Genomic DNA, 95,973 nt, shown 5'->3' with positions numbered 1-95,973 from the left:
CGGTGTGCATGCCACCCTTCGGCTTGTCGTGGTCCTTCTTCCCGTCCTCGTCCTTCTCCTTGTCCTTCGACCAGTCGTCCCCGCTGACCAGGGACAGCGCACCCGAACCGGTGTGCATGCCACCCTTCGGCTTGTCGTGATCACGGTCGTGGCTCTGGGAGGAGCTCTCCTTGTCCCAGTCTCCTGCGGTGATCGCGTACGCACCGGGTGCGGCGATCGCGAGGGTGCCGGCCGCGGCTGTCGCGGCGATGAGAATGCGGGCAGAGCGCATCGATGACTTCCTTTCATCGCCCGCGTCAGCTGACCCATTGTCGGCTTCCCACGCGCGGCGACATGTCCCACCGTCAGCTGCCGTCTGTCTCCCCGCCACTTGGGATGGTGCATCCGTGGGTCGGGTACGGCCGCCCGGTCTCGCGGCACGGGTCGTACCGAGCCGTTGGTGACCGGATCGAGGCGCTCGACGTGGTGCGTCCCCGGGAGTCAGGTGGACGGTGGCCTACCCGGCAACGGAGTCACTCCTTGCGCAGCCGCACCACGTCTCCGGCCCGTCCGCCCGTCAGGACGTCGATGCGCACGCCGGACGCGGGGTCGGTGAAGCTCTGTCCCGGTGCGTACGCGGCCAGGTCCAGCGGGCTGCAGCCGGGAGGAGGAGGCGTGCTCGGGTTCGCGTTCGTGATCCGCACCGGGCCCTCGCCGGTCCGGGCGGCGGAGTCGACCTTGTAGATGAGGACGCCGGTGGAGCAGGCGGCCGCGTCATTGCCCTGGGAGCGGCGGGACTCCGCCACGTATGCCGTCGTCTCACCTGTGCGCACTACGGCGATCTTGGTGCCGCCGGGCCGTTCCACCGGGGTCAGCCGTACCGTTCGGCGACCGGACGCGGGCAGGCATGCGACCTGGTCGTCACGGGTCCAGCCGAGCTTCCAGGAGTGCCATCCGAGGTACTGCGGCGCGTGGCCGGCGATGTTGCCCATGACGTCCCAGCCGCCCACGTGCTGGTGGGTGGCGCCGGTGAACGAGTACAGGTCGGGCAGCCCGAAGGTGTGGGCGGTCTCGTGGGCCGCAACCTTGTGGCCCCAGCGCCACATGTCCTGCCCGAAGGTGACGGCCCATTTGAGCCGGGTGCCGTCGGCGGTGATGCCGGTCGCCGCCGGATCGTAGAGGTAGGTCGGTGAGAAGGGGATGGCGGTCGCCGTCCTCGCGGGGACGACGTAGACCGTGTCGTAGCGGGAGAAGTCCGCGTAGGGGTCAGCGGCCGTGATCGCGTCGCGGAGGTACTTCTCGTGGGCCTCGAAGGTGAGGCCGCGCGCGAATCCGTAGGAGGTGGACTCGGCGGGCATCCGGATCCAGCGGTGCAGTGGGGTGTTGTCCAGCCGCAGACGACCGTAGCTCGCACGTCTCATCCAGTCGACCGCCGGGGCGAGGTGAGCGGCGTACGGCTCGGTGGAGTCGGTGGCCGGGGCGTCGGGGAAATCCACGTACAGCGTCAGGACGCGGCGGATTCCGGTGGCGGGCTGGAACTGGGTGCGGTCGGTGTCGTGGCCCTCGTCCGTCCAGCCGGTCCGGCCTGGGAGGCCGCAGCCGGCGGCAGGGGACGACGGCGAGCCGGGGGCAGCGGATGCCGAGAGGGCAGCCGACGCCATAGGAGCCGCCGACGTCGTAGCGGCAGCGGACGCCGTGGGAGCTGCGGACGCCGTGGGGGCGGACAGGCAGGAGATGAGGGCGGCGGCCGCGGCGAGCGGACGCAGGCGGTGGAGCGCGTCGGTCATGGCTTCCCGTCAGGGGCAGGTGAGGGGATACGGGGGAGGGTGGAACGGAGCAGGCCGCGAGGTCCTACGCGCGACCCGCGGCCAGGTCCATCAGGCGGGACAGCACGCGGCCACCCGAGGCGGTGACGCCGTCGTGCTCCCATTCGTTGGTGACCCAAACCCGGGTGGCGCCGACCTCCCGCGCGGTGCGCAGGGAGAGCCCGGCGTCCACGTACATGTCGTCGTGGTAGACGAGCGCGGCGACCGGGACCCGGTTGGCGGCGAGGCGGCGAGGGTCGTACAGCGGTGCCCAGTCGGGGCGCTCGGCGAGCAGGTCGGCGGCGTCGGCGAAGGGGCGCAGGCCCTTGATCTCCCGGAACATCCAGGGGTAGATCATTTCTCCGGTGAGCAGGAGGGGGTCGGCGTCCTCGGCGAACTCGGGGAAGGCCGCCATGGCCCTGGACGCCGCCCAGCCCGTCGGCCCCGCACCCTGGCCGTACAGGGTCTCCTGCATGACGGCGAAGAGCGGGTTGTCGGTGAAGCCGGTCAGTGTCATCACCTGGTGCAGGAAGGTGTCGGTCGGCCTCGCTTCGTCGTCGAGGGATTCGTCGAGGAGCCAGTGGATCCGCTCGAAGCCGTCGCCCATGCCGAGGGCGAGGCCGAGCGTGCGCAGGCGGTGGGGGGTCAGCCGGTCGCCGTCGGGCAGGCGCACATCGGTGGCGGCCAGGAGGCGGGCGATGTCCCGCAGCCGGGCGGCGTCGTCGGGGTAGCGGGAGTAGAAGCCGAGGACGCGGTCCCGCACCCGGGGGTAGGTGCGGGCGTAGACGTCGTCGGCGGTGGCCGAAAGGCCGGGCAGGCCGCCGGTCACGTAGCACGCCCGCAGACCTTCTGGGGCCTGGGAGAGATAGGTGAGGGTGATGAAGCCGCCGTAGCTCTGGCCGAGGGTCTCCCAGGGCTCGTCGCCGCACAACTGCCGGCGGATCAGTTCGGCGTCCGCGACGATCGAGTCGGCGCGGAAGTGGCGGAGGTGGTCGGCCAGCCGTGCCGGTGAGCCGATGCGGGATGCCGCCCGGGCGGTGACCGGGGTGGAGCGGCCCGTGCCGCGCTGATCGAGGAGGAGGACCCGGTGGGTCTTGAGGGCCTGGGGCAGCCAGCCGGGTGAACCGTACGACGGCCTGGGCGACTTGCCGCCGGGTCCGCCCTGCAGAAAGAGCAGCCAGGGCAGTTGCCGGCCCGTCTGGCGCGCATCGGTCACCTCCCGGGCGAAGATCCGGATGGTCGGACCGTGCGGGGCCGTGTGGTCCAGGGGAACGGTGAAGACGTGGTCGACGGTCGCGTACGCAGGATTCATGGGTCCCTTTCGCGGCCGCGCATGGCGTCAGAGCCGCATGGTGACGTGTGACATTGCACGACAGCATGGCGCGGCCAACGGTGGCTGTGGAGCCCCCGCTTACCCATAGCTCCGCGCTATGGAGACCGACTCACCCCGAGCCGTGCCCGGCTCCTTGATGTGTGGAGCCGGGGCACTGCCGCACCCGTGCCGCTGCTACGACTTCGTGATGCGTACGGTCTCGCCGTAGCCGTCAGCCGCGAGCACGTCGATCCGCACCCCGGCCGCCGCATCGACGAACGACTCGCCGGCCCAGAACGGGGCATCGTCCAGCGGGCGACAGCCGCCCGCGGGAGCGGCCGGCTTGGCGTCCATCACCCTGACCGGCCCGTGGCCGGTCTGCACGGAGGTGTCGACCCGGTAGATCAGGGCGCCGGTCGAACAGGAGCCCGCGTCAGCCTGGATCCCGCGCCTGGACTCGACGACGTACGCGGTCGTGGGGCCGGTGCGGATCACCGCCATCTTGGTGCCGCTGCCGTACTCGACCGCCGTGAGGTACACGGTGTCGCTGCCGTTCGCGGCCCGGCACACGACCTGACCGTCCCCGGTCCAGCCGAGCTTCCAGGAGTGCCAGGCGAAGAACTGCGAGCCCCGGCCGCCGATCAGGCCCATCACGTCCCACCCGCCGACGAGGCGGTGGGCGTCGCTGCCCGCATCGAAGGCGTAAAGGTCGGGCAGCCCGAAGGTGTGTGCGGTCTCGTGGGCGACCAGCTTGGCACCCCAGTGCCACATGTCCTGGCCGAAGGTCACCGCCCACCTGACCCGGCGGCCGTCGGCCACCACACCCGCCGTACCCGGCTCGTACACGTACGTGGGTGTGAAGGAGATCGCCGCCGCGTTGCGCGTCGGCACGACGTACACCATGTCGTACCCGGAGAAGTCCACGTACGGATCGGCGGCCGCCACCGCGTCCCTGATGTACGCCTCGTGCGTCTCGTGGGTCAGGCCGCGCGCGAAGCCGTAGTCGGTGGAGGCGCGAGGCATGCGCACCCACCGTTGATGCTGGTCGATCGCGAGCCAGGTCCTGCCGTACGAGGCGTACCACAGCCAGTCGGCGCCGGGCGTGATCTGCGCCGAGTCCTCACTCGGGGCCTCGGTGGCCCGCGCGTCCGGGAAGTCCACGAAGACCATGCCGACCTTGACCGTCCCGACGGGACGCCGGAACACCGAGTAGTCCGTGTCGTGCCCCTCGTCCGTCCAGCCGGTGGTACCGCGCAGGGCGCAGGCCGACGGGCTGTCAGCGGCGCCGGCAGGAGGAGCCACCGGCAGGAGGAGGAGCAGTGCGGCGGCCAGGGCAGCGAGCAGCCCGCGCGGGGCCGCCAGGCAGTGGATGGCTTTCATGGATGCACAACCTCCCGTTGTCGTGTGTGACATTTCACATAAGACTGACGGGAACCGGCTCCTGTCCGAAAGCTGTCGTCGCTCCATAACATGCGCGGCATGGAACTGGAGGTACGGCACCTGCGGGTGGTGTGCGCGATCGCCGAGGCCGGCAGCCTCACCCGGGCCGCCGCCGCGTTGTCCATGACCCAGCCGGGCCTCAGCACGCAGTTGCGCCGCATCGAATCGATGCTCGGCGGTGTCCTCTTCGACAGGCGACGGGCCGGAGCCACGCCCACGGCCTTCGGTGAGCTGGTGCTGGCCCGTGCCCACGCCGTCCTGCCGGGCATCGACGCACTCCTCGCCGACACCGCCCGGGCGGCCCGCCACCTGGCGGCCCCGGACGGGGTCCGCGTCGGATCGGTCGGCGCTCCCCTCGTCGGCCATCTCATCCTGGCCATAAGGACGTTGCTGCCCGAGGCCGAGGTGACCTCCCGGTGCCACTACTCCCCCGTGACACTCCTGGACGACCTCGCCGCCGGCCGCCTGGAGGCGGCGGTCCTCGGCGACCACCCGGAGCAGGGCCTGCCGCCGCGCGACGGGGTGACCCTCACCCCCCTGGTCACCGAGCCCGTCTTCGCCCTGCTGCCCGCGACCCACCCGCTGGCCGGCAAGGAGGCCGTGTCCCTGACCGAACTCGCCGATCACGACTGGGCGATGCCGCGGCCCGACGGAGACCGCACCCGCGAGTACTGGTCCTCCGTGTGCGCCCTGACCGGCCGCCGTCCTTCCGCCCCGCACGAGGCGGAAGGACGCCAGCTGATCGAGCTGGTCCGCGCGGGCCTGGCGGTCAGCCTCTGCCAGGCCACCTTCTCGCAGACCCCCGGCGTCGCCGTCCGCCCCCTCGTGGGAAACCCGCTCTGGTACCGCCACGTCCTGGCCTGGCACCGTGACGGCCCGCTGGCCTCCCACGGCGACGACATCCTGCGCACGGTGGCAGCCGGATACCTGGACACGTGTGCCGCCAGCCCGGTCTACGCGGACTGGCGCCGACGGCACCCGGACATGGCCCAGCTCCCGCCTACCGGATCCCGGTACGGATCCCTGGAGGGAGCACTGTCGCCCGCAGGGCCGGCTCCACACTGAGCTTCACCCGTTGTGCGGCTGCTCACGGAACAGGGGCTCGTGGTCCGCCGGGCATGATCAGGCCCCGCGATGCCTGAAGTTGACGGCCGCGGCCTTGGCCACCGCCACGGGGCTCAGGAAGCGCAGCGGGCCGATGAGGCGGGAGGCGAACAGGTACATGTGCCGCGCCAGCGACGCGTCGCGCGCCGCCGCTGAGAAGATCAGCCGTTCCATGGGATTGAAGGGACGGACCTTCGCGAAGTCGACGGCCAGCTGCTGGTGGCCGCGCAGCCGTCGCCCGTGCGTCCGCGCGTACGCCGCGAGCGCCCTGTCGAGGTCTCCCGTGCCCGTCGCGGCCGAGGCGACCGCCTCGGTCAGCCACTGCGCGGACTGCAAGGCCCACCCGCAGCCCACGCCCCACAGGGGGTCGCTGGTCAGCGCGGCGTCGCCGATGAGCGCGACGCCCGGTGCGGTCGGCTTGCGGCTGTGCAGCGGGTAGTCGATGGTGCCGATGATCTTCGAGACGCGCTCGGCCGAGTCGACGGGAGGCGCTTCGGGCAGGGCGCGGACGAACTCGAGGAAGCTCCCCTCCAGGTCTTCCCGGAAGGCGGGCAGCCGCTTCTTGTCCGGCAGCACCGCGAGGACGGTCACCCCGTCGTCGTTCGGGAACGCGTACGCCATGTCGGGCTCGAGGAACCAGGTCTGACCGATGCCGCCGTGCAGCGGAAGGTTGCGGAAGTGCGCGAGATAGCCGAACCGTCCATTCTCGAAACTCCGGGCGGGCACCCCGGCGAACTTCGCCACGGCGGAGTCCTTGCCGTCGGCGCCGACCACCAGACGGGCCCGGATCTCGCGCTCGCCCTGCGGTGTCGCCGCGCGCACCCCCACCGTTCGCCCGGCTTCCCTGACCAGCCCGGTCACCTGGTGACCGAGGAGCAGATCGACGCCAGGGGTCCGGGCGGCATGGGCCCTGATCAGCGGATCGAGGGTGCTGCGCCGGATGTTGTACGCGTACGGCAGCTCGGGGCCCGCGGGCGCGGCCTTCGGCACGATCCAGCCCCAACGGGTGTACCAGCGCGCCTCGTTGCGGACCGCACCCGCCTTCTCCAGATCGGGTATGAGGCCGAGTTCGTCCAGCACCGGGTAGGCGTTGGCCGTGATCGCGTGGGTGCAGAGGACCTTGTACGCCTGGGGGTCCGAGCGACGTTCCAGCAGTGCGACGCGGACACCGCGTCGGGCCAGCAGGATCGCCGCGGCGCTGCCGGCGAGGCTGGCTCCGCTGATGACGACGTCGTAGTCGTGTCCCGCGCTCTCAGGCCTGGTCATGCGCTGATCGCCCCCTTCGGTGTGTGGTGCCGTTCATGGGAGTGGTGCGGTGCCGGTGCTGTCAGGCACATGTCGAAGTCTACGGAGCTGCGGTGGGCGCCCGCCGGTGTTCGGGAGAGCGGCTCACGGGGGCCAGTAGCGCTCCAGGACTCCCTCCTTGTACGGCGCCGGGCTCGCGCTGAGTTCGCCGGCGAGGGGCGGTCGAGGACGAAGACCAGGAGCAGGCTGAAGCCGGTCCGGGCGGCGGCGCAGACGACGAAGAGGGGAGCGACATGCGGGGGAATCCGAGGGACGCGCGCTACGCCCGCCGTGCGTCGCCGCAGCGCCCGTTCCCGGCCTGGCCACCGCACCTCTCGTCCACGCGCCCCGGGAAGTCCACACCATCGAGTGAGCCGGACGGGGTGCGACGCCGAACGAGTGGACTCGCCGGAGCACGTGCCGGGCGAGTGGCCCGCGGCGGGGGTGGAGGTGGTGCTGTTGGCGTCCGAGTTCCTGATGGGAAGAGGCGCCCCGACATGCGACGTATCCCCTGCCGGCGGCTGTTCACCGCGGCGCTGCTCGTGGCCGCCGTGCTGGCCCCGATGGCGGCGGCGCCCGCCACGTCCGTCGAGGCCGCGGACGTCGGCCGGCACGACAGGGACGAGTGCCCGCCGGACGGGCTCGGTCCCGAGCTGACCGCCCGGCTCGACAAGGCGATCGAGGACGTCCGTACGCAGGCAGGGATCCCCGGTGTCGTCGCCGGGCTGTGGATGCCGGGCAAGGGGTGCTACCTGCGCGCGACCGGTGTCGCCGACACCGCCACCGGCAGGCCGATGTTCGCCGACACCTTCGTCCGGATCGGCAGCGAGACGAAGACCTTCACGGTCACCGCGCTGCTCGAGCTCGTCGACGACGGCAGGATCGGGCTGGACGACCCGATCTCCGACTACGTCCGCGGCGTTCCCAACGGCGACCAGATCACCCTGCGCCACCTCGCCGAGATGCGCAGCGGCCTGTTCCCGTACACCTCCGACCCGGGCTTCATCCACGACCTGCTGAGCGAGCCGAAGCGCGCCTTCAACCCGTGGGAGGCCCTCTCGTACGGCTACCGGCACCCGAACAACTTCGCGCCGGGCGCGCAGTTCCAGTACTGCAACTCCAATCTCCTCCTGCTCGGCCTGGTGATCGAGAAGGTCAGCGGGCAGCGGCTCGCCGACTTCGTCCACCGCCGGGTGCTGCGCCCGGCCCACCTGCGCCACACGCTGCTCCCGAAGGGGGCCGAGTTCCCGGAGCCGCACGCGCACGGCTACACGAACCAGACCCTGAGCGGCGCCGTCGAGGACACCACGGACTGGAACCCCAGCTGGGCCTGGGCCGCGGGCGCGATGATCTCGGACCTGCACGACCTGCGCCGCTGGGCCGAGACCCTCGCCACGGGACGCCTGCTCAGCCCCGAGACCCAGGCACAGCGGCTCAAGCTGCTGCCGACCGGCTTCCCCGGTCTGACCTACGGCCTCGGCATCTTCGAGGCCAACGGCTGGATCGGGCACAACGGCTCCCTGCCGGGGTACGAGACGGTGACGGTCTACCTGCCGTCGCAGAAGGCCACCCTGGTCCTCATCCTCAACACCGACATCCTTCACGAGGGCCAGGAGCCGTCCACGCTGCTCGCCCGGGCGATCACCGCGGTGGCCACCCCGGACAACGTCTACGCCGGGGGGATCTCCCCGCGCTGAGGCCGGCTCGGGGTGCAGCGGGGATTTCGCTGCCCGAACGGGCATGCCGGCACCGGGAGTTCTGAAGGTCCCCACTCCGTGACGTCGTCGCGTCCGAGAGCGCTCTCACGCCATGACTTGAACACGAGCGTATGAAAATCGGACTTTCTTCCTACTCCGTAACGTACAGCGAAAGGGCCGGAGTTCGCCGATCAGGCGCACTCCGGCTCTAGAACATACGGCCGATATCGGGATGTTCAGTCGACTCTGCGGGCAATCGCTTTCCGGACAGCGAAGGAGGGGGTCCCTTGCGAAGGTGAAGAAGTGACCGACGATGTCTGTGCCACTTGGTTCACCTGATGTCGCTGAGCACCCCGCTCACGTTGAGGACCTCGTGGCACTCCTGGGCCCGACGCCCGGTGGCGGGGGTGCCCGGCTTCGCACAGGTCACCTGGACGGTCACGGTCTGGCTCTCGGTGATTCGGATGGGGGTGACCCAGTGGTAGTCCTGGTTGCGGAAGGTCTCGAGCGCGATCGTCGTGATCTTGCGGTCACCGAAGTCGATGGTCACCACACCCTCGTCGCCCTGGAAGTTGGCGACGACCATGTCCGTGATCCCGAAGGCCTTGCCCGCGGGCACCGTGTACGTACCGGTCTTGGTCTGCCCGCTGCCGGTCTGCAGGTCGATGGTGGCCGAGCTCTGCTGACCCCCGCCGTCGCCACCGGTTCCCGTGCCGCCGCCTCCGCCGCCCTTCTTGGGCGGGGCGCTCTTGCCTCCGCCGCCCGGCTGCTCGTCGCCGCCGGTGCCGGGCGGCTGCCGGTTCGCGTCCGCCGTGGGCGTAGGCCGCTTCTGGACCACCTCGTCGGCGGCCTCCTTGGCGGTGCTGCGCACGGCCGGGCGCACCAGCAGGAACCAGGCGAGCAGCAGCGCGAGCAGGGCGGCCAGCAGGGCGAGCAGCCAGGTCGGGAAGATCGGTATCTGCACGAACTCCACGTCCAGCGGGGCCCGGACAGCGCCCGGGTCCTGCGGCTCCTCGGCGTCCTCGCCGTCCCGGGCGTCGGTCACCTCCACGGTGAACGGCCAGGTCGTCGGCGATCCGAACCACACCGGCCGGCCTGCGCGGACCCGCAGGACCACTTCGGCCGACTCCCCCGGCTCCAGCTTCAGCGTCCCGGGGCGGAAGTCGAACTTCAGGTCCTCGCTCGGCTGTCCGGGCTTGAAGCCCACCTGTACGGGGGTGTTGCCCTCGTTACGCACGGCGAGCCGGTAGCGGCCGCGGAGCCAGCCGCGACGGCGCCGGGGCGCCAGCTCGGTCCGCAGCTCACGGAACTCCTCGACGTGCACGGTGGTCTCGGGGACCCGTACCGCCTCGGGGTGCTCGGTGGGCAGCACGCGCACGGCGAGCGGCACGTCTCCGGCCCGTACCTGCGGCGAACGGGGCGGCTCCAGACGGATCGTCACCGTTTCCGAGGTACCGGGGTAGAGCGAGACGCGCTCGGGTTCCACCGTGGCCCAGGCAGCGCAGTCGCCGACCACTTCCAGGCGGTACGCCTCGACGATGTCGCCGTCGTTGCGAACGGTCAGGCTGGTGAGGGCGCTGCCGCCGGGCGTCACCGACACCCGCGGGATGTCGAGGCCGGGCGCGCCGGGGCTGGGAGAGGCTGCTGGGGACGTCACACAACCACGCTATGACGGTGACCGTCCTCCCCCCATGGACGCGAGGGCAAGGCCCCGGGCAGCCCTGATGCCCTTGGAGGCTTCCTCAACTCCCCCTACACCACCACTTGTTGAATCTCGCCCCCGCATCGGGGGCCCTGCGCCTCACGGAAGAGGAACCGACACCCATGTCCTGCGCTCAGATGAACGGCCCGGTCGCCTCCTCAGGCACCGGCATACCCCAGACGTCCGACCTCGCCGCGGCCTCGCCGTGGACGCCCTCCGGCGTCCCGGGCCGGCGGGTCAGCGTGGCCGTGTACGCATCGGACCCGGTCCTGCACGTCGGGGTCGTCCACCAGCTGCGCCAGCGACCCGAGATCGAGCTCGTCGACACGACCGGGGCCGACGGCGCGCTCGTGTCGCTCGTGGCCGTGGACAGCGTGGACGACGAGACGGCCGCCCTGCTGTCCCGGCTGCGGCACAACTCCCGTACGCGCACGGGACTCGTGGTCGGCACGTTCGAGTCCGGGGACGCCCTGCAGCGCGCCATCGAATGCGGGGTCACCGCGGTGCTGCGGCGCGCCGAGGCAGACCAGGACCGGCTGCTCCGCCTGGTCCTGGCGCTCGCGAACGGGGAGGGCGTGCTGCCCGGCGACCTGCTCGCGAAGCTCCTCGACCACGTCGGCAGCCTGCAGCGTTCGGCGCTCGACCCGCACGCCGCGTCCCTGTCCACCCTGACCGCGCGCGAGGCGGACATGCTGCGCCTGGTGTCGGAGGGCCTGGACACCGCGGAGATCGCCCGCAAGACCTCGTACTCCGAACGGACCGTCAAGAACGTGCTGCACGAGGTCATCACCCGGCTGCAGCTGCGCAACCGCACCCACGCGGTCGGCTACGCCCTGCGCAACGGGCTGATCTGACCGTACGGGCGGCCGGGCGGGAGCGGCCGCCCCGGCCGGCGGCGGCGCCGACCGGCCCCGCCACTGCCCTAAAGCGCACCGGCGCTTCCCCCGGGGACGGCCCCGCGGCCCTGTCGGTCGCGGGGGCCGGGCCGCAGAGTGGCGGGGTTGTACGTGATGCTGCACCGGACTGTGAGGTGGACCGTGATGAGCACGGGTGGCTCCGGCGGTCGGCGACACCGCTGGGGGAGGGTCGGCGCGCCGCTGCTGCTGCTGATCCCTCTGCTCGCGGTGACGGCGGCCACCGGCCCGGACGACGCCGAGGCGGGAACCAAGGCCGCGGCCGACTCGGGGGACAGCAGGATCGCGTACGCCGGTACGCGCCATCGCAGCCTGGGCAAGGTGGCCAGCGACGTCTCCAGCACGCCGCTGTTCGGCGAAGGGCCGGCGCATCTGGACGTCCAGCCCGCCGCGCTCGGCGACCGGCTGGTCTTCGCCAGCCGCCGCGACGAGAAGGACCCGCAGGTCTACCTGCGGGCCGGGGACGGCGCGGTGCGCCGGCTGACCAACGGCATGGACGTGGCGAACCCCCGCCTGACGCCGGACGGCCGGTCGGTCGTCTTCGACTCGGCCTCGTCCGGGACCGGCGGCCGGCAGCGCGACCTGTGGCTGGTCGGCACCGACGGCACCGGGCTCACCCGGCTGACCGAGACGCCCGAGGACGAGGTCCACCCCACGGTCTCGCCGGAGGGCGGCCGGCTCGCGTACTCCAGCGACCGCGACCCGCTGGCCGGGCCGCAGGTCTACGTACGCCCCCTGGCGGGCGGCGAGGCCACCCGCGTCACCGACCCCGCCAACGGCAGGGCCACCGAGCCGGTGTGGAACCCGGTCGACGACGCGGAGAACCGCGACCTGGTCGCGTACACCGCCACCGGCTCCTCGGGGCCCCGTCTGCGGTGGACCGACGGGCGCGGCGACGGGCCGCTGCTCGCCGGCGCGCAGGCGAACTGGCGTACCCACGGGGCAGCCTGGCTGCCCGACGGGGACGGTCTGCTGTTCCTCAGTCCGGACCGCACCTGTGACTGCGTGGGCGACTGGGACCACGTCTTCCGGGTGCCCGCGCACTCGGCGGAGACGCCCAAGGTGGTGCTCAGCGAGAGCCGCGAGGTCGGCTCGCCCACCTGGCTGGGTCCGCTGGACGGCGGCGGCGTCGTGGTCGAGCGCATCTCGGCGGCCAAGCCGCACGAGGTGACCCTGCAGGACGCCCGGATGGACGGCGCCGATCCCCGTGACCTCGGCCTGACCCTCCTCAACGAGGACCCGGCCGCCGACACCAACACCGACCCGGCCAAGGACCCGCTGTTCCAGCCGGCCGCCGGGTCCGACCCGTGGACCGAGCGGCAGAGCTACACGCCCGACGGGCGCAGGATCGTGGTGACCCGCTTCGAGGGCCCGCCCACGGCGCGGATCCAGCGGATCTGGATGGTGGACGCCGACGGCACCAACGAGGCGGCGCTACCGCTCGCGGGCCGCGGTGAGAAGGACTGGGACACCGACCCGGCGTTCTCCCCGGACGGCAGGTACCTCGCGTTCACCCGGACTTCGCCGGGCGGCGTCGGCGGGGCCGCGGGGCCCAGCCGGATCCTGATCGCGGACGTGGCGACCGGCGCGATCACCGGCGAGGTCACCCCGCCGGCCGGGCAGGTGCAGGGCCAGGACGCCCAGCCGACCTGGTCGTCCGACGGCACCACGCTGGCCTTCACCCGTAACCACGTGATCGACGGTCGCGGTGGCAACAAGCACGTCTGGACCGTGCCCGTGAACGAGCTCGGCCGGCAGCGCGACCTGAGCGCCACGATCTGCCCCGGCAGCTGCCAGGTCATCGACGACAGCCCGGCGTTCTCCCCGGACGGCCTGACCGTCGCCTTCAACCGCAAGAACGGCGCCGGCCGGATCGACGAGCGGAACGGCATCCTCCTGACCTCCCCGTCGGGTGACGACTGCCGGGTGCTGCTGCCGGTCTCCGCGCGCGACCTCCCCGGCGCCTGCGGCCGCGAACTGCCGCGGAATCCCGGCCCGTTCCAGCCCCGAGACGCCGCCTGGACGGCCGACGGCAAGGGTCTGGTGCTCAGCGCCCGCCCCGGCCGTGAGGTCAACTCCCCGGAGAAGCTGAAGGTCCTCGACCTCGTGTCCGGCGAACTCGTCGGGCTCACCACCGACCTCCCGGGCCGCCACAAGGAGCCCGCCGTCCAGCAGTCCGTGGACCTCGCGGTCCAGGCACCCGACACCGTGCCGCCGCTCAGCGTCGGCGAGCCCGGCACCGTGCGGGTGGACGTCGTGAACAACGGCCCGGCGGCCTCGCCCGGCACCCGGCTGACCGTCGCGCCCCCGGCGGGCCTGACGGTCACCGGACTCGACGCGCCCGGCGCCACCTGCGACCCGGCGGCGCTGACCTGCGCCCTGGGCGTGGTGCCGCCCGGCACCACCGTCCCGGTGACCGTCACCCTCACCGGCCTCACCCCCGGCGACCAGCCGGTGGAATGGTCGGTCACCGGCACCGTCCTCGACCCCCGGCCCAGCGACAACGCCGACCGGACCGTGGTGCCGGTGGAGGAGGCTCCCGAGCCCCCGACGCCGAGCCCCACCACCCCGACGCCGCCCACCACGGCGCCCCCGACGACCGCCCCGCCGACGACCGCGCCGCCGCGGCCCGAACCGCCGGCGCCCAAGGCCGGCCCCGGGGTGAGCGTCACGGCACAGCCCAACCCCGGTTACGTGGGCGGGCGCGTCGTCGTCACGTACACCGTCCGCAACGGCCGCAACGCCCTCGCCACCGGCCTGCGGCTGCGCATCGGCCTGCCCGCGGGCGTGCCGCACAACGGGCGGCCGCCGGGCTGCGACCGGGACTGGGTGTGCGCGCTGCCCGACCTGGCACCGGGCGCCCGGACCGTCCTCCGGGTCGTCCTCGACCCGGACAAGGCACTGACCAGCCGGGTCACCGGCACCCTCACCACCACCGGCACGGACGCCGACCTCCGCGACAACACCGCCCGGCAGCGGCTGCGCATCCTCCAGCCGCGGATCGTCGCGGTGCCGGCGATCGGCAAGCCCGGCTTCGTCACCTCGGTGCGCGGCAAGGACTTCCCGCCCGGCGTGCCGGTGCGGTTCACCTGGAAGCCCGGCATCACAGCGGCGGCGGCGCCGACGGTTCCCCTGCGGGACGGCACGTTCATCGGCCAGCTCCTGATCCTCGCCAAGGACCAGACCGGCCCCCGTGTCATCACCGCGAGCGGCCCCGGTTTCTCCCCGGTGAAGACCGACTTCCTCGTGGTCAGCGGCACGATCCAGCCGCCCGACGTGGTGACCCGCCGGTGATCCACGAAGTCGACGAAGCGCTGCGCCGGCTGCTCGCGGAGTCCGGTCTCGAGGTGTCGGGCGTCGAGGTGGTCTTCGACGCGCCGACCCGCGAGTGGGCGGCGCGCCGCAGCGCGCCCACGGTCTGCGTGTTCCTGTACGACATCCGCGAGGACCACACCCGGCGCGGCAGCGGCGGAGGCGAGGTGTACGACGAGGCCGGCCTCGTCGTCGCGCGCCGCACCCCGCCGCGCTGGTTCGAGCTGACGTACCTGGTCACCGCGTGGGCGGGCCGGCCCCAGGACGAACACCGGCTGCTCTCCCAGGTGCTGACCCTCCTGGTGGCCACCGACACGCTGCCCCCGCACCTGCTCACCGGCACGCTCGCCGATCTCGGGCTGATCGTGCCGGTGGACGCGGGGGGCACCGGCCTCGACGCGCCGGCGGCCTCCGACGTGTGGTCGGCCCTCGGCGGCGAGCTGAAGCCTTCCCTCGGGCTTCGCGTACGGGCTCCGCTGGCGGGGATCAGCCGGGTCGCCGGCCCGCCGGTCACCGAGGGGCTCGTCATGCGCTCCGTACCGAGGGCCAGGGCCGAGCGGGACGAACCGGGCGAGACCGACGGCGCACGCCGCCTGCGCTACACCGAGGTGAGCGAGCCGGCACACGAGGAGGGCTTCGGCGGCCCGCGGGAGCGGCGGCCCGCTCCCGCGCGCCGCCGGCGAGGGGAACGGCAGCCGTGACACACACCATCCGGTCGGCGCGGCCGGGGCGGGCCAAGGCGGAGGCGCGGGGCGAAGGCCCGGCCCAGGGCCAAGGCCGGGCCCAGGGCGAAAGCCAGGCCCAGGGCCAAGGCCCGGCGCAGGGCCAAGGCACGGCCCAGGGCCAAGGCACGGCCCAGGGCCAAGGCACGGCCCAGGGCCAAGGCACGGCCCAGGGCCAAGGCACGGCCCAGGGCGAAAGCCAGGCCCAGGGCCAAGGCCCGGCGCAGGCCGAGCCCCTCCCGTACCTCTGGCAGCGCCTCCGGCTCGTCGAGCAGCGGGTGCGGCAGGCAGTGGCGCTGCGGCGCGCGGTCGATCCGGATCCGGACGACCCCTACCGGGGGCAGTACCTCACCCCCGACGCCGTCGCCCGCATCCTGGACCCGCCGGACGGCCCCGGCCTGCCCGCGCTCGCCGGTGCCGACGCCCCGCCCGGTTCGCCGCTCGAGGTGCTCGCCGCGCGCTTCGCGCTGACGCCGCTGGACGTGGATCTGCTTCTGGTCGCCATGGCGCCCGATCTGGACGCCCGCTTCGAGCGGCTCTACGGCTACCTCAACGACGACCTGACGCGCCGTCGGCCCACCGTCGGTCTCGCCCTCGAACTGTGCGGCCACTCCGGGACGACCGCCGCGCGGTTCCGGCTCGCCCCGACCGCACCGCTCCTCGCGGGCGGCCTCCTCGAGGTCACCGAGCCCGAACGGCCGCCGCTCTCACGGGTGCTGGCCGTACCGGACCGGGTCACGGCGCACCTGCTGGGCGACGCCTCGCCCGATCCGGGTCTTGCCGACGTGCTCGGCGAGGCGGCCGAGGACCCGGCCGTCGACCCGGCCGAGCTGCGCCGGGCCGCCGCCGCGGCCGGGAGCGGCACCGGCCACGTCCATCTGCGGACCCGTGGCGGCGACGCCGTCGGCCTGGCCGCCGCCGCTCTGCGCGCGGGCGGGCTGCGCCCGCTGGCCCTGGAGGCGGCCGCGTTCCCGCACCACACCCGTGGCGCGCCCGAACTGGCCCGCGCCGTCGCCCGCGAGGCCCGGCTGACGGGCGCCGGTGTGCTGCTCGGACCGGTGGAGGAGCTGCCCGACAAGCCCGACGAGCGGGCCCGCCTCCTGCGCACAATGTGCACGGTGCTGCGGGGAGTGCCCCTCTTCACGTACGGGGCGGGCGGCTGGGAGCCCTCCTGGGCGGCCGACACCCCGGTCACCCTGGCGGTGGCGGCCCCGTCCCCCGAGCGGCACGCGACGCGCTGGCGGTACGCGCTGGAGCGGGCCGCCGGGGCGCGCGGCGAGCCGGACGAGGCGGGTGAGGCGGGTGAGGCGGGCGAGGCCGACGCGCTCGCGCGGTCCGTGTCCGCGCACCGTCTCGACGCCGGACAGTTGCGGCGCGCCGCCGGCACCGCGGTGCGCACGGCCGCGCTGGACGGCCGGCCGGTCTCGTCCGGGGACCTGCGCGGCGCCGTACGGGCCCAGAACAGCGCGGGGCTGGCCCGCCTCGCCCGCCGGGTGGAGCCCGCGGTGGGCTGGGACGACCTGGTGCTGCCCGCCCCCACCCACCGGGGCCTGCGGGAGCTCGCGGTGCGCGCCCGCCACCGGGACCAGGTGCTCGGGCAGTGGGGCATGCGCCCCGGCGGCGGGCGGGGGCGCGGGGTGATCGCGCTGTTCGCGGGTCCCTCCGGCACCGGCAAGACGATGTCCGCCGAGGTCGTGGCGGCCGACCTGGGCATGGACCTGTACGTGGTGGACCTGTCCACGGTCGTCGACAAGTACATCGGCGAGACCGAGAAGAACCTGGAGCGGATCTTCACCGAGGCGTCGGCCGTCAACGCGGTGCTGCTGTTCGACGAGGCCGATGCCATCTTCGGCAAGCGTTCGGACGTGAAGGACGCCCACGACCGGCACGCCAACATCGAGTCGGCCTATCTCCTCCAGCGGATGGAGTCGTTCGACGGCATCGCGATCCTGACCACCAATCTGCGGGCCAACCTGGACGAGGCGTTCACCCGCCGGCTCGACGTGGTCGCGGACTTCCCGGTGCCCGACGCCGCCCAGCGGCTCGCCCTGTGGGAGCGGTGCCTGGGCGAGCGGCTGCCGCGGGCCGACGACCTCGATCTCGGCTTCTGCGCGGACCGGTTCGAGCTCGCCGGCGGCTCGATCCGGTCCTGCGCGGTGACCGCCGCCTACCTGGCGGCCGCGGAGGGCACGCCGCTGGCCATGGGGCAGCTGGTGACGGCGATCGCGCAGGAGTACCGCAAGCTCGGCCGGCTGGTCCTGGAGGGCGAGTTCGGACCGTACCTGCCCCAGGTCACACACGGGTAAGCCGCCGCCGGCCGAGGTGCAGGCCGGGCTGCCTGGAGGGTACGGCGGGGGCGCCCGGGAAGGCAGCGGGGTTGCCCCCGGCCAGGTCCGCGCGCACCTGCCGTCGGTGACGGCGGCCGGAGAGGCTGGGGGCGGACTTGAACGCAACACCCGAACGCAGCACAGCGACACGAAGGAGCGAGTATGCCGACGTACCTCACCCCGGGCGTGTACGTGGAGGAGGTGCAGTCCGGTGCTCGCCCGATCGAAGGGGTCGGCACCGCGGTCGCCGCGTTCGTCGGGTTCGCCCAGAGCGGGCCGTTCCACGAGCCGACGCTGGTCACCAACTGGGACCAGTACACCCAGCACTTCGGCGGCTTCACCGACGGCACCTACCTGGCCCACGCGGTCTACGGGTACTTCGCCAACGGCGGCGGGGCCGCGTACGTCGTCCGCATCGGCGGCCCGGCCCAGGGCGCCTCCGCCCCGGAGGCCGCCGGCGGCCGCCCGGGCGTGCGCGCGGCGGAGCCGGTCGAGCTCGGCGGCTTCCTGTTCGCGGCCCGTCCCGGCATCACCGGCGTGTCCGTGGAGATCGCCGACGCGGACGGGGAGAACCCGCCCGAGGACCGCTTCAAGGTCCTGGTCCGCCAGGGCGACCAGGTGGTGGAGACCTACGAGGCGTCCATCCGCAAGAGCGTCAAGGGCTATCTCGTCGCCCAGGCCCGCCCCTCGAAGCTGATCGAGGTCAGCGAGCAGCGCAACGCCGGCCAGACCCGGCCCGTGAACCAGACCGTGGCCGTGCCCGACGCCGCGTCCGCGCCCGCTCCGGCGGGACGCGGCGACGTCGCCCGGCTCGACCCGTCCGAGTACGTCGGCGACGCCGGCGCCCGCACCGGCTTCGCCGGTCTGGAGACCATCGACGAGATCACCATGGTCGCGGTGCCGGACCTGATGAGCGCCTACGAGCGCGGCGACATCGACGCCGAGGGCGTGCGCACCGTGCAGCTCGCGGTGATCTCGCACTGCGAGCAGATGGGCGACCGGGTGGCCGTCCTGGACACCCCGCCCGGGCTCTCCGCGCAGCAGGTGCGCACCTGGCGCATGGACGAGGCGGGCTACGACTCCCGTTACGCCACGCTCTACTACCCGTGGGTGCGGGTCTTCGACCCGGCCGCCGGGCGCAACACGGTCGTCCCGCCGAGCGGTCACGTCGCCGGTGTGTGGGCGCGCAGCGACGCCGAGCGCGGTGTGCACAAGGCCCCCGCCAACGAGGTGATCCGCGGTGCGGTGGACCTGGAGCTGCGCCTGAGCAAGGGCGAGCAGGACCTGCTGAACCCGATCGGCGTGAACTGCGTCCGGGCCTTCCCGGGCCGGGGCATCCGGATCTGGGGCGCCCGTACCCTCTCCTCCGACCCGGCCTGGCGCTACCTGAACGTGCGCCGCCTCTTCAACTACCTGGAGGAGTCCATCCTCCTGGGCACCCAGTGGGTGGTCTTCGAGCCGAACGACGACCGGCTCTGGTCGAGCATCCGGCGCAACGTCACCGCGTTCCTCACCGAGGAGTGGCGTCGCGGCGCGCTGTTCGGCCGGACGGCGGCGGAGGCGTTCTACGTGAAGTGCGACCGGGACAACAACCCTCAGGAGTCGATCGACCTGGGCCGCGTGGTCTGCGAGATCGGCGTGTCGCCCGTCAAGCCGGCCGAGTTCGTGGTGTTCCGGCTCGCGCAGTTCTCCGACAGCACCAGCCTCGTCGACGAGTGACCCGCGGCCGCCGCCTCGGTTCGGTGTGACAGCTTTCAGAACAGCCGCGACAGCAAGGAAAGGTGACGGACAGTCATGGCAGAGGGCGATGCTCTTTCCACCCATATCTTCGGCGTCCAGCTCGGTGGTTACCTGGTCGAGTCGATCCAGGAGATCAGCGGTCTGACCGTCGAGGAGGAGGTCGTCGAGGTCCGCCAGGTCAGTGCGGAGGGCAAGCAGATCATCCGCAAGCAGCCCGGCGCCCGCCAGGCCGGTGAGGTCACGATCACCCGGGGACTCGACAAGAGCAGCGAGTTCACCAAGTGGATCAAGGAGACCCTCAACAACGGGGCCGTCGACACCGCTCGGCAGAACCTCACCATCGAGATCAAGGACACCACGGGCGCGACCGTGCGCCGCATCCAGCTGATGCAGGGCTGGGCCTCCAAGTGGGAGGGCCCGTCCCTCAAGGCCGGCGAGTCGTCCGCGGCCACCGAGTCGGTGACCATCGTGTTCGAGGAGATCATCGTCGAATGAGGCGCCGTACCGTAACGGCGGGCAACCTGGACGAGATCCTGCAGCTCACGGCCCCCGCCGAAGCCCCGGAGCAGCCGGCGGCACCGCCCGCCGCCGCTCCGGCGCCGCGCGAGGACCACGGGCTGCGCACCGAGTTCGAGTTCGAGCTGCCGCGCGGGTACGTGGACGAGGCGGGCACCGTGCACCGGCACGGTGCCATGCGCCTGGCCACCGCCCGCGACGAGCTGCGCCCGCAGATCGACCTGCGGGTCAAGGAGAACCCGGCGTACCTGAGCGTGGTGCTGCTCAGCCAGGTGATCACCCGGCTCGGCAACATCACCGACGTGCACGCCGGGATCGTGGAGCGGATGTACGCGACCGACGTCGCGTTCCTCCAGGACTTCTACCGGCGCGTCAACAGCGAGGGCCACACCCGCGCGGCGGTCACCTGCCCGCACTGCGAAGGCGGCTTCGAGGTCGACCTCTCCGGTGGGCGCCTGGGGGAATCGTGACGTACGCACTCCCCCGGCTGCGGGAGGAGATCGCGTACATCGCCTACCACTTCCACTGGCCGCGCGAGGAGATCCTCGACCTGACCCACGGCGAGCGCCAGGAGTGGGTCACCGAGATCGCTCGAATCAACACCCGTGTGAACGAAGGCGGTTGAGCAGATGGCATGGCGGGACAGGCTGCGCCGGCGTGCCGCCGTGCCGGACGCCACGGCCGCCCGGCGGGCGGCTTCCCCCGACACGTCGACCGACGGCATGGCCGCGCCCGGGGACGCCGCCGCCGCGCGGAGCGCCGGCGTGCCCGGCGACTGGGACGGCGGCTGGCGCATGACCGCGCCGCCCTCGCTGACCGTGTCGCGCGCCCCGATCAGTGTCAGCGACGGGCTGGTCTTCCGGTCCCGCCTGGCCGCGTGGCGCGATCCCTCGTTCGACACCGGGCTCGCGCACGCCGTGCTGCCGTCCGCCCCGGCCGGCCTCGTCGGAGGGGTCGCCCGCCCCGCCGCCGCCCGGCCCGGCCCCGGCAGCGGCGGCCCGTTGCTGCTGCGTGCGCTCCGCCCGTACGAGGCGGACGGCGCGGCCGGGACGGCGGAGCCGTCGGCTCCTGTTTCCGCCGGTTCCGCGCGGGAGCGCGCCACCCCGCTGATCGCGCGGCGGGTGCGGCCGGACGCCGTCTCGTCGCCCGGGGCGGTGTCGTCCGGGCCGAAGTCTCCGGGTGGGCGCGGGCCGGTCGTGGAGCCGGACGCGTCCGGGGCGGGCGCGTCCGGGGCGGGCGCGTCCGGGGCGGGCGCGTCCGGGGCGGGCGCGTCCGGGGCGGGCGCGCGTGGGTCCGTGGCGGGCGGTGGCGGGTCCGGGTCGGGTGCTTCCGCAGCCGGTGCGGGCGCGGGCCGGTCCCTGCCGAACGTCGTGACGCCCTCCCGTGACGGCGCCCGCTCGCGCGCCGGCGGCGCGCCGGGTCCTGTCGTCGCGCGTGCCACCGTCCGTGGCGACGCGGGGGACACCCACGCGGACAAGCGACGGCAGTCGAGCGCGACGGAAGCCGGGCTGCCCGGTGCGGCGCCCGGTGCCCGTGGACTCACCTCCACGCACTCGGCGGCGGTGCTCGGCACGCCGGCTCCCGCGGGGCAGCGGGCCGAGGCGACGGGCGGCGGCACCGCGGTGTCCCCTGCCGCGCCCGGGCGCGCGCCGACGCCTCCGGGTTTCCCGCTGATCCGCCGTATCGCGGTGGTGCCGGCGGCCTCGGCCGAGACAGCCACGCCCCGGGGTGGGTCCGCTGGGCGTAACCCGGCGTCGAATCCGTCCGTTCAGCGGGCAGCGGCGAACACGCCGGGCTCCGGAGCGGGTTCTGACTCCGCAAGAACCCCGTCCCGACCATCCGCCGCGTCCGACGCGCCTGCTCGGCAGGCCGCGACCGGCACTTCGGGATCCGGCAAGCTCACGCCCTCGACGGGAGCCCTCTCCGGTCCGTCCGCGGCGTCCACCCCGCCCGTCCAGCGGTCCGCCACCGGCACTTCGGGAACCGGAGGAGGCAGGCGGCGGACTGCGGCGAGCACGTCCGGATCCGGCGCCGGCTCCGGATCCGGACATGCCGCGTCCGCCCCGGAGGCCCCGGGCACCCGTACGCCCCGTACCGACGCGGCGCACGCCGCGGTACGGCCGCGGGCGGTCGGCCGTCCGCTGACCGTCGCCCGGGTCCCGGCCACGCCCAGGCGGCGCGTGTCCGTCGTGCGCCCCGCCGTGCCCGCGGCCTACGAGGGCGGCTCGTCCCACGACCCGCAGACGGCCACGCCCCCGACCCCGGCAACCCCGGACCCGCCCGTACCGCGCGCGGCGAGCCGTGCGCCGCTCGGCGCCCCGCTGACCGAACTGCCCTCCACCGCCGTACCGTCGGGCCGCAGCACCTCGGCGCCCGGCTCCGCTCCCGCCCCGACGATGCCCGTGGTCCAGCGCCGGGCGGAGTCCTCGGCCGAGGCCGCGACCAGGCCCGAAAGCGGTGGGTCGCGGCCGTCCCCGCAGCCCCGCGCGGGGAGCGCCGCCCCGGCGGAGTCCGCGGCCCAGCCCCAGACGACCCGCGGCTCGGGCCCCGGGCGGTCCACTCCCCGCGTGCGCACCGGGCTCGGTGAGCCCCTGTCCGCACTGCCGCCGAGCGCCGCGCTGCCCGCTCCCCCGGCGAGTCCCATGTCCGCCGCCGACATCCAGCGTGCGCTCGCGGCCCCACCTGGCCCGACCCGACCGGGTACGCCCCCTCCCGGCCCGTCCACCCAGCCGGCCGGCCACGCGCCGCTGCTTGGGGCTGGTGACGTGCAGCGCCGTACCGCCGAGGGCACCGGGGAAGCAGCGGACACTGCGGCGGGTGCCGTGTCCTCCGCACGCCCGCTCGTGCAGCGGGCCACCGCCTCTCCCGACCCGGCGACACCCTCGGGCACCGCGCCCGCCGCCGGGCACCTCGCGGACGTGCCGCGCACGCCCTCCGCCCCCCGGCGTGCCGACACCTCGGCACCGACCGGCGGCGGCCGCGCGGTTCCGCTCGTCGTCGCCCGAGCCGTCACCGACCGGAGCGGGACACCGCACCACACGCCCCACGCCCCGGCCCCCTTCGCGGCCCGCACCCTCCGACTCCTCGCGGCACGGCCCCTGAACCTCGGCACCCGCGACATGGGGAGCGCGGCCGCCCCGGCCCCGCGCCAGGCGAGCCGCCCCGTGGTCGCGGCACGCTGGCCCGGAGCGCCCGGCACGCCCGGAGCGCCCGGCACCCCGCAGGTCCAGCGAGCGACGAGCACGCCGCCGCCCGCGCGTACCGCCACCGCCGCCGTCTCCCCCGGCCACGCCCCGCGTCCCGCGCACGTCACGAGGCCGGCGCCCTCGCCGGTCGCGGCCTCGCCCCTGCCCGTGACCGGCCCGCAGGCCCCGCCGCTCGTGGTCCGGCCGCCCACGGCGGCCCCGTCGACGCAGCCGGTCCCCGTCGTACGGCCCCGGATGCCCGCCGCCGGCACCGGACCGACCCCTCCCGGGCCACCGGCAGCCGGCACACCGGTGCAGCGCGCCGCCGACGCCACCCACGGCGGACCGGCCGGCGTCCGGACCGCCCCGGCCGCGACGCGCGGCAGCCGGCACACGGCCACCACCCAGGGGACCACCGCACCCTCCGCCGCCCGGCCCGAGCGCCCGCACGATGCCGCACCCCAGGGCTCCGATCTCGACCTGGACGATCTGGCACGCCGTCTGCTCGATCCGGTCGCCCGCCTGCTGCGCACCGAGTTACGGCGCGGCCGGGAACGCGCGGGCAGGCCCTTCGACGGGCGCCGCTGAGCACACGGACGAACGAGACACGGATGACGGACGGACGACGGACCAGATGACGGACAACATCTTCGCGACCAGCGTGTTCTTCCGCCTTGCCATCGGCGGCAACGACCTGGGGGCCTTCCACACCTGCTCGGGCATGGGCGCGGAGGTCGAGATGGAGAGCTATGCCGAGGGCGGCAACAACGGCTTCACCTGGCAGCTGCCGGGGCGCGTGACCTGGTCGAACATCACGCTCACCCGGCCCGTCACCGCCGACACGGCGAAGATCGGCCGCTGGCTGGACGAGACGCTGCGGCGGGTGGAACCCAAGGACGGCGAGATCGTGGCCCTGCGGCCCGATCTGAGCCGGATCATCAGCTGGCAGGTGTTCGGGATCGTCCCGGTGCGCTGGCAGGGCCCGTCCTTCGATCCCGCCAACTCCGCAGCGGCGGTGGAGACCCTGGAGATCGCCCACGCGGGCCTCCTGCCCTCCTGACACCTGCTGACCCACCCCGCCCCGTCTCCTCTCGTCGTCCTCGCCCGCTCCGGAAGGGAGTCCACGCCATGGCCTCATCGGCACGCGCCAGCCGCGCCAGGGCCCAGCTCACCCTCAAGGAGCCGCCGGCCTCGGTCGGGGCCAAGCCGGGCGGGACGCTCGCGCGGCTCGACCTCCAGTTCAACCCGTCGACCCTCCAGTTGAGCAAGAACACCGAGTGGCGGCGCACGCCCTCCCGCATGGCCGGCCAGTCGGCGCTGCCCGAGTTCGTCGGCAGCGGTCCGCGCACGCTGAGCCTGGAGGTGTTCCTGGACGCCACCGCCAAGCACGACAACTCGGTGGAGCAGGCGGTGGAGAAGCTGATGAAGGCGTGCGTGCCGACGCCGGCCAGCCTCGGCCGCAAGAAGCCGGCCAGCCCCTGGGTGCGCTTCGAGTGGGGCAGCGCGCGGACGACGTCGTTCGACGGGGTGCTGTCGAGCCTGTCGGTGTCGTACACGCTCTTCGACGTGGACGGCAAGCCGCTGCGGGCCACCTGCTCGCTGTCCATCGAAGAGGCGAGCGTCGACCCGGCCGGCCAGAACCCGACGTCCGGAGCGCGGACCGCCCGCAGCACGCACACCGTGGTGGCGGGCGACAGCCTGGCGATGCTGGCCTGGCGCGAGTACGGCGACGCGACGGCCTGGCGGGCCATCGCGGAGGCCAACCGCATCGACGACCCGATGGCCCTGGTCCCGGGCACCGAGCTCGTGGTGCCGGCCATGCGGGACCACGAATCCGGTGACAACGAGGAGGAACGGTGAGCCCGAGCGCATCCGGAGGCCGGTCGTTCGCGGCCGACCCGATCATCGAGACGCCCGGCGAACTGCCGCAGATCTGGGCGGCGCAGCTGGTGAGCTGTGTCGTGGACGAGAACGTGGGCCTGCCGGACACGGCGGTGCTCACCTATCGCGACCCCGACCACGAGTTCCTGCGCGCCACCGGCATCACGATCGGCACACCGCTGCGGGTTTCGGTGGTGACCGTCAAGGGGCAGGCGCGGGAGCGGCTGTTCAACGGCGAGGTCACGGCCCTGGAGATCGACCGGGACCGTACCGGCTCCTTCACCGTCGTCCGCGCCTACTCCAAGGCCCACCGCCTCCAGCGCGGCCGCAAGGTCGTGGCGTACCGGAACATGACGGCCGCCGCCATCGTCCGCAAGGTGGCCGCCGGCGCCGGACTGACCGTCGGGAAGGTGGAGGCGGCGCCGGTGACGTACCAGCAGCTGTCCCAGGCGAACGTCTCCGACTGGGACTTCCTGCAGTACCTCGCGGGCGAGAGCGGCGCGCAGGTGCGGGTCGACGAGAAGGGGGTGCTCCAGTTCACCAGGCCCACGAAGGCTTCCGGTGCGCCCGCCCCGTCGACGTCGGCGACGCGCGACCCGATGGTCCTGGAGTACGGGCGCAACCTGCTGGCGCTGCGGGCCGCGCTGTCGGCTGCCGACAGTGCCTCGAAGGTGCAGGTGCGCGGCTGGGACGTGACGACGAAGCGGCCGTTGGTCGCCGATCAGCCGTCCGTGGTCAGCGACACGGTGGTGCCGGGTCTGAGTCCGCAGCTCGCGGCGCGTTTCGGCAGGTCGACGGTGGCCGTCACCGACACCCCGTACCGTACGCAGGCCGAGACGACGGCGGTCGCGAAGGCGGCGGCGGACCAGGTCAGTGCCGGTTTCGGCGAGTTGGAGGCGGTGGCAGAGGGCAATCCGCTGCTGCGGGCGGGCAAGCCCGTGGCGCTCGGCAACGTCGGGCAGGCGTTCTCCGGCAAGTACACGGCGACGGCCGTGCAGCACGTCCTGGAGCCGCACGGCGGCTACCGCACCACCGTCTGGGTCAGCGCCAGCCCGGACCGCTCCCTGACCGGCCTGGTGACCGGCGCCAACGCGCCGGGGCGCGGCCCGCGCATCCCCGGTCTGGCGATCGGCGTGGTGACGGACGTGCGCGAGCCGAACGGCTCGGAGCGCGGCGCGGTACGGCTCACGTTCCCGTGGCTGGACGACACTTACGTCACGGACTGGGTGCGCACCGTCCAGTGGGGCGGCAAGGGCGGCGGCGGCGTGGTGAGCCCGGAGGTCAACGACGAGGTCCTCGTGGGCTTCGAGCAGGGCCTGCTGGACAGTCCGTACGTCATCGGAGGGCTCTACAACGGCGTGGACAAGCCCTCGCCGCACGACGTGCCGCTGATCGACAAGACCAGCGGGAAGGTCAACCGCCGCTCGGTGGTGTCGCGTTCGGGGCACCGCGTGGAGCTGCTCGACGCGGCGGCGCCCGGCCCGTCCGGGCTGCGCCTGGTGACCGGCGACGAGCGTCTCGAGGTACGCATGGACGACCGCCGGGACCGGATCGAGCTGACCGTGTACGCGGGGCGGAACCGTCCGCTGACCTCCGTGCTCCTGGACAAGAGCGGCATCACGCTGGACGCCGGGCGGGGCACCGTGCAGGTGACCGGCCGCCAGGTGGACATCGACGGGACCGACGGGGTCAGCATCGGGGGCCGGTCGGTGCGGGTGACCGGCAAGTCGGACGTGACCGTCGACGGCGGCCTGCTGGGTGTCCTCAAGGCCCGCCTCGTCCGGATCAACTGAGGCCCCGCCCATGCCCCTCGCCTTCTTCTCCGTCGCACCCGCCCTCGCCCCTCGCCCCCGTCCTCAGGAGCGTCCGATGCCAGCCGCAGCCCGTACCGGCGACCCCACCAACCACGGCGGCCGGATCGCCACCCCGCCGCCCGGCGCCGCCGCGAAGGTGGCGACCGTGCTGATCGGCGGGCAGCCCGCCGCCGTCGTGGGCAGCCTGCACGTCTGCGTCGTCCCGCCGCACGCGGCCCTCGGGCCGGGCAACGTGATCATGCCCAACCCGGCCGGGCTCGCCTCGGGCACGGTGCTCATCGGCGGGCTGCCGGCCGCGAAGGCCCGGGACCAGACCTCGTGCGGCGCGATGATCCTGACCGGCGCCATGAACGTGCTGATCGGGGGCGTGTGATGAGCGAGCGGTTCATCGGACGCGGCTGGGCGTTCCCCTTGCGCGTCGGGCCGACCGGCGGGATCGCCATGGTCGAGCGGGAACGGGAGCTGGAGGAGGCCATCCGCCTGATCCTCGGTACCGCGCCCGGCGAGCGGCCGATGCGGCCCGAGTTCGGCTGCGGCATCCACGAGTACGTCTTCGCGCCCGGCGACGGCGACACCGCGGGGCGGGTGGCCCAGCAGGTGCGCGAGGCGCTGGAGCGGTGGGAGCCCAGGATCGCGGTGGACGAGGTCGTCGTGGCCTTCGACTCCGTGGACGCGGGCACCCTCTACATCGATGTGCACTACACGGTGCGCACCACCAACGACCGGCGCAACCTGGTCTTCCCCTTCTACACGATCCCCTCCGAGGAGGGGGCCGAGGAAATGGTCGCGGACTGATGGCCCTGCCCTCCCCCAACCTGGACGACCGACGGTTCCAGCAGCTCGTCGACGAGGCGAAGCGGTACGTGCAGCAGCGCGCGCCCGAGTGGACCGACCACAACGTCTCCGACCCTGGCGTCACCCTCATCGAGACGTTCGCCTACCTCGTGGACCAGCTGCTCTACCGGCTCAACCGGGTCCCGGACAAGAACTACCTGGCGTTCCTCGACCTGTTGGGCATCCAGCTGTTCCCGCCGTCGGCCGCATCCGCCGAGGTCGACTTCTGGCTTTCGGCGCCGCAGCCCGAAGCGGTGGCGCTGCCGGCGGGCACCGAGGTGACGACCGCGGCCGGCGAGACCGAGGAGGCCGTGGTCTTCGCCACGGCCGGCGAACTGCGCATCGTGCCCAGCGAGTTGATCCGTCTGGTCACCGCACCGCACGGCGGCGAGCAGGCCGACCGGACCGGCTGGCTCGCCGAGGGCCGCGACATCCCGTGCTTCCAGGGGGCGCCCGAGCCCGGCGACGCGCTGCTGTTCGGCCTGCCTGCTGCGGTGCCGCGCTGTGTGGTCGCGGTGCGCCTGGACAGCCGCGTCCAGGGTGTCGGCGTCGACCCGCGCCAGCCCCCGCTGGTGTGGGAGGCGTGGGACGGCGGGCGCTGGCAGCGCTGCGAGACCGGCACCGACAGCACCGGAGGTCTGAACCGGCCGGGCGAGGTCATCGTCTACGTGCCGGCCGGGCACACCGCCTCGGTGATCGGCGGGACCCGCGCGGGCTGGCTGCGCTGCCGGGTCACCGAGGCGGAGCCGGGCCAGCCGTTCTACTCGGAGTCGCCCACCGTGCGCGAGGCCGCCGTCTTCACCGTCGGCGGCACCATGACCGTGGAGCACGCCGAGACGGTGACCGACGTGCCGCTCGGCGCGTCCGAGGGCGTGGCCGGGCAGACCTTCCGGCTCGGCCGCCCGCCCGTCCTGCTCGACGGAGAGCCGCCGGTGGTGGAGGTGTCCTCCCCCGAGGGGTGGCAGCGCTGGGACGTGGTGGAGCACTTCGGCCGATCGGCACCCGAGGACCGGCACGTGCGCGTGGACGCCACCACCGGCGAGTTCCTCTTCCCGCCGGTGCTGCGCGAGGCCGACGGCACGCTGCGCCCCTGCGGCGCCGTACCGCCCAAGGGATCCCAGATCCGTGTGACCCGCTACCGCACCGGTGGCGGCCCGGCGGGCAATGTCGCGCGCGGCGCCATCTCCGTACTGCGCAGCTCCGTTCCGTACGTCGCCCAGGTCACCAACCGGGAGGCGGCGCGCGGCGGTGTGGCCGGCGAGACGATCGACAACGCCAAGCTGCGGGCGCCGGAGACGCTGCGCATGCAGGAGCGCGCGGTGACCGCGGAGGACTACGAGATCATCGCCCGTCAGGCGGCGCCGTCCGTGCGCCGGGTCCGCTGTCTGCCCGCAGTGGACGGCGAGCCCGGCGCGGTACGGGTCCTGGTGGTGCCGGACGCGGTGGCCGACGACGGCGACCGGCTCCGTTTCGAGCAGCTCATCCCTTCCGGCCAGGTGCTCGGCACCATCACCGCGACCCTCGACGAACGGCGCCTGATCGGCACCCGCCTCGTCGTGGAGCCGCCCGTCTACCAGGGCGTCACGGTCGTCGCCCGCCTGTCGGCACCGGCCGCGGACGCCGACCGGGTGCGGGACGCGGCGCTGGCGGCACTGTTCCGGCACCTCAACCCGCTGCACGGCGGTCCCGACGGCACCGGCTGGCCGTTCGGGCGGCCCGTGCAGTACGGCGAGGTGTTCGGCGTCCTGCAACGCGCCATCGGGGACGTCCTGGTGGAGGAGATCCGGCTGTTCGCGGCCGATCCCCTCACCGGGCGGCGCGGTGCTCCGGTCGACCGGATCGACATCGGCGCGGGCACGCTGGTCTTCTCGTACCAGCACCAGGTGGTCGTGACGGCCGCGGAGCCGGAGGTACGCGGATGAGCCGGGCCGCCGTACCCGGCCTGCCGAGCCGGCACCCGATCGGCGAGCAGCTGCCCGCGCTGTACGCCGACGACGACTTCGCCCAGCGCTTCACGGCGGGCCTGGACACCGTCCTGGCCCCGGTCTTCACGACCCTGGACAACCTCCCCGCGTACCTCGACCCCCGCGTGACCCCCGCCGACTTCCTGTCCTGGCTGGCCAGTTGGGTCGGCGGCGTCGACGACCCCCGGTGGCCGCTGGCGCTGCGCCGCGAGGCGGTGGCCCGCGCGGTGGAACTCCACCGCCGGCGCGGCACCCGGCGCGGCCTGGTCGAGGCGCTGCACCTGGTCCTCGGCGTGCGTGCCGACGTCAGCGGCGACGGCGGGGCGACCTGGTCCGACACCCCCGGCGCCGAGCCGCCCCCGCCACCGGCCGACGAGGTCCTGGTACGGGTCTGGCCGGACCGCGAGGGGCCGGTGGACGCGGACCGGGTCCGCGCCCTCGTACGCACCCTGTGCCCGGTCCACACGGTCTGCCGCGTCGAGGTCCTGCCGGGCCCGCCGGCGGCAGCGCTCGAGGAAGGTGACGACGTTGCGTGAGTGCCCGGCATGCGGGGCGTCCAACGGCCCGGCGGACGACTTCTGCGGCAACTGCGGCGCGTATCTGGGCTGGTCTCCGACCAGCCCGGGTGCGGGGCCGACGAGGCCGCCGGCGCCGAACGGCGGCACGACGCCCGTGGACCCGGAGGTCGGCGGAGCAGACGGCGCCGGGGACTGGGGGCCGCGGGGCGACTCGGCCGGGCCCGGGGCCCAAGGGCCCGAGGACGGCGCCCCGGAAGGCGCTGGGGCCCGGGAGCCGGTGCACGGCGACTCGGCCGGCACCGGGGTCCGGGGCTCGGGCGACGGCGACTCGCGGGGCGGTACGGCCCCGGGGCCGGGGAGCAGCGACGCGGTGGGCACCGCGCCACGGGGCTCGGGGACCGGCGACACGACCGGCGCTGCCCGCCGTGGCCCGGCGGACGGCGGCGCGGCGGAAGGCACCGCGGCCGGAGGCCGGGGTGACGCCGAGTCGGAGGGCACTGACGCGCGAGGCGCCGGCCGCCCGGGCCGGGCGAGCAGTGACGCGAGAGGCTCCACCGCGCGGAGCGCCCGAAGCGGCGGGGCGGAGGGCACCTCGCCCCGGAACGGCACGGGGAACGGCGGCTCCTGGAGCCGCCCCGGCCCGCAGAGCGGCGAATCGGAGCGCGGCGCGCACCGGGCCGCGGCCACCGGGCCGGCGGACTCCCCCTCCCGCGCCCACGCCGACCCGACCGGGCGGCCGGCGACGGAGCCCGAGGCGGGTCCCGCCGCCCACGCCGACCCGACGGGGCGCTCTGCGGCGGAGCCCGAGGCGTCCCCGACACCGCCGCCCGAAGCCGGTCCCGCCCGTGGGGAAGGCCAGGTCGGCCGCTGGTCGCGCCGCCGGGAGCGTGCGCCGCACGTGCCGCCCGGTCCTCCGCGTACCACCGCCCTGTCCCGGCCCGAGACGGCGCCGCGGCCGCCCGCCGCTCCGGAGGCGGAGGCCCCGGCGCCCGTCAGCCCGCGGGTGGCCGCCCGGCCGGCGGCGGCACCGGTGGCCGACCCCGCGCCCGTGCAGCCCGCGAAGGCGGTCGCGCCGCGACCCGTCGTACGGCCGGCGGTCGTGGGCGATGACGTGGCCGGCGTGCCGTGCCCCGCGTGCGGTACGCCCAACCCGCCGGACCGCCGCTTCTGCCGCCGCTGCGCGGCGCCGCTGACGCCCGCCACCGCGCAGGCTCCCCTGCCGTGGTGGCGGACGGTCTGGCCGTTCCGTCGCCGTACGCGGGCGGGTTCGGGCCGGCTGACGCGCTTCCTGGTGGTTTTGGCCGTCGTGCTCGCCCTGTGCGCGGGCGGCTTCCTGCTGCTGCCGGCCGGGCGCCACCTGATCGAGGACACCCGGGACAAGCTGGGCAAGGCCAAGGCGGTGACCCCGACCCGCGTCGAGGCGAGCGCCCAGTCGCCCGGGCACCCGGCGGACGACACCACGGACGGGCTCAGCAACCGCTACTGGGGCGCGCCCGGCCCCGGCGCATCGGTGACGTACACCTTCGCCAAGCCCTTCCGCCTGGTCGACGTGATCATCACCAACGGCGCCTCGTCGTCGCCCGAGGAGTACGCGCGGCAGGGGCGGGCTCTCCAGGTGGACATGGAGGTGACGGCGCGGGACGGCCGGAAGGTGGTCAAGAAGCTCTCGCTGAGCGACAAGCCGGGTCCGCAGACCTTCCCCACGGGCATCAGTGACGTCACGACGATCCGGCTGACACTGGACGCAGCGGCGGGGCTGGTCAAGGGCCGCCATATCGCCCTGGCGGAGGTGGAGTTCTTCCAGCGGGGCTGACGTCGGCGCGCCGTCTCACGCACGCTGCGAGGAGAAGGACTCGGCCCGTCGCGTCGGTGCGGCGCCAGCATCCACCCGTCGGCCCCACCCGCGCCCGACCACCCGCCACCCCGGGCGGCCGCCACCCCGCCCGACCACCCGTCACCCCGCCCGGCCGTCACCCCGCCCGGCCGTCCTCCACCGCGTACGGCACGAACGTGCCCGCGTTCTCGTCCACGGCCAGCGTGCGGCCCAGCGGCGGCACCGCTCGCTGGGGGCAGTCGAGGCGTTCGCAGACGCGGCAGCCCATGCCGATCGGGGTGGCGGCGGCCTTGTTGGTGAGGTCGAGGCCGTCGGAGTAGACCAGGCGGCCGGCGTGGCGGACCTCGCAGCCGAGGCCGATGGCGAAGCTCTTGCCGGGTTCGCCCCACCCGCCGCGATGCCGGGTGACGGTGCGGGCGGTCCACAGGTAGCGCTGGCCGTCGGGCATGGCGGCCACCTGGACGTGGATGCGGCCGGGCGCGGCGAAGGCCTCGTAGACGTTCCACAGGGGGCAGGTGCCGCCGGCGCGGGAGAAGTGGAAGCCGGTGGCCGACTGCCGCTTGGACATGTTGCCGGCCCGGTCCACACGGACGAAGGAGAAGGGGACGCCGCGCAGCCGCGGGCGCTGGAGCGTGCTCAGGCGGTGGCAGACCGTCTCGTAGCCGAGGCCGAAGCGGTCGGTGAGCCGCTCGATGTCGTAGCGGGTCTCCTCGGCAGCGGCGTGGAAGACCCGGTACGGGAGGACGAGCGCGGCGGCGAAGTGGTGCGCCACGCCGATGCGGGCCAGCGACCAGGTGGTCGAGCCCTCCTCGTAGTCCTCGGAGGCGTACCCGCGCAGCAGGTCGTCGTGCTCGAGCAGGGCGAGCTGGGTGGCCATGCGGAAGGCCTGCTGGCCTGGGCGCAGCCGGGGCGAGAGGTGCAGGATCCGGGTGTCCGGGTCGTAGCGGTGAAGCTGGCGGTCGGCGTCGCCGGTGACCCGGACGCCGTGGCGCTCGTCGAGCCGCGTGGCGAGGGCCTGGCGCACCTCGCCGGGGCGGACGCCGATCTCGTACGCGAGGTCTTCGGCAGCGCGGTCGGCGTCGTCCAGGTAGTTGCGGCGCCGGTAGAAGAACTCGCGGATCTCCTCGTGCGGCGTGCGCGCGGTGTCATGGGTGAGGGTGTCGCCGCGCCCGGCGGTCAGTCCGGCGAGGCGTTCGGTGAGGGTGCGGTGTCCCCGGCCGAGCTCCAGCAGGAGCGTGGCCACGTGGGGAAGGCGGGAGACGAGGTCCTTCAGGTCGGCGGCGGAGAGCACGCCCCGGTCGAGGTCGTCGGCCAGGGCCTCGCGCAGGTCGGCCAGGAGCCGGATGGTGTCCCGTTCGGAGAAGAACTCGGGGTCGACGCCGAACGTCTCGGTGACGCGGAGCAGGACGGAGACGGTGAGCGGTCTCTTGTCGCTCTCCAGCTGGTTGAGATAGCTGGGCGAGATCCTGAGCGCCTTGGCCAGCTCGGCCTGGCCGAGCCGGCGCTCCTCGCGCAGCCGGCGCAGTCTCGCGCCGGCGTAGATCTTGCTCACGGCCGACCACTCCCCTCCTGACGGGCATTGCCCACACCCTAGGTCAGTTCTCGCCCGTCGAGGGCTTCGCAGACTTGGCAAATCATGGGTGCGGGATTCACAGAAATTGGCATCCGGCCATGGTTGATGGCACTGGGTGCCAGTGCCAGAGTCGAGCCACGGCCCGCCGTTCAGGCAGGCAGGAAGCAGAAACCGGGGCACGGCTCATGCCCTGACGTCGTAAGGACCCGGTCGCCTCGGCCGGTGCTCCGGCGGGCCGTACACACCCCCCACTCCCTTTCACATCTTCACAGAGTCAGACACCTCACAGGAGAGACCACCATGGCGCAGGCAGCGACGACGAAGGCAGCCGAGGAACTGGCGCGGCGCTGGGCGACGGACCCTCGCTGGGCGGGGATCGAGCGCACGTACTCCGCGGAGGACGTGGTCCGGCTCTCGGGCAGCGTCCGCGAGGAACACACGCTGGCCCGGCGCGGAGCCGAGCGACTGTGGCGGCAGCTGCACGATCTCGACTACGTCCACGCGCTGGGCGCGCTGACCGGCGGGCAGGCCGTCCAGCAGGTGAAGGCCGGGCTCCAGGCGATCTACCTGTCGGGCTGGCAGGTCGCCGCCGACGCCAACCAGGCCGGGCACACGTACCCCGACCAGAGCCTCTACCCCGTCAACTCCGTTCCCCAGGTGGTCCGTCGGATCAACAACGCGCTGCTGCGCGCCGACCAGATCGCCACCGCCGAGGGCGGCACGGACACGACGGACTGGCTGGCCCCGATCGTCGCCGACGCCGAGGCCGGCTTCGGCGGCCCCCTCAACGCCTTCGAGCTCACCAAGGCCATGATCGCGGCCGGTGCGGCGGGCATCCACTACGAGGACCAGCTGGCCTCCGAGAAGAAGTGCGGCCACCTCGGCGGCAAGGTCCTCGTGCCCACCTCCCAGCACGTCCGCACGCTCAACGCGGCCCGTCTCGCGGCCGACATCGCCGACGTCCCGACCCTGATCGTCGCCCGCACGGACGCCCTCGCCGCGACCCTGCTGACCAGCGACGTCGACGAGCGCGACGCCGAGTTCGTCACCGGCGAGCGCACCGCGGAGGGCTTCTACCGGGTCCGCGGCGGCATGGCCCCGGTCATCGCCCGCGGCCTGGCCTACGCCCCGTACGCCGACCTCATCTGGGTCGAGACCGGCACCCCGGACCTGGCGCAGGCCCGCGAGTTCGCCGAGGCGATCCACGCCCGCCACCCGGACCAGATGCTGGCGTACAACTGCTCGCCGTCCTTCAACTGGAAGGCGGCCCTGGACGACGACCAGATCGCCAAGTTCCAGCGCGAACTCGGCGCCATGGGCTACAAGTTCCAGTTCATCACCCTGGCCGGCTTCCACTCCCTCAACCACGGCATGTTCGACCTGGCCCGGGGTTACGCCGAGCACGGCATGACCGCCTACGTCGACCTCCAGGAGCGGGAGTTCGCCGCGCAGGCCCAGGGCTTCACCGCCGTCAGGCACCAGCGCGAGGTCGGCACGGGCTACTTCGACCTCGTCTCGACCGCCGTCAACCCGGCTTCCTCCACCACCGCGCTGGCCGGCTCCACCGAGGAGGAGCAGTTCCACTAGGCGCCCACCGGTACGCCTCCCCTGCGAACGGGGGCGGGCACCACGTCCGCCCGCCCCCGTTCCCCATCCCTCCCCTCCCCTCTCCTCTCCCTCCCGTCCCAGGAGAACCCGATGCCCACCAGCGCCCCGCCCCGCCTCCTCCGGGTCCTCGCGGCCCCGGGCGACCGCCACGACGAGATCCTCACCCCCGCCGCCCTGGACTTCGTCGGCCGCCTCGCCGACGCGTTCGGCGACCGCCGGCGGGACCTGCTGAAGGAGCGCCGCCGGCAGGCCATCCGCCTCGCGACCGGCGCCCCGCTCGACTTCCCGCTCGCGACCGCCGCCATCCGCGCCGACACGTCCTGGCGAACGGCCCCGCCCGCACCCGGTCTGACCGACCGCCGGGTCGAGATCACCGGCCCGCCGGACCGGCGGATGGCCGTCAACGCCCTCAACTCCGGCGCGTCCGTGTGGATGGCGGACTTCGAGGACGCCACCGCACCCACCTGGGACAACGTCATCGGCGGCCAGGTCGTCCTGCTCGACGCCGTCGAACGGCGCATCGACTTCACCACCGAGGAGGGCAAGGAGTACCGCCTCGGCGAGAACCCCGCGACCGTCGTGGTCCGGCCGCGCGGCTGGCACCTCGACGAGGAGCACCTGGAGTTCGACGGCCGTCCCGTGCCCGCGCCGCTGGTCGACTTCGGGCTGTACTTCTTCCACTGCGCGCAGCGGCAGATCGACGCCGGCCACGGCCCGTACTTCTACCTCCCCAAGCTGGAGAACCGGTACGAGGCGCGGCTGTGGAACGACGTCTTCGTCCTCGCCCAGGACCTGCTCGGCATCCCCCGGGGCACCGTGCGCGCCACCGTGCTCATCGAGACGATCACCGCCGCGTTCGAGATGGAGGAGATCCTCTACGAGCTGCGCGAGCACAGCGCGGGCCTCAACGCAGGGCGCTGGGACTACCTGTTCAGCCTGATCAAGACCTTCGGTCACCGCACCGACTTCCTGCTGCCGGACCGTGCGATGGTCACGATGACGGCGCCGTTCCTGCGGGCGTACACCGAACTCCTGGTGCGCACCTGCCACCGGCGCGGCGCCCACGCCATCGGCGGGATGGCTGCCCAGGTCCCGAGCAAGGACCCGGCCGCCCACGAGGCCGCGCTCGCCAAGGTGCGCATGGACAAGGAGCGGGAGGCCGAGGACGGCTTCGACGGCTCCTGGGTGGCCCATCCGGGTCTCGTACGGGTCTGCCGCGAGGTCTTCGACGGGGTGCTCGGCGACCGCCCGCACCAGCTCGACCGGACCCGCGAGGACGTACAGGTGTCGGTCGCGGACCTGCTCTCCGTGCGTCGCGTCAGCGGCCCGCCGACCGAGGAGGGCGTGCGGACCAACATCGCGGTGGCCCTGCGCTACTTCGACGCGTGGCTGCGCGGGCAGGGAGCCGTGGCCCTGTACGGGCTGATGGAGGACGCCGCCACCGCGGAGATCGCCCGCGTCCAGATCTGGCAGTGGCTGCGGCACCGGGTGCTCGACCGCGACACCGTGCTGCGGGTCCTGGACGAGGAGCTCGCGGCACTCGGTGCCGCGCACCCGTGGGCGGCGCTGGACGAGGTGCGGGAGCTCTTCGAGCAGACCGCCCTGGCGAACGAACTCCCGCTCTTCTTCACACCGCTGGCCTACACCCGCCATCTCGTGCGGACCACGGAGGCGCAGGCATGAGCGCCCCGGACATCCGGCGCGTGGGCGTCGTGGGCGGCGGGCAGATGGGCGCGGGGATCGCCGAGGTCTGCGCGCGGGCCGGGCTGGACACCGTGGTCTGCGAGGCCACCGTGCCGGCGGCCCGCGCGGCCCGCGAGCGGATCGCCGTATCCCTGGAACGGGCCGTGCAGCGCGGCAAGCTCGACCGCGTCTCCGCCGAGGCGGCGCTCGACCGGATCACCACCACGGCGGAGCTCGCCGATCTCGCGGACCGCCAACTGGTCGTCGAGGCCGTGACCGAGAACCCCGACATCAAGACGGAGGTGTTCGCCGCCCTCGACAAGATCGTCGCCGACCCGGACGCGGTCCTGGCCACCAACACCTCCTCGCTCCCCGTCATGCGCCTGGGAATGGCCACCGGGCGCGCCGACCGTGTCGTCGGCCTGCACTTCTTCAACCCGGTGCCGGTGCTGCCCCTCGTGGAGGTGGTGACGACCCTGCACACCGCGACGGCCACAGCGGCCGCGGTGACGGCCTTCGCCACCGACACCCTGGGCAAGACGGTCATCCGGTCACGCGACCGGGCCGGCTTCGTCGTCAACGCCCTGCTGATCCCCTACCTGCTCTCGGCGATCCGGATGACGGAGTCGGGCTTCGCCTCCGCCACGGACGTCGACAACGGCATGGAACTGGGCTGCGCCCACCCGATGGGCCCGCTCAGGCTGGCCGACCTGATCGGCCTCGACACGGTCGCCTCCATCGCCGAGTCCCTCTACGACGAGTTCAAGGAGCCCCTGTACGCCCCGCCGCCGCTGCTCCTGCGGATGGTGGAGGCGGGGCTGCTCGGGCGCAAGACCGGGCGCGGATTCCATCCGTACGACCGGGCCTTGTGAGAGGGGGACGACAGGGCGGCCGCCCGTGGCCGGTGGCGCGGCCCTTGCGCTCGTGTGCGCTCCAAGGTCTAGCGTCTCGGGCTGCCGGACGAACGGACCGCGAGGGGAAGTCACATGAAGCAGGTCGAGCTGGGCCGTACCGGGGAGCACGTCAGTCAGATCGGGCTCGGTTGCATGCTGATGGGCACGACGACCGACGAGCCGACGTCGGTCGCGATGCTCGACCGGTTCGCCGAGGCCGGGGGCACCTTCCTGGACACCGCCAACTGCTACTGCTGGTGGGACCGGCCGGGCAGCGACGGCGGTGAGAGCCAATCAGCTGGTGCTCGCCTGGCTGCTGCACCAGACCTCGCCCCGGGCCGTACCCCTGATCGGTCCGCGCACCCTGGAGCAGTACGAGGCCGCTCTGCCCGCCCTGGACCTCACGCTCTCCGCCGAGCAGCTCGCCCGCCTGGACGCCGCCGGGGCCTGAGGTTCATCCGTCGCCCGCGTCCGCCACCTCCGGCGGGGCGTCCCGTACCGACCGCATCTCCGCCGGTCTCGGCATCGACGGTCGTGCCCGGTGGCGGCGGCTCAGCCAGACGTACAGCGCCAGGCAGGGCAGCAGCAGGCCGATCGCGGTGACGACGACGAAGGCCGTGAAGCTGTCGATGTGGTTGGCCAGCCAGGCGAAGTTCTGCCCGAAGAAGCCGACGACGAAGGACAGCGGCAGGAAGACGCTGGCGAGGATGGTGAGCTGCTCCATCGTCGCGCTCTGACGGAGAGTGATCTTGTTCTGCTCGACGGAGACGACGGCGATGTTGGCCTCCAGAACGGTGGCGAGGAGGTCGCGCTGGGCCGCGACCTCCTCGTTGACCAGCAGCAGGTGGTCGTGCACGTTGTGGAGGTACGGCTGGAGCTCGTGCGGCGCCTTGCCCGGCTGCAGCTGGCGGGCGAGGACGGACAGGAGCGGGTGCACCGCGCGGTAGAAGTCGGTGGCCTCGCGGCGCAGGAAGTAGATGCGCTCGGTGGGGGCGACCGCGCCGGAGAAGACCGTGGCCTCGATCTGCTCGATGTCGCGGTCGAGTTCCGCGACGACGGGCGCGTAGCTGTCGACGACCTGGTCGAGGATGGCCCAGAGGGTCGAGGTGCTGCCGGCGCGCAGCAGCTCGGGACGGCGTTCGAGGCGGGCACGGGCGCCGTGCAGTTCGCTGGCGATGCCCTGGCGCACGGTGATCACGAAGTCCGGGGCGAGGAAGACGCTGATCTCCCCCGTGTCGATCTCCTCGCGCTCGTCGTCGTAGCGCGCGGTACGCAGGATGATCAGCTCGGTGCCGTCCTCGTACCGCTCGGCCTTCGGGCGCAGGTGGAAGGTCTGGGCGTCCTCGACGGCCAGCTCGTGCAGCCCGAAGCTGCCGCGGACCTGGGCCATCTCCTCCTCGCTCGGCTCGAAGAGGCCGAGCCAGACGAACCCGCCCTCGCTGCGGCACGCGGCCGCCTGCTCCAGCTCCATCGGACCCTGCTGCTGCCGGCGCCCGTCGCGATAGTGGGCGCAGTCGACGATCATGGCGTTCCTCCTCGCGTCCTGATCTCCATGGTTGCTCCAGGACGCGGGAGGAGGCCACCGGCTCGCCGGGGGGTGCGGAGCCGGACGGGCCGCCCCGGACGCGGGTGTTGCGCCTGCGGTTCACCGGACTGCCGCGGGTGGCCATGAGGGTGGCCGGCGCCGTCCTGCTCGATGGCACCGCCCACGCCGACGAGGTCCGCGCAGGGGAACGGCCCGCCCGCGGAGGCGGCGATCCGCTCGGCGACGAGGGCGTCCTGGGCATGGGTCTGCTGGCCGCCCCCTCCGTTGCGGCCGATCGCGAGGCCACCGGGCAAGCCCGCGCGGGACGGGGGGCGAAGCCGCCGTAAGGGGAGAGACGAAGAAAGGCGAAGAGGAACCCGCGCTCTTCGCCACTCCTAACGTATAGCGCACCGGGGGGCTTGCCGCAAGGCCCCGGTCATACCGCAGAATCACTGGCCTAGGCCAGAACCGGCCGGAACCCGCGGGAATGAGGATCCACCCAGTGCATGTGCTCGGAGCTGATGGCATGACCCCCCTGACCACCAGCGCGTTCGGTCTCTCCGACCGTCTCTCCCCCAAGGCCGACCCGGCGCTGATCGCCGGTGACGAGCAGCACTTCGCGGCCATCGCGGAGAGCCTCCGGCAAGCGATCGCCGAGCTGTCCGACCGTCTCGACGCCGAGCGGAAGGCGCCCGGCGGCGTCGGCCGGGAGGCGATGGAGCGGGACATCGAGATCCACCGGCTGACCGGTCGCCTGCGCGCCCTGCGCCGCTTCGGCCTCGACCTGTGCCTCGGCCGGATCGTGAGCGCCGAGGACGGCGAGCCCGTGTACATCGGACGGCTCGGCCTCACCGACAGCGAGGGCCGTCGGCTGCTGCTCGACTGGCGCTCGCCGGCGGCCGAGCCGTTCTTCGCGGCGACCCACGCCAGCCCCATGGGTCTGGCGAGCCGCCGCCGGTACCGCTGGACCCGTGGCCTGATCAGCGACTACTGGGACGAGGTGTTCACCGCCGACGGCCTCGAAGGGCACGCCGCGCTCGACGACCAGTCCGCGTTCATCGCCAGCCTGGGCAGCAACCGGTCGGCCCGGATGCGGGACGTGCTCGGCACCATCCAGGCCGACCAGGACGCCATCATCCGGGCGGGGTCCCGCGGCACCCTGGTCGTCGACGGCGGCCCGGGCACGGGCAAGACGGTCGTCGCCCTGCACCGCTCCGCCTACCTCCTCTACTCCGACCCCCGCCTCGGTCACCGTCGCGGCGGCGTGCTGTTCGTCGGCCCGCACCAGCCGTACCTGAACTACGTCGCCGACGTCCTGCCCAGCCTCGGCGAGGAGGGCGTACAAACCTGCACCGTGCGCCACCTCGTCGCCGAGGGGGCCGGCGCGGCGGGCGAGACCGACCCGGAGGTGGCCCGCCTGAAGTCGTCCGCCGCCATGGTGAAGGCGATCGAGAAGGCCGTCGCGTTCTACGAGGAGCCGCCGGCCAAGGGGATGACGGTCACCACCGACTGGTCCGAGCTCCGGCTGAGCGCCGACGACTGGGCCGAGGCGTTCGAGGCGGCGGAGCCGGGCACCCCGCACAACGAGGCGCGCGACCAGATCTGGGAGGAGCTGGTCGCGATCCTCTTCGACAGGCTCGGCAGCGACGACGTCTCGCCCGACGAGTTCCGCAAGGCCCTGCTGAACGACCGGGAGCTGGTCGACGCCCTCAACAGCGCGTGGCCCATGCTCGAAGCGGCCGACCTCGTCGGAGACCTGTGGACCGTGCCCGCGTACCTGCGGATGTGCGCGCCGTGGCTCGACCGTGACGAGGTACGGCTGCTGCAGCGTACGGACGCCCAGGCCTGGACGGTGTCCGACCTGCCGCTCCTGGACGCCGCACGCCACCGGCTCGGCAACCCGAAGGAGGCGCTGCGCAAGCGCCGGCACGCCGCGACCGTCGCCGCCGAGCGCGAGCGCATGGCCGGCGTCATCGACAACATCATCGCTTCCGACGCCGACGGCGAGGGCGCGGTGACGATGCTGCGCGGCCGGGACCTCCAGGACAGCCTGATCGACGAGAGCGCCCTGCCGAGCGCCGATCCCGAGCCGCTGGCCGGCCCGTTCGCGCACATCGTCGTGGACGAGGCCCAGGAACTGACCGACGCGGAGTGGCAGATGCTGCTGCTCCGCTGCCCCTCCCGCAGCTTCACCATCGTCGGCGACCGCGCGCAGGCCCGGCACGGCTTCACGGAGTCCTGGCAGGAACGGCTGGAGCGGGTCGGGCTCGACCGGATCGAGGTGGCCTCGCTCAGCATCAACTACCGGACACCGGAAGAGGTCATGGCGGAGGCCGAGCCGGCCATCCGCGCCGCGCTCCCCGATGCCAACGTGCCGACCTCGGTCCGCAGCAGCGGCCTCCCGGTCGTCCGCGGATCGGTCACGGAGCTCGACTCGATCCTCGACACCTGGCTCACCACCCACGCCGAGGGCATCGCCTGCGTCATCGGCGACCCCGCCTTCGAGCCGACCGCCCGGGTCCGCTCGCTCACCCCGAGCCTCGCGAAGGGCCTCGAGTTCGACCTGGTCGTCCTCGTCGACCCGGAGAACCTCGGCACCGGCATCGAAGGAGCCGTCGACCGCTATGTCGCGATGACCCGCGCGACCCGGCAACTCGTCATCCTCACGAGCTCGTGACGAGCCGCTGACAAGCCCCTGCCGAGGGCCGCGGACCTAGGTCCCGTGCGCCCGGTCCTACGCCCTCCGCCCGTTACGTCGTCCCCGTGGCCCGCCCTAACGTCACCGGCATGGAGACGACAGGGATCCTCGACGAGGCACTTCAGCGACTGCACGGCTCGGGGCCCGAGCGGGTGGGCCGGCTGACCAACCACGCGCCGATGGCCGTGGAGGCGCTGGCCGCCCGGGGGCGGGCGGGGGCGGTGCACCGGTGGCTGGACCTGTACGCACGGAAGCTGGAGGAGTTCCCGGCCGGGGTCGAGCCGGTGACGGACGCCGGCTGGCGGCTCGCGCTGGGGGATCCGCGGCGGGTCGCCGACTGGATCGACTACTTCGGCCGGGAGATCGGGGAGCGGCCGTGGCGTGACGTGCTCGCGCAGTGGTGGCCGCGGCTGCTGCCCGGGATGTACGGCGGGTCGACGCATCCGGTGATCCGGGTGGGGCACGCCGTGCGCACCCTGCTCGCCGGCGAGGTGACCGAGCCGCGCCTGGCCGAACTCGCGCACGGGCTCGGCTACTGGGCGGCCCGGCACCGCCCCGTATCCGGTCTCGCTCCCCTGCGCGGCGCCGACAGCGCGGCCGGCGCCCTCGACGCGGTGGTGCCCGTCGCCGAGCGGGACGGGGCCTTCCCCGCACGGCTCGACCGCGTCACCGGCCTGCCGGTGTGGGCGGCCGGTGTCACGGACCCGGACGAGGCCCGTCGCCGCCTCGCCGAACTCGTGCGGGCGGCCACCCACCGCTACGCCACCCACGGCCACGGCGAGGAGACGATGCTGGTCCACGCCGCCACGGCCCCCAACGCCGTCCTGCGCACCCTGCCCGCCCTCCCGAGGCCCCTGTGGGCACCCAGCCTGCACGCCGCCTGGACGGCGTCCGCCGCGGTGACCGCGATGTACGCACCGGACGCCCCCGTCGCCTTCGTGCCGCCGGGGTCCCGCACCGCCGAAGAGGTCTTCGAACTGGCCCTCGCCCACGGCGACGAACACGTCGTCAAACTGACCGACACCGCCCTCGACATCGGCGACGAGCAGGCCCTGGCAGCGGCCCTGAGGGCCGTCGAACTGAGCGAGCCGCTGCGCTAGCGGCCTGTCGTAGGCTGGCGGTGCAGCTGGTTCGCCCCGTCCTCCAGGCGGGATGCGTCGTAAGAGGGAACCCGGTGGGAATCCGGGACTGCCCCGCAGCGGTGAGCGGGAACGACCGCCGTCACACAGCACTGGACCCGGCACGGGTCCGGGAAGCGACGGCCAGTAGGTGTCCGCCGGTGATCCCGGTGGGCGTGCTCGCGAGTCCGAAGACCTGCCGCTGCCCGTGCGCCGGCATCCCGTGCGCGCGGAGCCCTTGCCGCGACTCGCGAAGGAGAGTTGACGTGGCCGATCGCACCGTCACGCGTCCCACCACCCGCACCGCCAAGACCCCGGACGACTCCCGGGTCGTCCTCGCCCACATCATGAGCGAGCACGACACCAACCTCTACGGGACCATCCACGGCGGCGTGATGATGAAGCTCATCGACGACGCCGCCGCGGCCGCCGCGGGGCGGCACGCCGACGGGCCCGCCGTGACCGTCTCCGTCGACCGGATGACCTTTCTCGCTCCCGTACGGGCCGGGGACCTGCTCAGTGTGGAGGCCGGACTCGAGCGGGCCGGGCGGACGTCGATGACCGTCGGCGTACGGGTCACCGCCGAGCGCTGGAACAGCTCCGGTCCCGCCGCCGAGGTCGCCACCGCCTTCCTCACCTTCGTCGCGATCGACGCCGAGGGACGTCCGCGGGCCGTGCCCGTCCTCGAGCGTGGTGAGGGAGTGCCCGTTTCCGATGCCCCCTGACATGAGCACGGATTCCGCTCGGCGTTCAAGGTCGATCAGGGGAGGTCAAGGTCACAGCGGTTTCCCCTGCTGCTCCTTTGACGCGCTGACCTAGCATCCGAGCATGACTGTGCTGCCTGACGACGGCCTTTCGCTGGCCGCCGAATTCCCCGCAGCGACCCATGCCCAGTGGCAGCGCCTCGTGGCGGGCGTACTGAGCAGGTCGGGCAAGGACGTTCCGGAGACCGAGGCCGAGGACGTCCTGTCCACCGCGCTCGAGGACGGCCTGCGGGCCCGTCCGCTGTATGGCGAGGGCGACGCCGGGCCCGAGCCCGGCCTGCCCGGGTTCGCGCCGTTCGTCCGGGCGAGCCGGGCCGAGGGGAACACCGCGGGCGGCTGGGACGTGCGCCAGCGGCACACGACCGCCGACCCGGACGCGGTCCTGACGGACCTGGAGAACGGCGTCACCTCGCTGTGGCTGAGGGTGGGCGCGGGCGGCATCCCGACGGCCGGGCTCGACCGGGTGCTCGGGAACGTGTACCTCGACCTCGCCCCCGTCGTGCTCGACGCCGGTCCCGAGACCGTGGCCGCCGCTAACGAGCTGTTCGACATCCACGGGCGGCGCGGGGTCGGCACCGACGCCGTGCGCGGCAACCTCGGCGCCGATCCGCTCGGCACCGAGGCCCGTACCGGCGCCGCGTACGACGGCGACGGCTTCCCCGCCGCCGTCGGTCTGGCCCGGCGCTGCGCCGAGGGGTACCCGGGGCTGCGGGCGCTGACCGTGGACGCCCTGCCGTACCACGAGGCCGGCGGCTCCGCCGCGCAGGAGCTCGGCAGCTCGCTCGCCACCGGTGTCGCCTATCTGCGGGCGCTCACCGAGGGCGGTCTGACGGTGGAACAGGCGCTCGGGCAGCTGGAGTTCCGGTACGCCGCCACCGCCGACCAGTTCCTGACCATCGCCAAGCTGCGCGCCGCGCGCCGGCTGTGGGCGCGGGTGGCGGAGGCGTGCGGCGCTCCGGCGGCCGGGGCGCAGCTCCAGCACGCGGTGACCTCGCCGGTGATGATGTCGGCCCGCGACCCGTGGGTGAACATGCTGCGCACGACGGTCGCCACGCTGGCGGCCGGGGTGGGCGGTGCCGAGTCGGTCACCGTGCACCCCTTCGACCACGCGCTCGGTCTGCCGGACGCGTTCGCGCGCCGGATCGCCCGGAACACCTCGACCATCCTCATCGAGGAGTCGCACCTGTCCCGGGTGATCGACCCGGCCGGCGGCTCCTGGTACGTCGAGCGGCTGACCGACGAGCTCGCGCACGCCGCCTGGGAGTTCTTCCAGGAGATCGAGCGGGCGGGCGGTCAGGCGGCCGCCCTGCGGGCCGGAACCGTCCGGGAGCGGCTGGCCGCGACCTGGGCGGAGCGCTCCAGGGCCCTCGCCAGGCGGCGTGAACCGGTCACCGGTGTCAGCGAGTTCCCGCACCTCGCGGAGAAGCCCGTGGTGCGCGTGCCCGCGCCCGCCGAGCCGGGTGGCGGCCTGCCGCGCGTCCGGCGCGACGAGGCGTACGAGGCGCTGCGCGCCCGCTCCGACGCGCATCTGGCGGCGAACGGCGTCCGGCCGCGCGTCTACCTGGCCGCGCTCGGGCCCGCCGCCGCGCACACGGCCCGGCTCACCTTCGCCGCCAACCTCTTCCAGGCGGGCGGCATCGAGCCCGTCAGCGAGGGTTCGTTCGAGGACAGCGGCGCCGGCGAAGCCTGCCTGTGCTCCAGCGACGCCCTGTACGAGGAGCAGGCCGAGTCCACCGCCGCGGCCCTGCGCGCGGCCGGCGCCGGGCATGTCGCGCTGGCCGGCCGGCCCGGTTCGTACGCCGGTGTCGACAGCTACGTCTTCGCGGGGTGCGACGCCGTCGCCGTGCTCTCCGCCACCCTCGACCGTATGGGAGTGTCCTGATGGGAATCCCCGACTTCACCGGGATCGGCCTGGGATCCCCCTCCCCCGCCGGCAGCGCCGAGGAGTGGCGCGCCGCCGTCAAGCGGTCCTCCGGCGGTGACGATCTGCTCTGGGAGACGCCGGAGGGCATCGCGGTCAAGCCGCTGTACACCGGGCATGACCTGTCGGACGTGGACTTCCTCGGCACGTACCCGGGCATGGCGCCGTACCTGCGCGGCCCGTACCCGACGATGTACGTCAACCAGCCGTGGACCATCCGCCAGTACGCGGGCTTCTCCACCGCGGAGGAGTCCAACGCCTTCTACCGGCGCAACCTGGCGGCCGGTCAGAAGGGCCTGTCGGTCGCGTTCGACCTGCCGACGCACCGCGGCTACGACTCCGACCACCCGCGGGTCACCGGCGACGTCGGGATGGCGGGCGTGGCCATCGACTCGATCTACGACATGCGGCAGCTGTTCGACGGCATCCCGCTGGACAAGATGTCGGTGTCGATGACGATGAACGGCGCGGTCCTGCCGGTCCTCGCCCTCTACATCGTCGCGGCCGAGGAACAGGGGGTGCCGGCGGAGAAGCTCACGGGGACCATCCAGAACGACATCCTCAAGGAGTTCATGGTCCGCAACACCTACATCTACCCGCCGAAGCCGTCGATGCGGATCATCTCCGACATCTTCGCCTTCACCTCGCAGAACATGCCGCGCTACAACTCCATCTCCATCTCGGGCTACCACATCCAGGAGGCGGGCGCGACGGCCGACCTGGAGCTGGCGTACACGCTCGCGGACGGGGTCGAGTACATCCGGGCGGGCCGGGAGGCCGGTCTGGACGTGGACGCGTTCGCACCGCGCCTGTCGTTCTTCTGGGCGATCGGCATGAACTTCTTCATGGAGGTCGCCAAGCTGCGCGCGGCCCGCCTGCTGTGGGCCAAGCTGGTCAAGGAGTTCGACCCGAAGAACGCCAAGTCCCTCTCCCTGCGCACCCATTCGCAGACCTCCGGCTGGTCGCTGACCGCCCAGGACGTCTTCAACAACGTGACCCGCACCTGTGTCGAGGCGATGGCGGCCACCCAAGGCCACACCCAGTCGCTGCACACCAACGCGCTCGACGAGGCCCTCGCGCTGCCGACCGACTTCTCGGCGCGCATCGCCCGCAACACGCAGCTGCTGATCCAGCAGGAGTCGGGCACCACCCGGGTCATCGACCCGTGGGGCGGCAGCGCGTACGTGGAGCGGCTCACGTACGACCTGGCGCGCCGGGCCTGGCAGCACATCCAGGAGGTCGAGGCGGCCGGCGGCATGGCGCAGGCCATCGACGCCGGCATCCCGAAGCTGCGCGTGGAGGAGGCCGCGGCCCGTACCCAGGCGCGGATCGACTCGGGGCGGCAGCCGGTCATCGGCGTGAACAAGTACCGCGTGGACGGCGACGAGGCGATCGAGGTCCTGAAGGTCGACAACTCCTCGGTGCGCGCCCAGCAGATCGAGAAGCTGCGGCGGCTGCGCGCGGAGCGCGACGAGCGGGCCTGCCAGGACGCGCTCGACGACCTCACCCGCGCCGCCGGCGGCTCCGGGAACCTGCTGGAGCTCGCGGTCCGGGCGGCCCGCGCGAAGGCGACCGTGGGCGAGATCTCGGACGCCCTGGAGAAGGTGTACGGACGGCACGCGGGCCAGATCCGTACGATCTCCGGCGTGTACCGCAACGAAGCCGGCGCGTCCCCGTCCGTCGAGAGCACCCGCACGCTCGTGGACTCCTTCGAGGAGGCCGAGGGCCGCCGTCCCCGCATCCTGGTCGCCAAGATGGGCCAGGACGGCCACGACCGCGGCCAGAAGGTGATCGCCACCGCCTTCGCCGACCTGGGCTTCGACGTCGACGTCGGCCCGCTGTTCCAGACCCCCGCGGAGGTGGCCCGGCAGGCCGTGGAGGCGGACGTGCACATCGTGGGCGTCTCGTCGCTCGCGGCCGGTCACCTGACGCTCGTCCCGGCGCTGCGGGAGGAGCTGGCCGCGGAGGGCCGGGAGGACATCATGATCGTGGTCGGCGGGGTCATCCCGCCCCAGGACGTGCCCACCCTCCTGGAGATGGGGGCCGCCGCGGTGTTCCCGCCCGGCACGGTGATCCCGGACGCGGCCGCGGACCTGGTGCGCCGGCTCGCGGACGGCCTGGGGCACGATCTCTGAGCCCATGGCCATCGACATCGACACCTATGTGAAGGGTGTACGCGAGGGGAGGCGCGCGCTCGTGGCGCGCGCCATCACCCTCGTCGAGTCCACCCGGCCCGATCACCGGGCGCTGGCCCAGGAGTTGCTGACCGAGCTGCTGCCGCACAGCGGCCGGGCGCGGCGGATCGGGATCAGCGGCGTGCCCGGGGTGGGCAAGTCCACGTTCATCGACGCGTTCGGCACGATGCTCACGGGCCTCGGGCACCGGGTGGCGGTGCTCGCCGTGGACCCGTCCTCCACCCGTACCGGCGGCTCGATCCTGGGCGACAAGACCCGGATGGAGCGGCTTGCGGTGGACCCCGCGGCGTTCGTCCGCCCCTCCCCCAGCGCCGGCACGCTCGGCGGTGTCGCCAAGGCGACCCGCGAGTCGATGGTGGTGATGGAGGCGGCCGGGTACGACGTGGTCCTGGTCGAGACGGTCGGCGTCGGCCAGTCGGAGACGGCCGTCGCCAACATGGTCGACTCCTTCCTGCTGCTGACCCTGGCGCGCACCGGCGACCAGCTGCAGGGCATCAAGAAGGGTGTCCTGGAGCTCGCGGACGTCGTGGCGGTGAACAAGGCGGACGGCCCGCACACGACGGATGCCCGTGCGGCCGCGCGCGAGCTGTCCGGGGCGCTGCGGCTGATGCACGGCGGGGACGCGGTGTGGACGCCGCCGGTGCTGAGCTGCAGCGCGCGGGAGTCGAGCGGTCTGGACACGGTGTGGGAACGCCTCGAACAGCACCGCACGCTCCTCGACGCGACCGGCCGTCTGGCCGCCCGCCGCCGGGACCAGCAGGTCGACTGGGCGTGGACGATGGTCCGCGACGAGCTGCTCGGCCGGCTGCACGCCGACCCGGCCGTACGGGAGCTGACCCCGGAGGTCGAGCGGCAGGTCAGGGACGGGGAGCTGACCGCGACGCTGGCGGCGGAGCGCATCCTCGGCGCCTTCCGGGACGGGCGGCGGGGCTGAGCCTCCGCGCGGGGAGGGCGTAAGCGGAGGGTGGCCCCCTCCGCGCGGGGAGGGCGTACACGGAGGGTGGCCCCCTCCGCGCAGGCCGGGGCGTACGCGGCGGGGGCACCCTCCGCGTACGCGTAAGGCCCGCGAATCGGGGCACCCGCCTTCACGGAGGGTGCCCCGCTCGTGCCCGCGGGCAGGTCCGGCAGCCCGGAAGGGAGCGCCGTGATGATCGAGAGCAACGGTCCGGGTCCGGGCGCCCGCGAGATGTCGCCGCCCTACCCGGAGCAGCGCACCTACCGGGCACCGGCGGGCACCGCCTGGGTGGTCCGCGAGCCCTCGCCCGCGCCCGGCACCGTCATGCTGTCGGCGACCGGCGAGTTCGACGTCGACACGGTGAGCTGTCTGCGCAGGGCGCTCGCCGATGCCCGGCACGAGGGCTCGCGCCGTACCGTCCTGGACATCTCGCAGGTCGGCTTCGGCGACTCGTCGTTCCTGCACGAGCTGGTGACCGCCCATTTCGCCGGCGAACGCTTCGTCCTGGCCGGCCCGGTCCCCCGGCAGCTGCGCCAGCTGTTCGCGCTGACCGGGACGCTGCGGCTGTTCACCATCGTCCGGGATCGCCGCAACCTGGGCTTCGCCTGATCATGGGGGTACCGGTGGACGAGGGAAGGAAACAGGCGGCGCCATGGGAGCTGAGGAGCTAGTGGAGCGGCTCGGCGTCCGGGTCGGCCCCGGGCCGCGGCCGGACACCGTGGTGCTCACGGTGTCGGGCGAGCTCGACCACGACACGGCGGCCCCGCTGAAGGACGCCCTGACCGAGCACGAAGGGGCCGCACGGATCGTCGTCGACTGCGCGGGGCTGCGCTTCTGCGACTCGACCGGCCTGAACGTGCTGCTGAGGGCGCGGCTGCGGATGGCGGAGGACGGGGGGCGGCTTGATCTGGCCGGACTGCACCCGCCGGTGGACCGGATGTTCGAGATCACGGGGGCGCGGACGGTGTTCCGGGTGTACGACGACGCCGCCGACGCACTCGCCGACGGACACCCGGACGCATAGCCGATTGGCCGTACGCTCACAGCCGTAGACGCGAAGGCCGTACGCTCGGCCGCACGGTGGCCGCGCGGGCGGCGGAGGGACGATGACGAGCAAGGACGCCGAAGCCCAGGTCAGGCGCCTGGTACTGGACGGCACGGGCGGTGCGGTGACCCGCTGTCGTGACTTCACCGCGGTGGCGCTGGCCGACTGGGGCTGGTTGCCCGCGCGGAGCGAGGAGGCCCGGGAGCGCGCGGACGACGTGCTGCTGCTGGTCTCCGAGGTCGTCACCAACGCCTGTCTGCACGCCGGCGGACCCCAGGAGCTGGTGCTGCGGCACGCGCACGGGCAGCTGCGGGTGGAGGTGTCCGACGCGAACCCCGAGCATCCCAAGGCCGGCGCCCCGCGATCGCCCGCGCTGCCCGGTGGTCACGGGCTGATGGTGCTCGGCCGGCTTGCCGGCGCCTGGGGCTCGGAGCCGAAACCCGACGGCTCCCCGGGCAAGGTGGTGTGGCTGGAGGTCAGCCGGCCGTCCCGTTCGCCGTGGCTGCGGCGTCGTCCAGGAGACCCGCTCTGAGCTCGCCGAGGATCCGGTTGAGCAGGCGGGAGATGTGCATCTGGGAGAGGCCGAGCCGCTCGCCGATCTGGGCCTGGGTGAGTTCCTCGCCGAAGCGCAGGGACAGGATCTCGCGGTCCCGCGCGTCCAGGCGGGCGATGAGCGGTTTCAGCGACTCGAAGTCCTCGATGAGCTCGTACGAGGCCTCCGCCTCGGCGAGGTGCCGCAGATAGGTGCGCGGGGGCTCGGTGTCGTCCGCGAGGGCGCCCTCGAGGGAGCGGGCGGTGTAGCCGCGGGCCGCGAGTTCGCCCTCGGCCACGCGGTCCTCCGGCACGTGCAGCTGCTCCGCGAGTTCGGCGCGGGTGGGGCGGTGGCCGAGCCGCTGTTCGAGCAGGTCGACCGACCTGGCCATGTCGATGCGCAGCTCCTGGAGCCGCCGGGGGACCCGTACGGCCCAGCTGGTGTCACGGAAGAACCGCTTCATCTCGCCGACCACGGTCGGCAGCGCGAAGGCCGAGAACTCGATGCCACGCGAGGCGTCGAAGCGGTCGATCGCCTTGATGAGGCCGATCGTGCCGACCTGGACGATGTCCTCGGCCGGCTCGGCGCGGTTCCTGAACCGGCGGGCGGCGAACTTCACGAGGCTGAGGTTGAGCTCGACCAGGGTGTTGCGGACGTAGGCGTACTCGGGCGTGCCCTCCTCGAGCTCCCGCAGCCGGGCGAGGAGCGCGGCGGACAGCGTCTGGGCCTCGTCCGTGGAGACCTGGGTCGGCCGGTCGATCTCGGGCAGCCCGTCCAGCGCCGCACGGCGCATCGCGGCCCCCGGGGAACGGATCTCGGACGTGTACATGAGGCTGAGGCTCCTTCGACGGTGGCGATGGGCCTGCGCCGCGCTCAAGGGGCATGCGGCGCGGTCCGTCGGTCGAGCGTCCTGAGGGAAGGATTCCCGCCCCGGGTGCGTTTGACACGGCTCGCGGCGGAAAGGCGCAGCATATGGCCATGCGAGAGGAGCTGGCGACCACCGGCTCGTTGCTGTACGAGCTCACGGACGGCCCGGGAGTGGTGACGGAGTGCCGCGACGTCACGCGCAGGGCGCTGCGGGAGTGGTTCGGCGATGCGGGCGGGCCGGAGCAGGAGGCCGCGGAGGACGCCCTGCTGCTGGTCTCGGAGGTCGTCACCAACGCGTACACGCACGGCGGTGTCCCGTACGAGCTGCGGCTCGACCGGCGCGAGGGGGCGCTGTGGGTCCAGGTCAGCGACACCAGCCCGGTACGCCCCCGCCCGCACGGCCGCCACCATGCGAACCGCCCCTCTGGGCACGGCCTCTATCTGCTCCAGCGGCTGGCGGCCCGCTGGGGCTCGGTGCCCCGGGGCCGCGCGGGCAAGACGGTGTGGTTCGAGGTGCGGGTGCGCCCGGAGGGCCCCGCGAGGCCGAGTCGGGCTGATCCGGAGGACACGGCCTAGAGTGGATGCGTGGGGCGCCCGTCCGGTCGGGCCCCTTCCCGCGAGGTCCCTCATGGCAGAGCGCAGCACAGCGGCCCGGAGCGCCGGTGAATCGCCCGGCGAGGACGGTCTCCGGCGCTTGCTCGCCGGTCTCACCGCCGTCCGGGACGGGGATCTCTCGGTGCGGCTCGCCGAGGGATCCGACGGCGTCCTGGGCGAGATCGCGGCCGTCTACAACGACACGGTCGACCGGCTCTCCCTGCTGACCTCGGAGGTCACCCGCGTCGCCGGCGAGGTGGGCGGCCAGGGGCTGCTCGGCGGCCGGGTGCGCCAGCCGCGGGCGAGCGGCGTGTGGCGCGAGCTGACCACGGGCGTGAACACCATGGCCGACAACCTCACCTCCCAGGTGCGCTCCATCGCCCAGGTCGCCACGGCCGTGGCCCGCGGCGACCTCACGCAGAAGATCCGGGTGGACGCGCGCGGCGAGATCCTCGAGCTGAAGGAGACCATCAACACGATGGTCGACCGGCTCTCGTCGTTCGCCGAGGAGGTCACCCGGGTGGCCCGCGAGGTCGGTACGGAGGGCAAGCTCGGCGGCCAGGCCAGGGTCGGCGGGGTCTCCGGCACCTGGAAGGACCTCACGGACAACGTCAACTCCATGGCCGACAACCTGACCAACCAGGTCCGCAACATCGCCCAGGTCACCACATCCGTCGCGCAGGGCGACCTGACCAGCCGGATCGACGTGTCGGCCCGGGGCGAGATCCTGGAGCTCAAGACCACCATCAACACCATGGTCGACCAGCTGTCCTCGTTCGCGGCCGAGGTGACCCGGGTGGCCCGCGAGGTGGGCACGGAGGGGAAGCTCGGCGGCCAGGCGGAGGTCGAGGGCGTCTCGGGCACCTGGATGCGGCTCACCGAGAACGTCAACGAGCTGGCCGGCAACCTGACCCGACAGGTCCGGGCCATCGCGAAGGTCACCAGCGCCGTCGCCGAGGGCGACCTCACCCGTTCCATCACCGTCGACGCCCCCGGCGAGGTCGGCGAGCTGCGCGACAACATCAACGCGATGGTCGAGTCGCTGCGCGCCACCACCCGGGCCAACGAGGAGCAGGACTGGCTGCAGACGAACCTCGCCCGGATCACCGCGCTGCTGCAGGGCACCCGCTCCCTGCCGGAGATCGCCGAGCTCACCATGGCCGAGGTGCCCCCGCTGGTCTCGGCGCAGTACGGGGCCTTCCTCGTCGCCGAGGAGGACGCGCAGGACGGGCCTGTGCTCGTCGTGGCCGCCTCGTACGGGCTGCCGGTCGGCACGGATCCGCCGCGCCGGTTCCGGGTCGGCGAGGGGCTCGTGGGGCAGGCCGCCCACGACCGTCGCACCCTGCTCGTCGATCCGGTGCCCGAGGGGTACGCGACGGTCTCCTCGGCCGTCGGCTCCGGCGAGCCCGCCGCCCTGGTCGTACTGCCGATCGTGGTCGAGGACCAGGTGCTCGGCGCCGTCGAACTCGCCTCCCTGCGGCCCTTCACCGCGCTGCACCGCGATTTCCTCGACCGGTTCGTCACGAGCGCCGGCGCCGTCCTCAGCTCCCTGGTGGCCAACCTCCGCACCGACGAGCTGCTCGCCCAGTCGCGCAGCCTCGCCGACGAACTGCGCTCGCGCACCCAGGAGTTGCAGGCCCGGCAGCGCGAACTCCAGCGCTCCAACGCCGAACTGCAGGAGCAGGCCGCCCTGCTCGCCGAGCGCAACAAGGACATCGAGTCGAAGAACCGGGTCATCGAGCAGGCCCGGCAGGAGCTGGAGACCCGGGCCCAGCAGCTGTCACGGACCTCGATGTACAAGTCCGAGTTCCTGGCCAACATGAGCCACGAGCTGCGCACCCCGCTCAACAGCCTGCTCATCCTGGCCCGGCTGCTCGCCCAGAACCCCGAGGGCAACCTCACCGAGAAGCAGGTCGACTACGCGGAGGTCATCCACTCGGCGGGCTCCGACCTGCTCCAGCTGATCAACGACATCCTCGACCTGTCCAAGGTGGAGGCGGGCAAGATGGAGGTGCGGCGCGAGCCGTTCGCGCTGTCCCAGCTCCTGGAGTACCTGGGGACGACCTTCGGGCCGGTCGCCGACGAGCGGGGCCTCGACTTCACCGTCACGGTGGCCCCCGACGTACCCGAGTACCTCACCACCGACGAGGCCCGGCTGCGCCAGGTGCTGCGCAACCTGCTGTCCAACGCGCTGAAGTTCACCGAGGAGGGCCGGGTCTCGCTCACCGTCGAGCACACGCCCGCCGACGAGATCCCCGCGGCGCTGCGCGACGGCCGGCCGGTGCTGGCCTTCCGCGTCGCCGACACCGGGGTCGGCATCCCCGCCGACCGCCTGCGGCACATCTTCGACGCCTTCCAGCAGGGCGACGGCACCACCTCCCGTGAGTACGGCGGGACCGGCCTCGGCCTGTCGATCAGCCGGGAGGTCGCCACCCTCCTCGGCGGCACCGTCGAGGTCGAGAGCACGCCCGGCCGGGGCAGCCGCTTCACCTTCCACCTCCCCGAGCGCGCGGCGCCGGACGAAGCCGCGGACACGGGCCCGCCCGGGGTCGCCGGCGCCCGGGCGGCCGGCGCCCTGGAGGGGGCGGCCGGCGGCGAGCGGGGCACGGTGGCGGAGGGCGCCACCGTGCTCGTCGTGGACGACGACACCCGTAACGTCTTCGCCCTCACCCAGGTACTCCAGACCAACGGTCTGCGGGTGCTGACCGCCGACGGCGGCCGTCGCGCGATCGAGCTGCTGGCCGGGCACGAGGAGGTCCGGCTGGTGCTGATGGACATCATGATGGCCGGGATGGACGGCTACCGGGCGATCGAGGAGATCCGGCGCCTCCCGGGCCGGGCGCACCTGCCGGTCATCGTCGTGACGGCGAAGGCGATGCCCGGCGACCGCTCGCGGGCGTTGGCGGCGGGTGCGGACGACTACCTCGCGAAACCGGTGGACGAGGCGGAGCTGATGGTCAGGATCCGGAGCCGGCTGGAGAGGTGACGAGGCGTCAGGCTCCGTCCGCCGTACCGCTGTCGCCCGATTCGCCCACCCGCACGGCGATGATGCTCGTGTCGTCGTCGGTGTCCCCCATCGCCGTGGCGAGGAGGCCGTCCACCAGGATTTCCAGGCCCTCGCGGCCGGCCAGTTGCTCCGCCGCGGAGACCAGCCGGGCGAGCCCCGTGCCCAGGCCGTCGTGGCGCCGCTCGACCAGGCCGTCGGTGTAGAGCAGCAGGGTGTCGCCCGGCCGCAGTTGCGTCCGCCGTTCCTCGTACGCGTACGAGGGCACCGCCCCCAGCAGGATGTCCTGCGGCGGTTCCAGGAGTCGCGCCCGGCCGTCCCGGACGAGCAGCATCGGCAGGTGGCCCGCGCTCGACCAGACGAGGCCGCCGTCCTCGGGGTCGTACAGCGCGCACACGGCCGTCGCGGTGGCCCCGCCGCCGGTGCGCAGGGTGACGTCGTTGAGCCAGCCCATGAGCTGCCGGGGCGACCGGCCGGTGAAGGCGAGGGCCCGCTGGGCGTTGCGCAGGGTGACCATGCCCGTGACAGTGTCGATGCCGTGCCCGGCGATGTCGCCGACGGCCAGCAGGACCTTGCCACCGGGGAGCGGGAGGACGTCGTACCAGTCGCCGCCGACCTGGTACTCCTCGGCGGCCGGCCGGTAGCGGGCGGCGACCGCGAGGCCGCCGGGCAGCTCCCGCAGGGCCGTGACCTCGGGCACGATCGCCTGCTGGAGCTGGAGGGCGAGCTGGTGGCGGGTCTCGGCCTGGGTGCGGACCGCGTTGAGGTGGTCGAAGGTCGCCGTCAGGGCGAGCTCGGTGCGCCGGGTCGCCGACACGTCCTGGTACACGCCGACGAAGCCGGTGACGGTCTCCCCTTCGAGCAGCGGTTCCGCCGCCACCCGCACATGGCGGACCGACCCGTCGGAGAGCACGATCCGCAGCACCGTCTGGGCGCCCGACCTGCGTTCGGTCAGCGCCCTGAGCAGCTGGGTCAGGGCCTCGCCGTCCTCGCGGTGGATCCGCCCGCGGAGCGCGAGCAGGGGCAGCGGCGCCTCGTCGCGGGACATCCCGAACATGCCGTACGCCTGCTCCGACCACACCGTGTCGCCGCCGGTCAGGCTGTCCTGGAAGGTGGCGACGCTCTGCAGCCGGGAGACCGCGCGGCCGGTCGCGAGGCCGGGGTCGGAGACGGTGTGCCACAGGAGCACGGTCCGGTCCTCCCCGGCGGGGACGACCCGCACGTCCAGGAGCGGGCCGGGCGCCGCACCGGGCTGCACCGCCGCGGGGAGCCGGGCGGCGCGCTGGGGGTGGCGGGTGTGGCGGGCCCTGCGGACCAGCCGGGCCAGCTCGCCGTGGACCAGCGGGAAGGCCCGGGGCAGCGAACGGTCATCGGCGGGGAGCACGCCGCCGAGTGCCGCGGCGGCCTCCTCGTTGGCGTGCTCCAGGAGGGGGGCGCCGGTCGTGGGGCTGGTGCGCAGCAGGGCCGCGGGGTGGGCGAGGCCGTCGAGGAGGTCCACCAGGACCGGGGTGGCCGGCTGGTCCTGGTCCGGCCGGTCGAGGACGGCGACGGCCACGTCCATCAGCCCGGCGACGGCCCGCCGCACCGGCCCGTCGAGCTCCGCCGGTCCCGGCCAGCCCACCAGCGCGACGCCGACCGTCGTGCCGCGCCGGCGCAGCGGCAGCACCGCCCGCGCGGCGCCGGGCCCGGCCCCGGGCAGCTCGATGGCGTCGTCCTGGTCCTGCGCGGCTCCCGGTGGCCGGGGGGCGTCGGCCCGGCCGGGCCCCGCCCCCGGCGCGGCTTCGGTGCCGTTGAGCCATACGGGGGCGTTGTCGGCCAGGGCGGCGCGCAGCGGGCCCGGGGCGGCCGGCGGGATCCACTGCCAGGCCGCCGCCTCCGTCGCCCCGACCCCGGCGTGCCCGGCGAGCCGCAGGCCTCCGGACTCGGCGCACCGCCACAGCCACAGGCTGTCCGCGCCGAGCGGTGCGAGCCCGCCTTCCAGGAGCGTGCGCGCCCCTTCCCCGACGCTGTCGGCGGTCTCGGCCGCCGCCGCGGCACGGCGCAGCCCGCGGGCCAGTGGGGGTGGGAGGTCGTCCGGGACGGCGAGCGGGTCTGCGGGCGCGCCGACGGCGTTCAGGACGTCCGCCGCGAGGTCCTGCGCCGACAGTCCGGTCGCCGCCGCGAGGGCCTGGAGGTGCTCGCTCGCGTCGACCGTGGACAGGCCCAGCTGGGCGGCGAGGACGCCGGTGGCGAGGTCGGTCAGGTGCCGGCGGGCGAGCTCGGCGCGCAGCCGCCGGTTCTCTGCGGCGAGACCGGCGAACCCGGACTCCGCCCAGGTGCCGCCGGACGCCCGCTCGGGTCCTGCCGAACCGGTCAAATCGACCTCCCGTGCCCTCTCGGAGTCTACGCGCGGACGCCCCGGAAGCCACCGGGACCGCGGCTCTCGCCCGGCTCACCCGGGCGACCCAGACTGCGCGGAGAGCGTGACGCGGGAATCGGGGGAAGGAGCGGCACGTGAACTGGATCTGGGTGATCCTCATCCTGTTCTGGACCGGCGGCTTCGCATGGGCGGCCGACAACGTCCGTACGGCGCTGAAGCACCGGCACGAACGCAGGATGGAGCTGCTGGAGGCGGCGAAGCAGGAGCGGCTGGCCCTGGAGGCGGCCACCAGGTCGCCCGAGCCGGTGTGCGGGTGCACGCACCATCTGGCCAAGCACGACAAGCAGGGCCGCTGCCACGAGCGGGTCGAGGTGCCGACGGCCTGGGACGAGAACAGGAAGCCGGTGCGGTACGAGGCGGGTCAGTGCAACTGCCAGCAGTACGTGGGACCGCAGCCGCTGTCGCAGGTCTACGCGGAGGAACTGACCGACCTGGCCTGATCCCGACGTGGTGCGGCCCGCCCTCTCCCCCACTGCGGTGGAGGAGAGGGCGGGCCTTCTGGCAGGTACGGGACCTTTGCACCGACCCCGTCACCGGGGACCGTACCTACCGGCTCGCGAGCTGCCTGCCGAGTGCCGACTCGGCGGCGTTGCAGGAGCAGTCGGGCCTGGGCGCGTAGCGGGTGAAGCCGGGGAGCTCCTCGGCCCGGCGCAGACCGCCCTTGTGGAGGGTCACTCCGTAGACGTTCGGGCCGTCCTCGCGCCAGCACACCAGTGGGGTGCGGTAGACGTCGCCCTCGGGGGTGGTGAACACGGCGACGTAGCCGTCGGCGGGCAGCATGCGGCTCACGCTTCCTTCGGGACGGCGTGGAAGAGACGGCCGTAGTCGGTGATCGACTGCGCGGTCCTGGCGGCGCCCGCGAGGTGGAGGGCGTGCCACAGGACGACCTGGTTGGCGGTCAGGACGTGGAAGCCGAGCTCGCTCTCCAGGCCCTTGATGGTGCCGACGGCGCGGATGCCGTTTCCGGCGACGAGGATCGCCTCGGGCTCGGCGTCGGCGACGGTGGTGCGGATCCACTCCGACAGGTTCTGCGGGGTGATGGCCGTCTGCTCGGAGGGGAGTCCGACGGGGCCGTGGTGGACGACGGTGAGGCCCTGGGACTCGAAGTACTCCTGGCCCTGCGTGGACAGCTTGTCGTCGAACCAGGGCGGGTTGACGATCGCGATCCGCTGCGCGCCGAGCGCGCGGAAGCCGGCGACGGCGGCCCTGGCGGTGCCGGTGATCGGGATGCCGCGGGTGACCGGGGCGAGCCGCTCGTAGAGGGCCTGCTCGCCGTCAGCGCCAAGGACGTACGAGGAGCTGGTGAAGCCGAGCACGAGTGCGTGCAGCGGCGAGTCGGCCAGGAGCTTGACGGCGTTGTCGACGGCCGGGGGCTCGACGAACGCCGCGATGGGGTCCTGGGGGATCTTCTCCGCGACCATGTGTCCGCCGGGCAGCATGCCGCCGAAGTCGATGCGGGAGGCGTGGACCGACACCGACGCGGGGGCGACGGCCCGGAGTTCGGCCTCGGGGCCGACGTCGGCCGAGGGGACGACGACGCCGATACGGGTGGTGGCGTCCCAGCCGTCGGCCGGCGAGGTGATGCTGCTGCTCATGCTCACGTGTCCTTATCTGCCGGCGGTCGAGTCGGTGGCGGGGGCGTCGGTGGAGTCGGCCTCGGCGGCCAGCGAGCCGCCCTTGACGGTGCCGGTGCCCTCACCGCTGAGGAAGTTGGGGTGCTTGGCCCGCATGGTGGAGATGACGAAGTCGTACGGGACGTCGTCGTAGGAGCCGTGGTCCTTGAGGAACTCCATGGCGCCCTTGCCGTCCTGGCCCGCGTACGGGTGGTAGAGGGAGTCGGCGGTGCCGTCGAACTCCAGGGCCTCCATGCCGTACAGCCGGCAGAGCAGCTTGTTGAAGACCGGGGTGGCCTTCACCCACTGGCCGTCCAGGTAGACCTGGGTGAGGCCGTGGAAGAACACGTCGCCGCCGATGTGGGCGATCAGCCGCGGGCTGGCGAGGTGGTTGCGCACGTCGCCGTACACCAGCTTGGACGGAATGCCGAGCGCGCGGACGGCCGCGGCGTAGACGACCGACTTGTGCAGGCAGAAGCCCTGGCCGGCCTTGAGGATGGAGGAGGCCCGCAGTCCCTCGGGGCTGAGGTCGGTGTCGTAGACCTCGTAGTCGAGGCCGTCACGGACGGCGTAGTAGAGCTTCACGGCGTTCTCGCGCCGGTCGGCGGCCCGGTCCTTGACGACGGAGTCCACGAAGTTCTGGACCTCGTCGGACTCGTGGTCGAGGAAGTCCGTGGGCTTGGTCAGGGTGTGCAGTTCGTCGAGGGCGATGCTCATGTCGGGAGAGCTCCTAGCTCAGAGTCCGAGGAGGGCGGCCATGCGGTTGCGCTGGATCTCGCTGCTGCCCGAGTAGATGGTTCCGGCGATGGAGTTGCGCAGGTCTCGCTCGATGCCGAACTCCGTGAGGACGCCGCGGCCGCCGTGGATCTGGACGGCCTCCAGGGCGGTCTTCACGTTGGCCTCGGAGACGACGATCTTGGTGGAGGCCAGGTCGAGCGAGATGTCCTCGCCGCGCTCGGCCTTGGCCCCGGTGTCGGCGAGCCACTTCGCGGCCGTCTCGACGGCGATCCGCATGTCGACGATCTTGTGGCTGATGGCCTGGTAGTTCGCGATGGGCTGCCCGAACTGGGTGCGCTCCTTGGCGAAGCGGGTGACGGTGTCGAGGCGGTGGCGCATCTCGCCGAGGGTGATGGAGAAAGCGTAGAGGATCTCGCGCTTCATCACGTAGTCCAGGACGAGGAAGCCGCCGCCCTCCGCGCCGACCCGCTGGGTCACCGGGACGCGCAGCCGGTCGAAGGTGAGCCGGCCGATCGGGGACGTGCGCAGGCCCAGCTTGTCCATGGGCTCGCCGATCTCCAGACCGGGGGTGTCGCGTTCGACGAGCAGGCAGGTCAGGCCGAAGGGGCCGGGCTTGCCGGTGCGCACGTACAGCAGGAAGAGGTCGGCGACCGGCGCGTTGGTGATGAACATCTTGCCGCCGTCGATCACGTAGTGGTCGTCCTCGCGGACGGCGACGGTGGCGATGTTCATGGCGTCGGAGCCGCCGGACTCCTCGGTGATGGCGTGCGCGGTGACGGCCTCGCCGGACAGGATGCGCGGCAGGTAGCGGGCCTTCAGCTCGGCGGAGCCGAACTTCTCCAGGGGCGTGGCCAGGGACACGATCTGCGTCGAGGTGGAGAACGCGATCCCGGCGTCGCGGCAGTGGTAGCCGAGGCCCTGCAGGGCCGTCATGGTCTCGGTGAAGCTGCGACCGGCGCCGCCGTGCTCCTCCTTGAAGGGGGTGCGCAGGATTCCGCTGTCCCTGATCGCCTGCCATTTGGTACGGGAGAACACGGCGCCGGCGTCCAGTTCCGCGAGGTCGGCGTTGAGGACGGAGGCATAGGGGGCGACGAGGTCGGTGAGCGGGCCGTCCCGGTCGGTCAGGGGCGGCAGTACTTCGGCGGTCACGGTCTTCCTTCCTGGTGCGGGCAGGCGGGCGGGCCCGGCCGGGCCGTGCTCGGGGTGGGTGCGGCCCGGCCGGGACCGTGGGTGCGGCTCAGTACTGGGAGAAGCCGTCCTCGGAGAGTCTGTGCTTCTCCTCGCCCGTCAGCGGCGGGTTGAAGACCGAGATGAGGTGCAGGTCCTCGTGCTCGGAGGCTATGAGGTAGTGCGGGTCGTGCTCGTCGAGGACGTAGATCGTGCCCTCGGTGATCTTGAAGACGGTGCCGTCCTTGTGCACGACCGCGCCCGAGCCTGCGATGCAGTAGCAGGCCTCGAGGTGGTTGCGGTACTGGAGGGCGGAGTTGGTGCCCTTGCGTACCAGGGTCTTGCAGACGGTGAAGCCCATCTTGTCGGCCTCGGTCAGCAGGCGGTGGCTGGTGCCGTTGCCCCACTCGACCGGCGTGACGTCCTCGAGCGTGCGAGTGAACATGGCGTGACTCCTCTGGGAGAAGGGACTGTTCAGTGGGAGGTGTTGTCGCGGATCGTCTTCGTGATCGCGTCGATCGTGCGGAAGTTGTCCGGCCCGATCTCGATGTCGTCGACGGGCACGCCGTAGGTGGTGGCGATGTACTGGATGAGCTTCACCAGGCCCAGCGAGTCGACCACACCGGACTCGATCAACTCGTAGTCGCCGGGCAGGTCTTCCGCGGTGACTTCCTCGCCCTTGAGGTAGGTGTCGAGCAAGTGGGCGCGGATCTCTCCGGCGATGTCACGGGTGGGTGCGGCGGTCATGCGCTTGTCTCCTCCTTGATCTTGTTGCGGTCCGGCTTGCCGGTCGACGTGCGCGGCAGGGGGATCTCGCTGATGCGAACGCTGGACGGGATGGCGTGGCGGGGCAGGTTCTGGCCCGCGTACGAGCGGATCTTCAGGGAGTTGAGGCCGGCTCCGGCCCGCTTGGTGATGCGGGCGTGCAGGCGCACTCCCGCTTCGACGTCCGGGAGCGCGACGACGGCCGCCTCCTCGACGTCGGGGTGCTGCGCGAGGACGGCCTCGACCTCCTGGAGGTTGGTGCGCACGCCGCGCACCTTGACCTGCCAGTCGGAACGTCCTTCGAGGACGTAGCGGCCCTCGGCGTCCCGGGTGACGATGTCGCCGGTCCGGTAGAAGGTCCGGCCGTCGCGGTCGATGAACACGTCGGGGTTCAGCGACTGCTGGAGGTAGCCCTGGGTCTGGAAGGGCGTGCGGACGACGAGTTCGCCGGTGCCGGGGCCGGTCAGCGGCCGGCCGTCGTCGTCGAGGACGTCGGCCTCGACTCCGGCCAGCGGGCGGCCGATGGGGACGACCCCTTCGGCGGTGCCGGGGTCGACGGGGTGGATGAAGCTGTCGTTGGTCTCCGTGCACCCGTACACGTTGTGGAAACGTGCAAGAGGAAACGATTCTTCGGCACGCTTCAGGAGATCCAGGGGTGTCTTGTCCCCGGTGAAGACGGCCTCGCGCACCTTTCCGAAGCGCCCCTCGGAGCCCTCTGCGCCTTCGGTCAGGAGGCGGTAGAGCAGCGGGACGCCCTGGACGAAGGTGACCTCACCCTCGGAGACCAGGCTCTTCAGGTGGGGGGCGTCGGTGGCCTTCTCGCGGTCGACGAGGACCACCCGGGCTCCGGCACCGAGGAAGGTCCACACATCGAGCAGGGCCAGGTCGAAGTTGAGCGGAGCGTAGGACAGGGAGCTGTCCTCGGCGGTGATCCGGAACTCTTCCGTCGCCCACGCGGCGAAGGCGTCGAAGGCGTCGGTGCCGATCGGCACCAGTTTGGGGGTGCCGGTGGACCCGGAGGTGGTCAGCAACAGCCGGGTCGTGTCGGTCGTGGGCCGGGCGAAGCCCTCCGCGGCACTCTCGTCCGCGGGTACGGGCCGGATGTCGAGGCCGCCCCCGGCGGTGACCGAGAGCTTCGCCGAGACCCGCGCCTGGCGGCAGATCCGGTCGAGGGCGTCGTCGCCGAGTTCGACGGAAGGGGCGAGGACGATCAGGGGCTCGGTGAACGCGGCGAGCATCAGGGCGATGGTCGCCGGGTCCTTCCGGGCCGGTATGCACACCGGCCGGCCGGCCGGGAGTTCAGCGGCCTTGAGCTGCCGCGACAAGTGCGACACCTGGTCGGCCAGTTCACCGTAGGTCACCTGCTCCTGGTTGAGTACGAGAGCCGTTAAAGACGGTCGCCGCCCGGCGTGTGCGGCGATGTTCTGGGCAAGGCTGGGCGATGGCACGTTTCCCCCGCATGGTCTGGAAAAGACTGGGCCAAGCACCGTTCGATTCATGTTCGAACCGATCTGCGCCGAACCAGACACTACCGAAGTTCCATGCAGGGTCAAGCATATACCGACCGGTCGCGTTGTGACCTAGGTCACCACTTGTACATGCAACTAACAACCTACGTCAAGATCATTAAAGGCGTGCTGCGGCCGCGTGAACGCAAAAAGGCCGCGCCCTTCCGTCTCCGGCGGATGGAGACGGTGAGGAGGCGACGGCCGTGGGGACGGGGGTGTGCTGGGTGGAGCGGAATTACACGGGGCGGGCGCTGCGCAGCGAGGCCACCGTGGCCGCGAGCGCAGGGTCCGCCCCCTGGGAGTTGAGGGCCCCGGAGAGGACCTCGGCGTAGGTGGCGCGGGCGGCCACATAGCGGTCCCGGCCCTCGTCGGTGATCACCGCGTAGACCCCGCGCTTGTCCGAGGGACACAGGTCCTTGAAGGCGTAACCAGCTCCTTTGAGCCGCTCGACGAGACGCGTGACCGAGGACTGCCCCAGGCCGATCTTGTCGGCGAGCTCCTGCATGCGGAGCTCGCTCGTGGGCGAGGCGGAGAGGTTCTCCAGGGCGCGGTACTCCGACAGACCGATGCCGTGCCGGCGCTGGAGCGCGTTGGCGAGCTCCCGCTCCACACGGGCGTGCAGGGTGAGCACCCGGTCCCAGACGGCCTGGTCCGAGGTGGGTGCGGGTGCCGTGGTGGTGGCGTTGTTCATGTACCTCTCCTCTGAAGGGGGTTTGACAACAGGTTATATGACCATGCAAGATCCGAGCTAACCCCGTGCGAACTTAGGCCCTTCATGGTCCTATAGAACTTGCACGCACAAACAACAATGGAGGCTCTAGTGTCCGCCGAAGAGACACAGAAGAACCAGAACATCGGCTGGGCCTGGCTGCTGTTCTCGTCTCTGTTCGAGATCACCTTCGCCCTCTCCACCGAGGCCACCCACGCCTTCACCCGCCTCGGCCCCTCGCTGCTGACGGCCGCTGCCGCCGCCTGCGGCATCTTCACGCTGTCGCAGGCACTCAAGTACGTCGACGTCGGCGTCGGCTACACCGTCTGGGCCGGCATCGGCGGTGTCGGCACAGTCATCTTCGGCACCCTGATCTACGACGAGCCCATGACCGTCTGGAAGGTCCTGGCCTTCGTCCTGATCATCGGCGGTGGCACCGCGCTGCGGATCACCGACAAGATCGCCGCGAACAAGAAGGTCGCCGAGGAGCGCGTCGCCGAAGAGCGCGCCAAGGCCACGGTCTGACCTCCCTCCCCGGTCCGACCCCTCTCCCCCTCCCCCTCCCCCTTCCACCAGTAGAGAGAGCCGCTTCCCATGACCTGGGTCTTCCTCGGTATCGCCATCGTCTTCGAGATCCTCTTCGCGCTCGGCACCAACGCCACGAAGGGCTTCACCCGCCTGTGGCCCAGCGTGCTCACCCTGCTCGCCGCGGCCGGCGGCATCTACACCCTGTCCCGCGCCCTGCTCGACCTGGACGTCTCGGTCGGCTACACGATCTGGACCGGCATCGGCGGCGTCGGCACCGTGATCTTCGGCGCCATCATCTTCAAGGAGAAGATCACCCTCGCCCGGCTGCTGTCCTTCGCGTCCATCATCGGCGGCGCGATCATCCTGCGTGTGACCTCCGTCTGAGGTCCGTGCCATGACGACCGCAGCCAAGGACCACCTGACCAAGCAGGTGGAAGAAGCAGTCCGGATCAGCCGCGAACACGTCGCCGCCGGCGGCATCCCCTTCTCCGGCATCGTGGTCCGCCACGACGGCCGGGTCCTGGGGACCGGTTTCAACCGCGTGCGCGAGGACCGCGACGCCTCCGCCCACGCGGAGGTGGTCGCCCTGCGCAACGCCACCAAGCAGCACGGCGCGTTCGCCGTCCACGGGGCGACCCTGATCGCCTCCGGCGAGCCGTGCGCCCTGTGTTACCAGGTCGCCCTCTACTTCGGTGTCGAGCACATCGTGTACGCCGCCGACCGCGGGACCGCGGCCCAGTACGGCTTCGACTACGCCGGCTCGTACCGCATCTACCGCGCCGACCCGACCGAGTGGGGCATCAAGACCACTCACCTGCCGGTCGAGGGGCACGAGGTGCCGTTCCAGGAGTACCTGGCCAACCGAAGGAGCGTCCACCAGTGAGCACCGACAAGGTGAAGATCAAGGTCTGGTCCGACTACGTGTGCCCCTTCTGCATGCTGGCGGAGGGACCGCTGGAGGAGGCCGTCGAGGGCCTCGACGTCGAGATCGAGTGGATGCCGTTCGAGCTGCGCGCCGAGCCCAAGCCCACCCTCCGCCCGGAGGACCCCTACCTGCCCGAGATCTGGAAGCGCGCCGTCTACCCGATGGCCCGTCGCCTGGGCGTGGACATCACCCTGCCCACGGTCTCGCCGCAGCCCTACACCCGACTGGCCTTCGAGGGCTGGCAGTTCGCGCTCGAGCACGGCCTGGGCGACGCCTACAACCACCGCATGTTCCAGGCCTTCTTCCAGGAGAACCAGGACCTCGGACAGCTGGACGTACTGGTGGCCCTCGCGGAGGAGATCGGCCTCGACGGGCCGACGTACCGCAAGGCCCTCGAGGACGGCACGTACTACGAGCGCCACCAGGACGCCCTGCGGGAGGCCGAAGCCCACCGTGTCCAGGCCGTCCCGACGATCCTCGTCGGCGACACCCGTCTGGAGGGCGTACCGAGCACGGCGCAGCTGCGCAGGGCGGTGCTCGACGAGCAGGCCAGGCTCGCCGAGTCGGTCACGCTCGACGGCGTCGTCTGTCGCGCCGACGGAAGCGGCTGCAACTGACCCGCGGCAACGGCACCACCTGCTCTACCCGTTCCACCCGCTTCACCAGCTCCACCAGCTCCACCAGCTCCACCAGCTCCACCAGCTCCACCAGAAGGACAGCACAGCACAGCACACGCAACACAAGGGGACACTCGTGACTACCTCCTCGCACTACCGTGCGCCTGCATTCGACCCGACTCTGCTCGCACTCGGCGAGGAGGTGTCGGAGGCCCTGGACAGCGGCAGACCCGTCGTGGCTCTGGAATCCTCCGTCCTGTCCGGCTTCCCGCACCCCGACAACCTGGCCCTGGCCCAGGAGATGGACGCCGGAATCCGCGCCCAGGGCGCCGTCCCCGCCCGGATCGCCCTGCTGGACGGCAAGCTCCTCGTCGGCATGGACGACGAGGTGCTCCAGCGGTTCTGCTCGTACGGGAAGGTGCCGAAGGTCTCCCTTCGCGACATCGGTCTCACCCTGGCCGGCGGCGGCGCCGGCGGCACCACCGTCTCGTCGTCGCTCCTGGCCGCCGAACTGGCCGGGATCCGCGTCTTCGCCGTCGCCGGCATCGGCGGCGTCCACCGTGACGCCCCCGCCAGCTACGACATCTCGACCGACCTCGTCCAGTTCACCCGCTCGCGGACCGCGGTCGTGTGCGCCGGGGCGAAGTCGATGCTGCACCCCCAGTGGACCCTCGAGTGGCTGGAGACCGCGGGCATCCCCGTCATCGGCTACCGCTGCGACGACTTCCCCGCCTACTTCTCCGTCTCCAGCGGCGTGCGCAACCCGCACCGCCTGGACGACCTGGGCGACATCGCCCGCGCCACCTGGGCCCACTGGCGGTCCGGCAACGACACCAGCGTCCTCGTCACCCACCCGATCGCCGAGGACGACGGCATCCCCTCCCAGGAGGTCGCCGACGCACTCGCCGCGGCCACCGAGCGTGCCGCGCGCGAAGGCGTCACCGGCCCGGCCGTCACCCCGTACCTCCTGAAGGCCATCGCCGAGGCCACCGAGGGCCGCACCGCCGCCGCCAACCGGTCGGTGCTCAAGTCGACCACCGCGCTGGCCGCCGAGTTCGCCGGCCACCTGGCCAAGGAGGCCGCGGCATGAGCGCCGTTCTCTTCGACCTGGACGGCACCCTGCTCGACACGCCGTCCGCCATCGCCGACACCCTGCACGCCACCCTCGCCGAACGGGGCCGCAGCGCTTCCGACGACCGGGTGCGGGCCACCATCGGCCGGCCACTGGCCGCCTCCTTCGCCCAGTTGACGGAGCTTCCGGAGGACCACGCCGAGGTGCAGGCCGCCGTCAGCCTCTTCCGCCACCTGTTCCGCGAGCAGGCCGTGCCGCGCGCCCGCGAGCTGGTCTTCCCCGGCGTGCCCGAACTCCTCGACCGGCTGCGCGGCGAGGGCCACCGGATCGCCATCGTCACCAGCAAGATCCGGCCCAGCGCGGAGGAACTCCTCAGGCCCGCCGGGCTCTACGACCTGTTCCACACCGTCGTCTGCCACGGCATGGCGGACCGCGGCAAGCCCCACCCCGACCTCGCGCTCCTGGCCGCCGAGCGGCTCGGCCTGGGCCCGGAGGCCTGCGTGGTGGTCGGGGACGCCGTCGACGACATGCGGATGGCCCGCTCGGCCGGCATGCGCGCCGTCGGCGTCACGTACGGCGTCGCCGGCGAGGAGGCCCTCAACGAGGCGGGGGCGCACACCATCGCCCACTCGGTCGGCGCCCTCGACGAGATCCTCGGCACGCTGCCCGCGGCGAGTACGCCCGCTCCGAGCCTGCCCGCTCCCAAGTAGACCCGTAGAGACCAGGGGACATGACAGCCACACTCACCTCCACCGGAAAGCGGAGCGTCACCGGCAGCCTGCTGACCATCTCCGCCGCGCAGTTCCTGATCGCGCTGGACTTCTCGGTCATCTTCGTCGCGATGCCGAGCATGAGCTCCGACCTGCACCTGTCCGGCTCGGCCATGCAGTGGGTGGTCAGCGCCTACAGCGTGTTCTTCGCCGGCTTCCTCATCGTCGGCGGCCGGCTCGCCGACCGGCTCGGCCCGCGCACCCTGTTCGTCGCCGCGCTCGCCCTGTTCGGCCTGGCCTCCCTCGCCGGCGGCCTCGCGTCCGGCGCTGTGGTACTGCTGCTCGCCCGCGCCGCCCAGGGCATCGCCGCCGCCACCCTGCAGCCCTCCATCCTCGCCCTGTTGAACACCAGCTTCGAGGCCGGCCGGGAGCGCACCCGCGCCATGGCGGTGTGGGGCACGGTAGGAGCCAGCGGACTCGCCGCGGGCGTCGTCGTGGGCGGTCTGCTGACCACCCTGTCCTGGCGCTGGACCTTCTTCATCAACCTGCCGTTCGCGCTCGTCTGCATCCTGGCGGCGCCCCGCTTCCTCGCCCAGGCTGACGTCCGCACGGCCAAGCCGCTCAACGTGCTCAGCGCCATCGTGTGCACGGCCACCGTCCTCGCCTCGGTCTTCGGGCTGACCCTCGCCGCGGGCGAGGGCTGGGGAGCGGCCTCCACCCTGATCGCCTTCGCCGCGGCCGTGATCTGCCTCGCCGTGTTCGTGGTGCGGGAGCGCACCAGCGCGGTGCCGCTGATCGAGCGGTCCCTGCGCGGCACCCGCACCCTGCTCGTCGGCTGCGGGGCGACGGCCCTCTACATGGCCAGCGTCGCCGGTGTGGAGTTCTACATGGTGACGCTGTTCCTCCAGGAGAACCGCGACATGGCACCGCTCGCCGCGGGCATCGCCTTCCTGCCGCTCGCGGTGTGCATCACCCTCGGCAACATGATCGCCGGAAAGATCATCCCCAAGGTCGGGGTAGGCGTGAGCACGCCGCTGGCCTTCGCGGTCGGCGCGGCCGGCCTGGTGCTGCTCGCCCTGGGCGTCCACCAGACCTCGTACTGGACCGGCATGCTGCCCGGCCTGATCGTCTCGGGCCTGGGCCACGGCATGATCTACACCTCGATGTTCGTCGGGGGCACCCGTGACGTCGAGGACGCCAACCAGGGTGTCGCGGGCGCCCTGATGACGACCAGTCAGTACGCGGGCGGAGCGCTCGGCGTCGCCGTCCTCGTCATCCTGCTCGGCGACCAGCCGGCCGACTCCCGCTTCCTGCCCGGCTTCCTGCTCGCCGCGGCCATCGCCGCCGTCGGCGCGCTGTGGGGCTGGCGGGGCTTCGCGGGCCTGCGCGGAAAGGACTCCGCCGCATGACCCGCCTGGGGATCCTGGTCATCCACAACGACCCCGTACCGGAGACGGAGATCTGGCGGACGGCGCCCGAGGGCACCAGCGTCCACACGGCCCGCTTCGAGTGCCCGCGGCTCGACGACAGCGAGTACACGGGAAGCACGGCGAAGCTGCTCGCGGACGCGCCCGACGTCCGGCGCTCGCTCGACTTCCTCGGCCGCCTCGAAGTCGACCGGATCGCCTTCTGCTTCGGCTCCCCCAGCTTCTTCGGCGGCGACGGCTTCGACGCCGAGTTCGCCGAGGCGGCGCTCGCACACTCCCACGGCACGCCCGTCTACACCTCGGGCCAGGCTCTCACCGAGGCCCTGGCGGCCTTGGACGTGCGGCGCCCGCTGGTGGTGATGCCGCCCTGGTTCACCCCGCCGACGCACCGCGCCGCGGAGGCGTACCTGACGGCGCACGGCGTCGAGGAGGTGTTCGTCCACCCCTTCGAGCTCGGCCCCGAGTGGGCGCACATCGCGCCGTACAACGCCTTTGACGAGGGCGCCCGTTGGGCGATCGACGCCGAGGAGGTGCGCCGGCAGGCCGTCGCCGCGTTCGAGGCGACCGGCGGGCGGGCGGACGGGGTCCTGGTGCCCGGCAGCGGCTTCCGCAGCCAGTCACTGGTGCCCGTCCTGGAGGCGGCCCTCGACGTGCCCGTCGTCACCGCCAACCAGTCCGTGCTGTGGTACGGCCTGCGCGCGGCGGGCGAGCGGGGGGACGACCGGCACGGCCGTCTCTTCCGGGCGGGCTGACCCCCGTACCACCCCGAGTTCCGTGCCCCGGTGCGCCGTCCCCCGCCACCGGGGCACGGTCATGCCCTCAGCCGGGTCGTGCCGTCCAGCCGCGTCCCCCACCTCACAGGGCGATGCACCTAGGGGATGTCAACCGCCGCGGCGTCCTTCGCTGCGGCGACGAAGGCGCGGATCCGGTCGTGGTCCTTCACCCCCGGGGCGGACTCGACGCCGCTGGAGACGTCGACGCCCCACGGGCGGGCCTGCCCGATCGCCTCGGCGACGTTCTCGGGGCCGAGGCCGCCGGCCAGCAGCCAGGTGCCCTCGGGGCGGGCGGTGTCGAGCAGGGACAGGTCCCACCGGGAGCCGGACCCGGCGCGCGGCGAGTCGAGCAGCAGCATGTCCTCGCCGAAGGCGCCGACGCGGGTGTCGGGCTTCTCGCTCAGGGACGTGGCCCGCCACAGGCGGGGGAAGACGCGGGCGGCCTCGTCGAAGTCGGCCCGGGTGTACGAGGCCCCGTGGAGCTGCAGCGCGTCGACGCCGAGCTCGCGGGCGGCGCGGGCGGCGTCGGCGGCGGCGGTGTCGTTGACGACGAGCACCGACCGCACGCGGGCGGGCACGTGGGCGGCGAGCAGCACCGCCCGGTCCCAGTCGAGGCCGCGGACGCTGGTCCGGCTGATCACCAGGCCGACGGCGTCCGCCCCGGCCTCGGCGGCCACGTCGATGTCGGCGGTCGTGGCGAGCCCGCACACCTTGACGAACACTGCTTCTCCTCTTCCTGGGCGGCGCGCCGAGCCTACTGAGCCGGGCCCGCCCGGGTCGACCTCGGCGGCCCGTCCGGCCCCGATCCGCCGGACGGACAGGCCCACGGACGGCCGCTCGGTCGGACGGATCACGCCCCCTCGGCCTCCTCGCCCACGCGCTGGTCGGACGCGTAGGGGTGGACGTAGCGGTCCTCGCCGAAGGGGGTGAACCAGGGCGCACCCGCCTCGTCTCCGTCCTCCGGCGTCCCGGCCGGCTCGGCAGCGTCGGCCGGCCGGGCGGTCTCGCCCGTCTCGTCGTAGAGTCGCTCGAACTCCACGCCCTCGAAGACCCCCGCCGCGAAGCACTCCAGGGCGGTCGCGACCTCGTCGTCGAGGAGGCCGTACAGGTCGAGGGTGACGTGCGCCTGCTCCAGGAGGAACTTCAGCACGAGCTCGTCGGCGAGGCAGCCGAGCCGCCGGAAACCGCCGTCGGTGAAGCGGGTGGTGAGGGCGACGGCGGTCACCAGGAAGCGGCGGGCGAAGAGTTCGTCGTACGTCGCCGCGTACCGCGCCGGGAGCTGGTCCAGGTGCCAGAGCTGGCCCTCGCACCCGGCGACGGTGGAGTCCTCCTCGGCGAGGACCAGGACGTCGTCGTACAGCTCGTCGATGAGGACCTCGGTGGCGTACACCAGGGCACCTGCGGCCAGTTCGGCGCTGGCGGGCCGCACCCCCCGCTCGTCCGCGGGCTCGTCGACCCCGAACGCCTCAGGCCCGAAGGAGCGCAGCCGTACGGCCATGGCCCGGATCTCGCCCTCGGGATCCTGCGCCTCCTCCGCGAGCTCGAACGGCTCGTCGGCCGGCTGCCGGGCGAGCTGGGCCCGCCGTGCCTGCGGGTCACTGGGCGGCGCGTCCGGCCCGTCGGCGGCGGCCAGGCTCTCGTGCGCGAGGTCGGTGTGCAGCTTGACCTCGCTGCTCTCCACCACCCACTCGGCCAGCACCTCGGTGCGCTCGAGCACCTCCTGCGCCACGGAGCCGACCGCGTCCTCCGCCACCTCCAGGGAAGGCGCCTCGACGAACACCTTGAGCACCGCGCCGCGGGAGTGGGCCCCCACGACGACATCGAGCACATCCACCTCCACCCCGTCGGGGCCCTCGACCCCGGCCACGGAGTCGAACCCCCGTTCCAACAGCGCGACGACTCCCACCCTGCGCAGCTCGTCCAGCTGGGGAGCGCCGTCCGGTATGCACGTTTCCACGGTCACGACGTACGTCACGACGGCAAGCGTGCCAGGTCGGCCCGCCCGGTTCCGGGTGATCGCGAAATCACCCGGGGAGGCGACGGGAACAGGCCGGTCCGCCGCCCTGCGCAACACCCGTGGAGACGCGGCACGGCGACCACGACCCGCAGGTCGTGCGGCTCGTTCCCCGAGCGAGCGAATCGCGTCAAGTCCCCGTCAGGAGGGCGTCAGAGGAGCTCCGGACCGGCGGGCGGCGGGCATAGCTTCGGGGACGGCCCTGGCGCGAACGGTGCCGGGGCGCACGTTCCTGGGGAGGAACCATGAACCACGCCCGGTACGGAGACGATCCCGAGCCCTCTGAACAGGTGCCGGCCGGACGACTGTGCGTCCCCGTCCGGCCGGTCGCCCACGGCTGCGCGGCCCGCCTCTTCCGCACCCCCGTCGGCGCCCGCACGGCGGTCGCCTTCACCACACCGGCACGCCTCCGGTCGGTCCTGGGCGCCGACCAGCCCTGGACACCCCTCGCCGAGCCGGCGCTGCGCGCCCTCGTGGCCCCGCTGGGCATCGAGACGCTGACCGTCGACCCGGCCCTGACGGCGCCGGCGCTCGCCGCGCCGCCGCTCGCGGCACCGGTCTCCGGCCGCCACCCGGTCCGGGCCGCAGGGCCGGCCGGCCGGCCCTTGACCGCGACGCTCGCGCGGTGACGGGGGCCGCCGGGATGACCGTCACGCCGCTGCGCCCGGTCGCCGCCCCCGCGGGCGACCTGTCCGTCTGGCCCGCGTCCACCGCCGAGGGGCCGAACGGCCGGGTCTTCGTCGGCGGGGTGCCGCTGGACGAGGTCGCCCAGAGCCACGGCACCCCCGTCTACGTCCTCGACGAGGCCGAGGTCCGCGACCGCTGCCGCACCTACCGCGACGCCTTCCCCGAGGCCGAGGTCCACTACGCGGCCAAGGCGTTCCTGTGCCGCGCGCTGGTCCACTGGGTCGAGGAGGAGGGCCTGGGTCTGGACGTCTGCTCCGCGGGCGAGCTGGAGCTGGCCGTCACCACCGGCTTCCCGGCCGAGCGGATCCTGCTGCACGGCAACGCCAAGTCCCCGGAGGACCTGCGGACAGCGCTGCGCCTCGGGGTGGGCCGGATCGTCATCGACAGCCCCGCGGAGATCGCCCGGATCGCCGCCGCCGTGGGCCCGAAGGGCCGGCAGAAGGTGATGCTGCGGGTCACCCCCGGCATCAGCGCGGGCGGCCACGCCAAGATCCGCACGGGTTCGGACGACCAGAAGTTCGGTCTCTCCCTGCGGGACGGCCACGCCCAGCACGCCATCGCCCGGATCCTCGACCAGCCGCAGCTGCAACTCACCGGTCTGCACTGCCACCTGGGCTCGCAGATCACCGACGTCAAGCCCTATCTGGTCGCGGTGCGCCGGCTGGTCGGCCTGATGGCCCGCACCCGGGACGCCCACGGGGTCGTGCTGCCCGAGCTCGACCTCGGCGGCGGCCACGGCATCGCGTACCGGCCGGGCGACCCCGCGCTCGACCTGACCGCGCTCGCCCGCCGGGTCCGCGCCGAGCTGATCGAGAGCTGCGCGGGCGCCGGACTGCCCGTACCGCGGCTGATCGTGGAGCCGGGGCGGGCCGTGACCGGTCCGGCCGGAGTCGCCGTCTACCGGGTCCTCGCGGTGAAGACCACCCCCGAGCGGGTCTTCGTCGCCGTGGACGGCGGGATGAGCGACAACCCGCGCCCGGCGCTGTACGGGGTGAGGTACGTGCCGCGGCTGATCGGCCGCCCCTCGGCCGCCGGGCCGCTGCGGGCGACGGTCGTGGGACGCCACTGCGAGGCCGGTGACGTCCTCGCCGAGGACGTCAGCCTCCCCGCGGACATCCACCCGGGCGACCTGCTCGCCCTGCCGGTGGCCGGCGCGTACCACCTGTCGATGGCCTCCTCTTACAACCTGGTCGGCCGCCCGCCGGTCGTCGCCGTCTCGGCGGGCACGAGCCGGCTCCTCGTCCGCAGGGAGTCCCTGGCCGACCTGCGCGCCCGCGACATCGGCCTGTGACGCCCGCCCCACCACCCGACCCGAGTCCGCCCCGCAACCCTCACCCCCGAAACCCCACGCGCCACTCCCACCCGGCGCGTAGGGTGTGCGGTGCAGCTGGTTCGCCCCGTCCTCCAGGCGGGATGCGTCGTAAGAGGGAACCCGGTGAAAATCCGGGACTGCCCCGCAGCGGTGAGCGGGAACGACCGCCGTCACACAGCACTGGACCCGAGACGGGTCCGGGAAGCGACGGCCAGTAGGTGTCCGCCGGTCGACGTCTGCGTCGGCCGGGCCGGGCGTGCTCGCGAGTCCGAAGACCTGCCACTGCCCGTGCGCGACGACCGCGCGCGGAGATTCCGGTGACCTCGAGGGCGGGTCGGCGACGTCGGGCACACCCACCGTGTGTCCCGCGCTCCTTCGCGTCCCCGTGGTCCACCGGGATCCTTCACACGACTCGCGAAGGAGAGTTCCGTGACCACCACCGTGTACGGGTATCCGCGTCAGGGCCCGAACCGGGAGCTCAAGAAGGCCGTCGAGGGCTACTGGAACGGCCGGGTGACGGCCGACCGGTTGCAGGAGACGGCGGCAGGGCTGCGCCGCGCCACCTGGCGGCGGCTCGCCGAGGGCGGCATCAGGGAAGTGCCGACCGGGGACTTCTCGTTCTACGACCACGTCCTGGACACCAGCGTCATGGTCGGCGCCGTGCCCGCCCGGCACCGTGCCGCGGTGGCCGCCGACGCGCTCGACGGCTACTTCGCCATGGCGCGCGGCACGCAGGACGTGGCGCCGCTCGAGATGACCAAGTGGTTCGACACCAACTACCACTACCTGGTGCCCGAGCTCGGTCCCGGCACCGTGTTCAGCGCCGACTCGGCCAAGCAGGTCGGCGAGTTGACCGAGGCGCTGGGGCTCGGGCTCACCGCCCGGCCGGTCCTGGTCGGGCCCGTGACCTATCTGCTGCTCGCCAAGCCGGCCGCGGACGCCCCGGCCGATTTCGTACCGCTCACCCTCCTCGACCGGCTGCTGCCGGTGTACGCCGAGGTGCTCGCCGATCTGCGGGCGGCGGGCGCGGAGTGGGTGCAGCTGGACGAGCCGGCGCTCGTGCAGGACCGCACGCCCGCCGAACTGAACGCCGCCGCCCGCGCGTACCGCGATCTGGGCGCCCTCGCCGACCGGCCGCGGCTGCTCGTCGCCTCCTACTTCGACCGGCTCGGCGACGCGCTGCCCGTCCTGGCGAAGGCGCCGGTCGACGGCCTCGCCCTGGACTTCACCGGTCCTGCATCGGCGAACCTGGAGGATCTCGCGGCGGCCGGCGGCCTGCCCGGCAAGCGGCTCGTCGCCGGGGTCGTGGACGGCCGCAACGTGTGGATCAACGACCTGGAGAAGTCGCTGGCCACGCTCGCGACCCTGCTCGGGCTCGCCGACCGCGTCGACGTCGCCGCCTCCTGCTCGCTGCTGCACGTGCCGCTCGACGCGGCGGCCGAGCGGGACGTCGATCCGCAGGTGGGGCGCTGGCTGGCGTTCGCGCGGCAGAAGACGGAGGAGATCGCGACGCTGGCGCGCGGGCTCGCCGAGGGGCCCGGCGCGATCACCGCGCGGCTCGCCGCGAACCGGGCCGCGTTGTCCTCCCGCGCCGCGTCCGCGCTGACCCGCGATCCGGCGGTGCGGGCCCGTACGGCGGCGGTGACCGCCACGGACGCCCGCCGCTCGCAGCCGTACGCCGAGCGGGCCGCGGCCCAACGGGCGCACCTGCGGCTGCCGTTGCTGCCGACCACGACCATCGGTTCGTTCCCGCAGACGGGCGCGCTGCGCACGGCGCGGGCCGACCTGCGGGCGGGCCGGATCGGCGGCGACGCGTACGAGGAGCGCATCGAGGCGGAGATCCGCGAGGTGGTCGCCTTCCAGGAGAAGGCCGGCATCGACGTCCTGGTGCACGGTGAGCCCGAACGCAACGACATGGTGCAGTACTTCGCCGAGCAGCTGCACGGGTACCTCGCGACGCGGCACGGCTGGGTGCAGTCGTACGGCACGCGGTACGTCAGGCCGCCGATCCTCGCGGGCGACGTGTCACGGCCGGGGCCGATGACGGTGCGCTGGACCTCGTACGCGCAGTCGCTGACCTCGCGCCCGGTCAAGGGCATGCTCACCGGTCCGGTCACGATGCTCGCCTGGTCGTTCGTCCGCGACGACCAGCCGCTCGCGGAGACGGCCCGGCAGGTCGCGCTCGCGCTGCGGGACGAGGTCACCGACCTGGAGGCGGCGGGGACCTCGGTGATCCAGGTCGACGAGCCGGCGCTGCGGGAGACCCTGCCACTGCGGGCGGCGGGCCGGCCCGCGTACCTGGCGTGGGCGACGGAGGCGTTCCGGCTGGCCACGAGCGGGGTGCGGCCGGACACCCAGATCCACACGCACATGTGCTACGCCGAGTTCGGCGACGTCATCGGCGCCATCGACGACCTCGACGCGGACGTCATCAGCCTGGAGGCGGCCCGCTCCCACATGCAGGTGGCCCGCGAGCTCGCCGCCCACGGCTATCCGCGCGAGGCCGGTCCCGGTGTCTACGACATCCACTCCCCCAGGGTGCCGAGCACCGAGGAGGCCGCCGACCTGCTCCGTACGGGCCTCGCGGCGATCCCCGCGGAGCGGCTGTGGGTCAACCCGGACTGCGGCCTGAAGACCCGCGCCTGGCCGGAGACCCGTGCGGCCCTCGAGCACCTGGTGGCCGCGGCCCGCACGGTCCGGGAGGAGCTGCCGACGTCGTGACCGGCCGGCCAGGGGCCGGCGGACAGACGACCGGCGGCCAGGCGACCGGCCGCTAGATGACCGGCGGCCGCCCGAGGCGGGCCATGCGCCAGGCGGTGGCCCAGCGCATGGGCCGCCTCGGCCCGCCGGAGCGGCGCGCTCCCTCGGCGAAGCCCTGGAACCACGCGGCGAGGCCGGAAAGGGAGCGCGTACGGGCCAGGGTGAGCAGGATCCACACCCCCAGGTAGACGGGGACGAGGACCGCGGGGAGGTTCCGCTTGGCCAGCCAGACGCGGTTGCGCGCGGTCATCCGGTAGTAGACGGCGTGCCGTGCCGGGCTGGTCCTGGGGTGCTGGAGCAGCAGCTCGGGGGCGTACCGCACGGTCCAGCCGGCGTCGAGGGCGCGCCAGGCGAGGTCGGTCTCCTCGTGGGTGAAGAAGAAGTCCTCGGGCCATCCGCCGATCTCGTCGAGCATGCGCATCGACAGGCCGTGGCCACCGCCGAGGAAGGTGGTGACCTCGCCGCCGCGCAGCGGGTCCTTGGCGCCCAGGCGCGGCACGTGGCGGCGCTGGGTCTCGCCGGTCTCGTCGGCGATGCGGAAGGAGACGACGCCGAGCGCGGGGTCGGCCTGGTAGAGGTCGGCGATGCGGCGGAAGACGTCGGTGTCGACGAGGAGGCCGTCGTCGTCGAGGTCGACGAGGACGTCGACGTCGCCGGCGTCGCGCAGGGCCTGGATGGCGACGTTGCGGCCCCCGGAGACGCCCCGGTTCTCGGGAAGCTCGATGCCGGTGACGCCGTCGGGGAGTACGGGGAGGGAGCCGGTGCCGTTGCCGACGACGACGATGCGGGCGGCCGGCTCGTCCTGCCGGGCCACCGAGTCGAGCAGGGCCCGCAGTTCCGCGGGCCGGGTGCCCATCGTCAGTACTGCCACGCCCACGCGCGGTCGCGTCACTGTCTCCTCCGTCCGTCCGCCGTCACGGCGGCGCCTGAGGGCCTTATCGGCCGCCGCCGATGCTAGCGGCGGGGCGACGCCGTCCGTTCACCCGTAGGACGGGTGTTGCGCGTCCGGCCGTCACCGGCGGCGGGACGTGACGCGTACCTCCCGGGGCCCCCTTGAGGGGCCCCTGGGCGGTCGGGTTAGCATATGAGCACCGTCTAGCTCGAAAGATGCACTGTGACTGTCAACGAGGACTCGTTCACAAACTGGAAGAACCGCGAGGAAATCGCGGAGTCCATGATTCCGATCATCGGGAAGCTGCACCGCGAGCAGGACGTCACGGTCCTTGTTCACAGCCGCTCCCTGGTGAACAAGTCGGTGGTCAGCATTCTCAAGACCCACCGATTCGCCCGCCAGATCGACGGCGAGGAGCTCTCGGTCACCGAGACCCTGCCGTTCCTGCAGGCGCTCACCGACCTCGATCTCGGTCCCTCCCAGATCGACATCGGCATGCTGGCCGCGACCTACAAGACCGACGACCGTGGTCTGTCGGTGGCGGAGTTCACCGCCGAGGCCGTCGCCGGTGCCACCGGGGCGAACAAGATCGAGGCCCGTGACGGCCGCGACGTCGTGCTGTACGGCTTCGGCCGCATCGGCCGGCTCGTCGCCCGCCTGCTGATCGAGAAGGCCGGCTCGGGCAACGGCCTGCGGCTGCGCGCCATCGTCGTGCGCGGCGGCGGCGACCAGGATCTGGTCAAGCGCGCCTCGCTGCTGCGCCGCGACTCGATCCACGGCCAGTTCCAGGGCACGATCACCGTGGACGAGGCGACCAGCACGATCGTCGCCAACGGCAACACGATCAAGGTGATCTACGCCAACGACCCGTCCGAGGTCGACTACACGGCGTACGGCATCAAGGACGCCATCCTCATCGACAACACGGGCAAGTGGCGCGACCGCGAGGGTCTGTCGAAGCACCTGCGTCCGGGCATCGACAAGGTCGTCCTGACCGCTCCGGGCAAGGGCGACGTCCCGAACATCGTGCACGGCGTCAACCACGACACGATCAAGCCGGACGAGCAGATCCTGTCCTGCGCCTCCTGCACCACCAACGCGATCGTTCCGCCGCTGAAGGCCATGGACGACGAGTTCGGCGTGCTACGCGGCCACGTGGAGACCGTCCACTCGTTCACGAACGACCAGAACCTGCTGGACAACTACCACAAGGCGGACCGCCGCGGCCGGTCCGCGCCGCTGAACATGGTCATCACGGAGACGGGTGCCGCCTCCGCCGTGGCCAAGGCGCTGCCCGACCTGAAGGCGCCGATCACCGGCAGCTCGATCCGCGTCCCCGTCCCGGACGTCTCGATCGCGATCCTGAGCCTGCGCCTGGGCCGCGAGGCCACCCGCGAGGAGGTCCTCGACTACCTCCGCGAGGTCTCGCTGCACTCGCCGCTCAAGCGCCAGATCGACTTCACGACCGCTCCCGACGCCGTCTCCATGGACTTCGTCGGCTCGCGTCACGCGTCGATCGTCGACGCCGGCGCGACCAAGGTCGACGGCGACAACGCGATCCTGTACCTCTGGTACGACAACGAGTTCGGCTACTCCTGCCAGGTCATCCGGGTCGTCCAGCACGTCTCGGGCGTCGAGTACCCGACCTTCCCGGCACCGGCGGTCTGATCCGCACCGGATCCGCCGGATCCGTCAGCAGGGCCTGAGAACGGCGGTGGGGCATGTCCCCGCCGCCGTTCTCGCTTGCGTCCGTACGCGGCCAGGTCCGGGCCGCGACCAGGGTGGCGGCGAGCGCGAGCGCGGCGAGGAGTACGGCCGCGAGCGCGGGCCCGCTGCGGGCGGTGAGCCGGCCGGCCAGCGGGTAGGCGAGCAGCCAGCAGGCGTGCGAGAGCGAGAACTGCGCCGCGAAGGCGGCCGGCAGGTCGGCGGCCCCGGCCGAGCGGCGCAGCAGCCGCCCGCTCGGGGTGAGCACGGCGGAGGTCGCCGCGCCGACGAGCACCCAGACGGCGAGCAGCCCGGGCCAGGACAGGCCGGCCGGCCGGACCGCGAGCCCGAGGGCGAGCGTGCCGAGGGCGCCGGGCAGCACGCAGGCGGCGCCCAGCATGAGCCTCCGTTCGTCGACCCGGTCGAGCAGGCGGGGCAGCACCAGCGCCAGGACCATCGAGCCCGCTCCGTACGCACCGAGGGCGATCGGCACATCGGCGGCGGGGCGACCGAGGGTGTCCCGCACCAGCGTGACCGTGCCGACCAGCACCATCGCGCCGGCCGCGGCCACCGCGAGGTCGAGGGCCAGCAGCGCGCGCAGCCGAGGGGTGGCGAGAAACAGCCGCACCCCGCAGCCGAAGCGGCCCCTGCTCGCCGCTCGGGCCCCCGAGCCCGCCGCTCTGGGCACCCCCGGCAGCACCACAGACACCACCAGCACCGCCGAAGCCAGGAACCCCACCCCCGTACCCGCGAACAGCCAGCCGTACGGGATCACGGCGAGGAGCGCGGCGGCCAGCGCCGGGGAGGCCAGGCTCTCCAGGTCGTAGGCGAGGCGGGAGAGGGACAGGGCCTCGGTGTACGCGCGTTCCTCGGGCAGCACGTCGGGGACGGTCGCCTGGAAGACGGGGGTGAAGGTGGCAGAGGCGGCCTGGAGCAGCACGATCAGGGCGTAGACCTGCCACAGCTCGGTGACGAAGGGCAGCGCGAGCGCGGCGGCCGTGCGGACGAGGTCCGCCGAGACCAGCAGGGCGCGCCGGGGGATCCGGCCGGCCAGGGCGCCGGCGGCGGGGGCGACGACGACATAGGCGACCATCTTGAGCGCCAGGGCCGCGCCCAGGACGGCGGCGGCGTCGGAGCCCGCGAGCTCGTAGGCGAGCAGGCCGAGGGCGACGGTCGCGAGGCCGGTGCCGAGGAGGGCGACGACCTGGGCGGCGAAGAGACGCCGGTAGGTGCGGTGGCGCAGCACGGACAGCACCCGTCCACCGTAGCCGACGCGTGCGTGATTGCGCACATGTTGAAGCGATCGCGGCGGCCATCGCCACTGAAGCGGCTCAGTCGTGCCAGGGCTCCCCGCTCACCTCGTGGTCGGCCCGGCTGATCGCCTCGACCACCAGCCGCTTGAGGTGGCCGTCCGGCATCGCGTACACGACCCGGCGCCCGTCCTTGCGGGACTGGACGAGCCCGCCGATCCGGAGCTTGGCCAGGTGCTGGCTGACGGCCGGGCGGGAGGCTCCGCACGCCTCGGTCAGGGCGCTCACGTCGGCCTCCCCCTTGGTGAGCAGCCAGACGAGCTGGAGGCGGGTGGGGTCGGAGAGCAGCGCGAAGACCGCGGCGGCGGCCGCGAGTTCGGGCGCCCCGGGGGTCCGCGCATGCGTTTGAGGTTCCGGCACGCCCTCATCGTAGGCAGTCACCAGGAACCACCCGCCACCCTGGTACGTTCTACAGAGTCGTAGAAACAAGAAGCGAAACTGACGACTGGAGTGTTCAGATGGCCCTGTGGGACCGCCTCAAGGAGTCCGCATCGACGATGCAGACCCAGCTGCTCGCGAAGAAGAACGACCTCAAGAGCGGCGCCTTCCGGGACGCGAGCATGGCGATGTGCGCGCTCGTCGCCGCGGCCGACGGCACGATCGACCCCTCCGAGCGCCGCCGGGTCGCCGAGCTCATCGCCACCAACGAGGTGTTGCAGAACTTCGACGCGACCGACCTGCAGCGCCGCTTCGACGCCAACCTCGACAAGCTGGCCGCCGACTTCGACTTCGGCAAGGTGAGCGTGCTCCAGGAGGTCGCGAAGGCGAAGAAGAAGCCCGCCGAGGCCCGCGCGGTCGTACAGATCGGCATCGTGATCGGCGGCGCCGACGGCGACTTCGACAAGACCGAGCAGGCCGTGGTCCGCGAGGCCTGCTTCACGCTGGACCTGCCGCCGCACGAGTTCGACCTGTAGGGCGGCCGGACCGGCCGGCCGCACCCCTCACATCGGGTTCGCGGCCCGCAGCACCAGGAAGAGCGTCACGGCCGAGTTGGCCGAGGACAGCGCCGACACGGCCGTGCCGAAGGCCGCCGCCCAGACGGCGAGCCCCACCGCGGTGAACAGCGAGGGCCAGGGCCGCCCGGCGGGCTCGGGGCCGAGCAGGGCGGCGACCCTGCGCGGCACCGGGCCGGCCGCGGCCGCTCCCCCGCCCGCGAGGTGCGCCAGGACACCGGCCTGCGGCGCGGGTACGGAGATCAGCGCGGATCTGCCGATGGCCCGGGCGACCGTACGGCGGCTGCCGATCTCGCCGGCCGCCTCCTCGTCGGCCCAGCGCTCCGCGGTGTAGGCGACGGCGGTGCGCAGCGGCCGCAGGAACGGGTTGGCCCGGGCGGCGAGGCGTACGACGAGCAGGTGCCGGTGGTGCCGGCCGGTCAGATGGGCGCGTTCGTGGGCGAAGAGCGCCCGGCGTTCGGCGGAGTTCAGCGCGGCGAGCATGCCGGAGCTGACCACCACCCGGTCCGGGGGGCGCCGGCCGGGCAGGGCGTAGGCGTACGGGGCGTCATCGGGCAGCACCGCCACCGGCCGCGGTGGCAGGCCCGCGAGCGCGCGGGTGGCCCGGCGCCGCACCCGGGCGTGCCGTGCGAGCGCGTGCAGGCAGGCCAGGACGACGGCGAGCAGGGCCGGGATGGCCGCGCGGCCGGCGATCTCGTCGTACGGGAGGGCGGCGCGGACCTCGGGGTCGGACCAGGCATCGGGGAGGGGGTTGCCGGGCAACTGGGCGGTGCCGACGACCATGAGGAGCGCGAGGCACAGGGTGCTGCACAGCGCGAGGACGGCGGCGACGCGGGTCAGGAGCCGGGTCGCGGTGCGCGGGTGCAGCCGGTGCTCGGCGAGGCGCGCGACGGGCCAGGCGGTGAGCGGCAGCAGCAGCGGCAGGAAGACGAAGACCCCCATGGCGGCTAGTCTCCGCCCTCCTCGGGTCGGCCCCGGCCCGCTTCGCCCTCCTCGCCGAGGAGTTCACGCAGCAGTCGCTCGTCGTTCGGGGAGAGCGCGGTGACGAAGCTGGCGAGGACCGCCTCGCGGTCGGCCTCCGCGTCGAGCACCTTGCGCATGCGCAGGGCGGCGAGACCGGCCTCGTCCGCGACGGCGGTCCAGACGAAGGAGCGGCCGGCACGTTCGCGGGTGACGGCGCCCTTGGCGTGCAGGCGGGTCAGGATGGTGATGACGGTGGTGTAGGCGAGGCCGCCGCCGACGCGCTCCTGCACCCAGGCCACGGGCACGGGGGCCGGCGCGGTGCGGAGCACGGCGAGGACCCGGGCCTCCAGCTCGCCCTGGCCCCGTCTGCTGCGCGGTGCGGGTGCCGACCCGCCGCTGTCTCGATCCGTCACGGCGTCCGATGGTACGTGAGCTGCGGTGACCCGGGTGGGGTGGAGAGGTGCCACGGCGCACCACCCGCCTCTTGGGCCCGGTCGGGGGTGTGGGTCCGGGGAGAGGGTGATGGGCCGTGGCACCGGTTCAGGGGTGGGGCGCCGCCGTCGCGGGGCTCAGCCGGCGACGCCCGGGTTGGGGTCGAGGGCGGCGGGGACCACGGCGGAGTCCTCGCAGTCGCCCGGGGCATCCGGGGGGATCGCGCAGGCGAGGGCGGTGGCCTGGCGCAGGGTCTCGGTGAGGTTCTCCCAGTCGAGCGCGGGCCGGTCGTCGGCGCGGGCCGAGATGAGGGAGGCGTTCCAGCGCATCCGGGGGACACCGGGGAGCGGGCGCAGTCCGGTGGACTCGCGCGGGGAGGCGGCGAGGGCCATGGGGAGCATGGCGCAGCCGAGGCCCGACTGGGCGGCGGCGCGGACCCCCGCCATGGAGCCGAGCTCGTGGATCTCGGGCGGTCCGTCCGAGCGGAGCCGGAGGAATTCGGGGAGCCATCGCTGCGAGGGACAGTCGGGGTCCGCGATGACCACCTGGCGGCCTGCGGCGGCCCGGCCGCGGGCCCGGGGAACTCCGGTGACGGGGACGAACTCGACCTCCTGGAGCCGTACTTCGGTGAGTTCGTCCGGGCGGTCGGTGCGTAACTGGTCGGCCAGGAAGGCGGCCGGGTCGTCCGCGTCGACGACGGTGAGGACGAGCGCGCCGTCGATGGAGCCGGCCCGGAAGGCGTCGTGCATCTCGCCGGTGCCCATGACCCGCAGGGCGAGCTGGACGCCGGAGAGCAGCCGGCGGCCGATGTGGGTCACCCGGGCGAGCTGCTGCCCGTACGCCAGGGCGGGGACGATGCCCACGGTCATGCGGGGCGGGTTCGCGGCCGGGCGGCGCAGTGCGACCTCCATCTCGCCCACGAGGGTGAGGATTTGACGCGCGTAGTCGGTGAGGACGGTTCCGGCGCGGGTGAGCCGCACGCCGCTCGGCAGCCGTTCGAAGACGGGCTCGCCCACCTGCCTCTCCAGGGCGCGCATCTGCGCCGTGACGCTGGACTGCGAGTACCCGAGGCGGCGGGCCGCCTGGGTGAAGGACCCGGTCAGGGTCACCTCGCGGAAAGTTCGAAGGGTTCTTGCGTCGATGTCCACGTGTCTAACCCCCTTGCCGCCCCCCGGCGGCAGCTGGCACTCGGCTGGCCGGTCACGCCACCCGTTCGATCGCCCCAGTCGGTCGGTCACACCAAGGGGTGCCGGGACGCTCCGTCGCACCCGGCACCCCTGGACGGCCGCGGAGGACTCTACTCGGAGAGCTGAGCCGGGACCAACGGAAAGTCCAAGTCCGGTTGCGCAACGTGATTGAAGAAGTTGGACAGTACGTTGAGCGCCACATGACCGACGATTTCGGCCAGTTCGGCGTCCGTGACGCCGGCCGCGCGGGCGGCCGCGAGGGCCTCGTCTCTGACGTTGCCGCCGTTGTCCATGATCGCGCCGGTGATGCGCAGCACCTGGTCCATGTGCGCGTCGCCGGCGTCGCCGCCACGCCGGGTGGCGAGCAGTTCCTGCTCGCTCAGGCCGACCTTGCCGCCGCGCATGGTGTGCGCGGAGACGCAGTAGGTGCAGTCGTTGCGCTGGGCGATGTAGAGCGCCAGCTGCTCGCGCTGCCGGGCACTGAAGCTGCCGCCGACCAGGGCGTCGCGCATGGCGAGGTAACCGCGCAGGGCGGCCGGGCCGTTGGCGAGGGCGGCGTAGAGGTTGGGCAGCTTGCCGAGCTGCTTGAGGGTGCTTTCGAGCAGCTCGCGCTGCTCCTCGTTGGCGGTCTCGACGGTCAGTTGGGGCAGGCGGGGCATGGAGCTCTCCTTGGGCCGAACCAAAGACGGAACTGATCGGTACCATCCTGACGGTACCGATCGGTTCCGTCTCATGCAACGGGAGCCGGTCAGTCCGGTAAGGAAGGCACCAGGGAAAGCACCGGGGAAGGCGCCGGGGAAGGCCCGCAAGGAAGTACACGAATCAACGGAATCGACGGAACCGAGTGGTACCGTTTCGTATGGCCACGAACGCGAAAGAACGGCTCCTCAGCGCCGCGGAGCGTCTTTTCTACGAAGAGGGCATCCGGGCCGTCGGCATCGAGCGCATCCTGTCCGTCTCCGGAGTGGGCCGCGCCTCCTTCTACCGTCACTTCCCCAGCAAGGACGACGTCGTCGTCGAGGTGCTGCGGCGCCGCGACGGCATGTGGCGGGCCTGGCTCGAAGGCCGGATCGAGGCGAGCGAACGCGACCCGCAGGAGCTGCCGCTCGCGCTCTTCGACGGACTCGCCGAGCGCTTCGCCGCGGCGGACTTCCGCGGCTGCGCCTTCATCAACACCATGGTGGAGACGGCCGACCCGGAGAGCCCGGCGCACCATGTGGCCGCCGAGCACAAGGAGAAGGTCATCGCCCGCCTGGACAGCCTGCTGTCCGACGGCGGCTACCGCGACCACGAGACCCTCGCCCGCCAGCTCGCCCTGCTCGGCGACGGCGCCATCGTCACCGCCCTGCGCGAGGGCACCACGGAGGCGGCGCTGCGCGCCCGCGCGGTCGCCACGGTCCTGCTCCGGACCGCCGACCGCGAACCGGCCCCCGCGGCGGGGAACCGCTGACCGCTGCGTCGCAGGCCCCGACGCAAGCCCGACAGGCCCGGCCGGCGATCCGCCGGCCGAGCCTGTCCGTTCCGTACGAAGGGGCCTAAGGGGCCCCGCCCCCGGGCCGCAGCTCACCCCGGCGCACCTTGCCCGAGCGCGTCCGCGGCAGGCTCGGCACCAGGTCGACGCCCCTCGGCACGAAGACCGGCGCGAGCCGCTTCGCCGCGAGGGCGATCAACTCCCGCTCCAGGAGCTCCGGTGGGTAGGCGTTACGGGCCTCGACCACCGCGTACGGGGCGAGGCCGCCCTCCTCGTCGCGGCAGGGGATCACGGCCGCGTCGGCGACCGCCGGGTGGGAGCGGAGCACCGCCTCGATCTCCATCGGGGAGATCCGGTGCCCGTACGACTTGAAGACCTCGTCCATCCGCCCGAGCAGCCGGATGGAGCCGTCGGCGCACCGCTCCCCCCGGTCGCCCGTCCGGTACAGGCCGTCCGCGAACGCGGCCGCAGTGCGCTCGGGCCGGGCCGGCAGGTCGACATACCCGCGCATCAGACCCGGCGGGCGCTCCGTCAGGTCCACGCACACCTCGCCCGCGTCACCGAGCCGCCCCGTCTCCGGATCGCGCAGCACGATCCGGTAGCCCGGCAGCGGATGGCCCAGCGGCGAGAGCGCGGGCGGTGTGTCGGGGGCGCGTCCGATCAGGGCGGTGGCCTCGGTCTGGCCGTAGCCGTCCCTGACCCGTACCCCCCAGGCCGCCTCGATGCGGTCGGTCACCTCGGCGGTCAGCGGCTCGCCGGCCGCCGTCGCCTCCCGCAGCCGGGGCGCGCCACGGCCTTCGGTCACGTACGGGAGCACCGCCCGCCAGGCGCTGGGCGGCGCGCAGAGGCTGCTGATCCGCTGGGTGGCGAGCACCCCGGGCAGCACGGACGGCGGCAGGCCGCCGTCGGGGGGTGCGACGACGGTGGCGCCGGCCGTCCAGGGGACGAAGAAGCTCGACCAGGAGTGCTTGGCCCAGCCGGGCGCGGAGAGGTTGAGATGCCGGTCGCCGGGGCGCAGGCCACTCCAGTACAGGCTGGAGAGATGGCCGACGCCGTATCCGGAGTGGCTGTGCTCCACGAGCTTGGGCAGCGAGGTCGTGCCGGAGGTGAAGTAGCAGAAGGAGGCGTCGGCCGAGGCCGTCGGCCCGGCCGGGAGGAACGGGCGGCGCCGGGCGGCGTCGCGGGTGGCGGGATACGGGGTCCAGCCGGGCAGGACCGTGCCCGGCGCCGTCCCGACGCCCGGCGCCATCCGCACCCCGGGCAGTTCCGACGCGCCCATCATGTGGACGAGTTCGGGTGCGCAGACGACATGCCGGATGGCGCCCCTGGCGATCCGGTCGGCGGCCTCGTCGCGGGTGAGGTCCTGGTAGCCGGGGACGACGACCGCACCGAGCTTGATGCAGCCGAGCAGGGTCTCCCACAGCTCCGCTCGGGTGCCGAGCAGGATGAGCACCCGGTCGCCGCGCACCACCCCCGCCTCGGCCAACGACACCGCCAACTCGTCCGAGCGGGCGGAGAGTTCGGCGAAGGTGACCCGGTCGACGACCGGCACGGTGCCGTCCGGACCCGGCCGGCCGAGGATCTCGAGGGCGGTACGCTCATTGCCCTCGGCGACGACGTCGAACCATTCGAGCGCCCAGTTGAAGTGCGGGGCGCGCGGCCACCGGAAGGCGGCCGTGGCCGCCTCCCGGTCGCCGCGCAGCCGGAGCAGCAGGTCGCGGGCGGCCCGGTACTCCTCGTGCGCTGCGGTCCTGCGGTGCTCCGCGTAGGCGGCCCGCCGGTTCACGGTGATGCTCATTCCGCCGCCCCGGCGAGCGCCCCGGCGATCGCGTCGGCGTCCCGGGTGAACGAGCCCCAGGGGCCGGGCCGGCCGCTGCCCACCTGGGTGAACCAGCGGGTGTGCTCGCTCGGGATGCCGATCACATGGGTGGCGGTGTCCGGCTCGCCGTCCGCGCCGATCGGGTGGAACGGCGCGTCCGTGCAGTCCATGCCGCCGGTCCTGAACTCCCCCTCCCCGTCGGCCGCGTCGGCCGCGTTGACGAAGGTCCGTACGTGCCCGTCGGAGAGCAGACAGCGGATCAGCGGGTCGCGGTCCGCGGCCAGGTCGGTGCTCGGCACCCGGGCGTCGACGAGGACGTCGAGGGCCGCCCACGAGTTCTCCACCTGCGCCGACTCGACCGAGAACCGGCCCTCGACGGGATCGGTGCCGAACCGGGCGCCGGGGCCCACCGGTTCGAGCACCCCGGCGGCGAGCAGCGCGAGGAACTGCTCCGAGCGCACCTGCGGCGGCCCGGTCGACACCATCGCCGCGACGGGTCCGAACTCGGCGAGGAACCAGCGGTGCGACTCGGGGGTGAGCCCGCCGAAGTCGACCACGTTGCGGATGGTCTGCCGCACGTCCCTGAGGACGTCCGCCGCCGCCTTCATCGGCCCCTCGGCGTTGCCGAGGCGGGCGTCGCCGAGATCGGCACGCAGCCACTCGGTGAGCACCTTGTGGAACTCGGCGGGCGAGCCGAAGCGGCGCCCGCCGAACGGCCGGGCCAGCGCGTCGAGCCCGGTCAGCGGCCGCGGGTCGATCCGGTATCCGGCGGCGAGCCGTTCGAGCACCGGCAGCTCGGGAACGAGCGCCAGCGCCTCCTCGGCCCGCTCGGTGAACTCCCGGGCCGCGTCGGGCCCGTGGACCTGCCGGACGCGGGTGGCGAGCAGTACCAGGTTGACCTCGGCGAGCAGCCACGGCAGCACCAGGCTCTCGAAGTCGAGCGGCGCGTGCTCGGCGCGCAGCCGCTCCATCCGCTCGGGGGTGAACAGCACGGGCCGGTAGCGGTGTTCGGGCCCCTTCTGGTTGAGGCCGCGGGTGAGCAGCGGCACCCCGGCGCGCGAGCCGCACAGGATCCGCGGCTCCTTGCCGCTCGGCAGGTAGAGCAGTCCGTGGCCGCCCTCGGTGAACGTGCCGCCGCGGCCGAGGGTGAGCTCGGCGAGGACGTCGTAGAAGGTGAGCCCCATGCCGATGACGCCGACGCTCGCGCCCGCCGGGATCTCCCCGAGCGGCATCTCGTTGGCGGAGCCGCCGGCGACGTACTTGACCGGCCGGGTCGGGGTCGCGTGGGTCCGGGCGAACCGCTGCCACTCCCGCTGCTGTTCGTCGAGCTCGTTGACGGGGTGGCCGGTGGCGAGCACCAGCCGGTCGACGGTGAGCACGTCGCCGCGGTCGAGCCGGAGCCGGTGCGGCCCCTGCCGGTCGGGGCGGTCGGCGCAGATCACCCGGGCCTCCACGCGGTGCACGGTCAGGCAGGGCGGCAGGGTGGCCTCGATGCGCTCCATCACGTACGCGAGGTATCGGCCGTAGACCTGGCGCGGCGCGTAACCCTGCGGCTCGGCGTGCGCGGGGTCGTGCTCGACCCACCACTCACCGAGGGTGGGGCCCGCGCCGGGCCGGTGCGGGCCCGCGTCCGCCGGCCCGGAGAACATGGTGACCTCCTGGGCCGGGGTGTTCATCAGGAACCAGGGCGACTGGTCCGTACGCCAGATCCGACCGGCCCCCGCCTCGTACGGATCGATCGCGTACACCTCCACCTTCCGCCCCGGCGGCCGCTCGGCGCACCGGGCGGCCAGCCGTTCCAGTACGGAGAGGCCACGCGGGCCCATGCCCGCGAAGGCCACCCGCAGCGGTTCGCGCTCGGGGTCGGCCAGACACCGCTGCACGGGCTGCGGCAGCGGCTCGGGCGGCGGGTCGGTCTCGGCCGCCAGGTCGTGCTCGCGGGCGACCCTGCCGAGCATGCCGGCGAGCTGTCGCGAGGTCATCGGGGTGGTCCTCCGGCTGGTGGTGAGCAGCGGCAGCGCGCCCAGATCGGTCCACTGGAGCCGACCGTCCGGGGCGACCGCTGAACGGGCCTCGCCCCGGTTGTCCGGGTGGAGGCAGAACGGCACGTCGAGCAGGCCCCGGTCGAACGCCTTCAGGAGGGCGACGCCGATGTCGTCGGCGAGCGCCAGGACCGTGCCGACCAGGGCGCGGGCCTCCGCCAGGATCTCCTCCGTGTCCCCGCCGGCCGGCGGCCCGGCGGCCCTGAGCCGTGCCCGGGCCGACCGGGCGGCGTCGGCGGCGACCCGCAGCGCCGTCAGGTTCTCCTCGACGGTCGGGATGCGGTGCGCCTCCGTCTCGGTCTTGACGATGAGCCGCTGCGCCCCGCCGCGTACGGCGAGTTCGGCGCTGCGGCGCAGCAGCAGCCGGGCGCCGGGCACGGTTCGCGGATAGACGCCCATGTACGTGTAGAGCACGATGTGCCGGTCCACGGCGGGCGGCAGCAGCTCGTCGGCGAGCAGCCGCAGCGCGGCGAGCGCGCCCGCGTCCTGGGCGGCGTGGGTCTGCTGGGCGTAGGACAGGGAGACGCTGGTGGCGCCGTTCTGGGCGAAGAACAGGCACTCGAGGACCGAGACGGCGACGAGCAGCGAGGGCGGGCAGAGCTGGCCGAGCAGACAGCCGCCGAAGGACTCCAGGTGCGCGCGCCGGCCGTGGGAGCGGCTCTCCTCGGCGAGGAACTGCACGGAGTCCCGCCAGGCGGCGACGGATTCGGCGAGCGGGGTGCGGCCGTAGGGCAGGCAGTACGAGACGGGGCCGCCCTCGCTGGCGGTGAGCCCGGCGGCGGTCATCGTGCGGAAGATGGCCATCGGGTCGGCGGAGCCGTGCCGGACCTGGACGGGGGTGCGGCGGCCGGCGGCCGCGGCGACCCGGGCGGCGGTCTTGGGCCCGTGGCTGACGATGGGAAAGCCGTTGAGGGGCCGGCCGGTGCGCAGGGCGGCGGTGGCGGCGGCGTGGTCGCCGACGCGGGTGTAGCTGTCGATGGTGAGGGTGGCGACCGTCCGCTCCGGAAGGGCGGCCACGGCCGCGACACCGGCGGACATCACCTCGGGGGCGACCATGCCCATGCGGGGCTGGACGACGAGTTCGCCGGCCTGGGCGGCCTCCTGGACGAACGTCCCGAGATCTCCCGGGGGGAGGGGGTGCGGGGGCTGGGCGGACGGGATCACGCCGCGGCCCGCCCGGTACACGAACCTCTCAGCTCGCCGAGCCTCGCGAGCAGGGCGGTCGGGTGGGCGCCGTCGGAGTACACCTCGTCGTACCCGGCTTCGAGGAGCTCGGCGGTACGCTGCTCGGCTCCCTCCGGGGAGATCCCGAGCAGTCCGCCGATCACCATCGGGATCTCGCGCGTGTCGCTGTTGCCGCGTAAGGCGCGGGCGGCCCGCAGTCCGTCCTGGTGGCCGTGGCCGTTGACGGAGGACAGCACGACGAGGTCGGGGCTGGTCATCCGGGCGGTGTCGACGAGCAGCTGCTCGGGCACGCAGGGGCCGAGGTTGAGCACGGAGTGGCCGTGCTCCTCCAGGAACAGCTGGAGGTGGACGAGGTTCCAGGTGTGCGCGTCGGACGACCCGGTGGTGAGCAGTACCCGACGGGAGGTCTCCGTACTGCGCAGCGGCTGAGGCCTTGCGGACGGGGTCATGGCGTGTCTCCAGTGACGGTGCGGATGCGGAGTGGGGGGTACGTACGCGTGCGGGTGTGCGGTGGGGGTGCACGAGACGGGCGTGTGGTGGCGCCCCGGGGCCGGGCGGACGCCGGCCCGGCCCCGGGGGTGCGGGGGCCCGTGGGGCCCCGGGAGTGCGAGGTGCGGTGCGGTCAGGCCGCGTCGGAGGGTGCTCCGGCGCCGACGCCCGTGGTGATCTCACCGGACAGCGGGGTGCGCGGCGAGGCCGGCCGGGCCCGCACGGCGAGCACGGTGCAGCCGGTGGCGCTGGACATCTGGTGGCGCGTGCCCGGCTCCTCGACCACCAGGTCGCCGCGGTGGAAGCGGCGCCCGTCGCTGTGGTCGAGGGTGCCGTCGAGGACCAGCATCAGCTCGTGGCCCAGGTGCTCGTGGAAGTCGCCGTGGGCGCCCGGCGGGAAGCGGAGCAGCAGGGAGGCGGAGTCCTCCTCGCCCGCGTGCCCGGGGCCCCACAGGACGACGAACTCGACGCCCTCTCGGCCCGGTTCGGTCCACGGCACCCACGGCAGGTCGGTCTGCTCGAAGCCGTTGCGGAGCACATCGCGGAAGACGGTGACGTCAGGCACGGGCGGTGACCTCCGAGGCGGTGGCGGCGCGCTGGGCGACGACGGACGGGATCGGGTCGGGTCCCCACGGCTGGGGGCCGTTGACGATGGGGGCGCCGATGAGGGAGCCGAACTCCCGCCATGCACCGTCGTAGTTGCGGACGTCGGGCAGGCCGAGCAGCTCGTGCAGCACGAACCAGCTGTGGGCGGAGCGCCAGCCGACCCGGCAGTAGACGACGGTCGGCGTGTCGGTGCTCAACCCGCCGTAGGCCGCCCTGAGTTCGGCGTCGTCGCGGAAGGTGCCGTCCGCGTCGATGGCGGTGTGCCAGGGGATGTGCTCGGCGGACAGCGCGTGACCGCAGCGGACGCCGACGTCCTCGGGGACCCCGGGCGGGGTGTTGCTCTGCCCGAGGTACTCCTCGAGGGAGCGCACGTCGAGGAGGGTGCGGCGGCCGATGTGGTCGAGCATGTCCTCGCGGCGGGCCCGGATGGACTCGTCCACCACCGGTACGGGGTAGTCGGCCGCGGCCCGCTCGGGCGCCTCGCGGGTGAGCGCGCCGCCGACGGCCTCCCAGCGGGCGCGCCCGCCGTCGAGGATCCGCAGCTCGCGGTGGCCGTAGAGGCGGAACTGCCAGTAGCCCGCCGCGGCCCACCAGTTGTTGTTGCCGCTGTAGAAGACGACGGTGTGGTCCTCGGTGATGCCGTGCCGGCCGAGGAGGGCCGCGAAGGCCTCCGGGCCGATGACGTCACGGCGTACCGGGTCCTGAAGGTCGCCGGTCCAGTCGAGGCGTACGGCGCCGGGGATGCGGCCTTCGCGGCCGCCCCCGTCGTTGCCGCCGTCGGTGATCTCGACGAGGACGAGCTCGCCGTCGGTCGCCCCGGGGTCGCTCAGGTGCCGCTGGAGCTGTTCCGTGCTGACCAGAAGGGTGTCGCGGGACATCGGGTTCACCACCAGTACGTCGGGTATTTGGCGATCACGCCGGCCTTGGAGGCCACCAGGCCCACGAGGACGAGCAGCACGCTGCCGATGGTGAGCAGGATCAGGAAGCGCAGCGGCTGCGGGTCCTGGAGGACGGCGAGGACGGCGGTGGCGGCGGCCGGCGCGTGGACGGCGCGCAGCACCAGCATCAGCCCGACGGAGAGGCCGGCGGCGATGGAGGCGACCCACAGGGAGTGGCCGAAGAGGGCCACGGCCACCAGGCCGAGGACACCGGAGCCGACCTGCCCGAGGATCACCCCGCGGGGCTGGGCGGGCGGCAGGGCGGGCGTGCTGCAGATGATCATCGCGGTGGCGGCGAGCGGGGCGATCATCAGCAGGTGACCGGTGGCCTCGCCGAGCGCCACGAGGATCACGAGCGAGACGACGGTGACGAGGGTGCCGAGGACGGCGGGTTTGGCGCCCGGGAACGGCGGGGCGCCGCTGCCGCCCTTGGGCGCCGCCGCCGGGGTGGTCTGGGTCTGGTTGCTCACGGATCTCTCCTCTGCGGCGGAGCCGCTCAGCGGTGCGCGCCGGTGAAGTAACACTGGGCCTGGCGGTACACGACCTTGCCGATCTTGTGGCCCATTTCGATGCCGGGCTCGTTGTCGAAGGACCAGTGCATGCCGCCGTACACCCGCGAGATGCCGGCCTGGCTGGCCGCCTCGCTGAAGGTGGGCCAGGTGAGGACGACGTCGGTGTGCGGGGTGATGCCGGGCTCGACCGTGGAGGTGCCGGCCTTGAAGCGGAAGGAGTCGCCGAACTGGTCGGTGCCGGTGAAGCGGCGCAGGAACTCGGAGGCGGCGCCGGAGAAGGTGCTGTGGCCGGAGACGGTGGCCGGGAACGGCGGCACCGCCACGTAGGCCTGCCAGTCGACGCCGTCCATGGTGACGGTGCCGCGGCCGGGGCCGCCCCAGGAGCGGACCTGCTGCCCGCGGCGGTCGTACGGGATGAGGGTGGACGGGCGGGCGAAGTCGTAGTCGAGCTTGACCGCCCAGGAGCCGATCGCCGCGTCGCACTCGGCCATGTTGAGGCCGAAGAACAGCTTGGCGTCCTCGTCGACGGTGTAGCCGTCACGGGCGGAGACGAAGCGGCCCCACATCTGCTGGGCGCCGGGCGGGGTCACGTCGTCGTTGAGCCAGAACTCGGCGATGCACTTCTGCTCGTCCGTCAGGCCGGCGCTGATCTCGAGGAGCTCCTCGACGGCGGCGGTCAGGCGGACGGAGGGGTACGCGGGCGGGGCGGCCACCGTGAACTGGTCGGGGCTGCTGAGCGCGAACGGCTTCATCACCGCGAACTGCGGGGTGAGGTACTTCTGGAGCTTGCCGCCGACGATCAGCGGGGTCCAGTGCTCGGGCGCGACGACGGTCGACGGGTCGAAGGCGCCGGCGGTCTGCGGCGGGTTCTTCGGCTGGTAGCCGGTGGTGTCGGCGTACGGCGGCGTGGCGAGCTGGTTGGCGCCGTCGCCGTGGCGGTAGTCGAGGACGGCCTGCGCGGTGCGCAGACCTATCCACGCGGGGCTGTTGCGGCGCGGGTCGGTCAGCTCCGGGTCGTAGCCGAGGCTGCGCAGCATCGAGTCGATGGCGACCTTGTACTCGGGGAAGAAGTCGAGCAGGGCGCGGTGCGCGGCGTAGCTGACGGCCTCGTTCTTGTTGTCGAGGGTGCGCTCGGCGCGGGGGCGGCGCAGCGCGCCGCCGAAGCGGGTGCCGGAGGCGACCCGGTCGTAGCAGGCCCAGGCGTCGTAGATGGCGTTGTGGACGATCGCGAGGATGCGGGCGTTGACGGTGGCGGGGCCGAAGCGGTTGCCCGCGGCCTGGTAGCGGCCGAGGATCGCGTCCATCGTGGCCTGGTTCCAGCGCACCACGACGCTGGGCTCGGCGGCGGCTCCGGGGGCCCGGCGGCCGGTGCGGGTCTCCGCCTCGAACCGTTCGACGGGGGCGGCCCAGGCCGTCGTACCGCCCGAAGCGAGCGCGAAGGCGCCGGCAGCTGCGGCGGAGGCGGTGAGCACCCGCCGCCGGGTGAGCGGCGCGCGGGCCGCGGGTGTGGTCGGGGCGGGGGTGACGGGTCGCTGAGACATCCCTGGATTCCTTCGCGTGTGGTGCGGGGCGGGAGCGGATCAAACGAAAATTCGAGAGCATCGAAAACATCGAACAGACCTCAGGCTGGCGAGAATTGATCGCGCGGGGCAACGGCCGATCGGCTTCTTCCATCGGAGGCATGCAAGGAAGCGATGGGCGTCGCCGTGGCTCCGGCGAGTGGTTAGCGTGAGTGGCCATCGGCGCTCCCCCACGGCCGGACGGACCCCCGGCCGTCCGGCCGTGAGCGGGTACGCCGTGCCACCTCGGGACGGCACGCGGTCCCGGCCCCTGGGGCGCCACGACGCGCCCTTCGGTCCCCATCGCTGCCCCCTCTGTCCCCCGTATCGCTCCCGGCGCGAAGGCAGCAGCCGCACGCCGGCGAGGCGCGACCGAAAGCCGACCCCGGTCCGGCGCACCCGCTGCCGCCCGGCCCGGGTCCGCCGCACCCGCGCCGCCCGGCCCGGGTCCGCCGCGCCCGGGTCGCTCCTCCGGGAGCCCCCTCATCCGCCGAGACCGACCGCACCGATCCCGCACCGATCCGTTTGGAGTGGCCGCCCATGTCCGTTTCCTCGCAGCTGAGACCGCCCCGTGCGACACCCTCGGCACCGCCGCCCGGCAGCCGCTTCGACCGGCTCGCACCGCGCCTGCACCGCTACGGGCTCGGGCTGCTCAGGGGCGGGCTCGGCGGCGTCTTCGTCTGGTTCGGCATCCTCAAGGCGATCGGGCTCAGCCCGGCCGCGCAGCTCGTCGTCGACGTGATGCCCTTCGACACCGGCGGCTGGTTCGTCCCCGCGCTCGGCTGGGCCGAGATAGCCCTGGGGGCCTGGCTGGTCAGCGGGCGGGCGCAGGGCGTGCTGCTGCCCGTGCTCGGCGGCCACCTGCTCGGCACGTTCGCGGTGCTGCTGCTCACCCCGCAGGTGGCGTTCGACCACTCCAACCCGCTGCTCCTGACGATGGTCGGCGAGTTCGTGGTGAAGAACGTGGTGCTGCTCGCCGGCGCGGTCGTGGTGACGACCCGCCCGCGCCCCGGGGCCTGACACCCGTCACAGGACGCGGGGGTCCTGCCGTTCCCCGCCCGGTCCGGGCGCCGTGAGGGATCTCTCGGCGACCCGGGCCGTGGCATGCGCCCAAGCCACTAGCATCGTGGCACTGAGTGTGTTTTGCTGAGGGTACTCAGTGCCAAAAGTGCCACAAGCATTGCTAGGGGAGCCCCAGACCATGGCCAAGGACTTCGACCTGTATCGCCCGTCGGAGGAGCACGAGATGCTCCGGGAGACGGTCCGTGCGCTGGCGGAGGCGAAGATCACGCCGTTCGCCGCGGCGGT

84 protein-coding genes, 2 pseudogenes and 2 riboswitches are annotated in these 95,973 nt (G+C 73.2%); of the genes and pseudogenes, 52 read left to right on the top strand and 34 right to left on the bottom strand.

What is annotated here, in order from left to right:
• The 4 genes and pseudogenes from ACIGEZ_RS16955 to ACIGEZ_RS16940 form a co-directional block, all read right to left on the bottom strand.
• A pseudogene (locus ACIGEZ_RS16955) lies at positions 1-271 on the bottom strand (hypothetical protein); the annotation flags it as partial.
• Between the two features lie 241 nt (positions 272-512).
• The gene (locus ACIGEZ_RS16950; RefSeq protein WP_399831640.1) at positions 513-1,766 is read right to left on the bottom strand and encodes a M6 family metalloprotease domain-containing protein; all 1,254 of its coding nucleotides are present in this window, start codon (positions 1,764-1,766) and stop codon (positions 513-515) included.
• A 64-nt stretch (positions 1,767-1,830) separates the two neighbouring features.
• The gene (locus tag ACIGEZ_RS16945) at positions 1,831-3,096 is read right to left on the bottom strand and encodes an alpha/beta fold hydrolase (protein ID WP_399831638.1); all 1,266 of its coding nucleotides are present in this window, start codon (positions 3,094-3,096) and stop codon (positions 1,831-1,833) included.
• Between the two features lie 195 nt (positions 3,097-3,291).
• Positions 3,292-4,476: a peptidase M6 gene (locus tag ACIGEZ_RS16940; RefSeq protein WP_399831636.1), complete on the bottom strand. Its 1,185-nt coding sequence runs from the start codon at positions 4,474-4,476 to the stop codon at positions 3,292-3,294.
• A gap of 99 nt (positions 4,477-4,575) precedes the next feature.
• Here ACIGEZ_RS16940 and ACIGEZ_RS16935 point away from each other — a divergent pair, with 99 nt between their 5' ends.
• The gene (locus ACIGEZ_RS16935) at positions 4,576-5,601 is read left to right on the top strand and encodes a LysR family transcriptional regulator (protein ID WP_399831634.1); all 1,026 of its coding nucleotides are present in this window, start codon (positions 4,576-4,578) and stop codon (positions 5,599-5,601) included.
• Between the two features lie 57 nt (positions 5,602-5,658).
• Here the strand turns inward: ACIGEZ_RS16935 and ACIGEZ_RS16930 are convergent, their stop codons facing one another.
• Positions 5,659-6,906 (bottom strand): NAD(P)/FAD-dependent oxidoreductase, encoded by a 1,248-nt coding sequence (locus tag ACIGEZ_RS16930; RefSeq protein WP_399831632.1) that lies wholly within the window; start codon positions 6,904-6,906, stop codon positions 5,659-5,661.
• A gap of 515 nt (positions 6,907-7,421) precedes the next feature.
• On the opposite strand from ACIGEZ_RS16930, the gene ACIGEZ_RS16925 reads away from it, so the two are divergent.
• The gene (locus ACIGEZ_RS16925) at positions 7,422-8,621 is read left to right on the top strand and encodes a serine hydrolase domain-containing protein (protein ID WP_399831630.1); all 1,200 of its coding nucleotides are present in this window, start codon (positions 7,422-7,424) and stop codon (positions 8,619-8,621) included.
• Between the two features lie 331 nt (positions 8,622-8,952).
• On the opposite strand, the gene ACIGEZ_RS16920 is transcribed toward ACIGEZ_RS16925, so the two are convergent.
• A complete protein-coding gene (locus tag ACIGEZ_RS16920) occupies positions 8,953-10,278 on the bottom strand; it encodes a hydrolytic protein (protein WP_399831628.1) in 1,326 nt (441 codons plus the stop codon).
• Between the two features lie 167 nt (positions 10,279-10,445).
• On the opposite strand from ACIGEZ_RS16920, the gene ACIGEZ_RS16915 reads away from it, so the two are divergent.
• From ACIGEZ_RS16915 to ACIGEZ_RS16835, 17 genes are all read left to right on the top strand, one after another.
• A complete protein-coding gene (locus ACIGEZ_RS16915; RefSeq protein ID WP_399831626.1) occupies positions 10,446-11,177 on the top strand; it encodes a LuxR C-terminal-related transcriptional regulator in 732 nt (243 codons plus the stop codon).
• 186 nt (positions 11,178-11,363) lie between these two features.
• Positions 11,364-14,531 carry a hypothetical protein gene (locus ACIGEZ_RS16910; RefSeq protein ID WP_399831624.1) on the top strand — a complete coding sequence of 1,056 codons (3,168 nt, stop codon included), beginning with the start codon at positions 11,364-11,366 and terminating at the stop codon, positions 14,529-14,531.
• Positions 14,528-15,250, top strand: a complete 723-nt coding sequence (locus ACIGEZ_RS16905) for a DUF4255 domain-containing protein (RefSeq protein WP_399831622.1) — start codon at positions 14,528-14,530, stop codon at positions 15,248-15,250. Before ACIGEZ_RS16910 ends, ACIGEZ_RS16905 begins: the two co-directional genes overlap by 4 nt.
• Positions 15,247-17,577 (top strand): AAA family ATPase, encoded by a 2,331-nt coding sequence (locus ACIGEZ_RS16900; RefSeq protein ID WP_399831620.1) that lies wholly within the window; start codon positions 15,247-15,249, stop codon positions 17,575-17,577. Before ACIGEZ_RS16905 ends, ACIGEZ_RS16900 begins: the two co-directional genes overlap by 4 nt.
• A 183-nt stretch (positions 17,578-17,760) precedes the next feature.
• Positions 17,761-19,317, top strand: coding sequence for a phage tail sheath family protein (locus tag ACIGEZ_RS16895; protein WP_399831618.1), 1,557 nt, complete (start codon positions 17,761-17,763; stop codon positions 19,315-19,317).
• A 75-nt stretch (positions 19,318-19,392) separates the two neighbouring features.
• Positions 19,393-19,833, top strand: coding sequence for a phage tail protein (locus ACIGEZ_RS16890; protein WP_399831616.1), 441 nt, complete (start codon positions 19,393-19,395; stop codon positions 19,831-19,833).
• Positions 19,830-20,324, top strand: a complete 495-nt coding sequence (locus ACIGEZ_RS16885) for a hypothetical protein (RefSeq protein WP_399831614.1) — start codon at positions 19,830-19,832, stop codon at positions 20,322-20,324. The genes ACIGEZ_RS16890 and ACIGEZ_RS16885 overlap by 4 nt, the downstream gene beginning before the upstream one ends.
• Positions 20,321-20,479 (top strand): DUF6760 family protein, encoded by a 159-nt coding sequence (locus tag ACIGEZ_RS16880; protein WP_399831612.1) that lies wholly within the window; start codon positions 20,321-20,323, stop codon positions 20,477-20,479. Before ACIGEZ_RS16885 ends, ACIGEZ_RS16880 begins: the two co-directional genes overlap by 4 nt.
• A 4-nt stretch (positions 20,480-20,483) precedes the next feature.
• On the top strand, positions 20,484-23,627 hold the full coding sequence (locus ACIGEZ_RS16875) for a hypothetical protein (protein ID WP_399831611.1): 3,144 nt from the start codon (positions 20,484-20,486) through the stop codon (positions 23,625-23,627).
• A 46-nt stretch (positions 23,628-23,673) separates the two neighbouring features.
• Entirely contained in the window at positions 23,674-24,099 is a 426-nt protein-coding gene (locus tag ACIGEZ_RS16870; protein ID WP_030664136.1) for a phage tail protein, read from the top strand.
• A 68-nt stretch (positions 24,100-24,167) separates the two neighbouring features.
• Entirely contained in the window at positions 24,168-24,899 is a 732-nt protein-coding gene (locus ACIGEZ_RS16865; protein ID WP_399831609.1) for a LysM peptidoglycan-binding domain-containing protein, read from the top strand.
• Positions 24,896-26,713, top strand: coding sequence for a VgrG-related protein (locus ACIGEZ_RS16860; RefSeq protein WP_399831607.1), 1,818 nt, complete (start codon positions 24,896-24,898; stop codon positions 26,711-26,713). The genes ACIGEZ_RS16865 and ACIGEZ_RS16860 overlap by 4 nt, the downstream gene beginning before the upstream one ends.
• Before the next feature lie 76 nt (positions 26,714-26,789).
• Positions 26,790-27,107, top strand: coding sequence for a PAAR domain-containing protein (locus tag ACIGEZ_RS16855; RefSeq protein WP_399831605.1), 318 nt, complete (start codon positions 26,790-26,792; stop codon positions 27,105-27,107).
• Entirely contained in the window at positions 27,107-27,529 is a 423-nt protein-coding gene (locus ACIGEZ_RS16850; RefSeq protein ID WP_362647829.1) for a GPW/gp25 family protein, read from the top strand. Before ACIGEZ_RS16855 ends, ACIGEZ_RS16850 begins: the two co-directional genes overlap by 1 nt.
• A complete protein-coding gene (locus ACIGEZ_RS16845) occupies positions 27,529-29,490 on the top strand; it encodes a putative baseplate assembly protein (RefSeq protein WP_399831603.1) in 1,962 nt (653 codons plus the stop codon). Before ACIGEZ_RS16850 ends, ACIGEZ_RS16845 begins: the two co-directional genes overlap by 1 nt.
• A complete protein-coding gene (locus tag ACIGEZ_RS16840) occupies positions 29,487-30,068 on the top strand; it encodes a phage tail protein (RefSeq protein ID WP_399831601.1) in 582 nt (193 codons plus the stop codon). The genes ACIGEZ_RS16845 and ACIGEZ_RS16840 overlap by 4 nt, the downstream gene beginning before the upstream one ends.
• Positions 30,052-31,863: an NADase-type glycan-binding domain-containing protein gene (locus tag ACIGEZ_RS16835; RefSeq protein WP_399831599.1), complete on the top strand. Its 1,812-nt coding sequence runs from the start codon at positions 30,052-30,054 to the stop codon at positions 31,861-31,863. Before ACIGEZ_RS16840 ends, ACIGEZ_RS16835 begins: the two co-directional genes overlap by 17 nt.
• A gap of 157 nt (positions 31,864-32,020) precedes the next feature.
• Here ACIGEZ_RS16835 and ACIGEZ_RS16830 read toward each other — a convergent pair whose 3' ends face one another.
• Positions 32,021-33,436 carry a short-chain fatty acyl-CoA regulator family protein gene (locus tag ACIGEZ_RS16830; protein WP_399831597.1) on the bottom strand — a complete coding sequence of 472 codons (1,416 nt, stop codon included), beginning with the start codon at positions 33,434-33,436 and terminating at the stop codon, positions 32,021-32,023.
• A gap of 321 nt (positions 33,437-33,757) precedes the next feature.
• On the opposite strand from ACIGEZ_RS16830, the gene aceA reads away from it, so the two are divergent.
• The 5 genes and pseudogenes from aceA (at position 33,758) to ACIGEZ_RS16805 (ending at position 38,092) form a co-directional block, all read left to right on the top strand.
• Positions 33,758-35,044 (top strand): isocitrate lyase, encoded by a 1,287-nt coding sequence (gene aceA, locus ACIGEZ_RS16825; RefSeq protein ID WP_399831595.1) that lies wholly within the window; start codon positions 33,758-33,760, stop codon positions 35,042-35,044.
• Between the two features lie 111 nt (positions 35,045-35,155).
• Positions 35,156-36,748, top strand: a complete 1,593-nt coding sequence (gene aceB / locus ACIGEZ_RS16820) for a malate synthase A (RefSeq protein WP_399831593.1) — start codon at positions 35,156-35,158, stop codon at positions 36,746-36,748.
• Positions 36,745-37,620, top strand: coding sequence for a 3-hydroxybutyryl-CoA dehydrogenase (locus tag ACIGEZ_RS16815; RefSeq protein WP_399831591.1), 876 nt, complete (start codon positions 36,745-36,747; stop codon positions 37,618-37,620). The genes aceB and ACIGEZ_RS16815 overlap by 4 nt, the downstream gene beginning before the upstream one ends.
• Before the next feature lie 114 nt (positions 37,621-37,734).
• Positions 37,735-37,908, top strand: a pseudogene (locus ACIGEZ_RS16810) (aldo/keto reductase); the annotation flags it as partial.
• Positions 37,909-37,924: 16 nt separating this feature from the next.
• Positions 37,925-38,092: an aldo/keto reductase gene (locus ACIGEZ_RS16805; protein WP_399831589.1), complete on the top strand. Its 168-nt coding sequence runs from the start codon at positions 37,925-37,927 to the stop codon at positions 38,090-38,092.
• 3 nt (positions 38,093-38,095) lie between these two features.
• Here ACIGEZ_RS16805 and ACIGEZ_RS16800 read toward each other — a convergent pair whose 3' ends face one another.
• Positions 38,096-39,166 (bottom strand): CorA family divalent cation transporter, encoded by a 1,071-nt coding sequence (locus ACIGEZ_RS16800; protein ID WP_399831587.1) that lies wholly within the window; start codon positions 39,164-39,166, stop codon positions 38,096-38,098.
• 104 nt (positions 39,167-39,270) lie between these two features.
• Here ACIGEZ_RS16800 and ACIGEZ_RS16795 point away from each other — a divergent pair, with 104 nt between their 5' ends.
• The 10 genes from ACIGEZ_RS16795 to ACIGEZ_RS16750 all read left to right on the top strand — a co-directional run bounded on the left by ACIGEZ_RS16795 (position 39,271) and on the right by ACIGEZ_RS16750 (position 50,394).
• Positions 39,271-39,513, top strand: coding sequence for a hypothetical protein (locus ACIGEZ_RS16795; RefSeq protein ID WP_399831585.1), 243 nt, complete (start codon positions 39,271-39,273; stop codon positions 39,511-39,513).
• 179 nt (positions 39,514-39,692) lie between these two features.
• On the top strand, positions 39,693-41,843 hold the full coding sequence (gene helR / locus ACIGEZ_RS16790; protein WP_399831582.1) for an RNA polymerase recycling motor ATPase HelR: 2,151 nt from the start codon (positions 39,693-39,695) through the stop codon (positions 41,841-41,843).
• Between the two features lie 110 nt (positions 41,844-41,953).
• On the top strand, positions 41,954-42,964 hold the full coding sequence (locus ACIGEZ_RS16785) for a questin oxidase family protein (RefSeq protein ID WP_399831580.1): 1,011 nt from the start codon (positions 41,954-41,956) through the stop codon (positions 42,962-42,964).
• A gap of 60 nt (positions 42,965-43,024) precedes the next feature.
• Positions 43,025-43,180: riboswitch (cobalamin riboswitch) on the top strand.
• Between the two features lie 149 nt (positions 43,181-43,329).
• Positions 43,330-43,707, top strand: coding sequence for an acyl-CoA thioesterase (locus ACIGEZ_RS16780; RefSeq protein WP_399832131.1), 378 nt, complete (start codon positions 43,330-43,332; stop codon positions 43,705-43,707).
• Positions 43,708-43,810: 103 nt separating this feature from the next.
• Positions 43,811-45,628, top strand: coding sequence for a methylmalonyl-CoA mutase family protein (locus tag ACIGEZ_RS16775; protein WP_399831578.1), 1,818 nt, complete (start codon positions 43,811-43,813; stop codon positions 45,626-45,628).
• On the top strand, positions 45,628-47,802 hold the full coding sequence (gene scpA / locus ACIGEZ_RS16770; protein WP_399831576.1) for a methylmalonyl-CoA mutase: 2,175 nt from the start codon (positions 45,628-45,630) through the stop codon (positions 47,800-47,802). Before ACIGEZ_RS16775 ends, scpA begins: the two co-directional genes overlap by 1 nt.
• A gap of 4 nt (positions 47,803-47,806) precedes the next feature.
• Complete coding sequence (gene meaB / locus ACIGEZ_RS16765; RefSeq protein ID WP_399831574.1) at positions 47,807-48,796, top strand: methylmalonyl Co-A mutase-associated GTPase MeaB; 990 nt, start codon at positions 47,807-47,809, stop codon at positions 48,794-48,796.
• 213 nt (positions 48,797-49,009) lie between these two features.
• Positions 49,010-49,426 carry an STAS domain-containing protein gene (locus ACIGEZ_RS16760; RefSeq protein WP_399831572.1) on the top strand — a complete coding sequence of 139 codons (417 nt, stop codon included), beginning with the start codon at positions 49,010-49,012 and terminating at the stop codon, positions 49,424-49,426.
• 43 nt (positions 49,427-49,469) lie between these two features.
• Positions 49,470-49,841 carry an STAS domain-containing protein gene (locus ACIGEZ_RS16755; RefSeq protein WP_399831570.1) on the top strand — a complete coding sequence of 124 codons (372 nt, stop codon included), beginning with the start codon at positions 49,470-49,472 and terminating at the stop codon, positions 49,839-49,841.
• A gap of 82 nt (positions 49,842-49,923) precedes the next feature.
• Complete coding sequence (locus ACIGEZ_RS16750) at positions 49,924-50,394, top strand: ATP-binding protein (RefSeq protein ID WP_399831568.1); 471 nt, start codon at positions 49,924-49,926, stop codon at positions 50,392-50,394.
• On the opposite strand, the gene ACIGEZ_RS16745 is transcribed toward ACIGEZ_RS16750, so the two are convergent.
• A complete protein-coding gene (locus ACIGEZ_RS16745) occupies positions 50,339-51,223 on the bottom strand; it encodes a SigB/SigF/SigG family RNA polymerase sigma factor (RefSeq protein WP_399831566.1) in 885 nt (294 codons plus the stop codon). The genes ACIGEZ_RS16750 and ACIGEZ_RS16745 overlap by 56 nt on opposite strands.
• Before the next feature lie 149 nt (positions 51,224-51,372).
• Between ACIGEZ_RS16745 and ACIGEZ_RS16740 the strand changes: the two genes are divergently transcribed.
• Positions 51,373-51,837, top strand: coding sequence for an ATP-binding protein (locus ACIGEZ_RS16740; protein ID WP_399831564.1), 465 nt, complete (start codon positions 51,373-51,375; stop codon positions 51,835-51,837).
• 52 nt (positions 51,838-51,889) lie between these two features.
• Positions 51,890-54,841 carry a HAMP domain-containing protein gene (locus ACIGEZ_RS16735; protein WP_399831562.1) on the top strand — a complete coding sequence of 984 codons (2,952 nt, stop codon included), beginning with the start codon at positions 51,890-51,892 and terminating at the stop codon, positions 54,839-54,841.
• Positions 54,842-54,848: 7 nt separating this feature from the next.
• Here ACIGEZ_RS16735 and ACIGEZ_RS16730 read toward each other — a convergent pair whose 3' ends face one another.
• Positions 54,849-57,215 carry a SpoIIE family protein phosphatase gene (locus ACIGEZ_RS16730; RefSeq protein ID WP_399831560.1) on the bottom strand — a complete coding sequence of 789 codons (2,367 nt, stop codon included), beginning with the start codon at positions 57,213-57,215 and terminating at the stop codon, positions 54,849-54,851.
• Positions 57,216-57,352: 137 nt separating this feature from the next.
• Between ACIGEZ_RS16730 and ACIGEZ_RS16725 the strand changes: the two genes are divergently transcribed.
• Positions 57,353-57,718 (top strand): hypothetical protein, encoded by a 366-nt coding sequence (locus tag ACIGEZ_RS16725; protein WP_399831558.1) that lies wholly within the window; start codon positions 57,353-57,355, stop codon positions 57,716-57,718.
• A gap of 106 nt (positions 57,719-57,824) precedes the next feature.
• On the opposite strand, the gene ACIGEZ_RS16720 is transcribed toward ACIGEZ_RS16725, so the two are convergent.
• The 8 genes from ACIGEZ_RS16720 to ACIGEZ_RS16685 all read right to left on the bottom strand — a co-directional run bounded on the left by ACIGEZ_RS16720 (position 57,825) and on the right by ACIGEZ_RS16685 (position 63,760).
• Positions 57,825-58,058, bottom strand: coding sequence for a DUF6253 family protein (locus ACIGEZ_RS16720; protein ID WP_399832129.1), 234 nt, complete (start codon positions 58,056-58,058; stop codon positions 57,825-57,827).
• Positions 58,059-58,063: 5 nt separating this feature from the next.
• On the bottom strand, positions 58,064-58,873 hold the full coding sequence (locus ACIGEZ_RS16715; protein ID WP_399831556.1) for a maleate cis-trans isomerase: 810 nt from the start codon (positions 58,871-58,873) through the stop codon (positions 58,064-58,066).
• A 12-nt stretch (positions 58,874-58,885) separates the two neighbouring features.
• Entirely contained in the window at positions 58,886-59,608 is a 723-nt protein-coding gene (locus ACIGEZ_RS16710; RefSeq protein ID WP_399831554.1) for a transglutaminase family protein, read from the bottom strand.
• An 18-nt stretch (positions 59,609-59,626) separates the two neighbouring features.
• Entirely contained in the window at positions 59,627-60,778 is a 1,152-nt protein-coding gene (locus tag ACIGEZ_RS16705; protein WP_399831552.1) for an acyl-CoA dehydrogenase family protein, read from the bottom strand.
• 88 nt (positions 60,779-60,866) lie between these two features.
• Positions 60,867-61,241, bottom strand: coding sequence for an ectoine synthase (locus tag ACIGEZ_RS16700; RefSeq protein ID WP_382549117.1), 375 nt, complete (start codon positions 61,239-61,241; stop codon positions 60,867-60,869).
• 29 nt (positions 61,242-61,270) lie between these two features.
• Positions 61,271-61,543 carry an acyl carrier protein gene (locus tag ACIGEZ_RS16695; protein WP_399831550.1) on the bottom strand — a complete coding sequence of 91 codons (273 nt, stop codon included), beginning with the start codon at positions 61,541-61,543 and terminating at the stop codon, positions 61,271-61,273.
• A complete protein-coding gene (locus ACIGEZ_RS16690) occupies positions 61,540-63,009 on the bottom strand; it encodes an AMP-binding protein (RefSeq protein ID WP_399831548.1) in 1,470 nt (489 codons plus the stop codon). The genes ACIGEZ_RS16695 and ACIGEZ_RS16690 overlap by 4 nt, the downstream gene beginning before the upstream one ends.
• 295 nt (positions 63,010-63,304) lie before the next feature.
• On the bottom strand, positions 63,305-63,760 hold the full coding sequence (locus ACIGEZ_RS16685) for a MarR family winged helix-turn-helix transcriptional regulator (RefSeq protein WP_399831546.1): 456 nt from the start codon (positions 63,758-63,760) through the stop codon (positions 63,305-63,307).
• Positions 63,761-63,889: 129 nt separating this feature from the next.
• On the opposite strand from ACIGEZ_RS16685, the gene ACIGEZ_RS16680 reads away from it, so the two are divergent.
• The 8 genes from ACIGEZ_RS16680 to ACIGEZ_RS16645 all read left to right on the top strand — a co-directional run bounded on the left by ACIGEZ_RS16680 (position 63,890) and on the right by ACIGEZ_RS16645 (position 69,809).
• Positions 63,890-64,303, top strand: a complete 414-nt coding sequence (locus tag ACIGEZ_RS16680; protein WP_399831543.1) for a DMT family transporter — start codon at positions 63,890-63,892, stop codon at positions 64,301-64,303.
• 69 nt (positions 64,304-64,372) lie between these two features.
• Positions 64,373-64,690, top strand: coding sequence for a DMT family transporter (locus ACIGEZ_RS16675; protein WP_399831541.1), 318 nt, complete (start codon positions 64,373-64,375; stop codon positions 64,688-64,690).
• A 10-nt stretch (positions 64,691-64,700) separates the two neighbouring features.
• Entirely contained in the window at positions 64,701-65,189 is a 489-nt protein-coding gene (locus ACIGEZ_RS16670) for a nucleoside deaminase (protein ID WP_399831539.1), read from the top strand.
• On the top strand, positions 65,186-65,848 hold the full coding sequence (locus ACIGEZ_RS16665; RefSeq protein ID WP_399831537.1) for a DsbA family protein: 663 nt from the start codon (positions 65,186-65,188) through the stop codon (positions 65,846-65,848). Before ACIGEZ_RS16670 ends, ACIGEZ_RS16665 begins: the two co-directional genes overlap by 4 nt.
• Before the next feature lie 136 nt (positions 65,849-65,984).
• Positions 65,985-66,938 carry a pseudouridine-5'-phosphate glycosidase gene (locus ACIGEZ_RS16660; RefSeq protein ID WP_399831535.1) on the top strand — a complete coding sequence of 318 codons (954 nt, stop codon included), beginning with the start codon at positions 65,985-65,987 and terminating at the stop codon, positions 66,936-66,938.
• A complete protein-coding gene (locus ACIGEZ_RS16655) occupies positions 66,935-67,630 on the top strand; it encodes an HAD family hydrolase (protein ID WP_399831533.1) in 696 nt (231 codons plus the stop codon). Before ACIGEZ_RS16660 ends, ACIGEZ_RS16655 begins: the two co-directional genes overlap by 4 nt.
• A gap of 20 nt (positions 67,631-67,650) precedes the next feature.
• A complete protein-coding gene (locus ACIGEZ_RS16650) occupies positions 67,651-69,039 on the top strand; it encodes an MFS transporter (protein WP_399831531.1) in 1,389 nt (462 codons plus the stop codon).
• Positions 69,036-69,809 (top strand): hypothetical protein, encoded by a 774-nt coding sequence (locus tag ACIGEZ_RS16645; RefSeq protein WP_399831529.1) that lies wholly within the window; start codon positions 69,036-69,038, stop codon positions 69,807-69,809. Before ACIGEZ_RS16650 ends, ACIGEZ_RS16645 begins: the two co-directional genes overlap by 4 nt.
• Positions 69,810-69,928: 119 nt before the next feature.
• Here the strand turns inward: ACIGEZ_RS16645 and ACIGEZ_RS16640 are convergent, their stop codons facing one another.
• A complete protein-coding gene (locus ACIGEZ_RS16640; RefSeq protein WP_399831527.1) occupies positions 69,929-70,552 on the bottom strand; it encodes a phosphoribosylanthranilate isomerase in 624 nt (207 codons plus the stop codon).
• A gap of 128 nt (positions 70,553-70,680) precedes the next feature.
• Complete coding sequence (locus tag ACIGEZ_RS16635) at positions 70,681-71,805, bottom strand: hypothetical protein (protein WP_399831525.1); 1,125 nt, start codon at positions 71,803-71,805, stop codon at positions 70,681-70,683.
• Between the two features lie 284 nt (positions 71,806-72,089).
• Here ACIGEZ_RS16635 and ACIGEZ_RS16630 point away from each other — a divergent pair, with 284 nt between their 5' ends.
• The 3 genes from ACIGEZ_RS16630 to metE all read left to right on the top strand — a co-directional run bounded on the left by ACIGEZ_RS16630 (position 72,090) and on the right by metE (position 76,564).
• A complete protein-coding gene (locus ACIGEZ_RS16630; protein ID WP_399831523.1) occupies positions 72,090-72,473 on the top strand; it encodes an SAV_915 family protein in 384 nt (127 codons plus the stop codon).
• A gap of 14 nt (positions 72,474-72,487) precedes the next feature.
• Positions 72,488-73,822, top strand: a complete 1,335-nt coding sequence (gene lysA, locus ACIGEZ_RS16625; protein ID WP_399832127.1) for a diaminopimelate decarboxylase — start codon at positions 72,488-72,490, stop codon at positions 73,820-73,822.
• Positions 73,823-73,919: 97 nt separating this feature from the next.
• Positions 73,920-74,125: riboswitch (cobalamin riboswitch) on the top strand.
• Between the two features lie 147 nt (positions 74,126-74,272).
• Positions 74,273-76,564, top strand: coding sequence for a 5-methyltetrahydropteroyltriglutamate--homocysteine S-methyltransferase (gene metE, locus ACIGEZ_RS16620; protein ID WP_399831521.1), 2,292 nt, complete (start codon positions 74,273-74,275; stop codon positions 76,562-76,564).
• Between the two features lie 52 nt (positions 76,565-76,616).
• On the opposite strand, the gene ACIGEZ_RS16615 is transcribed toward metE, so the two are convergent.
• Complete coding sequence (locus tag ACIGEZ_RS16615) at positions 76,617-77,495, bottom strand: glycosyltransferase family 2 protein (RefSeq protein ID WP_399831519.1); 879 nt, start codon at positions 77,493-77,495, stop codon at positions 76,617-76,619.
• Positions 77,496-77,717: 222 nt separating this feature from the next.
• Between ACIGEZ_RS16615 and ACIGEZ_RS16610 the strand changes: the two genes are divergently transcribed.
• Complete coding sequence (locus ACIGEZ_RS16610) at positions 77,718-79,163, top strand: glyceraldehyde-3-phosphate dehydrogenase (protein ID WP_399831517.1); 1,446 nt, start codon at positions 77,718-77,720, stop codon at positions 79,161-79,163.
• Here the strand turns inward: ACIGEZ_RS16610 and ACIGEZ_RS16605 are convergent.
• Together ACIGEZ_RS16605 and ACIGEZ_RS16600 are read right to left on the bottom strand one after the other, a co-directional pair.
• A complete protein-coding gene (locus tag ACIGEZ_RS16605; protein WP_399831515.1) occupies positions 79,099-80,454 on the bottom strand; it encodes an MFS transporter in 1,356 nt (451 codons plus the stop codon). The genes ACIGEZ_RS16610 and ACIGEZ_RS16605 overlap by 65 nt on opposite strands.
• Before the next feature lie 76 nt (positions 80,455-80,530).
• Positions 80,531-80,869: an ArsR/SmtB family transcription factor gene (locus ACIGEZ_RS16600; RefSeq protein ID WP_399831513.1), complete on the bottom strand. Its 339-nt coding sequence runs from the start codon at positions 80,867-80,869 to the stop codon at positions 80,531-80,533.
• 98 nt (positions 80,870-80,967) lie between these two features.
• Here ACIGEZ_RS16600 and ACIGEZ_RS16595 point away from each other — a divergent pair, with 98 nt between their 5' ends.
• On the top strand, positions 80,968-81,423 hold the full coding sequence (locus ACIGEZ_RS16595) for a tellurite resistance TerB family protein (protein WP_399831511.1): 456 nt from the start codon (positions 80,968-80,970) through the stop codon (positions 81,421-81,423).
• A 27-nt stretch (positions 81,424-81,450) separates the two neighbouring features.
• Here the strand turns inward: ACIGEZ_RS16595 and ACIGEZ_RS16590 are convergent, their stop codons facing one another.
• From ACIGEZ_RS16590 to ACIGEZ_RS16575, 4 genes are all read right to left on the bottom strand, one after another.
• The gene (locus tag ACIGEZ_RS16590) at positions 81,451-82,404 is read right to left on the bottom strand and encodes a M56 family metallopeptidase (RefSeq protein WP_399831509.1); all 954 of its coding nucleotides are present in this window, start codon (positions 82,402-82,404) and stop codon (positions 81,451-81,453) included.
• 5 nt (positions 82,405-82,409) lie between these two features.
• Positions 82,410-82,838, bottom strand: a complete 429-nt coding sequence (locus ACIGEZ_RS16585; protein WP_399831507.1) for a BlaI/MecI/CopY family transcriptional regulator — start codon at positions 82,836-82,838, stop codon at positions 82,410-82,412.
• Positions 82,839-82,994: 156 nt separating this feature from the next.
• Positions 82,995-84,005 carry a LysR family transcriptional regulator gene (locus tag ACIGEZ_RS16580; RefSeq protein ID WP_399831505.1) on the bottom strand — a complete coding sequence of 337 codons (1,011 nt, stop codon included), beginning with the start codon at positions 84,003-84,005 and terminating at the stop codon, positions 82,995-82,997.
• Between the two features lie 149 nt (positions 84,006-84,154).
• Positions 84,155-84,703 (bottom strand): carboxymuconolactone decarboxylase family protein, encoded by a 549-nt coding sequence (locus ACIGEZ_RS16575; RefSeq protein WP_399831503.1) that lies wholly within the window; start codon positions 84,701-84,703, stop codon positions 84,155-84,157.
• 200 nt (positions 84,704-84,903) lie between these two features.
• Here ACIGEZ_RS16575 and ACIGEZ_RS16570 point away from each other — a divergent pair, with 200 nt between their 5' ends.
• A complete protein-coding gene (locus ACIGEZ_RS16570; RefSeq protein ID WP_399831501.1) occupies positions 84,904-85,494 on the top strand; it encodes a TetR/AcrR family transcriptional regulator in 591 nt (196 codons plus the stop codon).
• Positions 85,495-85,579: 85 nt separating this feature from the next.
• Here the strand turns inward: ACIGEZ_RS16570 and ACIGEZ_RS16565 are convergent, their stop codons facing one another.
• The 7 genes from ACIGEZ_RS16565 to ACIGEZ_RS16535 form a co-directional block, all read right to left on the bottom strand.
• A complete protein-coding gene (locus ACIGEZ_RS16565; RefSeq protein WP_399831499.1) occupies positions 85,580-87,313 on the bottom strand; it encodes an acyl-CoA synthetase in 1,734 nt (577 codons plus the stop codon).
• On the bottom strand, positions 87,310-90,540 hold the full coding sequence (locus ACIGEZ_RS16560) for an FAD/NAD(P)-binding protein (RefSeq protein WP_399831497.1): 3,231 nt from the start codon (positions 90,538-90,540) through the stop codon (positions 87,310-87,312). The genes ACIGEZ_RS16565 and ACIGEZ_RS16560 overlap by 4 nt, the downstream gene beginning before the upstream one ends.
• Positions 90,537-91,010, bottom strand: a complete 474-nt coding sequence (locus ACIGEZ_RS16555) for a cobalamin B12-binding domain-containing protein (RefSeq protein WP_399831495.1) — start codon at positions 91,008-91,010, stop codon at positions 90,537-90,539. Before ACIGEZ_RS16555 ends, ACIGEZ_RS16560 begins: the two co-directional genes overlap by 4 nt.
• Before the next feature lie 173 nt (positions 91,011-91,183).
• Positions 91,184-91,615 (bottom strand): cupin domain-containing protein, encoded by a 432-nt coding sequence (locus tag ACIGEZ_RS16550; protein WP_399831493.1) that lies wholly within the window; start codon positions 91,613-91,615, stop codon positions 91,184-91,186.
• The gene (locus ACIGEZ_RS16545) at positions 91,608-92,534 is read right to left on the bottom strand and encodes a sulfurtransferase (RefSeq protein ID WP_399831491.1); all 927 of its coding nucleotides are present in this window, start codon (positions 92,532-92,534) and stop codon (positions 91,608-91,610) included. Before ACIGEZ_RS16545 ends, ACIGEZ_RS16550 begins: the two co-directional genes overlap by 8 nt.
• Positions 92,535-92,539: 5 nt before the next feature.
• Positions 92,540-93,064, bottom strand: coding sequence for an HPP family protein (locus tag ACIGEZ_RS16540; protein ID WP_399831489.1), 525 nt, complete (start codon positions 93,062-93,064; stop codon positions 92,540-92,542).
• 26 nt (positions 93,065-93,090) lie between these two features.
• Entirely contained in the window at positions 93,091-94,647 is a 1,557-nt protein-coding gene (locus tag ACIGEZ_RS16535) for a vanadium-dependent haloperoxidase (RefSeq protein ID WP_399831487.1), read from the bottom strand.
• A gap of 558 nt (positions 94,648-95,205) precedes the next feature.
• Here ACIGEZ_RS16535 and ACIGEZ_RS16530 point away from each other — a divergent pair.
• The gene (locus ACIGEZ_RS16530; RefSeq protein WP_399831485.1) at positions 95,206-95,685 is read left to right on the top strand and encodes a hypothetical protein; all 480 of its coding nucleotides are present in this window, start codon (positions 95,206-95,208) and stop codon (positions 95,683-95,685) included.
• The last annotated feature ends 288 nt before the right edge of the window (positions 95,686-95,973 follow it).

The organism is Streptomyces sp. NPDC085481 (assembly GCF_044541845.1).
Lineage (GTDB): Bacteria > Actinomycetota > Actinomycetes > Streptomycetales > Streptomycetaceae > Streptomyces.
Note: the sequence above shows the minus strand (reverse complement) of the source record. Positions and strands in the feature narration are given on the sequence as shown.

Bases quoted from the DNA above. Each gene is read 5' to 3' on its own strand.
- helR (WP_399831582.1), top strand. From the start codon at position 39,693: ATGACCCCCCTGACCACCAGCGCGTTCGGTCTCTCCGACCGTCTCTCC.
- ACIGEZ_RS16670 (WP_399831539.1), top strand. From the start codon at position 64,701: ATGACGACCGCAGCCAAGGACCACCTGACCAAGCAGGTGGAAGAAGCA.
- ACIGEZ_RS16535 (WP_399831487.1), bottom strand. From the start codon at position 94,647: ATGTCTCAGCGACCCGTCACCCCCGCCCCGACCACACCCGCGGCCCGC.
- ACIGEZ_RS16720 (WP_399832129.1), bottom strand. From the start codon at position 58,058: ATGCTGCCCGCCGACGGCTACGTCGCCGTGTTCACCACCCCCGAGGGC.
- ACIGEZ_RS16855 (WP_399831605.1), top strand. From the start codon at position 26,790: ATGCCAGCCGCAGCCCGTACCGGCGACCCCACCAACCACGGCGGCCGG.
- ACIGEZ_RS16755 (WP_399831570.1), top strand. From the start codon at position 49,470: ATGGGAGCTGAGGAGCTAGTGGAGCGGCTCGGCGTCCGGGTCGGCCCC.
- ACIGEZ_RS16555 (WP_399831495.1), bottom strand. From the start codon at position 91,010: ATGACCCCGTCCGCAAGGCCTCAGCCGCTGCGCAGTACGGAGACCTCC.
- ACIGEZ_RS16685 (WP_399831546.1), bottom strand. From the start codon at position 63,760: ATGAACAACGCCACCACCACGGCACCCGCACCCACCTCGGACCAGGCC.
- ACIGEZ_RS16915 (WP_399831626.1), top strand. From the start codon at position 10,446: ATGTCCTGCGCTCAGATGAACGGCCCGGTCGCCTCCTCAGGCACCGGC.
- ACIGEZ_RS16590 (WP_399831509.1), bottom strand. From the start codon at position 82,404: ATGGGGGTCTTCGTCTTCCTGCCGCTGCTGCTGCCGCTCACCGCCTGG.
- ACIGEZ_RS16870 (WP_030664136.1), top strand. From the start codon at position 23,674: ATGACGGACAACATCTTCGCGACCAGCGTGTTCTTCCGCCTTGCCATC.
- ACIGEZ_RS16800 (WP_399831587.1), bottom strand. From the start codon at position 39,166: ATGATCGTCGACTGCGCCCACTATCGCGACGGGCGCCGGCAGCAGCAG.
- ACIGEZ_RS16865 (WP_399831609.1), top strand. From the start codon at position 24,168: ATGGCCTCATCGGCACGCGCCAGCCGCGCCAGGGCCCAGCTCACCCTC.
- ACIGEZ_RS16750 (WP_399831568.1), top strand. From the start codon at position 49,924: ATGACGAGCAAGGACGCCGAAGCCCAGGTCAGGCGCCTGGTACTGGAC.
- ACIGEZ_RS16875 (WP_399831611.1), top strand. From the start codon at position 20,484: ATGGCATGGCGGGACAGGCTGCGCCGGCGTGCCGCCGTGCCGGACGCC.
- ACIGEZ_RS16940 (WP_399831636.1), bottom strand. From the start codon at position 4,476: ATGAAAGCCATCCACTGCCTGGCGGCCCCGCGCGGGCTGCTCGCTGCC.
- ACIGEZ_RS16675 (WP_399831541.1), top strand. From the start codon at position 64,373: ATGACCTGGGTCTTCCTCGGTATCGCCATCGTCTTCGAGATCCTCTTC.
- ACIGEZ_RS16950 (WP_399831640.1), bottom strand. From the start codon at position 1,766: ATGACCGACGCGCTCCACCGCCTGCGTCCGCTCGCCGCGGCCGCCGCC.
- ACIGEZ_RS16575 (WP_399831503.1), bottom strand. From the start codon at position 84,703: ATGCCCCGCCTGCCCCAACTGACCGTCGAGACCGCCAACGAGGAGCAG.
- ACIGEZ_RS16895 (WP_399831618.1), top strand. From the start codon at position 17,761: ATGCCGACGTACCTCACCCCGGGCGTGTACGTGGAGGAGGTGCAGTCC.
- ACIGEZ_RS16715 (WP_399831556.1), bottom strand. From the start codon at position 58,873: ATGAGCAGCAGCATCACCTCGCCGGCCGACGGCTGGGACGCCACCACC.
- meaB (WP_399831574.1), top strand. From the start codon at position 47,807: ATGGCCATCGACATCGACACCTATGTGAAGGGTGTACGCGAGGGGAGG.
- ACIGEZ_RS16710 (WP_399831554.1), bottom strand. From the start codon at position 59,608: ATGAGCATCGCCCTCGACGAACTGCACACCCTGACCAAGCCCACGGAC.
- ACIGEZ_RS16935 (WP_399831634.1), top strand. From the start codon at position 4,576: ATGGAACTGGAGGTACGGCACCTGCGGGTGGTGTGCGCGATCGCCGAG.
- scpA (WP_399831576.1), top strand. From the start codon at position 45,628: ATGGGAATCCCCGACTTCACCGGGATCGGCCTGGGATCCCCCTCCCCC.
- ACIGEZ_RS16775 (WP_399831578.1), top strand. From the start codon at position 43,811: ATGACTGTGCTGCCTGACGACGGCCTTTCGCTGGCCGCCGAATTCCCC.
- ACIGEZ_RS16890 (WP_399831616.1), top strand. From the start codon at position 19,393: ATGGCAGAGGGCGATGCTCTTTCCACCCATATCTTCGGCGTCCAGCTC.
- ACIGEZ_RS16930 (WP_399831632.1), bottom strand. From the start codon at position 6,906: ATGACCAGGCCTGAGAGCGCGGGACACGACTACGACGTCGTCATCAGC.
- lysA (WP_399832127.1), top strand. From the start codon at position 72,488: ATGACCGTCACGCCGCTGCGCCCGGTCGCCGCCCCCGCGGGCGACCTG.
- ACIGEZ_RS16735 (WP_399831562.1), top strand. From the start codon at position 51,890: ATGGCAGAGCGCAGCACAGCGGCCCGGAGCGCCGGTGAATCGCCCGGC.
- ACIGEZ_RS16840 (WP_399831601.1), top strand. From the start codon at position 29,487: ATGAGCCGGGCCGCCGTACCCGGCCTGCCGAGCCGGCACCCGATCGGC.
- ACIGEZ_RS16695 (WP_399831550.1), bottom strand. From the start codon at position 61,543: ATGACCGCCGCACCCACCCGTGACATCGCCGGAGAGATCCGCGCCCAC.
- aceB (WP_399831593.1), top strand. From the start codon at position 35,156: ATGCCCACCAGCGCCCCGCCCCGCCTCCTCCGGGTCCTCGCGGCCCCG.
- ACIGEZ_RS16745 (WP_399831566.1), bottom strand. From the start codon at position 51,223: ATGTACACGTCCGAGATCCGTTCCCCGGGGGCCGCGATGCGCCGTGCG.
- ACIGEZ_RS16945 (WP_399831638.1), bottom strand. From the start codon at position 3,096: ATGAATCCTGCGTACGCGACCGTCGACCACGTCTTCACCGTTCCCCTG.
- ACIGEZ_RS16630 (WP_399831523.1), top strand. From the start codon at position 72,090: ATGAACCACGCCCGGTACGGAGACGATCCCGAGCCCTCTGAACAGGTG.
- ACIGEZ_RS16885 (WP_399831614.1), top strand. From the start codon at position 19,830: ATGAGGCGCCGTACCGTAACGGCGGGCAACCTGGACGAGATCCTGCAG.
- ACIGEZ_RS16655 (WP_399831533.1), top strand. From the start codon at position 66,935: ATGAGCGCCGTTCTCTTCGACCTGGACGGCACCCTGCTCGACACGCCG.
- ACIGEZ_RS16910 (WP_399831624.1), top strand. From the start codon at position 11,364: ATGAGCACGGGTGGCTCCGGCGGTCGGCGACACCGCTGGGGGAGGGTC.
- ACIGEZ_RS16760 (WP_399831572.1), top strand. From the start codon at position 49,010: ATGATCGAGAGCAACGGTCCGGGTCCGGGCGCCCGCGAGATGTCGCCG.
- ACIGEZ_RS16530 (WP_399831485.1), top strand. From the start codon at position 95,206: ATGTCCGTTTCCTCGCAGCTGAGACCGCCCCGTGCGACACCCTCGGCA.
- ACIGEZ_RS16850 (WP_362647829.1), top strand. From the start codon at position 27,107: ATGAGCGAGCGGTTCATCGGACGCGGCTGGGCGTTCCCCTTGCGCGTC.
- ACIGEZ_RS16780 (WP_399832131.1), top strand. From the start codon at position 43,330: ATGAGCGAGCACGACACCAACCTCTACGGGACCATCCACGGCGGCGTG.
- ACIGEZ_RS16565 (WP_399831499.1), bottom strand. From the start codon at position 87,313: ATGAGCATCACCGTGAACCGGCGGGCCGCCTACGCGGAGCACCGCAGG.
- ACIGEZ_RS16785 (WP_399831580.1), top strand. From the start codon at position 41,954: ATGGAGACGACAGGGATCCTCGACGAGGCACTTCAGCGACTGCACGGC.
- aceA (WP_399831595.1), top strand. From the start codon at position 33,758: ATGGCGCAGGCAGCGACGACGAAGGCAGCCGAGGAACTGGCGCGGCGC.
- ACIGEZ_RS16845 (WP_399831603.1), top strand. From the start codon at position 27,529: ATGGCCCTGCCCTCCCCCAACCTGGACGACCGACGGTTCCAGCAGCTC.
- ACIGEZ_RS16595 (WP_399831511.1), top strand. From the start codon at position 80,968: ATGGCCCTGTGGGACCGCCTCAAGGAGTCCGCATCGACGATGCAGACC.
- ACIGEZ_RS16545 (WP_399831491.1), bottom strand. From the start codon at position 92,534: ATGTCCCGCGACACCCTTCTGGTCAGCACGGAACAGCTCCAGCGGCAC.
- ACIGEZ_RS16650 (WP_399831531.1), top strand. From the start codon at position 67,651: ATGACAGCCACACTCACCTCCACCGGAAAGCGGAGCGTCACCGGCAGC.
- ACIGEZ_RS16740 (WP_399831564.1), top strand. From the start codon at position 51,373: ATGCGAGAGGAGCTGGCGACCACCGGCTCGTTGCTGTACGAGCTCACG.
- ACIGEZ_RS16570 (WP_399831501.1), top strand. From the start codon at position 84,904: ATGGCCACGAACGCGAAAGAACGGCTCCTCAGCGCCGCGGAGCGTCTT.
- ACIGEZ_RS16815 (WP_399831591.1), top strand. From the start codon at position 36,745: ATGAGCGCCCCGGACATCCGGCGCGTGGGCGTCGTGGGCGGCGGGCAG.
- ACIGEZ_RS16645 (WP_399831529.1), top strand. From the start codon at position 69,036: ATGACCCGCCTGGGGATCCTGGTCATCCACAACGACCCCGTACCGGAG.
- ACIGEZ_RS16925 (WP_399831630.1), top strand. From the start codon at position 7,422: ATGCGACGTATCCCCTGCCGGCGGCTGTTCACCGCGGCGCTGCTCGTG.
- ACIGEZ_RS16700 (WP_382549117.1), bottom strand. From the start codon at position 61,241: ATGTTCACTCGCACGCTCGAGGACGTCACGCCGGTCGAGTGGGGCAAC.